The sequence below is a fragment of the Acetitomaculum ruminis DSM 5522 genome (genome assembly GCF_900112085.1).
Lineage (GTDB): Bacteria > Bacillota > Clostridia > Lachnospirales > Lachnospiraceae > Acetitomaculum > Acetitomaculum ruminis.
Genome location: NZ_FOJY01000002.1, coordinates 173,014 through 256,456 on the forward strand (window position 1 = coordinate 173,014; position 83,443 = coordinate 256,456).

75 protein-coding genes, 2 tRNA genes, 1 other RNA gene, 1 riboswitch and 1 other annotated feature (1 of these 80 cut by a window edge) are annotated in these 83,443 nt (G+C 33.4%); of the genes, 8 read left to right on the forward strand and 70 right to left on the reverse strand.

The features are described 5' to 3' along the window. The 3 genes from BM153_RS01945 to BM153_RS01955 form a co-directional block, all read right to left on the reverse strand. Positions 1 to 1,810, reverse strand: the 5' portion of a protein-coding gene (locus tag BM153_RS01945; protein WP_092870205.1) for a sodium-translocating pyrophosphatase. It extends 206 nt beyond the left edge of the window; only the first 1,810 of its 2,016 coding nucleotides appear in the window; its start codon is at positions 1,808 to 1,810; its stop codon lies beyond the left edge, outside the window. A gap of 137 nt (positions 1,811 to 1,947) precedes the next feature. Further along, the gene (gene carB / locus BM153_RS01950; RefSeq protein ID WP_092870207.1) at positions 1,948 to 5,151 is read right to left on the reverse strand and encodes a carbamoyl-phosphate synthase large subunit; all 3,204 of its coding nucleotides are present in this window, start codon (positions 5,149 to 5,151) and stop codon (positions 1,948 to 1,950) included. Then, positions 5,151 to 6,224, reverse strand: a complete 1,074-nt coding sequence (locus tag BM153_RS01955; protein WP_092870209.1) for a carbamoyl phosphate synthase small subunit — start codon at positions 6,222 to 6,224, stop codon at positions 5,151 to 5,153. The genes carB and BM153_RS01955 overlap by 1 nt, the downstream gene beginning before the upstream one ends. A gap of 398 nt (positions 6,225 to 6,622) precedes the next feature. On the opposite strand from BM153_RS01955, the gene BM153_RS01960 reads away from it, so the two are divergent. Continuing rightward, positions 6,623 to 6,811 (forward strand): hypothetical protein, encoded by a 189-nt coding sequence (locus tag BM153_RS01960; protein WP_092870211.1) that lies wholly within the window; start codon positions 6,623 to 6,625, stop codon positions 6,809 to 6,811. A 74-nt stretch (positions 6,812 to 6,885) separates the two neighbouring features. On the opposite strand, the gene ilvN is transcribed toward BM153_RS01960, so the two are convergent. From ilvN to BM153_RS02040, 16 genes are all read right to left on the reverse strand, one after another. Beyond that, positions 6,886 to 7,395, reverse strand: a complete 510-nt coding sequence (gene ilvN / locus BM153_RS01965; protein WP_092870213.1) for an acetolactate synthase small subunit — start codon at positions 7,393 to 7,395, stop codon at positions 6,886 to 6,888. 12 nt (positions 7,396 to 7,407) lie between these two features. Then, the gene (ilvB, locus tag BM153_RS01970) at positions 7,408 to 9,141 is read right to left on the reverse strand and encodes a biosynthetic-type acetolactate synthase large subunit (RefSeq protein ID WP_092870215.1); all 1,734 of its coding nucleotides are present in this window, start codon (positions 9,139 to 9,141) and stop codon (positions 7,408 to 7,410) included. Positions 9,142 to 9,518: 377 nt separating this feature from the next. Continuing rightward, positions 9,519 to 9,765, reverse strand: a binding site (T-box leader). A gap of 30 nt (positions 9,766 to 9,795) precedes the next feature. Then, on the reverse strand, positions 9,796 to 10,968 hold the full coding sequence (gene larC2 / locus BM153_RS01975; protein WP_092870217.1) for a nickel pincer cofactor biosynthesis protein LarC2: 1,173 nt from the start codon (positions 10,966 to 10,968) through the stop codon (positions 9,796 to 9,798). Positions 10,969 to 10,991: 23 nt separating this feature from the next. Next, complete coding sequence (locus BM153_RS01980; RefSeq protein ID WP_092870219.1) at positions 10,992 to 11,969, reverse strand: AEC family transporter; 978 nt, start codon at positions 11,967 to 11,969, stop codon at positions 10,992 to 10,994. After that, complete coding sequence (locus BM153_RS01985; RefSeq protein ID WP_092870221.1) at positions 11,962 to 12,456, reverse strand: dihydrofolate reductase; 495 nt, start codon at positions 12,454 to 12,456, stop codon at positions 11,962 to 11,964. Before BM153_RS01985 ends, BM153_RS01980 begins: the two co-directional genes overlap by 8 nt. 43 nt (positions 12,457 to 12,499) lie before the next feature. Next, a complete protein-coding gene (gene thyA, locus BM153_RS01990; protein ID WP_092870223.1) occupies positions 12,500 to 13,351 on the reverse strand; it encodes a thymidylate synthase in 852 nt (283 codons plus the stop codon). 84 nt (positions 13,352 to 13,435) lie between these two features. Beyond that, the gene (moaC, locus tag BM153_RS01995) at positions 13,436 to 13,927 is read right to left on the reverse strand and encodes a cyclic pyranopterin monophosphate synthase MoaC (RefSeq protein WP_092870225.1); all 492 of its coding nucleotides are present in this window, start codon (positions 13,925 to 13,927) and stop codon (positions 13,436 to 13,438) included. A gap of 51 nt (positions 13,928 to 13,978) precedes the next feature. Then, positions 13,979 to 17,002, reverse strand: coding sequence for a hybrid sensor histidine kinase/response regulator (locus BM153_RS02000; RefSeq protein ID WP_092870227.1), 3,024 nt, complete (start codon positions 17,000 to 17,002; stop codon positions 13,979 to 13,981). Between the two features lie 24 nt (positions 17,003 to 17,026). Further along, entirely contained in the window at positions 17,027 to 17,779 is a 753-nt protein-coding gene (locus BM153_RS02005; RefSeq protein ID WP_092870229.1) for an arginase family protein, read from the reverse strand. Next, a complete protein-coding gene (locus BM153_RS02010; protein WP_177205534.1) occupies positions 17,772 to 18,971 on the reverse strand; it encodes a glycosyltransferase family protein in 1,200 nt (399 codons plus the stop codon). Before BM153_RS02010 ends, BM153_RS02005 begins: the two co-directional genes overlap by 8 nt. Before the next feature lie 54 nt (positions 18,972 to 19,025). Continuing rightward, positions 19,026 to 19,568: a CDP-diacylglycerol--glycerol-3-phosphate 3-phosphatidyltransferase gene (pgsA, locus tag BM153_RS02015; protein WP_092870233.1), complete on the reverse strand. Its 543-nt coding sequence runs from the start codon at positions 19,566 to 19,568 to the stop codon at positions 19,026 to 19,028. Next, positions 19,568 to 20,890 (reverse strand): 30S ribosomal protein S12 methylthiotransferase RimO, encoded by a 1,323-nt coding sequence (gene rimO, locus BM153_RS02020; RefSeq protein ID WP_092870235.1) that lies wholly within the window; start codon positions 20,888 to 20,890, stop codon positions 19,568 to 19,570. Before rimO ends, pgsA begins: the two co-directional genes overlap by 1 nt. A gap of 13 nt (positions 20,891 to 20,903) precedes the next feature. Next, entirely contained in the window at positions 20,904 to 21,161 is a 258-nt protein-coding gene (gene rpoZ, locus BM153_RS02025; RefSeq protein ID WP_092870237.1) for a DNA-directed RNA polymerase subunit omega, read from the reverse strand. A gap of 3 nt (positions 21,162 to 21,164) precedes the next feature. Further along, a complete protein-coding gene (gmk, locus tag BM153_RS02030) occupies positions 21,165 to 21,803 on the reverse strand; it encodes a guanylate kinase (RefSeq protein ID WP_092870240.1) in 639 nt (212 codons plus the stop codon). Continuing rightward, positions 21,800 to 22,066 carry a DUF370 domain-containing protein gene (locus BM153_RS02035; protein WP_092870242.1) on the reverse strand — a complete coding sequence of 89 codons (267 nt, stop codon included), beginning with the start codon at positions 22,064 to 22,066 and terminating at the stop codon, positions 21,800 to 21,802. Before BM153_RS02035 ends, gmk begins: the two co-directional genes overlap by 4 nt. 28 nt (positions 22,067 to 22,094) lie before the next feature. Further along, positions 22,095 to 22,973: a YicC/YloC family endoribonuclease gene (locus BM153_RS02040; RefSeq protein ID WP_092870244.1), complete on the reverse strand. Its 879-nt coding sequence runs from the start codon at positions 22,971 to 22,973 to the stop codon at positions 22,095 to 22,097. Between the two features lie 141 nt (positions 22,974 to 23,114). Between BM153_RS02040 and BM153_RS02045 the strand changes: the two genes are divergently transcribed. Continuing rightward, positions 23,115 to 24,851 carry an Rqc2 family fibronectin-binding protein gene (locus tag BM153_RS02045; protein WP_092870246.1) on the forward strand — a complete coding sequence of 579 codons (1,737 nt, stop codon included), beginning with the start codon at positions 23,115 to 23,117 and terminating at the stop codon, positions 24,849 to 24,851. Positions 24,852 to 24,893: 42 nt separating this feature from the next. On the opposite strand, the gene glgA is transcribed toward BM153_RS02045, so the two are convergent. From glgA to BM153_RS02110, 13 genes are all read right to left on the reverse strand, one after another. Next, complete coding sequence (gene glgA / locus BM153_RS02050) at positions 24,894 to 26,345, reverse strand: glycogen synthase GlgA (protein ID WP_092870248.1); 1,452 nt, start codon at positions 26,343 to 26,345, stop codon at positions 24,894 to 24,896. Positions 26,346 to 26,351: 6 nt separating this feature from the next. Beyond that, the gene (gene recN, locus BM153_RS02055) at positions 26,352 to 28,046 is read right to left on the reverse strand and encodes a DNA repair protein RecN (RefSeq protein ID WP_092870250.1); all 1,695 of its coding nucleotides are present in this window, start codon (positions 28,044 to 28,046) and stop codon (positions 26,352 to 26,354) included. 23 nt (positions 28,047 to 28,069) lie between these two features. Next, on the reverse strand, positions 28,070 to 28,522 hold the full coding sequence (gene argR, locus BM153_RS02060; protein WP_092870252.1) for an arginine repressor: 453 nt from the start codon (positions 28,520 to 28,522) through the stop codon (positions 28,070 to 28,072). Between the two features lie 16 nt (positions 28,523 to 28,538). Continuing rightward, on the reverse strand, positions 28,539 to 29,393 hold the full coding sequence (locus BM153_RS02065) for an NAD(+)/NADH kinase (RefSeq protein WP_092870254.1): 855 nt from the start codon (positions 29,391 to 29,393) through the stop codon (positions 28,539 to 28,541). Between the two features lie 27 nt (positions 29,394 to 29,420). After that, positions 29,421 to 30,224: a TlyA family RNA methyltransferase gene (locus BM153_RS02070; protein WP_092870256.1), complete on the reverse strand. Its 804-nt coding sequence runs from the start codon at positions 30,222 to 30,224 to the stop codon at positions 29,421 to 29,423. Between the two features lies 1 nt (position 30,225). Then, the gene (dxs, locus tag BM153_RS02075) at positions 30,226 to 32,094 is read right to left on the reverse strand and encodes a 1-deoxy-D-xylulose-5-phosphate synthase (protein WP_092870258.1); all 1,869 of its coding nucleotides are present in this window, start codon (positions 32,092 to 32,094) and stop codon (positions 30,226 to 30,228) included. Between the two features lie 15 nt (positions 32,095 to 32,109). Continuing rightward, positions 32,110 to 32,997, reverse strand: coding sequence for a polyprenyl synthetase family protein (locus BM153_RS02080; protein ID WP_092870260.1), 888 nt, complete (start codon positions 32,995 to 32,997; stop codon positions 32,110 to 32,112). Further along, positions 32,987 to 33,199 carry an exodeoxyribonuclease VII small subunit gene (gene xseB / locus BM153_RS02085; RefSeq protein ID WP_092870262.1) on the reverse strand — a complete coding sequence of 71 codons (213 nt, stop codon included), beginning with the start codon at positions 33,197 to 33,199 and terminating at the stop codon, positions 32,987 to 32,989. Before xseB ends, BM153_RS02080 begins: the two co-directional genes overlap by 11 nt. Before the next feature lie 208 nt (positions 33,200 to 33,407). Continuing rightward, positions 33,408 to 34,613 carry an exodeoxyribonuclease VII large subunit gene (xseA, locus tag BM153_RS02090; RefSeq protein ID WP_092870264.1) on the reverse strand — a complete coding sequence of 402 codons (1,206 nt, stop codon included), beginning with the start codon at positions 34,611 to 34,613 and terminating at the stop codon, positions 33,408 to 33,410. 1 nt (position 34,614) lies between these two features. After that, positions 34,615 to 35,046 carry a transcription antitermination factor NusB gene (gene nusB, locus BM153_RS02095; RefSeq protein WP_092870266.1) on the reverse strand — a complete coding sequence of 144 codons (432 nt, stop codon included), beginning with the start codon at positions 35,044 to 35,046 and terminating at the stop codon, positions 34,615 to 34,617. 119 nt (positions 35,047 to 35,165) lie between these two features. Then, entirely contained in the window at positions 35,166 to 35,540 is a 375-nt protein-coding gene (locus BM153_RS02100) for an Asp23/Gls24 family envelope stress response protein (RefSeq protein ID WP_092870268.1), read from the reverse strand. Positions 35,541 to 35,667: 127 nt separating this feature from the next. Continuing rightward, positions 35,668 to 37,179, reverse strand: coding sequence for a phosphohexomutase domain-containing protein (locus BM153_RS02105; protein ID WP_177205535.1), 1,512 nt, complete (start codon positions 37,177 to 37,179; stop codon positions 35,668 to 35,670). Positions 37,180 to 37,258: 79 nt separating this feature from the next. Then, positions 37,259 to 37,957, reverse strand: a complete 699-nt coding sequence (locus BM153_RS02110) for a formate dehydrogenase accessory sulfurtransferase FdhD (RefSeq protein WP_092870272.1) — start codon at positions 37,955 to 37,957, stop codon at positions 37,259 to 37,261. 252 nt (positions 37,958 to 38,209) lie between these two features. On the opposite strand from BM153_RS02110, the gene metA reads away from it, so the two are divergent. Beyond that, on the forward strand, positions 38,210 to 39,130 hold the full coding sequence (gene metA / locus BM153_RS02115) for a homoserine O-acetyltransferase MetA (RefSeq protein ID WP_092870274.1): 921 nt from the start codon (positions 38,210 to 38,212) through the stop codon (positions 39,128 to 39,130). Between the two features lie 36 nt (positions 39,131 to 39,166). Here metA and ligA read toward each other — a convergent pair whose 3' ends face one another. The 9 genes from ligA to BM153_RS02160 form a co-directional block, all read right to left on the reverse strand. Next, entirely contained in the window at positions 39,167 to 41,107 is a 1,941-nt protein-coding gene (gene ligA, locus BM153_RS02120; RefSeq protein WP_092870276.1) for an NAD-dependent DNA ligase LigA, read from the reverse strand. Positions 41,108 to 41,119: 12 nt separating this feature from the next. Further along, entirely contained in the window at positions 41,120 to 41,851 is a 732-nt protein-coding gene (locus BM153_RS02125) for a pseudouridine synthase (RefSeq protein ID WP_092870278.1), read from the reverse strand. Between the two features lie 253 nt (positions 41,852 to 42,104). Beyond that, an RNA gene (gene rnpB / locus BM153_RS02130) (RNase P RNA component class A) lies at positions 42,105 to 42,435 on the reverse strand. 49 nt (positions 42,436 to 42,484) lie between these two features. Then, complete coding sequence (locus BM153_RS02135; RefSeq protein ID WP_092870280.1) at positions 42,485 to 43,264, reverse strand: Nif3-like dinuclear metal center hexameric protein; 780 nt, start codon at positions 43,262 to 43,264, stop codon at positions 42,485 to 42,487. A gap of 30 nt (positions 43,265 to 43,294) precedes the next feature. After that, the gene (locus BM153_RS02140) at positions 43,295 to 43,993 is read right to left on the reverse strand and encodes a tRNA (adenine(22)-N(1))-methyltransferase (RefSeq protein ID WP_092870282.1); all 699 of its coding nucleotides are present in this window, start codon (positions 43,991 to 43,993) and stop codon (positions 43,295 to 43,297) included. 10 nt (positions 43,994 to 44,003) lie between these two features. After that, the gene (gene rpoD, locus BM153_RS02145; protein WP_092870284.1) at positions 44,004 to 45,119 is read right to left on the reverse strand and encodes an RNA polymerase sigma factor RpoD; all 1,116 of its coding nucleotides are present in this window, start codon (positions 45,117 to 45,119) and stop codon (positions 44,004 to 44,006) included. Between the two features lie 73 nt (positions 45,120 to 45,192). Then, positions 45,193 to 46,959: a DNA primase gene (gene dnaG / locus BM153_RS02150; protein WP_092870286.1), complete on the reverse strand. Its 1,767-nt coding sequence runs from the start codon at positions 46,957 to 46,959 to the stop codon at positions 45,193 to 45,195. 135 nt (positions 46,960 to 47,094) lie between these two features. Then, positions 47,095 to 48,102 (reverse strand): deoxyguanosinetriphosphate triphosphohydrolase, encoded by a 1,008-nt coding sequence (locus BM153_RS02155; protein WP_092870288.1) that lies wholly within the window; start codon positions 48,100 to 48,102, stop codon positions 47,095 to 47,097. A gap of 58 nt (positions 48,103 to 48,160) precedes the next feature. After that, positions 48,161 to 49,207 carry an HD-GYP domain-containing protein gene (locus tag BM153_RS02160; protein ID WP_092870290.1) on the reverse strand — a complete coding sequence of 349 codons (1,047 nt, stop codon included), beginning with the start codon at positions 49,205 to 49,207 and terminating at the stop codon, positions 48,161 to 48,163. A gap of 168 nt (positions 49,208 to 49,375) precedes the next feature. Here BM153_RS02160 and BM153_RS02165 point away from each other — a divergent pair, with 168 nt between their 5' ends. Continuing rightward, positions 49,376 to 50,311: a ketopantoate reductase family protein gene (locus BM153_RS02165; RefSeq protein WP_092870292.1), complete on the forward strand. Its 936-nt coding sequence runs from the start codon at positions 49,376 to 49,378 to the stop codon at positions 50,309 to 50,311. A gap of 63 nt (positions 50,312 to 50,374) precedes the next feature. Here BM153_RS02165 and BM153_RS02170 read toward each other — a convergent pair whose 3' ends face one another. The 10 genes from BM153_RS02170 to BM153_RS02215 form a co-directional block, all read right to left on the reverse strand. Next, entirely contained in the window at positions 50,375 to 52,453 is a 2,079-nt protein-coding gene (locus BM153_RS02170; protein WP_092870369.1) for a heavy metal translocating P-type ATPase, read from the reverse strand. 111 nt (positions 52,454 to 52,564) lie between these two features. Beyond that, entirely contained in the window at positions 52,565 to 52,861 is a 297-nt protein-coding gene (locus BM153_RS02175) for a DUF6110 family protein (RefSeq protein WP_092870295.1), read from the reverse strand. 150 nt (positions 52,862 to 53,011) lie between these two features. Next, the gene (locus BM153_RS02180) at positions 53,012 to 53,479 is read right to left on the reverse strand and encodes a Fur family transcriptional regulator (protein ID WP_092870297.1); all 468 of its coding nucleotides are present in this window, start codon (positions 53,477 to 53,479) and stop codon (positions 53,012 to 53,014) included. A 155-nt stretch (positions 53,480 to 53,634) separates the two neighbouring features. Next, a complete protein-coding gene (locus BM153_RS14245) occupies positions 53,635 to 53,739 on the reverse strand; it encodes a hypothetical protein (RefSeq protein WP_092870299.1) in 105 nt (34 codons plus the stop codon). Positions 53,740 to 55,215: 1,476 nt separating this feature from the next. Further along, positions 55,216 to 55,623, reverse strand: a complete 408-nt coding sequence (locus BM153_RS02190) for a stage II sporulation protein M (protein ID WP_092870301.1) — start codon at positions 55,621 to 55,623, stop codon at positions 55,216 to 55,218. A 129-nt stretch (positions 55,624 to 55,752) separates the two neighbouring features. Then, entirely contained in the window at positions 55,753 to 56,298 is a 546-nt protein-coding gene (locus BM153_RS02195; RefSeq protein ID WP_092870303.1) for a GNAT family N-acetyltransferase, read from the reverse strand. Between the two features lie 33 nt (positions 56,299 to 56,331). Then, positions 56,332 to 56,649, reverse strand: a complete 318-nt coding sequence (locus BM153_RS02200; protein WP_092870305.1) for a hypothetical protein — start codon at positions 56,647 to 56,649, stop codon at positions 56,332 to 56,334. A 177-nt stretch (positions 56,650 to 56,826) separates the two neighbouring features. Then, the gene (locus tag BM153_RS02205; RefSeq protein ID WP_092870307.1) at positions 56,827 to 58,914 is read right to left on the reverse strand and encodes an elongation factor G; all 2,088 of its coding nucleotides are present in this window, start codon (positions 58,912 to 58,914) and stop codon (positions 56,827 to 56,829) included. Between the two features lie 245 nt (positions 58,915 to 59,159). After that, a complete protein-coding gene (locus tag BM153_RS02210) occupies positions 59,160 to 59,843 on the reverse strand; it encodes a dihydrofolate reductase family protein (protein WP_092870309.1) in 684 nt (227 codons plus the stop codon). 84 nt (positions 59,844 to 59,927) lie between these two features. Further along, positions 59,928 to 60,012, reverse strand: a tRNA-Leu gene (locus tag BM153_RS02215). Between the two features lie 155 nt (positions 60,013 to 60,167). Between BM153_RS02215 and BM153_RS02220 the strand changes: the two genes are divergently transcribed. Continuing rightward, a tRNA-Leu gene (locus BM153_RS02220) sits at positions 60,168 to 60,251 on the forward strand. 255 nt (positions 60,252 to 60,506) lie between these two features. Further along, a complete protein-coding gene (locus BM153_RS02225; protein ID WP_092870311.1) occupies positions 60,507 to 61,106 on the forward strand; it encodes a hypothetical protein in 600 nt (199 codons plus the stop codon). 83 nt (positions 61,107 to 61,189) lie between these two features. Here BM153_RS02225 and BM153_RS02230 read toward each other — a convergent pair whose 3' ends face one another. The 15 genes from BM153_RS02230 to BM153_RS02295 all read right to left on the reverse strand — a co-directional run bounded on the left by BM153_RS02230 (position 61,190) and on the right by BM153_RS02295 (position 76,541). Beyond that, positions 61,190 to 61,801 (reverse strand): cytidylate kinase-like family protein, encoded by a 612-nt coding sequence (locus BM153_RS02230; RefSeq protein WP_092870313.1) that lies wholly within the window; start codon positions 61,799 to 61,801, stop codon positions 61,190 to 61,192. A 3-nt stretch (positions 61,802 to 61,804) separates the two neighbouring features. Continuing rightward, complete coding sequence (locus BM153_RS13585; protein ID WP_177205536.1) at positions 61,805 to 61,981, reverse strand: hypothetical protein; 177 nt, start codon at positions 61,979 to 61,981, stop codon at positions 61,805 to 61,807. Positions 61,982 to 62,073: 92 nt separating this feature from the next. Further along, positions 62,074 to 63,261, reverse strand: a complete 1,188-nt coding sequence (gene ftsZ, locus BM153_RS02235; RefSeq protein ID WP_408606162.1) for a cell division protein FtsZ — start codon at positions 63,259 to 63,261, stop codon at positions 62,074 to 62,076. 151 nt (positions 63,262 to 63,412) lie between these two features. Further along, positions 63,413 to 64,141: a cell division protein FtsQ/DivIB gene (locus BM153_RS02240; protein WP_092870317.1), complete on the reverse strand. Its 729-nt coding sequence runs from the start codon at positions 64,139 to 64,141 to the stop codon at positions 63,413 to 63,415. Between the two features lie 10 nt (positions 64,142 to 64,151). Further along, complete coding sequence (locus BM153_RS02245) at positions 64,152 to 65,270, reverse strand: FtsW/RodA/SpoVE family cell cycle protein (protein ID WP_092870319.1); 1,119 nt, start codon at positions 65,268 to 65,270, stop codon at positions 64,152 to 64,154. A gap of 22 nt (positions 65,271 to 65,292) precedes the next feature. Beyond that, on the reverse strand, positions 65,293 to 66,648 hold the full coding sequence (gene murD / locus BM153_RS02250; RefSeq protein ID WP_092870321.1) for a UDP-N-acetylmuramoyl-L-alanine--D-glutamate ligase: 1,356 nt from the start codon (positions 66,646 to 66,648) through the stop codon (positions 65,293 to 65,295). Between the two features lie 23 nt (positions 66,649 to 66,671). Continuing rightward, positions 66,672 to 67,634, reverse strand: a complete 963-nt coding sequence (gene mraY / locus BM153_RS02255) for a phospho-N-acetylmuramoyl-pentapeptide-transferase (protein WP_092870323.1) — start codon at positions 67,632 to 67,634, stop codon at positions 66,672 to 66,674. Between the two features lie 102 nt (positions 67,635 to 67,736). Next, the gene (locus BM153_RS02260) at positions 67,737 to 69,713 is read right to left on the reverse strand and encodes a peptidoglycan D,D-transpeptidase FtsI family protein (protein WP_092870325.1); all 1,977 of its coding nucleotides are present in this window, start codon (positions 69,711 to 69,713) and stop codon (positions 67,737 to 67,739) included. Between the two features lie 28 nt (positions 69,714 to 69,741). After that, positions 69,742 to 70,206 carry a hypothetical protein gene (locus BM153_RS02265; RefSeq protein WP_092870327.1) on the reverse strand — a complete coding sequence of 155 codons (465 nt, stop codon included), beginning with the start codon at positions 70,204 to 70,206 and terminating at the stop codon, positions 69,742 to 69,744. A gap of 14 nt (positions 70,207 to 70,220) precedes the next feature. Beyond that, positions 70,221 to 71,159, reverse strand: coding sequence for a 16S rRNA (cytosine(1402)-N(4))-methyltransferase RsmH (rsmH, locus tag BM153_RS02270; RefSeq protein WP_092870329.1), 939 nt, complete (start codon positions 71,157 to 71,159; stop codon positions 70,221 to 70,223). A gap of 20 nt (positions 71,160 to 71,179) precedes the next feature. Continuing rightward, complete coding sequence (mraZ, locus tag BM153_RS02275) at positions 71,180 to 71,614, reverse strand: division/cell wall cluster transcriptional repressor MraZ (protein ID WP_092870331.1); 435 nt, start codon at positions 71,612 to 71,614, stop codon at positions 71,180 to 71,182. A 563-nt stretch (positions 71,615 to 72,177) separates the two neighbouring features. After that, the gene (locus BM153_RS02280) at positions 72,178 to 74,355 is read right to left on the reverse strand and encodes a polysaccharide deacetylase family protein (RefSeq protein WP_092870333.1); all 2,178 of its coding nucleotides are present in this window, start codon (positions 74,353 to 74,355) and stop codon (positions 72,178 to 72,180) included. A 25-nt stretch (positions 74,356 to 74,380) separates the two neighbouring features. Further along, complete coding sequence (lgt, locus tag BM153_RS02285; protein WP_092870335.1) at positions 74,381 to 75,247, reverse strand: prolipoprotein diacylglyceryl transferase; 867 nt, start codon at positions 75,245 to 75,247, stop codon at positions 74,381 to 74,383. A gap of 7 nt (positions 75,248 to 75,254) precedes the next feature. Next, positions 75,255 to 76,034, reverse strand: a complete 780-nt coding sequence (locus tag BM153_RS02290) for a YdcF family protein (protein WP_092870337.1) — start codon at positions 76,032 to 76,034, stop codon at positions 75,255 to 75,257. Positions 76,035 to 76,040: 6 nt separating this feature from the next. Next, the gene (locus BM153_RS02295) at positions 76,041 to 76,541 is read right to left on the reverse strand and encodes an SEC-C metal-binding domain-containing protein (RefSeq protein ID WP_092870339.1); all 501 of its coding nucleotides are present in this window, start codon (positions 76,539 to 76,541) and stop codon (positions 76,041 to 76,043) included. A gap of 217 nt (positions 76,542 to 76,758) precedes the next feature. Between BM153_RS02295 and BM153_RS02300 the strand changes: the two genes are divergently transcribed. Beyond that, on the forward strand, positions 76,759 to 77,034 hold the full coding sequence (locus tag BM153_RS02300; protein WP_177205537.1) for a hypothetical protein: 276 nt from the start codon (positions 76,759 to 76,761) through the stop codon (positions 77,032 to 77,034). Positions 77,035 to 77,085: 51 nt separating this feature from the next. Here the strand turns inward: BM153_RS02300 and BM153_RS02305 are convergent, their stop codons facing one another. After that, positions 77,086 to 78,375 carry an adenylosuccinate synthase gene (locus tag BM153_RS02305; RefSeq protein ID WP_092870342.1) on the reverse strand — a complete coding sequence of 430 codons (1,290 nt, stop codon included), beginning with the start codon at positions 78,373 to 78,375 and terminating at the stop codon, positions 77,086 to 77,088. A 315-nt stretch (positions 78,376 to 78,690) separates the two neighbouring features. On the opposite strand from BM153_RS02305, the gene BM153_RS02310 reads away from it, so the two are divergent. Beyond that, on the forward strand, positions 78,691 to 79,590 hold the full coding sequence (locus BM153_RS02310) for a LysR family transcriptional regulator (RefSeq protein WP_092870344.1): 900 nt from the start codon (positions 78,691 to 78,693) through the stop codon (positions 79,588 to 79,590). Between the two features lie 128 nt (positions 79,591 to 79,718). Here the strand turns inward: BM153_RS02310 and BM153_RS02315 are convergent, their stop codons facing one another. From BM153_RS02315 to BM153_RS13590, 3 genes are all read right to left on the reverse strand, one after another. Then, entirely contained in the window at positions 79,719 to 80,228 is a 510-nt protein-coding gene (locus BM153_RS02315; RefSeq protein WP_092870347.1) for a hypothetical protein, read from the reverse strand. A 45-nt stretch (positions 80,229 to 80,273) separates the two neighbouring features. Further along, on the reverse strand, positions 80,274 to 81,584 hold the full coding sequence (locus BM153_RS02320) for an amidase domain-containing protein (RefSeq protein ID WP_092870349.1): 1,311 nt from the start codon (positions 81,582 to 81,584) through the stop codon (positions 80,274 to 80,276). 626 nt (positions 81,585 to 82,210) lie between these two features. Beyond that, a riboswitch (cobalamin riboswitch) is annotated at positions 82,211 to 82,402 on the reverse strand. A 765-nt stretch (positions 82,403 to 83,167) separates the two neighbouring features. Beyond that, positions 83,168 to 83,443, reverse strand: a 276-nt coding sequence (locus tag BM153_RS13590; RefSeq protein WP_177205538.1) for a hypothetical protein, incomplete at its 5' end; no start/stop codon positions are given.

An 83,443-nucleotide genomic window follows, 5' to 3' on the forward strand; every position in this document is an offset into this window, starting at 1 on the left:
TCTTAGCATTGTCCCAAGCTCCACCAGCATTAGACATGAAGATAGCCATAAGTACACCTGTTACCAAAGAACCTCCAAGAAGTCCACCAAGTGCTTCTGTACCAAGTAATACACCAACAAGAATTGGTGAAATAACTGCCATGATACCAGGAACAAGCATTTCTTTTAAGGAAGCCTGTGTTGAAATACCGATACATGATTTATAATCAGGTCTTACTTTTCCTTCGAGAATTCCAGGAATTTCTCTAAACTGACGTCTTACTTCTTCAATCATCTTGTAAGCAGCTTTAGATACAGATTCCATTGTCATTGCTGAGAAAAGGAATGTAAGCATACCACCAATAAATAAACCAACAACAGTTAAAGGATTAAGAATATTAATTCCTTCTTTATCAATTCCAACTGCCTGAGCGTAAGATACGAAAAGAGCTAAAGCTGTAAGAGCTGCAGATCCAATAGCGAATCCCTTACCCATAGCAGCAGTTGTGTTACCTACTGAGTCAAGTCTGTCTGTGATATCACGTACAGATTCATCAAGTTCTGCCATCTCTGCAATACCACCGGCATTATCTGCAATAGGACCATAGCAGTCAACTGCTACAGTGATACCAAGTGTTGAAAGCATTCCAATAGCTGAAAGTGCAATACCATAAAGTCCGTTTGTAGCATATGCAATAATGATAGCAACACAGATAAGAAGTAATGGCCAAGCTGTTGAACGCATTCCTACTGCAAGTCCACTAATAATTGTAGTAGCAGAACCTGTTTCTGACTGCTCAGCAATTTTCTTAACAGAAGCATAAGCATCTGAAGTATAAACTTCTGTGATAATACCAATGATAACACCAACAACAAGACCTGCTATTACAGCTATAGCAGCGTTCATATTTGAGAAATACATCTGTGAAAATACAATCGCAGCAACTACAACAAGTACTGATGCTGTGTATGTACCTGTCTTAAGAGCCTTATGAGGATCTCCACCCTCTTTACCTCTTACAAAGAAAGTACCAATAATAGCTGATAAAATACCTGCTGCTGTAAGTGAAAGTGGGAATAATACTCCGGCACTTTCAACAACTCCAGGAATAGAAATTCCTAATGTTAAAGCTGATACTAATGAACCAACAAATGATTCAAAAAGGTCAGCACCCATTCCGGCAACGTCTCCAACATTATCACCAACATTATCAGCGATTGTAGCAGGGTTTCTTGGATCGTCTTCAGGAATACCTGCTTCTACTTTACCAACAAGGTCAGCTCCAACGTCAGCTGCTTTAGTATAAATACCACCACCAACACGGGCAAATAAAGCAATTGATGAAGCACCAAGGCTAAAACCTGTAAGAATGGATGTGTCTTTAAATATGATGTAAATCATACTTACACCAAAAATACCAAGACCGGCAACACACATACCCATTACACCACCGCCTGAAAAAGCTATTGAAAGAGCTTTGTTCATACCGCTTTCTCTTGCAGCATTTGCTGTTCTGACATTAGCTTTAACAGCTGTGCTCATTCCTGCATATCCGGCAATTGTTGAAAATGCAGCACCAACAAGGAAGCAAACTGCTGTAATCCAGTTTCCGATTCCAAATCCAATTGCTAAAAATACAATAGCTATAAAAATCACAAGCATCTTGTATTCGGAGATTAAGAATGCATGAGCACCCTCACTGATTGCTGATGCAATCTCGCGCATTCTGTCAGTACCATCTGACTGTTTGTTTACTTTTAAAGCAAGAAAAACAGCGAATAACAGAGCGCACACACCCATAGCAGGTGCTAAATAAATCATCTGTTCCATTTTTGAATTATCCTCCCTCCGGCCAATTAGCCTGATAAAATGAAAAATTTTTGCTTAAATGTTCTAATCCTTCTGCCTTAAGATTAGACATTATTTTCTTTGTAAACCGAATTTATCGATTTTACTCACAAAGCTTATTATATATTTTTTATGGTAGCTATGTCAATAAGTGTTAAGGATTGATTTGCATTTTCTAAACTTGTAAGCAGTGCATCTGCCGTATCTAATGCAGTTATACAATTAACACCTGTTTCTATTGCATTTCTTCTTATTAAAAAGCCGTCTCGATTTTTATCTCTTCCCTGTGTAGGTGTATCAATAACCAAATCTATCTTATGACCCAAAATCAAGTCAAGGATATTTGGTGATTCCTGGGATACTTTATTTACTTTATGCGCATTTACACCGTTTTCCTGTAAAACTTTTGCAGTACTTCTTGTGGCAAAAATTTTATATCCCAAAGCTTCAAATCTCTTACCTATTTCAATAATATCCGGTTTGTCCGAATCTTTTACCGTAATAATTATCTGTTTATGTTTTGGAAGATCAATTCCGGCTCCTATAAATGCTTTGTACAATGCCTCGTCAAAAGTTTTTCCTATTCCTAAGACTTCACCTGTTGATTTCATCTCAGGTCCAAGACTTATTTCTGCTCCTCTGATTTTTTCGAAGGAGAAAACAGGCATTTTTATAGCAATGTAATCTGCCTGTGGCGCAAGTCCTGTAGGATATCCCAAGTCTTTTAAGGTATTTCCCAGAATTACTTTTGTAGCAAGTTTTACAATCGGTATTCCGGTAACTTTTGAAATATAAGGCACAGTACGGCTTGAGCGAGGATTTACCTCTATTACATACACTTCTTCATCACTGACAATGAACTGTATATTAATGAGTCCTTTTACATGAAGAGAACGGGCAAGTTTTCTTGTATATTCCGTAATTACCCTGACAACCTTAGGACTAAGGCTTTGTGCCGGATAAACCGAAATACTGTCACCTGAATGAATTCCGGCTCTTTCCACATGTTCCATTATACCGGGAATAAGAATGTCTTCACCATCACATACTGCATCAACTTCTATTTCTTTTCCGTTTAAATATTTATCTACGAGAATCGGATGCTCTTGGGCTATTCTATTGATTATTCCTATAAATTCATCCACATCCTGGTCTGAAATTGCAATTTGCATTCCCTGACCACCTAAAACATATGAAGGTCGAACCAGCACAGGATAACCTAATTCATTTGCAGCTTTTTTTGCTTCTTCAGCTGTAAAAACTGTTCTTCCCTGCGGTCTTGGAATACAACACTCTTCAAGTATTTCATCAAAAAGTTCTCTGTCTTCTGCTGCATCAACATCTTTAGCACTGGTTCCAAGGATGTTCACGCCCATTTTCATAAGACTTTCTGTAAGCTTTATGGCTGTCTGTCCACCAAACTGAACTACTGCTCCATCCGGTTTTTCGAGATTTACAATATTTTCAACATCTTCCGGTGTAAGGGGCTCAAAGTAAAGTTTATCTGCAATGTCAAAGTCAGTACTTACAGTTTCAGGGTTATTATTAATTATTATTGTTTCATATCCCTCTTCTGAAAAAGCCCAGGTTGAATGTACGGAACAATAATCAAATTCTATACCCTGACCAATTCTGATAGGACCGGAACCAAGAACAAGAATTTTCTTTTTCTGACTTTTACCATCTGCTTCATTTTCGCTGCCAAAACATGAATAATAATACGGTGTCTGAGCTTCAAACTCTGCTGCACAGGTATCAACCATTTTAAATGCTGCAATTATATTGTTTTCGTATCTTAATTCCTTGATTTCATCTTGAGTTTTACCTGTAAGCATGGCAATAACATTGTCCGGAAATTCCATTTTCTTTGCATCTAAAAGAAGTTCTTTTGTAAGTTCTTCTTCTTTCAAACGCTTTTCCATTTTTACAATATTATTAATTTTACTGATAAACCACTTATCAATTTTTGTAAGTTCATTTATTTTTTCAAAAGAAACTCCATTTCGTAAAGCCTGAGCAATCGCAAAAATTCTTTGGTCATCCACCCTGCTCATTTTTCTAAACAGTTCATCTTCGTCAAGACCTGAAAAATCAACGGATAACAAGCTGTCCACATGTTGTTCCATGGAACGAAGAGCCTTCATAAATGCACCTTCAAAATTTGTGCAGATACTCATAACCTCACCTGTTGCCTGCATCTGAGTAGTCAAGACTCTTTTAGCTGTAAGGAACTTGTCAAATGGAAGTCTTGGAATTTTTACAACGCAATAATCAAGCATTGGTTCAAAACTTGCATAGGTTTTTCCGGTAACGGCATTTTTAATTTCATCAAGATTATAGCCTAAAGCAATCTTTGCAGCCACCTTGGCAATAGGATAACCTGTGGCTTTTGAAGCAAGAGCTGATGAACGACTAACCCTTGGGTTTACTTCTATTACGCAATACTCAAAACTGTTCGGATTAAGAGCAAACTGAACATTACAACCGCCTGTAATTTCCAGTTCATCAATAATATTTAAAGCAGCACTTCTAAGCATTTGATGGTCTTTATCACTTAATGTCTGGGAAGGTGCTACTACTATACTGTCTCCTGTATGTATTCCCACAGGGTCAAGATTTTCCATATTACAAACAGTTATGCAGGTACCGTTTCCGTCACGCATTACTTCGTATTCAATCTCTTTCCAGCCGGCAATGCATCTTTCAACTAAAACCTGTCCAACACGGCTAAGTCTTAAGCCATTAGCAAGAATTTCTTCTAATTCAAGCTGATTATGTGCAATACCGCCACCGCTTCCGCCTAAGGTATAAGCCGGTCTTAAAACTACCGGATAACCTATTTTATTGGCAAAAACAATTCCGTCTTCTAAATTTTCAACTACCAGTGAAGCAGCTACAGGCTCACCTATTTTTTCCATGGTATTTTTAAATTCAAGTCTGTCTTCTGCTTTTTTTATGGTAAGAGCTGTTGTACCTATAAGTTTTACATTATGAGTTTTTAAAAACCCTGATTCATCCAATGCCATAGCAAGATTAAGTCCTGCCTGGCCTCCTAAAGTCGGAAGAATACTGTCCGGTTTTTCTTTTTCAATAAGTGCTTCTAACACTTTTACTGTAAGAGGCTCAATGTAAACTTTATCTGCTATATCTTTATCTGTCATAATGGTGGCAGGATTTGAATTTAGAAGTATTACCTCAACGCCTTCCTCTTTTAATGAACGGCATGCCTGGGTTCCGGCATAGTCAAATTCTGCTGCCTGACCAATAACTATCGGGCCGGAGCCTATAACAAGTACTTTTTTTATCTCAGGATTTCTAGGCATTATTTATTTCCTCCCATCATTTTGATAAATTTATCAAATAAGTAACCTGAATCATGTGGTCCGGGTGATGCTTCCGGATGAAATTGAACGGTATATATGTTTTTTCCAATATATTTAATACCCTCATTTGTATTATCATTAACATTAACAAAGGCTGGAACCGCTTTTTCGCTGTCCATTTTTTCTACATCAACGACATATCCGTGATTTTGTGAACTGATATAAACCTTTCCTGTTTCAAGATCTTTTACAGGATGATTTCCGCCTCTGTGTCCATATTTAAGCTTATGTGTATCAGCACCCTGTGAAAGAGCCATCAACTGATGTCCTAAACATATGGCAAATATAGGTATATCTGAATCATATAATTGTTTAATTTCTTCAATAATCGTGGTACATTCCTTGGGATCTCCAGGGCCATTAGAAAGCATAATTCCATCCGGTTTGGATGCCAGAATCTCTTTTGCTTTTGTGAATGCAGGATAAACTGTAACCTCACAGTCTCTGTCATTTAAACTTTTTGCAATATTCTTTTTTGCTCCAAAATCCATAAGAGCTACTTTATATCCATTTCCTTTAAGAGTATATTTTTCTTTACATGTAACTTTTTCAACAACTTTAGAAGGTGAATAAGCTTTTAATTTAGGAATTATCTCATTTATATCATAATTTTCATCATATGTAAGAATTCCATTCATTGTTCCCTTATCTCTTAAAAGCTTTGTCAAAGCTCTTGTATCAATTCCTGAAATACCGGGAATATCATATTTTAAAAGGAAATCCTGAATACTCATTTCAGTTCTGAAATTACTGTCTAATTCAGATAATTCTCTTACAATAAATGCATCCGGCCATGCCTTTTCTGATTCTATATCCTCAAGACAAACTCCATAATTACCTATCAAAGGATACGTCATAACCACTGCCTGGCCTGCATAGGAAGGGTCAGTCAAGACTTCTAAATAACCTGTCATGGATGTATTAAATACTATCTCGCTAACAGCTTCTTTTTTTGCACCAATGCTTTCACCTTGAAATACTGAACCATCTTCTAATATTAGAAAAGCTTTCATTTTACCACCTTGTACCTTTCTGATTTTTTTCAAAAAAAAAAGAGTAACTCTTTTTAACAAAACAAAATTGCATTAATATGCATATATATAACAAAAAAATATATTATTGCATAATTATAAAATGCGTTCTTCTTTTCTAATTTCAATAGTCTACCATAAATCATTTCAATTTTCAACATAATATTAAATTAAATAATTCCTATCATTCCCAATAAATTTATTCATCATTAAAAAAATCTTAATATAATCCTTAATTGTTCTTAACGCTTTTTTCTGTTTTGCATGTTAATATAATTGTCAACCAGAAGAAATAATTAACTACTGTTAGCGGATTTCGGGGCAAACAGCCTATCTGTTACAGGACTTTTATATAATGGCATTTTTGAAAGGAGTAAGAAATGAGCAAATATGATTACTACGGAAACGACAGAAAAATCAGTGTTTTTAATAAAATAATAATTATTATAGCAGCTGTTTCGCTGATATGTGCCGGTGTTCTTAGCGTATCAAGTCTTAAAGCCAGCACCAGTGATTCAAGCTTAAGTGTTGAGCAAACCATACAACAATTAGACAATGAAAACGAATAATTATTATCCCCACCCTAAAAGATATTTACATCTCAAATAGAGAAATATCCCTATGGGTGGGGAGTTTTTTATGATTATCTATCGCTTTTATTAATTGATTCTATGGCGACATTTCCGCCACGAACTATTTCTATTGTTTTAAATTCCTTCTTTAATAATTTAATAAGATCATTATTTAATGATTCCGTCAAAACACATTCTAAAATAACACTGTCACAGCCCATATCCACTGGATTAACATCAAATACTTTTGCTATCTGGAATACTTTGTTCATTTTAACATCATCTAAATGATTTATTTTCGCATAGAGAATTTCCTTCATATGAACAGCAGCACCACTTTCCATATCAATTACTTTTATTACTTCAACCATGCGATTTAACTGTTTCTTTATCTGCTCATAGGTAATATCATCTGCGTCAACACTAATAGTCATACGGGAAACGGTTTCATCTTCTGTTTCACCCACAGTCAGGGTTTGAAGGTTATATGATTTTGCTGAAAAAAGACCTGAAACCTTGGCCAGTACACCCACCTGATTTTCAACATATAATGACATCCATCTCTTTTTTAAATCACTCATCCTGCTATCCTCCTATATACCTTTTGGTGAAAGAATCATTTCACTTATAGGGTTTCCCCCTTTAACCATTGGCATAACCAGCTCATCTGTATCAATGATAAATTCTATTATGGTCGGTGCATCTTTATAACTTCTTGCCTCATTAAATGCCCCTTCAATCTCAGATGCATCTGTAACTCTTAATCCATGAGCACCGTAGCTTTCAGCCAGTTTTACAAAATCAGGAGAATATTGAGCACACTCTTTATTCGGTCCCTTACATTTATCCGGGCAGCTCTTTCTTCGCCTTAAGCAGGTAATCTCATATCTCTTTCCATAAAACAACTGCTGAAACTGTCTAACCATTCCTAAAAAGCTGTTATTTAAAATACAGATAATTACCGGTGTTTCATTTAAAACAGCAGTCGCCATTTCCTGAAGATTCATCTGAAATCCACCATCACCGCTTATACATATTACGGTTTTATCCGGATTTCCAAGTTTTGCACCTATGGAAGCCGGAAATCCATATCCCATTGTTCCAAGGCCTCCTGATTGAAGCATCATTCTTTTTTCATTTATCTCAAGATATTGAGTAGCCCACATTTGGTGCTGTCCAACATCTAATACCGCAATATATTCCTCAAACATTTCATTGATTTTTTCCATAATCATCTGAGGTGAAAGACCTTTATCTCTTCGCATTTCAAGAGGTACTTCCTCGTGCCAGTTGTTTATTCTGTCGAGCCATTCCTGTTTTCCAACTTTTGTACACCATTCATTTATCTTATCCAGGGCATTTTTGGCATCGGATACTATTGGAATATCTACCTTTACATTTCTTGATATAGCTGAAGAGTCAATATCAATATGTATAATTGTGGCATTTGGCGCAAATTCATTTAAATCTCCTGTAATTCTGTCATTAAATCTGGTACCTATTGAAAATAATACATCTGACTCACTTATAGCCTTATTTCCTGCATAGCAGCCGTGCATACCTACATTTCCAACAAATAAAGGATGTGCCGTTGGAATTGCTCCCCTACCCATTACAGTAGTTATAACGGGAATATTGGTAATTTCCGCAAATCTTTGTAATGCAAAATTCGCACCTGAAATATTGATGCCGCCTCCAGCAAGGATAAGTGGTTTTTTCGCGTTTTTAAGAGTTCTCCAGGCTCTTTTTAACTGTCCTACATGGGCATTTGTGTTAGGTTTATAGCCTCTGATTTCTATTTTTTTAGGCAAATCCGGTGAACCTTTTGCAAGCTGAATATCTTTAGGAAGATCAATAACTACTGGTCCCGGTTTTCCGCTTCTTGCAATATAAAACGCCTCTTTAATTATTCTGCCCAAATCTTCCCTGTTTTTAACTGTAACACCATATTTGCAAATACCTCTGGTTATTCCAATAATATCTACCTCCTGAAAGGCATCATTACCAATAAGACCTGTTGATACCTGTCCAGTAAAGCATACCAAAGGTATAGAGTCATAGTTTGCAGTTGCTATACCCGTTACAAGATTTGTAGCACCTGGGCCACTGGTAACCAGACAAACACCTACTTTTCCGGTGCTTCTGGCATATCCGTCAGCGGCATGAATCAGCCCCTGCTCATGCCTTGGTAAGATAACTTCAATGTCATCTTGTTTATAAAGTTCATCCAAAAGATCGGTTATATATCCTCCGGGATAACCAAAAATGGTATCTACTCCCTCACTTAAAAGAGCATTTACAAATAATTTAGTTCCTGATATCTGCATTTGTTCTTCCTCCTAAATAAATATTTCTCACTAACCAGATGTAATTATTATTTTTTGCCTTGTAAAGCGGACATTCTTAAATCCGCTTCGCTACTTCCTCATGAACGCAGTGGCACTTTGTGCCACCTGTCAGAAGGGGCTTTAACCCCTTCTGACACTAATAAGCTTATACCCCCGCTTAAAGCTTACGCTTTTGAAGCGGGGGATTGCTTACACTGCGTTCAAAAAAATCTTTGCTATAATCATTTTACATTATCAAATAAAGATTATTGTCAGCAAATTTATTTAGCAATTTATCACTTTAATACTCTACATCGTTTTGGGCAAAAAAAATTTAACCCTTGCTAAATAAAAAACCTAGACAGAAAATCTATTCTGTCTAGGGCGAATAATCATTATCCGTGGTACCACCTAAATTCCCTTAAAAAGGGCTCTCATCTGACACAGAAATCAATCGATGTCATATCCATATAACGGTGGAAACCGGTGAAATCTAATTAGCCAATGCTGTTCAATCCACGGCTCAGAGACTACCTTCCATACCTTATCGCTAAAGACTTTCACCAAACATCCTCTCTCTGTAAACTGACTCTGATATGTAATCCTTCTCATCACTGCCTTTAAATATTGTAGCTATTATAACTGTTTTAATTTTTAATTGTCAAGAGATTTTTTTGTTTCGTCATATATTTCCTGAAAAGAAGCTCCAGTCATAATTGATGCGTCTCTTACACTATTATATTCAGGATAATTTTTGACAATATCCTGGTAAGAACACTGTTTAACCTGAATTGTTCCATATTTTGTTGAAGTTCTAATGTTTTTCCTGTTCATTATCACTCTGTTTATAGGATACATGCGAACACCGATAGAGGTGGTCTCTCTGAATATTACATTTACAAGAGCATCAACATTTTTATAATCACATATTACTTCAAGTTTGTATGCAGGTCTTGATTTTTTCATAAATATCGGAGTATAAAAAGCATCTCTTGCTCCGCTATATATGAGTTTCTCCATGGCATAACCCAGTACTTCACCACTGCTGTCGTCTATATTGGTCTCAATAACCCATATATCCTCTGCACTGCTATGAGTAACTTTAACAGGCTGTTCCTGTAAGGACAACTCGTCTCCTCTTACCTGTTTTTCTTCACCTTCTTCTTCTATCAGTTCAATTACCCTTATAGGAAATTTAATATAAAACTCCTGAGTCGCAATGGAATTTCTTATAACTGTACTACAAATTGGATAATCCACGCTGGTAGATATAAGATCTGCCAGCATTAATGCCTTGAAGGATACTGCAGAATCTTTTCTTTGAGTTATGTTGTAATTAACATTCTTTAACTGTTTTGAAACTATTAGTGATAATGTCTCAGGAATCATTTTGAGACGGTCATTTTCGCCTATTACAAATGTTCCATCATTTATGGATGAAAACATAACCTTCTCGTGTTCATTTTTTTCAAGAACCATCAATATTGCCAAAACATAGATCTTATCCATCACAGTTAAATCTTTACCGTTTTCGTGCACTTCATAACATTTTTCTATTAATTCTTCCACTTTAGAGGTGTATTCCAAATACATTTCTTTTACAGACCTTGACACAAAGGTTTCGTCTAATAAATCATCCACATTAAAATCTTTGTTAAATTCAGCTTTAATAAAACCATCACAAATACTTAAAGTAAGGCCCTCATGCATCTCCAATATCTCTATCATAAATTCAATCTGTTTTGAATTCATCTGATAAAGACCGTTAAAAATACCTGATAATGAAATACCTCTGCTACAATCAAAGTATAAAACTTTTCTTCCCATGTTTTACCCCTTTTTCAATATATTTATACCAAACCTAATACCCTTACCAAATAAATGAAAAATGTAAGTGTCACCGAAGATATCAATGTAGTTAATACCACTACACTGGCTGTTAATTCACCATTATTTCCCATATTTTTTGCCATAATATAACAAGATGGTGTAGCCGGTGAAGATAACATAATCACAAATGTCACCAGTTCCTCATTTCTATAGCCTAAAAAAACCGCTATGGGCAAAAATATTATTGTAAGAATAACCAGTTTTGTTGTTACCGCCCAGATAACAGGCTTTATATTTTCCAATGTAGCATTTAAGGAAAAACTTGCTCCTAAAATGACTACTGCCAAAGGTGTTGCCATATTAGCCACACTTGAAACCGCTTTTGTTAATATATGAGGAAAATGTATTCCTGATACAGATATAAGACTACCTGCTAATATCGATAACAATATCGGATTTTTTGCGATATTTATTAGAGACCTGAGAACTATATCTTTAAATTTAAAGTCGGAATTTCCATCTATTAGCCTGCCTTCGCTGTCCTTATTCCCCTCTACAGTTAGAATAATTACTGCCATAATATTATAAATTGGGACAGCGCCAAGAATCATTAATGGTGCTGTTTTTGAAGCACCATAGATATTTTGCATAAAGGCCACTCCCATAACAGCAGCACTGCTTCTATAGGAAACCTGAGTGAAAGCACCGACTAAGGATTTATTTTTTATGAATATTCTGGCTAAAAACCATACCCCGATAATGCTGACAAAGGTAACTGCAGCACAAAGAATTATAAAATAAAGATCTTTTCCTATATTAAAATCAGTATTTGCCATGTCCCTTAATAAAAGACATGGCAAAGTAACTTTAAAATTAAATTTATTACCGCTATCTATAAATTCATCTGTAAGCATCCCCGTTTTTTTTAAAAACATGCCTAAAACCATGACTATAAATACCGGTATTGTTGCATTGATGCTATATATAAAACTATCCATTTCTCTTTACATACTTCCTAAAGGTATAAACTATGCTAAAATAAGTCCCCTCTTCACTTTCTGACTCTAAAGTCCACGAGGTATCCTTATCAAGATTTGGAAAATATCTATCTGCATCAAATTCTTTGTCAATTTTTGTCACATAGGCTGTATCACATTTATCAATTAGCTGATCATAAACCTTTGCGCCACCTATTACATAAACATTATCACTGTCATATTCTTTTAAAGTTTCCATAAGTTCGTCTATGGAATGAACTACAATTGCCCCCTCAACCTTATAATCCTGGCGGGTGGTAAGAATAATATTTGTTCTGTCAGGCAAAGGCTTTGAATTTTTAAAACTTTCAAGAGTTTTTCTTCCCAATACTACAACATTTCCTGTAGTCATTTTTTTAAAAAATCTCATATCCTCCGGAATGCTCACCAGTAATTCATTGTTTTTTCCGATTCCCCAGTTTTTATCTGCTGCAACTATTAATTTCATTTCAGTCACCCCTTATATTTTTAATTATACATTTTTTTGACGATTAAACTGCAACAGGAATGTTTTTAACCTGGGCATGTGTTTTATAATTAATAAGTTTTACATCATCTACCGTAAAGTCATAAAAGTCTTTGATTTCAGGATTAATCCAGAATTCAGGAGCTTCTAAAGGTTCTCTTTTAATCAGTTCTTTTATGATAGGAACATGTCTGTCATAAATATGAGCATCTGCAATCACATGAACAAATTCTCCTACTTTCATACCACAAACCTGAGCAAGCATATGGGTAAGCACCGCATATTGAACCACATTCCAATTATTTGCCGTTAAAATATCATTAGAACGCTGATTTAAAATTGAGTTAAGTATAAGACCACCGTCTTCTTTATCAGCTGTAACATTAAAAGTCATGCTGTAGGCACACGGGTAAAGATTCATCAAATGAAGATCTTCGTGGCAATATATATTTGTCATAATACGCCTGCTGTAAGGATTGTTTTTCAGATCATAAATTACTCTGTCTATCTGGTCAAACCAACCTTCTTTATAACGGCTTTTTTTACCAATCTGGTAACCATAAGCCGTTCCGATACTGCCTTTTTCATCTGCCCACTCATCCCAGATATGACTGTTTAAATCTTTAATGTTGTTGGATTTTTTCTGCCAAATCCATAATATTTCATCAACACAGTTTTTAAAACCTGTAGGTCTTAAAGTCAATGCAGGAAATTCCTTACTAAGATCATATCTGTTTACCACTCCAAAATTCTTAATGGTATAGGCGGGTTCATTCGTATCCTCCCATATCGGACGCACCTTTTCTCCCTTTGTATCTGTACCGTTTTCTAGAATTGATGTACACATATTTATAAATACTTCATCTGCGTAACTCATTTTTCATTCCCTTTCGTAATTCAAATCATAAAAAATGTCTTCCTCCCGCCTAATAAACGGAATCTGAACTATTATACTTTTATATTATTTTATATAGTTTGGATTATAAAAATCTCCACTTTTCCCACCTTTTTTTGATTCTAAATGAATATCACTTATTTCCATTGTTTTATCGATGGCCTTGCACATATCATAAATTGTTAAAAGCGCAACGCTTACTCCTGTAAGAGCTTCCATCTCTACACCTGTTTTTCCAGATGTTTTTGCAACACAAACAGCATAAATTTCTTTATTTTCCTTATCCAATTCAAAATCAACAGAGCATTTGGAAATAAATAAAGGATGACACATAGGAATCAGATGTGAAGTCTGCTTTACAGCCATTATTCCTGCAACTCTTGCAACGCCCAAAACATCACCTTTTTCAACTTTATTATCAAGAACAGCCGCCATTACCTTGTCATTAACCTTTATTTTACCTTTGGCTACTGCAATCCTGTCAGTTATTTTTTTTTCAGAGACATCTACCATTATAGCATTTCCCTGCTCATCAAAATGTGTTAATTTTTCTTCCATTTCTTACTTTTCTCTCCTTCTTTTCGATTTTATAAATCTGTTTTCTAACAATTACTTCATCACACATACATCTTTAATATATTTTTGTAATACTCTCATAAGTTCTTTTACATCTATAGGTTTTGAAATATGATAATTCATACCGTTTTCCAGCGATTTTATCCTATCCTCATCAAATGCATTAGCAGTCATTGCAACGATAGGAATCTGAGTATAACCATTATCTTTTTCAAACTGCCTTATGGCTCTTGCAGCCTTATATCCGTTTAATTTAGGCATTTGAATGTCCATAAAAATAATGGAATAATAATCCTGAGGTTTGTTAACAAATTTTTCTATGGATTCTTCGCCATTTAAAGCCACATCAACCATTGCACCTGTACTTTCCAACAGATTTTTTGCAATTTCAATGTTTAACTCATTATCCTCTGCCAACAGAATATTAATACCCTTAAGATCCGGTATTTGAACCTTTCCCATTTCCTCCGGCAGGTATTCAATTTCTTCGTATTGACCCTGAGCAATCTTAAATACCAAAAGTACTTCAAACTCGGAACCTTTGTTTTTCTCACTTCTGACTTTTAATTTTCCACCCATTATATCAACCAGATGTTTGGTTATGGACAAACCTAAACCACTTCCTTCGTTTTTGATGGCATTAGGATTTTCCCCTCTCTCAAAAGGTTCAAATATTTTTTCAATATCTTCAGGATTTATTCCTATACCTGTATCCTTGACTATAAATCTGTAACTGGCTAAATCCTTTATCTTTTCTTTGTCCTGAATAACAATTAAGCTCACAGTGCCATTTTCATGGGTAAATTTCACAGCATTTCCCAAAAGATTTATAAGAATTTGATTAACTCTTAAATTATCACCTATAACCATTTCATCAGTAACCTGATCAACATTAGCTTTAATACTTATGTTCTTCTGACTGGCCTGGGTAAGTATTGCATCTATGCTGTTAAAAGCTATCTGCTTTATATTAAATGTGTCTGAATGTAATACCATTCTTCCACTTTCTATTTTTGACATATCTAATATATCATTTATAAGTTTAAGTAAATGTTTTGATTGAACGGAAATCTTTTCCAGAGCATCCTTAACTTTTTCCTCGTTATTAAGATTCATAAGTGCAATATCAGTTATTCCCATAATTCCATTCATAGGAGTCCTTATATCATGGGACATGTTGGAAAGAAAGTCTGTTTTAGCCTTATTTGCCCTTGTAGCTGCATTTAAGGCATCTTCTAAAAGTTTCTTTTGTTCTGCCCTTTCAGACCTTTCCTTGTCTAAAACTCTTGTCATACATACAACTATTTTTTCTTTTAAATATAAACCTGTTAAAAACACACAGGTATATTCAATCCAATGCTGACTTCCATCTTCATAGCATACACAAAATTCTTTTTTAAGTTCATCTGTTTCCTCGTTATAGAGTTTAACCAGATTATCAATATCAAACATATTGTCAAAAATGTCTTTTTGATCATCTATTATATATTCTCTTGAGATTTCTTTAAGAAAACTATAATCACCTTTATTCTTAACATTATCCTTCAAGTCAAAACTTGAATTAATAATGGTGTATTCTTTTTTTCTAAGGTTTAATAATACTATGGAGGCATATGACTTTGCAATAGTTGTAAGCATTGCATATCTTTCCATATTCCTGATATTTTCTTTTAATTTTCTTTCCCAGACACTTTTTGTAACATCCACAAAATAAATCTGAAAAACCGGCTCCCCAAAGTAGTTTCTGGTGTATATTATGGAACCTGTTATCCAACGATTTTTGCCTTTTATACTTCTAATCTTTAACTTAAAATCATGGGAATTCAGCACAGCTTCCGTTGAAATAATTTCAAGATTGTGAATTATTTTATCTATTTCATCCTCAAAAATAAAAGAAAAAGCTGATTTTTGTCCTAAAAGAATGTCTGCATCATTATGATCAATTTCCAGACTATCTAAAGCATTAATATTTATTTTTTTAATAATCGGATTGTCAAAATCTGTTGAAATCTGTACAAAACCGATTGGTAAGGCATTATAAATTAAATCAAGAAAATTATCGTGAAATTCCTTAATTTGTGAAATGTATTTTTGAGAATCTATTCTTGCGATATAACTTGAAAACAGATTTGCAAATCTCAATGCTAACTCACATATTGACTCCGTGAATACATAATCACCAACCATTTCTATATTGAAAGCACCATAAAATAAGCCTCCTTCTAACATAGCTACATTTAAGCTTATCATTTTGGATGAAAATTCGTATTCACCAGCATTAACCACATATCCTCTATCATTGAATCTGTCTCTCATTTCTTCATAGGTTTGCTCTTTCAGAGCAAATACCTGACCTTCCAGATTCTCCACATCTGTAGAACTAGAGCAATATCTGAATTTAAAATGATTTTCCTCATCCACAAATGTAGTAATGGAAACTCTTGAAAAATCGAATTTTTGCCTAAAGCTGGTAATTAAAGCTTTTAAAGTTCTATCTATATCAAAGGTATTTTCAAGACTTACAGTGCATTCTCTTAAAAAAGCCACCATCTCTTTTTTCATAATAAGATTAGGATCAAATGCACGCTCAAATCCCTCCATACCATACACATATCTTGCAAGAAAAGAAGCTAAGAATCTAATGGCTTCTATTTCGGTTTTACCATATTCAAAGTCACGAAACTGACCAAAAATAACTGCCCCTTTAAGATGCTTTTTATAATAAATTCCTGTATGCAATACACTATCACCATCCGGTGTTCCCATTACATGCCTTCTAGAATAGCCTAAATTGGCGTAATCCATGCCAATATCTCTTATGTTTTCCTGTGTTATCGTCAATGGAAGATCTACAAATGCTCTTTTATTTTCCCGTGACCATTCTGCTATTACAACATAATCTTTTGTATCAGCAACAATTGAGCTGACAAAAACCTGGTCAATTTTCAATGTTTTTGCCACCTCTTTTAAAAACTTGTTCAAACTTAATTTTAAATCGATTTCCTTTTTACTGGTTTCTTTGATAAAATTAAAAATGCATTTTTCTAAAATATCCATTGGTAATAAAATCCTTTCTGGAAATTAATCACAATTGATAAAAAGCCGGCATATTCTCCCATTCAAAGTATCATTTCCCGATAGTTCTTCATATGCACTACTTTTTTCACAATCCCCGCAAACATCAACGCCTGTTACATTTTTGTCATCCATAATTTTTTTTATTAAAAAAGAAAAGCCGTCAAACCTGATTTTTCCCTGATCCCAATTGACTATCACTTCTTCTTTTGAAAAAACATCTTTGTCAATTGAAAAATATATATTTTCACATTTTTCTTTTCGTATGTCTTTAATGATATTTTCCATTGTCACTTCATCATTTACAATATCTTCATTTACAAATACTATTTTTTTAAGGTAATCATTATCTTCTTCAAAGCATTGCTTCATCAAATCTTTTCTTACACCAATGATAAATACTTTTTTTATGAATTTGTTGCTTTGCAAAGCCACATCCAGCCATCCACCACAGGAAAGAATATCTCCAAAAGCCGGTTTTTGCATGTCCGGATGATGGTCAAAGACCACAAGAATTGTTTCCTTTTTTATCTTATCCAAAAATAATTTTGACATATAATGATAATTTCCGGAATCAAAAAACCTTATTGTTTCAGAAATATCTCCTAAAATATCTTCAATTTTTTCTTTGGCAGTCTGGTCAAGATAACAATTAGTTCCCTCTATTTCAGTAAAATCATAATATTTATAATTATACTTTTTATAAAAGTTTTGAAGCTTATACATTCCGTTAAAGTCAATAATTGATAATTCATTCATTACTTTTAATAATTCTTTCCAAAGTCTTTGCCCTTATGTCCCAACTGTCTCTGATTATAGTCTTCTCATAAGCAGTATAAGCTATTTCCTGTCTTTTATCATCATCTTTTAATAAATCATTTATCAAATCCGGAATTATTCCAATATTTTCTAGAGAATAAAACATTATATCTTTTTTATCCTCAAACTCTTTTCTTAAGAAAATACTGTCATCGCTTATACTTATGGCTCCATTTAACATAGAATTGTAAATTCTGTCATGAGCACCATTTTTAAACCAAGGCATTACATTTAACGATAACTTGCTGTCAGCAATCCTTAAAAGACAGGTAAAAGAGTTTTTAAAACCATGTTCAATAATATTTTCAGGATGTTTACAATGTATGGCATCAAAGCCTTTTCCGATTATATGTAACTTATACCCTGCATCAACTATGGCTGCCACAGCTTTTTCTCTTTCATAAAATCTTACATAGAGATCTATAAAAATCATATTTTTCATAACATCCCGCATCTCATCCATGGAAACCTCGCCTATTTCTCTAAGGACATGTTCTTCTATTACATCCTCTAAGACTTTTTGAGGATTAGATAAAAGGTCATCTATTATTCCATGATAAAATCTAGTGTAATCATCCCCATTTCTTTCTATATATTTATCAAAAGTATCCGGATGAGTAAAGTTACCTGTAAATATTATATCAGTATCTCTATCTTTTTGGGAAAGAAAAGGAAATTTTTTAGAATGTTCTTCATCATATCTGATGTCTGTACCTCCAAGGGGTAAAAAATAATCAGAATCTATATGAGGAAAATATTTTTTCATATATTTTTGATGGAAAAGATCTATATTAATGTGATGATAGTCTTTTGGGGCAATTTTCAGATAATCGTGATAATAAAAAGGATGGTCCACCACAATATTATAAACGGGAATTTTATTAATATCAAAAAAACTTCCGTCATTTTCGTCATAAAGAAACTCTTCTCCCGCTATACCATTAAAGTTAAAGCTTATGGCTATTGTTTCACCATTTTCGATAAATGATGTGAGTTTAGACATGGAACCTTGAATATTTTGTAAATTCACAAAAAAAGTGTCATATCCCATCAGCTCAAATGCTTTTGATAATTGTAACGAAAAAAACTCCTGTGATTCCACTGCCCCTCTAAAAAAAATAATCTTTTTCATAATCCTCCCATACTTGCAAAAAGCCGAGACCTTATCAGGCCTCGACATCAATCATTATTTTGTATCTTTTATTATTTCTTTATTGTGATAAATATAATCTACAAGAGATACAATAGTTAGAATCAATGACAAATATATTAAAACCTGTTCAAGATAATAATAATATACATTGCTAAAATCCAATATTAATACCAGTATCATAATCATCTGACATACAGTTTTAAGCTTTCCCCATATGCCTGCTGCAATAACAACTCCATTGTCAGCTGCAATAAGTCTGAATCCGCTTATTATAAACTCTCTGCTTACAATTATAATCAGAATCCATGAAGGAAATTTTCCCATATCCATAAGACAAATCATAGCAGAAATAACCAATAACTTATCCGCTAATGGATCCATAAATTTTCCAAAATCAGTAACCAGATTATATTTTCTTGCTATCTTACCATCTAACAAATCCGTTAAACTGGCTACAACAAATACTGCAAACGCTGCATACTTGCTATATTCTCCAAAGCAATTTGACAACATAAAAATCACAAAAAATGGTACGAGAACAACTCTGAAGGTTGTTAATTTATTGGGTAAATTCATTATAATATCTCTCCTGTTAAATCATATTCGCTAGAACCTGTTACTCTGGCTTTTACAAAGTCACCGGACAATAGTTCTCTGTCGTTATTTAAAAATATATACCCATCTACATCAGGAGCATCTTTATAGGTTCTTCCAACATAAACATTTTCATCCGGAAGTCTTCCTTCTATTAAAACTTTTAATTCTTCTCCTACACATCTGTCAGCATTGTCAAAAGCTATCTGTTGCTGTAAGCTCATAAGCTCATCAAGTCGTCTTTCCTTAATTTCATCAGATACCTGGTCTTTAAACTCTGCTGCAGGAGTATCTTCCTCTCTTGAGTAGGCAAAAACTCCCAGTCTGTCAAATTCCAATGTATCGATAAAATCCATAAGTCCCTTATGCTCTTCTTCTGTTTCTCCTGGAAATCCAGTGATAAGGGTGGTTCTGATACATATATCAGGTATTTCTTTTCTTAATTTTTCTACTACTTCTACCAAATCTTTTCTGGAAGTTCGTCTTCCCATTTTCTTTAAAATTCTGTCCTCTGAATGCTGAATTGGCATGTCAATATAATGACATACCTTAGGAAGGGTTTTTATCGCCTGAATAAGCTCATCTGTAATTTCCTCAGGATAACAATAAAGAAGTCTTATCCATTCTAAATCCTCAATTTTATTTAATTCTTCCAGTAATTTGGGAAGTAGTTTCTTCTGGTATAAATCTGTCCCATATAAAGTAGTTTCCTGAGCAACTAAAATAAGCTCTTTTACTCCGCTTTTAACAAGATCATTGGCTTCCCTTAAAATGTCTTCCATGGGAACACTTTTATATTTTCCTTTTATGGATGGAATGATGCAGTAGGTACAGTGCTTATCACATCCTTCTGCGATTTTTAAATAAGCATAATAACCACCTGTAGTAAGAATCCTTGATGAAGAAAAGTCTATTTCTTCATCCTCAGGATTTCTGAATATTTCAACATTTTTTCCTTTTAATGCATCTTTTACGGCATCTACTATAAGCTCAAATGAGCCCGTTCCCAGGCACACATCAACTTCTGGAATTTCTTTTCGTATTTCCTCACGGTATCTCTGGGCAAGACATCCCACAGCCGCAAGTATTTTACATTTTCCATTTTTATAGGCAGCCGCCTCTAAAATTCCATCTATGCTTTCGCTTTTTGCATCATCAATAAAGCAACAAGTATTTACCACTATTACTTCTGCATCCTCCGGACTCTGGCACAAGCTAAAGCCTTCCTTTGATAAAAGACCCAGCATTTTCTCAGAATCCACTAAATTTTTATCACATCCATAGGACATAAAAAATATGTTCATACTATTCTCCGTATTAGTTTTGTTCCTTATCTCTAGACGCTTCGTTTCCGATTATTTTGATAAGTCCACTGTTTAATTCTTCTACTGCTATGGAAAGCGGTTTTTTCCCAACCGGATCATCAACTAATGGGTCATCACCTGCAACAATCTGTCTGGCTCTCTTAGAAGTAGCCATAACAATAGAATAACGGCTGTTAACTAAAGGTGCCTCACCTTCTTCTGTTTGTGAATTAACCACTTTCATTAAATCTGCATATGATGGATGTAACATAATCTATTCTCCTTTCAAAAAGTCTTTTGTATTTAACTGTTCTTTTATATCTGAAATGAACTCTTTGTTATTTTGAATTCTTTTTTGTTCACTTCTGATGATTTCGTCAAATTCTTCTACGCATTTTTCAAGATTATCATTTATTAAAACATATTGATATTTGTCAATATATTCAGACTCCTCTATGGCTCTTTTAAGTCGAAGCTCTATGGTTTGTTTATCTTCTGTTCCTCTTCCAATGAGTCTTGATTTCAATTCATTTGCACTAGGTGGCAAAACAAATATCATAACTGTTTCCGGATATTTTTCTTTAATTTTTAAGGCCCCCTGAATTTCTATTTCAAGAATTACATTCTTTCCATGAGAAAGGCATTTTTCGACATATGGTCTAGGGGTTCCATAATGATTATTCACATAAGAAGCATGCTCTAAAAACTCATCATTTTCAATCATTTCTTCAAATTTTTCTTCAGAAATAAAGAAATAATTCACTCCGTCTACCTCACCTGGACGAGGTTGCCTGGTAGTTGCTGAAACAGATATTGCATAATTATCATATTTGTCAAGCACTTCTTTAACAATAGTTCCCTTACCGGTTCCGGCGAAACCTGAAAGAATTACCATGATTCCTCTTTTACTCATAGTTTATCACCTCTGTTTTCCATAACATCATCGTTAAATCGCCCTGCCAGTGTATCTGTAGCTAATGCAGAAAGGATAATTACTCCGGTGTCGGTAATTATGACGGATTTTGTTCTTCTTCCGGAAGAAGCATCAATAACACTTCCGTCATTTTTCCCATTTTGAACAAGCCTTTTAGCCGGAGCTGAATCAGGACTTATTATACAAACTATTTTATCCGTATTTACTACATTTCCAAAACCTATATTTAGTAATCTCGACATTTTTAACACCTGTACTTATTATTAAATTTTATTCAATATTCTGAATCTGTTCACGAACCTTTTCAATCTCTGTTTTTAAATTTATGGCGTGATTGGAAATATCTATATCTCCTGCCTTAGAAAGAATCGTATTAGCCTCTCTGTTCATTTCCTGGGCTATAAAATCCAGTTTTCTGCCAACGCTTCCCCCAAGATTTAAGGTCTGTTTCATATGTTCTATATGACTTCTAAGTCTGACTGTTTCCTCGTCAACACAAACCTTATCCGCATATATAACAACTTCAGCGGCAATCCTGTTTTCGTCAAGTTCTGTATCAGAAAGAACCTCATCTAGTTTTTCCTTTAATTTAGCCCTGTATGCTATAACTGTCTCAGGTGAACGTTTTTCTATGTAATCAACATCCGTAATCATTCCATCAAGTTTTTTCATAATATCTTCACAAAGCTTAGAACCCTCAGATTTACGGGTTTCAACCAGGCTCTCACAGGCATGTCTTACGGTATCAAAAATAATTTCACCTAAAGCTTCATCATCTTTCTTTTCGTCTCTGGTTTCTATTACTTCAGGATATCTTACAAGAATTTCAGCACTTAAATTGTTAGGAATTTCAAATTCTTTTGACATTTCGTCACAATATTCTACATATGCTTTAGCAATTTTGCGATTATAGACTATAACAGACTCCTTTTCGGTATAGTCTTCGTAGGTAACAAACAAATCTACCTTTCCTCGCACTAAATAGTCCTTTAAAATATTTCTTATGTCGGATTCAAACATGCTGAATTTTTTCGGCATTTTAATGCTGGCATCCAAATATCTGTGATTTACTGATTTTATCTCCACGGTAATCTTTTGTTCGTCGTTGGAAAATTCATATCTTCCAAACCCTGTCATACTTTTAATCATTGATTTATCAATTCCTTTTTTAATGTATTAGTTTTATAATCCACAAAAATTCACATTATTATAACACACCTCAATTTTATTGTAAAGATTGAGCCCTTTGTGATAAAATACAAGTGCTTAAAATAAAGGAGGGACAAACACATGTCTTTTGATGGATTTACAATAGCAAATGTAACACATGATTTAAATAAATACCTTATTGGAGGAAGAATATCAAAAATTGCCCAACCGGAAAAGGATGAGCTTCTTTTTACCATAAAATGTCCTGATAGAAGTCAATTGCGTTTAATTATTTCTGCCAATGCTTCTCTTCCTCTTATTTATATTACAGATGAAAAAAAGCAAAGTCCCCTTACTGCTCCTAATTTTTGCATGCTTCTAAGAAAGCATATCCAAAACGGTAAAATTTTAAAAATAACACAGCCTGATATGGAAAGAGTAATCATTTTTGAAATTGAACACCTGGATGAAATGGGGGATTTAAAAACAAAACAGCTTATTGTTGAAATAATGGGCAAACACTCTAATATTATTTTTGCAGACATGGATAATAATATTATTGATTCCATTAAGCATGTTTCAGCAAATATGAGTTCCGTAAGGGAGGTTTTACCGGGAAGAACATATTTCATTCCTAAAACCGTTGAAAAGTTCAATCCTCTTTTAGCCAAAAAAGAAGATTTTTTCAGAGAGATTTTTTCAAAAAATATGAAGCTTTCAAAGTGCCTTTACAGCACTTACACAGGTATCAGCCCTGTTGTCGCTGAGGAAATCCTCTATAGAAGTCTGATTGACCCGGATGCCTATCCGGAAATATTAAAGGATTATGAAAAAGAACAGTTTTACAATACATTTTGTCAGGTAATGGACATTGTTAAAGACAGTACCTTTACTCCTGTAATTGTATATGACGGAAAGAAACCTGTTGAATATGCGGCAATAAAACTTAATATGTACCACGACCTAAACATTGTTGAATATGATAATATATCAACTGTTTTAAAAGATTATTACAAGCAAAAGGAAGTTGTTACCAGAATCAGACAAAAATCCGTTGATTTAAGAAAAATCACTTCCACTGCCTATGACAGAGCAAGAAAAAAACTTTCACTACAGGAAAAGCAGCTTAAAGATACTGAAAAAAGAGATAAATACAGAATTTATGGTGAACTTATCAATACTTACGGATACGATGTCAAACCTCAAAGTACTAAGATGGAGGCTTTAAATTACTATACTAATGAAAATATTACTATCCCTCTTGATAAGGATTTGACGCCACATGAAAACTCTGTCAGATATTTTAATAAATACAATAAATTAAAAAGAACTTTCGAGGCTTTGTCCTTACAAATTGAAAATACCAGAACTGAAATTGAACATCTGGAATCCATTTCTATTTGTCTTGATATAGCTGAAAACGAAGAAGATTTGGTTGAAATCAAAGAAGAACTTACCGAATACGGCTATATTAATAAAAAAAGAGGAGAAAAAAAGGCAAAGATTAAAAGCAGCCCTTTTCATTACATTTCAAGTGACGGGTTTGATATTTTTATCGGGAAAAATAATTACCAAAATGACATTCTGACTTTTAAAAACGGAACCGGTAATGACTGGTGGTTTCATGCAAAAAAAATCCCCGGCTCCCATGTTCTTGTTAAGACAAGAGATGGTAACCTTCCTGATAAAACCTTTGAAGAAGCAGCTCGCTTAGCCGCTTATTATTCAAAAGCACGGGAAAATGCAAAAGTTGAAGTTGATTATCTTCAGATAAAAAATGTCAAAAAACCTAATGGAGCAAAGCCAGGCTTTGTAGTCTATTATACAAATTATTCAATGACTGCCGAACCTGATATTTCCGGAATAAAGCAAATTTAACCTAACAAAAAACCTGAAATTTTTTAAATTTCAGGTTTTTTGTTATAACCACGGTGTAAGCATATTGTATAATGCTTCATATTCTTTTGCTGATTTCTCCCATGAAAAATCTTTTTTCATGCCTCTTTCTATTATTTTATTCCAGTCACGCTTTTTTTCTATGTATATTGATCTGGCATAATAAATAACGCTTAACATGTCATTGGCATTATAATTCGTAAAACTAAAACCTGTACCGGTTTTTTCATACTCATTATAAGGTTCTACCGTATCCTTTAAACCTCCCGTTTCCCTGACTATTGGAACGCATCCGTATCTTAATGAAATAAGCTGACTAAGTCCACAGGGTTCAAAAAGGGAAGGCATTAAAAATGCATCACTTGCAGCATACATCTCTCTTGACAATTCTTCTGAAAAATAAATACATGCTTTTATCTGTTTTGGATATTTCCATTCGTAGTGCCTAAACATATTTTCATATTGCTCTTCTCCTGTTCCAAGAACAATCATCTGTAAATCCTGGTTAGAGCAAAGATCATCCATTACAGCGCCTATTAAGTCAAATCCCTTTTGTTCTGTAAGTCTTGAAACTATTCCAATTAGAAACTTATTCTTTCCAACATCAAGGCCAAGCTTTTCCTGAAGTTTTATCTTGTTTTTTACCCTGCTCCATTTAAAACTGCTGACTCCGTATTTATGAGGAATATACGGGTCGGTAAGTGGATTATAAGATTCGTAATCTATTCCGTTTATGATACCGTATAGACTTCCCTGTCTGGCTTTAATAAGTCCATCAAGTCCCTCCCCAAAATAAGGAGTTTTTATTTCTTCTGAATAAGTCTTACTTACGGTAGCTATTATGTCGGAATATGCAATTCCACCTTTAAGATAATTTGCATCTCCGTAAGCTTCCAATTTATCAGGTTTAAAAAAATCTGCAGAAAGGCCGGTAATATCTTTTGTTTTTTTGATGTCCCATCTTCCCTGAAACTTTAAATTATGTATAGATATTACAGTTTTAATACCTCTATAAAATTCATCATTGGAAAAACTGTCTTTCAAATATACAGGTATTAAAGCTGTCTCCCAGTCATTGCAATGAATTATATCCGGTCTAAAATCTATTACCTTAAGACATGATAAAACCGCCTTGGAATAAAAAGCAAATTTTTCTATATCTTCGTGAATATATCCATATGGTGAAAATCCTGCAAAATAGTATTCATTATCAATAAAATAATATGTAATGCCCTTATATCGTGTCTGTAATATTCCTACATACTGCTGTCTCCAGCTTAAATCCATGTAAAAATGGTTTACATATTCCATTTTATCTTTCCATCTTTGTTCAATGCACATATATTTGGGTACTATAACTCTTACATCAAATTCGTCCTTGTTAAAGTATCTTGGTAAAGAACCTGCAACATCAGCAAGACCACCTGTTTTTATAAATGGTACTGCTTCTGATGTAGCGAACAATACTTTTTTCATCTTTCATCACCCTTTTTCAATTTCCTTCTTTATTATATTCGCATTATCCTTCATTTCTATTGCACTACTTAATATAGCATCCGTAATATCTGTTCCACCAACTAATCTGGACAATTCTGTTATAATTGCGTCATTTGACAATTTTATTATAGAGGAAGTGGTGCCTTCATTTTTGTTTATCTTTTTTTCTATGAGGAAATGACTATCTGCCATAGAGGCTATCTGAGCGAGATGTGTAATACAAATAACCTGATGTCTTCTGGCGATATATGCCATTTTTTTCGCCACCATTGAAGCAGTTCTTCCACTGATACCTGTATCGATTTCATCAAAAATAAGGGTATCTATATTATCTGTATCAGCTAAAACTGTTTTTATCCCAAGCATTATTCTGGAAAGTTCACCACCTGAAGCTACCTTTCCCAATGGTTTTAAATTTTCCCCCGGATTAGTAGATATAATAAACTCTGCATCATCAAAGCCATTTGCCGAATAATCCAAAGTCTTTCTAAACTCCATATTAAAAGAAACCTGCAAAAAATTCAAGTCAAGTAACGCTTTGGTAATCTCTTTTACCAATTTAGTAGATATTTTTTTTCTACATTCTGACAATTTTAACGAAGCATCAACCAAGTCTTTTTCGGCATTTTTCAACTTTTTATTAATAGATTCCTTGTAGGTTTCAAAATTTACAAGTGTATCAAGTCTTTTTCTTTTTTCTTCCAGTGAAGCTAAAATATCAGAAATTGAATCACCATATTTACTTTTTAAATTATTGATTACGGTAAGTCTTTGATTTATCTCTTCAAACTCTTCCTCACTAAATTCGTTTTCCGAAATATAATCAGAAAGTTCTCTAGAGAAATCGTTTAAAAGTGAATCCACATTTGAAAGAGAATCCAATAAATTAGAAAGATTTACATCATATTCAGCCACCTTTGATATAAGTCTCATTCCTTCACCAATGCTATTAGCAGCGGAATTATTGCCTTCAGAGATAAGCTGATGACATTTATTAACAGAATTAATTATTTTTTTACCATTAGAAAGCTTTTTATAATCAGCTTCAAGATTATCATCTTCACCATTTATAAGTGTGGCTGATTCGATTTCATTTATCTCAAATTCAAGAAAATCTATTTCTCTTTTTCTACTTTCTTCATCAATAGAAAGTTTGTCTAATTCATTTTTTAGTTCTGAATATCTTTTATAACAATCTGATGTAATCTCTTTTAATTTGGAAATCTTTTCCTTTCCAAATTCATCCAGAATCTTCAAATGATTTCTTTTGTCATTTAAAGATTGATGTTCCTGCTGACCATGAACATCAATCAATAAACCGCTTATTTCTTTAAGAACGGATACTGAAACATTTTCTCCGTTAATCTTAGAAAGAACCCTGTTTTTTAATACTTTTCTCGACAATATTATCTGGCCGTCTTCAAAGCTTATTCCTAACTCTTTCATTTTTTCACAAACTGCCTTTGAATCGGTTTCAAAAACAGCTTCCACCAGGGAATAATCATCATTATCCCGCAACAGGCTTCTGTCAAGCTTTCCTCCCAATGCGAAATTGAGGGAATCAATAATTATTGATTTTCCTGCACCGGTTTCACCGGACAATATATTTAAGCCTTCATCAAAATATATATCACTTTCATCAATTAAAGCCAGATTCTTTACGTGAAAATTTAAAAGCATTTACATTTTCTCTCCTAGATTTTTTATACAGATGTAATATTTTGTATTTTTTCGATAGCCAGGGCTGCTTCTTCTCTTCCCTTTGTAGCGCACATAATAGTATCATCCCCTGCGATACAACCGGCAATTTCAGCAATATTTAAAGCATCAATAGCTGCTGCTACAGCCATAGCCATACCCGGAAATGTCTTTACAACGATCATGTTTGATGCCTGGGTAATTGATACAAATCCATCTTTTAAAGCTCTTGAATATTTTTCACCTAAATTTGGAAGATTATTCGATAAAAATACATATTTTTGTCTGATACCATCCGGCGAGGCCTTGGATAATTTAAGTTCTCTAATGTCTCTTGATACAGTAGCCTGAGTAACACTAAATCCCGCTTCATTAAGCAAGGATGCCAATTCTTCCTGAGTCTCAATATCATGTTCTGTTATTAATTCTATTATTTTATTATGTCTGTCCTGTTTCATTTAAACACCTCATTTTTTAAATATATTCCTGCATTTTTTTGTGCAGCGTTTTTAGAAAACTGATTTTACTCATTTTCAATATTCTGGTTACATTTTTAGCCCTTGAAACTGTAATTTTTTCTCCCGAACTGACTTTTATAGGTTTTTTTCCATCAAAAGAAACCATTGCTTCTTCTATCTTTTGGCGCCTTCCTTCACCAATTTCAACGGTAATACTTGACTGTGCACTGATAACTATACTTTTTGTGCTTATGGTATGTGAATTGATAGGTGTTAAAAGAATAATCTGCGCCCTTGGTTCTACAATAGGTCCCCCTGCTGACATGCTATAAGCTGTAGAACCGGTAGGTGTGGCAATAATTATCCCATCAGCACTATATGTACAAAGATGTACATCGTCCACATATATTATAAAATTTAAGAGCCTTAAATTTCCACCTCTGTGAATAACGACATCATTTAAGGCAAAATCAGAAGATTTCATTTTTTGGGAGTTATCGAAAATCTCCCCCTGAACCATCATTCTATCTTCCATATCATAGACATCATCTATCAGGTTATTTAATGCATTTTCTATATCGTTAAGCTCTAATTCACATAAATAACCCATATTTCCCATATTAACACCTATTAAAGGTTTATTCATTCCAAAAATCTTTCTTGCTGCAAATAAAAGTGTTCCATCCCCCCCTAATACGATTATACAATCACTTTCTATGAGCTCTTTTGAAAATCTGATATTTTCGCCTTTTAAATCTGTGAGCTCAAAGCTTGCAAAGCAACCTCTTTCCTTTAAATATTCGACAATATATTTAGTGTTTATTAGTTCCAAATCCTTATAGGAATTTGTAATTATATGAAATTTTTTCATTTCTTACATTCTCCCGATAATTAATTATCAGTCCAAGCTGTCGTGTGCTTTTTGAACTGTTTCATCAATATTAATATACACGTTTTCCGCACTTTTGTCATTGCATAAATATAAAAGATATTCAATATTTCCTTCTGGACCCTTTACAGGTGAAAAATCAAGATTTTTTACCTTGAAACCTATTGACAAAGCAAATTCAACTACTTTTTCTATTACCTCTTTATGAACTTTTTTATCTCTGACAACCCCTTTTTTACCAACCTTTTCCTTTCCGGCTTCAAATTGTGGCTTTATAAGACAAACCAGTTCTCCCTTTTCTTTTAAAAGATTTTTTGCAACATTTAAAACCATTGTCAGAGAAATAAATGAAACATCTATTGATATAAAATCAGCCTCTTCTCCTAAATCCTCCGGAACAACATATCTTATATTGGTCTTTTCCATACATACTACTCTTTCATCCTGCCTTAGTTTCCAGGCAAGCTGCCCTCTTCCTACATCTATGGCAAATACCTTTACAGCCCCGTTTTGTAACATGCAATCCGTAAATCCTCCAGTGGAAGCACCAATATCTACACAGGTAAATCCATCAAGCTTAAGATCAAATACATCCATTGCTTTTTCCAGTTTAAGACCACCGCGACTGACATATTTTAATGATTTTCCTCTTACTTCTATTTTTGATTTTTCTTCGTCAAAAGTTGAACCGGCCTTATCTTCTTTTTGACCATTAACATATACTTCTCCTGCCATAATAACGGCTTTTGCCTTTTCTCTTGATTCTGCCAGTCCCTGTTTTACCAGTAAAACATCCAAACGTTCTTTTTTCATATTATTTGTATATCCTTAAATGATTAATAATTCTATCAGCAACACTAACTGCATCTATATGACATTCCCTTTGAAGAACTTCAACGCTACCTTGTTCTATAAAAGTGTCTTCGATGCCTATATTTAAAACTTTTATGTCTATATTTTCCTGATTTATATAAGCCAATACCTGCTGTCCAAAACCTCCGGCAAGTACATTTTCTTCTAAAGTAACCAAAAGCCTGTGTTTTTCGCCCAGATTTTCAATCAGTTTTTTATCAAAAGGTTTAACAAACCTTGCATTAATCAAAGTTACATTATGTCCTTTTTCTTTAAGAAGCATCCTTACTTTCTCAGATATTTTGACCATATTTCCTACGGCCAATAACGCAATTTCATCTTCATCATATATTATTTCTGAGATGCCATATTGAATTTCTTTTCTAAAAGACTGTAAACCATCATAAGCTTCACCTCTTGGATAGCGTAAAGCAATAGGTCCATCGTACTTCAATGCAAATTTTAACATATCTGATAACTCCCACTTGTTTTTTGGAGCCATCACTGTCATATTAGGCATCATGGTAAGGTATGAAAGGTCAAATACTCCCTGATGTGTCTGTCCATCCTTTCCTACAAGACCAGCTCTGTCTATGGCAAATACTACATGAAGATTTTGCATACACACATCATGAATAACCTGATCATACGCCCTTTGTAAAAAAGATGAATACACTGCAAACACCGGTTTTAAACCTCCTACGGCAAGCCCTGCCGCAAAAGTTACACCGTGTTGTTCTGCTATACCTACATCAAAAAAACGATCCGGAAATTTTCTTGCAAATCTTTTTAATCCGGTTCCATCAGCCATAGCCGCAGTTATAGCTACTACCTTTTCATCTCTTTCGCCCATTTTTTTCATTACTGTGGAAAAAACATCTGTATATCCTGATTTTTTACTTGGAGATTCCGGAATACCGTTTTCTACCTTAAAGGCACCTGTACCATGAAATCTGGAAGGGTGTCTTTCTGCTGGAAGATAACCTTTTCCTTTTTTGGTTACAACATGGACAATGACAGGCCCGTTAACTTTTTTAGCATCATTAAATGCCTTAACAAGCTTTTCAATATCATAACCATCCAAAGGCCCCAAATACTTAATATCCATATTTTCAAAAAGCATCCCCGGTAAAATCAATTGTTTTATTCCGCTTTTTGTTTTTCTGATGGTATTTACTGCCATAGAGCCAATATTAGGAATCTTTTCCAATGTATTTATAACATTTGTCTTTAAATCCGTGTACTGTGATGATGTACGCAAATGTCCTAGATATTCTGACATTCCGCCAACATTTTTAGAAATAGACATTTCATTATCATTTAAAACTATTATTAAATTTGTCTTTAAAGCAGAAGCATTATTCAAAGCCTCAAATGCCATTCCTCCGGTAAGTGCGCCGTCACCTATAACACTTACCACATAAAAATTTTCAGCTGATAAATCTCTTGCATGAGCAATTCCGAGACCGGCTGAAATGGAAGTAGAACTATGTCCCGTATCAAAACTGTCGCAGGAACTTTCAGTTCTTTTAGGAAATCCGCTAAGGCCCTCGAATTCCCTTAAATTATCAAATTCATCTTTTCTGCCTGTCAACACCTTATGGGTATATGATTGATGTCCAACATCCCAGATTATCTTATCTTTAGGCAAATCAAAAGCCAAATGCAATGCCATAGTAAGTTCAATAACCCCAAGATTAGAAGCAAGATGTCCTCCCTTTACGCTTATCTTATTTATGAGAAATTGTCTGATTTCATTTGCAAGAAGAAATATTTCCTCTTTTTTCAGCTTTTTTATGTCATTAACCTGATTTATCTTTTCTAAAACCATTTAGTTCCACACCTTTTATTTATTTCTTCCAACAAGTTTCAAAATCAAAGATGTTAAAAATTCATCTTCAATATTTAAACTTTTCATAATATCAATAGCTTCAGACGATAATCTGTCTACATCTTTTTGAGATTGTTCAATGCCATAAAGGGTTACATAGGTTGATTTGTTATTTTTTTCATCACTTTTAACCGGCTTACCCAATTCGATTTCATCGCCTGTAACATCTAAAATATCATCACGAATTTGAAAAGCAACTCCCACTTTATTTCCGATTTTTTCAATTTGAGATACCGTATTATCATCTGCTCCTGCCAAAACAGCTCCTATCATCATAGAACTTTCAATCATGGCTGCAGTTTTTAATCTGAAAATAAAATCCAGCTGCTTATTATCTATCTTTTTACCAGTTAGTTCAACATCCAAAACCTGACCGCCTAGCATTCCATAAATACCTGATTTATTTAAAAGAATCTTCAAAGCTTTTGATAAATTTTTGTTTTCAAAATCAATATCAAAGGCTTTTAAAGCTGTTTCTACGGATAAATTAAGCAGGGCATCTCCAGCTAAAATACCCATGTCTTCACCATAAACCAGCCAGGTTGTTTTTTTACCCCTTCTGTATTTATCATTATCCATTGCAGGAAGATCATCATGAACCAGAGAATATGTGTGTATCATCTCAATAGCTGCCATAAAAGGCTCTACAACTTCACCTTTTCCATTAAAAATATCAAAAGTTTCTTTCATCAGTATAGGCCTTAGTCTTTTTCCTCCAGCCAAAATACTGTAATTAACCGCTTCTATAACCTTTTTTTGATATCCTTCTTCTTTTAAGAGATATTTATTGATTACAGAATTTGCATATTCTGTTCTTTCTTCCAATGCCTTTTTAAAATTCATCTGTCGCTCCATCTTCATTAAGCAATAAAACCTTTTTTTCTATCGTATCTACACTTTCCTGGCATTTTTTTATTAATTCAACACCTTCTTTGTAGAATTTAAAGGAATCTTCTAGACTAATTTCCTTATTTTCAAGCTTTTTAACTAGTTCATCTAATTTTCCAAAGGCCTCTTCCAGGCTAAAATTAAGATTTTCTTCCATGTTCATATCCTTTTAAAATCTTGCATCATCTATGTAAAGCGGACATTCGGAATCCGCTTTGCTACTTCCTCATGAACGCAGTGGCACTTTGTGCCACCTGTCAGAAGGGGCTTTAACCCCTTCTGACACTTGTAAGCTTATACCCCCGCTTAAAGCTTACGCTTTTGAAGCGGGAGATTGCTTACACTGCGTTCAAAACACATAAAAATCAATAGGTTTCCCTAATCTTATCAACTACTTTTGCTTTAATACTACCGTCTTTTACATTTATATTTATACAGTCACCTTTTTCAACATTATTTATGCTATTAATCATATTACCTTTTTCATCTGATACATAGGAAAATCCGGATGATAATTTTTCTAAAGGTGACAGTCCCTTCAAACGCTCAATATAGACTGAAAGCCTGCTTTTTTCGTTAGAAAGCTTGAGATTCATCAAATATTTCAATTTATCTTCAAAAGATAAAAGATACATTTTTTTATCATTGATTATATTTTCCGGATTTAAATGTCGAAAGGCATTTTTATAAGAATCTACCAATAACCTTTTGTCAGATATTATATTTTTTTCATAAATATCCAACTTGTCTTTATATACCTTTAAGGTGTTTAAAAATCCTTCATAACTGTAAACAGCAAGTTCTGCTGCTGCTGAAGGTGTTGGTGCTCTTAAATCAGCAACAAAATCAGCAATTGTAAAGTCTGTCTCATGACCAACTGCACTTATAACAGGAACTTTTGAGTCAAATATGGCTCTTGCAACAATTTCCTCGTTGAAAGCCCAGAGATCTTCAATAGAACCTCCACCTCGCCCGACAATTATGGTATCAACCCCCAGATTGTTTAAGGCTTGTATACCTTTTGTTATACTATATGCCGCTCCTTCTCCTTGCACTTTAGCAGGATATAGTATTATCTCCACGAAAGGATTTCTTCTTTTTGTAATATTTATAATATCTCTTATGGCAGCTCCTGTAGGTGCTGTTACTACGCCAAGCTTTTTTATAAATACCGGAATGGGCACTTTATACATTTCATCAAACATGCCCATTTCCAATAATTCAGCCTTTAATTGTTCAAATTTTTTATACAAATCCCCCTGACCATCAAGAGTAATCTCTCTGGCATAAATCTGATATTTTCCATCTCTGTCAAAAACCCTTATGCTTCCCCTTACAAGAACCTGTTGTCCTTCAGACATTCTAAAGTCAAGTCCACTTCTATAGGATGAAAACATAATGGCATTTATAGTAGATTTTTCATCTTTTAATGTAAAATAAATATGTCCGCTGGAGTGATATTTGCAGTTTGAAATCTCTCCCTTTACAACAGCATTTCCCAATATGAAATCCTGTTCAAAAAGACTTTTTATATAACCATTAATTTGTGAAACTGAATATGCTTTTTCCATTCTAATTAACCAACTGAGCTAATATACCATTAATAAAAGAAGCCTTTTCATCCTGTCCATACATCTTTCCAAGTTCAACAGCTTCGTTAATTGCGACTGAAACAGGTACATTATCGTCGTATCTTGCCTCGTATAATGCAAGTCTGATTATGTTTAAATCAGTCTTACAAATCCTTTTTATATCCCATTCTTTTGATATCTTTTCAATATCACTATCAAGTTCAGATATTTTTTCTACAACTTTTTCATATTTTTCTATTATCTCATCTTTATCCTCTTGCCTTATATTTTCAAGAGCAATGTCATCTTCTTCATCTTCACCCACTAAATTTTCAAAAAACAATTGAACCTGTTCATTCATTTCCTCATTTTCATAAAACTCTTTTCTATAAAGTAATCTAAAAATGTTTTCTCTCAATTGTCTACGGTTCATCTTTTCCTCCTGATTTTCAAATGTATGCTACACCTATCAAAGTGGGCATTAGTATTTCCCGAAAGTCTTTAAGCTGTCCGAAAAAAAACCACTTCGCTGTTTGTTCTGCCTATTAAGATTTATTTTGCAGATCCTATTCCAACGATTCTAATATTCACATTAGCAGTTTGTAAACCTGTCATATTTTCAATGGCAGTTTTTACTCTGTCTTGAACAGTCTCACAAACCTTAGGAATATTCTGACCAAAGTCAATATAAATCGCTATATCTGTTCTAACTATTCCATTTTCTAATTGAATCCTGACTCCTCTGGCAAGATTTTTTTTGGATACTCGTCCAACTATATCATTTGTTATATTCCCGGCAAGAGCATTAACTCCCTCCACCTCAGTAGCTGCAAAGCCTGCAATAACTGCAACTACCTGTTGAGCAATCTGCACTTCACCGTAGTCATCATCTTTTATTATATATACATTTTTATCATCTTTTGGCATAAAATAACCTCCTGTTTTATGCATTAAAATATGTTTTTATACAAAACTTATGAAAAAACAAACTATTTCAATTATATCATCATATAATGCATTTGCAAATAAAAGTTCGTTAACATTTTCTTAGAACTTAATTATCAAATTCTAATTTATCAAATCCTGCAAGAAGTTTTTTCACGCAGGCGAATATTCTGTCGCAATCACCTTGTCTGCTTCCCTCAATATTTAAAGGCATTTTCGGTTCGTGAAGGGACATTCTTAAAAGAGTCCATCCCATGGTATCTGCCTGCTTAAATGATATTCTAACACCTTCATAAGCGTTTTTTGCAACAAAATATCCACTGGATATGGCGCGTTTTTCAAACTCTTCTAAAACATTTTTCCCGTATTCCTTATAATCTTCACAGTTAATTTTTATACGGTACTCTCTTTCTTCAAAACCTTCTTTTAATTTATCTATGTATGAAGTAAGGTCTTTTCCGTTTTTCTTTGCCTTTGCAGCTGCAATTATTAATTTTACAGCCATATAAGCACCATCATCCAAAAAATAGTTTTCTTTAAATGCACCATGTCCCGATGTTTCTATGGCCAAAGGTGCTTCTATTCCTTCTTCATTAAGTCTGATGGCTTCATTTATTACATTTCTGTATCCTCTTTTAAATATATGGTGCTTCATATGGAGGTTTTCTTCTAAAAATTCGGTAAGTCTGTCTGAAACCACGGAGTCGGTAACTATGGTTCCATAAATATTATCTTTTGCAAGTATAGCAGCCATCATGGCTATATTGGCATCTTTATTAACTACTTCTCCATCCCCTAAAACTGCTGCCATTCTATCCACATCCGTGTCAAAAATAATTCCAAAATCTGCTTTAGCATTTAAAACCCCCTGCTTAATTGAATTAATGGCGTCCTTATCTTCAGGATTTGGAATATGATTGGGAAACATTCCATCAGGCTGTAGATAAAGGCTTCCTCTTGTATCTGCTCCCAGTTTGTCAATGACTTTTGAAACGAAAAATCCTCCTGCACCATTTCCTGCATCCACTACAATTTTCAAGCCCTTAAGAGGCTTATTTGGGTTATGACTTGCATTAACACCATCTCTAATCTTTTTAGCAAGAAACTCTGAATATACATCCATTAACTTAACCTGTGAAAATAAAGGATTTCCTTTTGTCAAATCCTCTTCTTTAAACTCTTCTTTATTTGCTATGGATACTATTTCTGTTATGTCTTCTTTTTCTACTCCGCCTTCTTTTGTAAAAAATTTCATTCCGTTTCTGTCATAAGGCAGGTGACTTGCTGTAACCATGATAGTTCCATCATATGAAAATTCATCAAATATAGTCGCCATAAACATGGCAGGTGTAGAAGAAAGTCCTGTGTCGTATATTTTCACTCCTAACTTTTCAGCTCCGGCAAATATACCGGATTTTAAACTGTCAGCACTTATTCTTGAATCATTTCCAACTGCTATAATAAGATTTCTAATATCTTTTCCTGTTTTTTTCGCCAAAAATTTTATAAATCCTATGGTTAAAAGATATGTCTCTTTGTTAGTAAGATTTACAATAGGATTTTCTTCGCTTTCGATACTTATTCCTCTAATGTCACTTCCATTTTGCAATTTTTCCAGCATACTTATTCTCCAATCTACTAAAATTATTAATTACTATCTGACATAACTTTATAAACAATCCCCTTTATTTTCTTTGATATCAAATATTAAAAATTTTAAATCCATCTCTTCTGGCCTGACATATAAGTGTCAGATTATATTCCTTGGCAAGTTCTATGGCTTTTGTTGTCGGTACTCCTTTGCTTACAAACATAGGTACACCGGCATAAATCATTTTAGTAACCATATCATGCGGAACTCTCCCGCTTGTATAAAATGAACATAACCTCAGATTGTATCCTTCAAGTAGTACTTTTCCAACAGCCTTATCAATAGCATTATGCCTTCCCACATCCTCACAGACAAACAAAAGCCTTTCTCCCTTAAAGGCAAAGCAGCTGTGAGCTCCTTTGGTTTTTTTGTAAAGCGGTTGTTCTGCGTCCAATAAATCAGCCATTTTAAAGACCCATTCTTTCTTCCAATCTATTGGAAAGAGTTTTCTAAGGGGAATTTCTTTTGTGATATCAGTTTTTTCATCTATTGTAACTATTGCTTTTGTATCTTTATCTGAAAAGCTTATATTTTTAATCTGCTTTAAATTATAAACATATCCGTTTGTATAAAGGTTACCTATTACAAGTTCCTTCAATTCTTTTTTCGAACAATAAACATGTTTTGTAACCTTATCATTAATAATTATATCCATTTCATGTTCTACTAAAAAATTTCCACTCTCAGAAGATGTTTCCCCTTCCCGTCTTACATTTATATATTCAACCTTTTCATATCTTCCTGACATTGCCTTACCACCTTTACAATTTGTATAGTCATATGTATTTTACCATATTATAAATAAAAAATGTTTATATTATCTGTTTTTCCTATTTTAGTCAATTAAAACATTATTTTGTAATTAGCCTTTTGTTATAAGTATTTCCCTGTTACAGGTAATAGATAAAATATAAATTTAAAATGTTTTATCAATTTTATTTTTATGTTATACTTTGCTATGTATATTTTTACAAATCTTAAGAATACAAGGTGATAACTTATGCCAATAAGAATTCAAAACGATCTTCCTGCAAAGGAAATATTAGAAAAAGAAAATATATTCGTCATGGACGAAGACAGAGCTTTTCATCAGGATATCCGTCCTATTGATATTGGTATCATAAATCTCATGCCAGTCAAGGAAAACACTGAATTACAGCTTCTTCGTTCACTATCAAATACCCCGTTACAGGTAAATGTAACTTTTTTAACAGTTTCAACACATGTTTCGAAAAATACACCGCCTAGTCACTTAAACCGTTTTTACACTACCATTGAAAAAATGGGACGCAAAAATCTGGATGGACTTATAATAACCGGTGCTCCCATAGAAACTTTGGAATTTGAAGAAGTTGACTATTGGGATGAGCTTTGCCACATAATGGATTGGACAAAGCATCATGTTACCTCAACTCTTCATATTTGCTGGGGTGCCCAGGCTGGTTTGTACCACCATTTCAATCTTAAAAAACATAGACTTGACAGTAAACTTTTTGGAGTTTTTCCTCATAGGGTTATGAATCGTAAAGAGCCCCTTGTACGCGGCTTTGACGATATATTTTATGCGCCTCATTCAAGACACACCTGTGTCAGCAAAGAAGATATTTATAATACCAAAGAACTGACAGTTATGGCTGATTCTGATGAAGCCGGAGTTTTCTTATGCATGTCTGATAAAGGAAGACAGATTTTTGTTATGGGACATCCTGAATATGACCGCTATACCCTTGATATAGAATACAAACGAGATCTCAATAAAGGATTAGCTATAGAATTGCCTAAGAATTATTATCCAAATGACAATCCTGAAGAAAGACCTCTTCTTTCCTGGAGATCTCATGCAAACAACCTTTATACAAACTGGCTTAACTATTATGTATATCAGGCTACTCCATATGACATAAATACAAATACTATTTAATTATTTCAGAGACCGTTATAAGGGTCTCTGATTTTTTTACATTTTAAGATATTCTTCCTCTGTAATGATAGGAATTCCTAATTCTTTAGCCTTTTTGTTTTTGGAAGAATTTGAAGTAATATCATTATTTATAAGATAATCTGTATTTTTTGTAACTGATCCTGTCACCTTTCCTCCCATTTTTTCTATCTCAGCCTTTAATTCATTTCTGTTAGCAAAATGATTGACACTTCCTGTAATTACAAAGGTTTTTCCGGCAAATTTTTGAGGCGTGTCATTTGTTTCCTTTACAAGTTTTATATTATTCAAAAGATTATTATAAAGTGACAGATTTTCCGGATTTTGGAAATACTGCGTAAAGGATTTTGCAAGGATATCGCCAATTCCAGATATTGATAGTAATTCTTCCTCTTTTGCGTAAATAACCTTTTCAGGGTCATCTTCAAAATTTTTACATATCAGTTTTGCCATGGATAAACCGATATTTGGAATTCCCAATGCATAAATAATCCTGTAAAGGTTTGTTTCTTTTTTATTTTCAATCTCTTTTACCAGATTTTCATAGGATTTTTCCCCGAATCCTTCCATTTCAACTATTCTTTCTTTGCTGTCACTTAAGCTAAAAAGATCTGTTACATTATGAATAATTCCCTGATTTATAAACTTTTCCAAGGTAGCTTCAGATAATCCTTCAATATTTAAAGCATCTCTGCTTACCATAAGACTTAACTGTTTAATCTTTTTTGCAATACACAAAGGATTTTTACAATATAAAAATTCTCCGTCATTAACTTTTTTAATCTCTGTGTTTCCCCCACATACAGGACATTTATCCGGAATACTGCAATTTCCGCTTTCTGTTTCATTTGAAGCTATTTGGGGAATAATCATATTCGCCTTGTAAACGCTTATTTCATCACCGATTCCCAACTTTAATTCTTTTAAAATACTCACATTATGAACGCTGGCTCTTGAAACAGTTGTACCTTCTAACTCCACAGGTTCAAAAACTGCCACCGGATTTAAAAGTCCTGTCCTGGAAGCGCTCCACTCTATATCCAATAAATGTGTCTTTGCTATCTCATCTTTCCATTTAAAAGCCATGGCATTTCTTGGAAATTTAGCAGTTGTGCCAAGACTTTCACCATAGGAAATATCTTCTAAAACTAAAACCAATCCATCAGAAGGAAAACTGTTATCTGCTATTTTGCTTTCAAAGTTTTTCACTGCGTCTTCTAAATTATCCGGATTAACCAACTGATGATATACAACTTCAAAGCCCTGATTTGAAAGCCATTCAAACTGATTCATTCTGGAATTCCCAAATTCTACATCTTCCGCACTTACAAGAGCAAAAACAATGGCATTAACATTTCTTTTTGCAGTTATGGATGAATCTAACTGTCTTACAGAACCGCTGCAAAGATTTCTGGGATTCTTAAACTTGTCTTTAGCTTCAAGACTTTCATTTATCTGTTCAAAATCCACATATTTAATAACAGCTTCTGCTCTGATAACCAGTTTTTTCTTAAATGGAATTTTTAAAGGAATATTTTTAAAGGTTCTGGCATTTTGAGTAATTACTTCCCCAATTTCTCCATTCCCCCTGGTAACCGCCTTCGCTAATTCACCGTTTTCGTAAGTAAGCACAACAGTAAGTCCATCTAATTTCCAAGATAAAACGGCTTCTTTTCCATTTAAAAAGCTTTTAAGTGATTCCACTTCCTTAGTTTTATCCAAAGATAACATAGGACTTTCATGTCTTTCTTTTTCAAGATTTGAAAGTACTTCATAACCTACATTTACTGTTGGCGAATTAGCAGGTACGATACCTGTCTCGTTTTGAAGTTTTTCTAATTCGTCATATAAAGCATCATATTCTAAATTGGTCATTATCTCCTTTTCTCCCTGATAATAAGCCTTAGATGCTTCATTTAAAATATTAATAAGCTCTTTGATTCTGTCTAATTTGTCCATTTTATCCCCTGCCTAATCTTTTTTTATAAGTTTTTTAAGTGTATTCCATTCTATGTCGGTAAGATTCCTGTATTGACCTTTTTTCAGGTTTTTCAACTCAATATTCATAATCCTTATTCTTTTTAATTTAACCACTTTAAATCCCAGACTTTCACACATTCTTCTTATTTGTCTGTTAAGTCCTTGAGTAAGTATTATGGAAAAAGTATTAGCATTTATCTTTTTAACTTTACATTTTTTTGTTACTTCATCCATTATTACCCTGCCCTTTTCTATTTTCTTTATTCTAACCCCTTCCTGCATTTTCTTAATAAATTCATCATCATAATTTTTGTTGAGGGTAACAATATATTCTTTCTCGTGGGAATTTCTGGATTTCATTATCTTATTTACTATGTCCCCCATATTTGTAAGAAGTATAAGTCCCTCTGAATCTTTATCAAGTCTGCCTATAGGGTATATTCTTTCAGGATAATTAATATATTCAATAATATTAGGATGTTCTTTAGCTGAAGAGGTACAAATCACTCCTTTGGGTTTATTAAAGGCCAGTAAAATTTCTTTAGCAGCTTTTTTTACAGCCTTACCATCTACTGCTACCACATCATCTGTCCCTACCTTTTCGCCTATTCCAGCTACTCTTCCGTTTATGGTAACTCTTCTTTCTTGTATAAGCACATCTGCCTGTCTTCTAGAGCAAAATCCTGATTCACTTATATATTTGTTTAATCTTATTCCATCCATAAATTATCCTTTTTCCCATCACATATCAACTGACTTAGGTTAAAATATCAAATACGGGTATAAATAACCCTTATAATCAAAAAAATCCGGTATTTAACATAAAATCTTTCACTGAAAATAAAAATTTCTAATTTTTTTATTATCTAATATATCAGATAAAACAATATTTATTTATAAGAATCTTATTTGGGAGATACCTTTAAGTAAGATAATATGCAAAATTATTTTTTGGCATATCAGAAATATATAGAAATAATTAAGCAGGACTATAAGCCGGGTTATGTTATCGATAATCATCTATCTACTACAGCTGTCGCCAGCTGTCTCTAGCGACCTACCTAAAGTGGGCGGGCAACCCTTAATCTTTGTTTTGGTCTTGCTTCGGATGGGGTTTACATGTGCCCTCATTGTTACCAATGAGGCGGTAGTCTCTTACACTGCCCTTCCACCCTTACCTTAATAATAAGGCGGTATATTTCTGTTGCACTGTCCTTGGAGTCACCTCCACCGGATGTTATCCGGCATCCTGCCCTATGAAGCCCGGACTTTCCTCAGCTAAAAGCCGCGATTATCCGTCCTACTTAATTAGTATCAAAATTTTAGCAAACAATTGTTCTTTTGTCAATAGGTTTTTTATATAATATTAAAAGGATTTACAAATTCCTCTCCATGAACCTCTAAATCTGTATTTTTTCTAAGATATTCAGTAATATATGAAACAAAAATATATTCTATTCCATAATGGCCTGCATCAATAATACATAAATCCTTGGCCACGGCATCTATTCCTTCATGATGATCGATATCACCTGTAATTAAAACTTCAACACCCTTTTTTACAGCTACATCACTCATGCCCTTACCTGAACCAGGACTGACTGCTGCATAACTGATATGTCTGCTTAAGTCTCCAAATATCTTTACACTATCTAGACCGAAGCAGTTTTTCACATACTCACCGCAATCTCTCAAGGTCATATCAAAGGGTAGTCGTCCACATACCCCAATACCTTTTTCTATTCCGTTTTCTTCTAAAGTCACTTCCAAAACATCTCTATGGCTTAGTCTTAAATAATCTGCTGCATATTCTCCCATTACGGTAATGTCAAAATTAGTATGCATTGCATAGTATGATATATCACTGCCTATAAGGTTTAATAGTCTTCTACCTATAAAATTAGTGGAATTTACATTATTGATTCCCTTAAAAATCAAAGGATGATGAGTAATAAGCATATCAGCCTGACAGTTTTTAGCTTCTTTTATAACCCTTTCTGTAGCATCTACTGCCACAAATACCCTTTCAACATCCTTATCTCTTCTTCCACACTGAAGCCCCGGATTATCCCAATCAAAGGCATATCTTTCAGGCGCAATTTTTCTCATAAATTCAATTACATTGTAACATTTCATTTTCATCCCCCTGACATAAAACCAGTTTCTCTAAACAAGCCTTTTAAGAGCTTTTTCTATAATCTCAAGCTCATTATTAATTTCCTTAATTCTGGTCGAATTTTCTGTAATAGATAAATTACTTTTTATATTTTCAAATTTATTTTTATTTTTTAACAAATACTCTTTTAAAGTATTATCTCTTTTATCCAGAAGTATCTTACCATAGGATAATTCTTCTTCGGTATAACTATCTGCATTATCTCTTTTATCTGGACGAAATTTTATGGAAAAATAGTACTTGCCTTCATCAATACATGCCTTTTCATCCATGATTTCATATCCGTTTTTCAGAAGATAGCTTCTAACCTCTTTTAAGTCTGACTGGGGCTGAATTATAATCTCCTTGTCAATTCCATTATTTATAACATCTTTGCCATTTTCCAATATAGATATTATTAATTCTCCGCCCATTCCACCAATAAGAATACAATCTGCTTCATCTTTTGAAAGTTTTTCCAGACCATTAGATAGCCTTGTTTCTATTTTTTCATCAAGTAAATATTTGTGAATATTTTCTTTTGCCTTTAAAAGAGGTCCCTTATTTATATCCATGGCATAAGCCTTATTACATATATTTTCCTTAACAACAAATATTGGAACATATGCATGATCTGTTCCAATATCCGCTAAAATGCTGCCTCTTTTTATCAAAGAGGCAGACATATTCATTCTTAATGATAATTTCATATACTTATTCCTAGTCTAAATAATCCTTAAGTTTTCTACTTCTGCTAGGATGACGAAGTTTTCTCAAGGCCTTGGCTTCAATCTGTCTAATACGCTCTCTTGTAACATTAAACTCTCTACCTACTTCTTCAAGAGTACGGGCTCTTCCATCTTCTAAGCCAAATCTTAATTTTAATACTTTTTGTTCCCTTTCTGTAAGGGTATCTAATACCTCTTTAAGCTGTTCTTTTAAAAGGGTAAAAGTAGCAGCCTCTGCCGGAACAGGAACATTATCATCCTGGATAAAATCTCCCAAATGGCTATCTTCTTCTTCACCTATAGGTGTTTCTAAAGAAACCGGTTCTTGAGAAATTTTAAGAATTTCCCTAACTCTATCCTCAGGAATATTCATTTCTTTAGCAATTTCTTCCGGTAATGGTTCTCTTCCAAGTTCCTGTAAAAGCTGTCTTGAAACTCTAACCAGTTTATTAATGGTTTCGACCATATGTACCGGAATACGTATTGTACGTGCCTGGTCTGCTATTGCCCTGGTAATGGCCTGTCTTATCCACCAGGTAGCATAGGTAGAAAACTTGTAACCTTTTCTATAATCAAATTTTTCTACAGCTTTTATAAGGCCTAAATTTCCCTCCTGTATAAGGTCAAGGAAAAGCATTCCCCTACCAACATATCTTTTTGCAATACTTACCACAAGACGAAGATTGGCTTCTGATAATCTCTTTTTGGCGTCTTCGTCTCCTTCTTCCATTCTTTTAGCAAGTTCAATTTCTTCTTCTGCACTTAAAAGGGGTACCTTTCCGATTTCTTTTAAATACATTCTAACGGGGTCTTCAATGCTGACTCCATCCGGAACGGAAAGATCTATTTTGGAAAGATCCACTTCCTCGTCTTTATCATCATCTATATCATCTATATCATCTTCTTCATCAACATCATCGCTCATTTTTAAAATATCAATGCCGTTGGTTTCAAGATAATCCAGAATTTTTTCAGTTTGGTCCGTACTTAGTTCATAGTCTTTAAAATGGTCATTAATTTCATCATATTCAAGAACACTTTTTTTCTTTTTTGCAATAGAAACAAGTTCTTTTAATTTTTCATCGAATTTTTCCATTTCTTCATTCATTGCTTTCTTTCCTTCCCTCATATATCCTTGATAGTAAAACATCTATTTGTAATATAATAGTATTATTATAATATTACCCTATATCTTTTATTGATATTCTGTTTTTCTTCAACTTCTCCAATATTTTCTTGGCATTCACAAATTCCTGTAAATTCTTGTTTTCTTTTTTTCTTTGTTTGACACTGTTTTCTTTAATTTTGTAAACAGTTTCATTTAAAGCTTTTTCAAAATCATCTCTTGTGGCTATGGCATCAATTTTTGCATTAAAAAGTGCTGCCACTTCCTTTTGTTGGTCATCATCAAAATAATTAATTATTATGGATGGTGAACATTTTCCCTCATCCAACTGCTTATATAACAATGTTGCAGCCTTTTCATAAACCGGATTTGTAAAATCCTCCGGTAAAATGTATTCTTTAACCTTATCGTATATTTCCCGACTTTCTATTATCCAGGTAAGCAAAAGTTTTTGGGAACCTTCAATTCCTGATGATTTATTTGCTTTATTTATTGGGGATTTATCTTCATACTTCTTTTCTTTTTCCACATATGAAAGTCCTAATCGGTTAACCAGATTTCTGAGACTTTCATATTCTATCATGAATTCCCTGGCTACAGCCTCAATATAGTTGTTTCTTTCAAGTTCTTCACTAAAGCCCACAAGCTTTTTTGCTATCTCATTGTAAAACAAAGTTTTTTCTGCTGGATCTTCTAGATTATATTCTTTTTTTAATTGGTCTATTTCAAAAAGGAAACCATTTCTGGCATTTTGAATGCGGTTTTCAAATTCCTCCAGACCTAGACCTTTTATAAATTCATCCGGATCCTTATATGGAGCCAGATTGATAACCTTTGGACTTAATCCGGCATTTCTAAGGATTGAAATAGCTCTAATTGTGGCCTTGATTCCGGCATTATCATTATCATAAGATATTAATACATCTTTTTTATATCTTTTAATGAGTTCTGCCTGGCCGGATGTAAATGCAGTTCCCAGGGAAGCAAGAGCATTGTCAACACCTGCCTGGTGAAGAGATATAACATCCATATAACCTTCGCATAATATAAAATAATTTTTTCTGCTGGTACGGGCTATGTTCAAACCGTATAGATTCCTGCTTTTATCAAATATTTCTGTTTCGGGAGAATTTAAGTACTTAGGTTCTCCCTGTCCCATTACTCTGCCTCCAAAACCGATTACTTTATTATTTACATTCATTATAGGAAAAATGACCCTGTTCCAGAATTTGTTATAAAAGCCATTTGTTTCACTATGATTAAATAATCCTGATTTTGAAAGATCTTCATCACTATAGGATTTTGATTTAAGATAATTGTAAAGTTCTTTACTGTTTTTGGGTGCAAAACCAAGTCCGAATTTTTTCAGGGTATCCTCAGAAAGATTCCTCTTTGATAAGTATTCCATTCCTGACGAATCATTTCCCTTTCTAAGGGCTACATAAAAATATCCGGCAGCTTCCTTGTTTATCTCAAACAATTTATCCCTTAAGTTTGAACGGCGTTTTTGATTTCCATCGTAATCCGTTTTCGGCACTTCCATTCCAACTCGCTCAGCTAGATATTCCATAGCTTCAGTGAAGGAATAATTTTCATATTCTTTTACAAAACTGATAATATTGCCTCCGGCACCACATCCAAAGCAATAATACATCTGTTTTGCGGGAGAAACGGAAAATGACCCTGTTTTTTCATTGTGAAAAGGACATAATCCAAAATATGAACTCCCTTTTTTTGTCAGTTTTACATGCTGGGAAATAACATCAACTATATCATTTCTGGCACATACCTCATTAATAAAATCATCTGAATAATAAGCCATTTCTTATCTCCCTTATTTTCAGTCAAGTAAACCTATATGATTTCTTTGCTAATTAAATTTCTAAATGTATTACACCCCTCCTGTTTAACCTGTTACAAACAATTTTAATCCCATTTATGACTTATCTTTAAACATTTATAAATTCCAGGATTTTGGAACAAATAAATCTTCAAATTTACTAATGGCATATTGGTCTGTCATACCAGCAATGTAGTCACAAACTATCCTTTCCCTGTTGTCAATCCCCCTAAGAACATGTTTTTCAAAATGTTCCGGCATAGAGCCTTCATTTTCAAGGTAAAATTCAAAAAGTTTGTGAAGCATATTTACTGCTTTTGGTTCTTCTATTTTAGCTATGGGGTTTGTATAGACATTTTCAAACATAAACTTCCTAAGATTTGAAATTGCCCACTCCACATCTTTCGGTATAAATATGCCATTTTTATCCTGACTGTTGATTATTATACTATGAATCATGGTGTCAAGCCTTTGTTTAAAGTTGTTTCCCAGTATTTCTTTATATTCTTTTGGAATATCGTCTTCTGAAATAACTCTGGCTCTTATGGCATCGTCAATATCATGATTAACATATGCGATTTTGTCAGAAAGCCTAACTACCATGCCTTCAAGGGTTGAAGGCATAGAGGATATCTGGTGATTCAAAATGCCGTCTCTGACTTCTTTTGTAAGATTCAGCCCCTTACCACTTTTTTCAATCTTTTCAACTATACGCACACTTTGTTCGTTGTGCTTAAAACCATCTTTACAAATCTCATTTAAGACGCTTTCACCACAATGTCCAAAAGGAGTATGTCCTAAATCATGTCCCAAAGCAATGGCTTCCGTAAGGTCTTCATTAAGTCTCAATGCCTTGGAAATAGTCCTGGCAATTTGTGAAACCTCCAATGTATGAGTAAGTCTGGTTCTGTAATGATCCCCTTTAGGAGATAAAAAAACCTGGGTTTTATTATTAAGTCTTCTAAAAGCTTTAGAATGTAATATTCTATCTCTGTCTCTTTGGTATGCAGGTCGAATATCACATTCTTCCTCTTCTCTGTCTCTTCCCCTTGAATTTTTACTCAAGGATGCATAGGGGCTTAAATGTTCTTCTTCCCAGTTTTCCAAACTTTCTCTGATTGTCATAAACTCCCTCCCTATATTTATATAATTCGACAGTAAAGCCAAAAAATCCTTTTTTTATTTATACTTCTTTATATCTTTTTTCAACTTTATAGTCATTCTTTGTTCCAATAATTGTAACAGAAAGATAATTTGGATCATTTCCCAAATCGATTGTATTTCCATCACTTCCCAAAAGAACAGGTCTTAAAGCATTGAGACTGCGATTTTTAACAACTCTGGCTTCCTGACCGTTTGAAAGTATTACTTCAGTTCCCACCGGATATACAACTACATTTTTAAGGAAAACATTAACAACATCCAAATCAAACATATTCCCGCAATTTCCCATTAAGTATTCTATGGCCTCAGCAGGGTCATAATCGTCTTTGTATGCTCTTTTTGATACCAAAGCATCATATACATCCGCAACATGAATAATTTTGGCAAATTTGAAAATCTTATCACCTTTATAATGTCCCGGATATCCTGAACCGTCTTCATTTTCGTGATGATGAAGTATAGATACTCTTACAACGGCAGGTATAAGTTCATTATCTTTTAACATCTCATAACCGATTTTAGGATGTTTTTCAATAATCGCCCTTTCTTCCGGTGTAAGTTTTGCAGGTTTATCCAAAATATCAAGACTTATGCCTCTTTTACCTATATCATGAAGCATAGCTGCTGCCCCAACATTTCTTATTTCGGCTATATTATACCCCATACTGATGGCACAGGCTATAGAATATGCCGCTACATTTATGCTATGTTGATAAGTCTGATTATGATAAGAACGAAGGTCATTAAATTCAAGACAAAATGAAGAGGATTCCAACATAGCATCCACCAGTTTATTGGTCAGTTCCAAAATCTTATCAACATTAAGGCTGTCAAGATTTTTAACCAGCTCCTGTCTGTCCTGTTCAGAAATAATCTCATCAAATTCTTCAAATGCCGAGTTTTCATCATGGATATAAAGACCGTTATATCCCATATTTCTTATCTGCTTAATAATAAATACCGTAATGGGCTTATTCACAGATAAGAGGCATACTCCATTTTCATTATAAATGTTTTTCGCCGAAAGCATGCCCGGTTTCAATTCATTTAATTTAACAAATCTCATTAATAAAATCTTACCTTTCCCTGAGCCGCCAAATGTTATTTCGGATATATTAAATCTGCTTTTAATAAAAACTGCCGTTATAATTTTTATTAAATATATATATTTCTAGCCGATATATCTCATATAACTTGAGAAGATATAGAAACATATTCATTTGGAGGCTAAAATATGACTGAAATAAAAAAAGTTGTACTAGTTGGTGCCGGAACCATTGGATCCTATTTTTCTCCCAGATTATATAACTGGATGGATGAGGGAGAATTTTATGTATTGTCCAGTGGTCAAAAAAAAGAACGCATAGAAAATCACGGATTAATGATAAACGGTCTTACTTATAAATTCCCTATCATCACTCCGGAGGATAAATCTTTCTATGCTGATTTGGTTATCATCGCAGTTAGAGGTACTAATTTCACTGTCGCTTTAAAAGAAATAGCAAACATTATAGGACCTGAAACCATAATACTCCCTGCTTTAAACGGAGTCGACATCGAAGAACGAGTGGGGAATGTCTATGGCTTCGAACATTTATTATATTCCTATATGGACATGTTTGTAAACATAAAAAATGGACATTATGATTTTGACCCATCAAAAAGTATGGTACATTTTGGTGAGGAAATCAACGAAAGTTACTCAGAAAAAGTACTTTTAGTTAAGAAACTTTTTGATAAATGTCATATTAAATATAAAATAGACAGGGATATGAAACACGGAATCTGGAAAAAATTTATAGAAACCATAGGCAGCAGTATGACAGGTGCTGTGGTAGGGGTTTCTACAGGTGCAATTTCAAGAAGCTCCCACGCAAACTTTATCAGGAAAAATATTATGCAGGAAACTCTTTTAATCGCCCAGGCTCTGAATGTGAATATTAACAAAAAGGATTTAGCTGACATAGAAACAGAGTTATCGAAGGTTTCAAATTATGATAACAGACCACTTACTTTACAGGATTTAGACAATCATCGCAATACTGACGTAGAATTATATGCCGGGGCAATTTTGAAACTGGGTAAAAAACTGAAGGTTTCCACTCCATACAATGAAATGGCCTACCATATAATTAAAGCTTTTGAAGAGAAAAATTCCGGAATTTTATAATATATGAATTGCCTGTATCGCACTCATCGGATACAGGCAATTTTTCTTCAAATTATTATTTATTTAGGCCGGCAAAAGGTTTTTCATGCCGTTTAAACTGATTAGGATTGTTGAAACATTGTGCAATAAGGCTGCGCTAGCCGGAGCTATGATTCCTAAAACACCCAGACCTATAAGTCCTGAATTAAATACAAGGATAAATCTGTAATTTCTATCTATTTTTTTCATAAGTGCATCGCTGATTCTCTTTAATATAACTATTTCCATAAGATTTTCTGCTCCAATGGTTACATCTGCGATTTCTTTTGCTATTTCAGCTCCATCACAAATGGCTATCCCGGCATCTGCTACCGACAATGCAGGAGAATCATTAATGCCATCACCTATCATTATAACTTTTTTACCGGATTCTTTTTCTTTTTCGACAAATAAAGCCTTGTTTTCCGGTAATACCTCAGCATAATATTCATCAAGACCAATGTTTTTTGCAATTACCTTAGCAATGTTTTTGCTGTCTCCTGTCATCATAACGCACTTTTCAATACCTTTTTGTCTTAAAGATTCTATTACTTCTTTAGCTTCGTCTCTGACAGGGTCCTCAATGCAAACCACTGCTGCCAGTTTTCCGTCTATTGCAAGATATAGTCTCGAATACTCTTCCGGTAATGTTTTGAATTTTTCCATATATTCTTCAGGAATTACGCATTTTTCATCTTCAAATACAAAATGATAACTTCCTATAAGAACTTTTTTATTATCAACTTTTGATACTATGCCGTGAGCAACTATATATTCAACCCTTGAATGCATTTCCTCATGCACAAGGCTTTTCTCTTTTGCTGCATTTACAACTGCCTTTGCCATAGAATGTGGAAAATGTTCTTCTAAGCAGGCTGCAAGTCTAAGCATTTCATCTTCATTATAACCATTAAAGGCCACAACCTTTGTAACGGTAGGCTCGGCTTTTGTCAAAGTTCCTGTTTTATCAAATACTATGGTCTTGGCATCTGCGATTGCCTCTAAGTATTTTCCACCTTTAACAGTAATGCTATATTCGCTGGCCTCGCGAATGGCTGATAAAACAGTAATAGGAATTGATAATTTTAAAGCACAGGAGAAATCCACCATTAAAACGGACAATGCCTTGGTAATGTTCCTCGTAAACAAATAAACCAAACCTGTTCCCACAAAGGTAAACGGAACCAGTTTATCTGCCAAGTGTCCTGCCCTTCCCTCAATTGAAGATTTCAATTTTTCTGACTCTTCAATCATTGTAACAATCTTATCATATTTGCTTGAGCCGTTTGTTTCATTGACTCTTATGGTTATTTCACCTTCTTCCACGACAGTTCCTGCATATGCATAGCCGTCAAGAGTTTTTCTTACCGGCATGGATTCTCCTGTCAGACTGGCCTGATTAACCATGGCATCACCATCTGCTATCTGTCCATCAAATGGAATAACATTACCCATATGAACTTTTACAAGGTCTCCCTCTTTTATACTTTCTGCCGGTACCAACAACTTGTTTCCATCATTTACAAGCCAAACCTTATCTACATTTAGTGACATGCTTCTAGCCAGATCATCTACGGATTTCTTGTGGGTCCATTCTTCAAGGATTTCACCTATGTCAAGCAGGAACATTACGGAAGTTGCAGTATTTATGTCATTTCTTATTAGTGAAACAAGTATAACCACCGCATCAAGTATTGATACTTCCATTTTTCTGTTTCTTATAGCATTTAAGCCTTTTAAAATATGTTTTACTGACTTAAGCACAGCATATATTTCCTTGAAGCTTAGAGGCATGAACACCTTGTTTACCATACGCCAAAAGATATTCATTATAAGTTTTTCCTTATAAACTTCATAGGTTTCCCTGCCTGAAGTAGAAAGGTATGTCTCAGATACTTCAACGCTATCATAGGAAAACTCTTTAAGCATCTTAATAAGAAGCTCCCTGTCTCCTGTATAATTTATAATACAATGATTTGTATTTTTATTAACTTTTGCAGAAACTATATTATTTTGATGATCAAAAAAATACTGCAAAGTATCCGCCTGTCGATAGGTCATTGATTTTTGTACAATTTCTATCCTTAGACGATTTTTAATTTCATGCTTAATAATAAATCTCATACTGTCTCCTTCTTCTAAAGTTGTAATCACTATTTTATGAGAAAAATCTTTTAAAAATAACAATAAACCTCCGATATAAGTCTTTTCTCGGAGGTTCATGCACATTTATTATTAATTATCTGAGGATTCTTCTTCCTCTTTTTCAGGAAAATCTTCCTCAAATTCTTCTTCTGCCAGTTCTTCGTTTATTTGTTGAGCTTCAGCATATATATCTTCTGCGTTTTCCTGAATATTTGTAGCTGTTTTCATGACAAATTTCTTAGCTCTTAAAACTGCTGCTGTGCATCCTGCATAAAATCTCTTAGCATCCTTACTGCCTAAAAGCTTAAAACCTGCTGAACCAAAAGCAACACCTGCCGCAAAAATACCACATTTTTTTGCATCAATTTTTTCAACCCAATTAAACATTACAATCCTCCTAAACTTTATTATTAATAGTTTATAAAAAATATATCTTTAAGTATTAAAATGCTTTCACGATTTTCACATACCTAATATACAATATCACAAAATTATTGATTATTACATTGTTTATTATATTTTTTAATATAATCTGTTTTATTTAATCAGGTTTGAGGAAAAAACCTTATATATCTTCTTTCCATAGGTTCCGTTTGAAGAAAGACCATATTCAATAAGTTTTTCCAACTCAGTACCCGATAATTTCATTTCAGTGCTGTCATCAAATCTGATAAGAAAATTATTATCAAAACTTAGCTCCTGAGAAACAGAAATCTTATACATATTCTTTCGGTTAATTGCTCCTATTTCTTCAAGAATATTTAACATTCTGTAAACTGTAGCCGTACCAATACTGCTATCTAGCTTGCTGGCTCTATAATATATTTCTTTACAACAGGAATAATCAGCACCTAAAATAACATCCAGCAACATAAGTCTTTGTTTTGTAATTCTAAAACCTTTTCCTTTCAGCTGTTCAATTATCTGATTTTTCTTATCCTTTGTAATATCATAACTTAAGGAAAACATATCTTCACACGTTTCTTTTTGCTTTCTTTTTTCCATTCTTATCCTCCCATCTATAGTTAGGTAACTCTAACCCTTTGTCAAATAAAAAGGCTCTTTGAAAGACCCTTTTTGATAAAATCAATCATAAACCTATGGTTAGTATATGCTAACCATAGGCAAATGTCAATATAAATATTAAAAAAATAAATTTTTCATAAACTCCAAAATTCGGATACCTCGTTTAATATCTCATCTGCCGGTAAAACTGTAGCTTTTTCTATTGCCATTTTCGTTTTTTCCAAATAATATTTTATCAAATAATAACCAAGGGCATACCCTGCACAATAAGGTAGACCTGTACTCTCTTATGTTTGAATATCCATAATATGGACATAAAATACTCGGAAAACTAAGGAAAAAGAACAAAAGCAAAGAATATAAAAACTGAATAATGCAAAATAATAGTATTTCCCACCTGGAAACAATTAGTATTAGCACCGAATATTCTACCAGTGTACAAACAAGCATGTTTATACACCATATTTTTAGTTTTTTTCTAAACAATAATGGCATTCTGTCCAGCCAGAAGCTAACTTTTTTGCCCTCTCCGTCTAATGCAAAAATATTAATATTTTTACTATAATTCGAATAAGCCAAAAATACTGTAACGTAAATTGAACAAGATGTTCCAAAAAAATATATCATCTTTGTATTTACTATATCCGTCATAAAACCAGAAAATAATCCAATTATTGTCCAAAATGCAACACTTTCTAAAAGATATCCCAAACCATAAATTCTGTTTTGATTTAAAAGTATGGTTTTTAAATATAAATCTCTTTTACATAATATCTCCACGGGTTTTGATAAACAGGATTTTTGATATTCTGTTTTTGTTTTTGAAAACATGAAAGTTTTTATTGATATTAAAAGAAATAGCGAAAACAATGAAATCAATAGTATTATCAACTTTGCAAAAAGCTGACTGTTGATATCTATTATATCTTGAAACCCCTTAAATAGATTTAAAAATAAATTAGCCCCATCATTAAACCAGACTTCAACTACATTCTCATCCACCTTTTGAGATATAATAGGAAATCTGTCAAACCATACTGAAAAATACTTTCCTAAAAATAATGCCACAAAAAAGAATATGGCATTTCTAATCATTAATAATATCGTTTTCAAAAATGTATTTTTAGAATCTTTTGACAATTTATATATGCATAAAACAATTGTTGTTACTGTTCTTATTTCTAATATCAAAAACAATAAAAGAACTGTTTCGAATATACTAGTACTGCTTATTTGTCCATAACTTTTTAAAAATGCAAGAATTACCGGAAGTAAAAATATAAGCATTTCTTTTGAATTATAAATAACATAATTAATAATGTTTATTATTTTCAGTTTGTTGAAGTCTAAATCATAGTTGGCACTAAGGCACTCTTCATCCCTGTCGGATAATACCAAATCACAAGTGTTGATGGATATCACAAGGGATGTTATGAAAACTAAAATCAACAAAACTGCTTTCATTAATTTTACATCGCCAAATATTTTTCTGGGACTAAAATCGTAAATAAGAAAATCTATATTTGAAATACCAAGTATATGATTAGTTATAAAATAACTTATAAAAAACTGCGAAATACAAAACATACACCACAAAACATTCATTACTGTCTGATCATATTTTTTTACAAGAAAAGTGTTCAAAAATCTTCTTTTATGAATACAAAACAAATTCCACTTGGCATATACCAAATATTTCAAAATATTCTCCCCCCTCATGTTAAGCCAATAGACACTGTGCTTTCGATAATTGCTGCGATAATTAGCAACATCGTAATTAATAATAACTCAAATAAAAAAATTTTCTGTTTTATTTCCCTTCTATCACGCTTTCCTTTCATTCCCAGAGAGCACGACATAACAATTGCAGGAATTTCAAAAACAGAATGTGGCAACAATATATATAAAAAGTAAATTAATTCTCCTGTTGATACCCAATTAAGCGCCAAAATAAACCCCAATACTAACGGATTTATTAAATATACTAAAAAAGCTGGAATTCTAAACAAAAATAATCCAGATATTGCAAAAACACACACTAAAATATTATTAGTAAATATTTTAAGAAAATAAACTTTTTGCATCTCAAAGTCTGATAAATTGCTTTGTATCACAAAAGGCATTAGTTGTTTTCTAAAGAACAATCATCGCAAAAATTTCTTTATAAGAAGTTCGCAAATAATAATATAAAATTTATTCCATTATTTCATATAACACTTCTGTGTCCCAAGTACTTTTAATTAACGCTTCCTCTACAATTCCAACAACATATAAATCACTTCCTGAAAGCCGCTTATTCTTGAATTAAAGCCCTTAGGATTTCGACCAAATTCTTTAAAACCAAGGCTTTCGTACAAAAAAAGAGCCCTTTTGTTATCTGCTACAAGATTTAGTTCTAACTGCTCATATCCTGCCTCTTTGGCGCACTTGATACAGGCATTTGCCAAAGCTTTTCCAAGACCAATTCCCCAAAACTCTTTTAGGATGCTTATTCCAAATTCTGCCCTGTGTTTTATCTTGTATTTTTTCCCTACAGCCTCAATACCTGCCGTACCGGCAATTTTTCCATCTATAATTGCAATAATTTCTATCTCATTTGAAGAGTTTGTTTTTTCTTCAAGAAAATCTGCCTCCTCTTTGGGATTAAAGCTATTCTCATCAGGATAGCTTAAAAGAAAGTCTGTTTCACCATGTGTAAGATTAAAATTTTCGTAAACATCACTTCCATCTTTTGCTTCACCGTTTCTTAATATGGCTTCTTTTCCATTTTTTAAAACTATATTTTCTTTGTATCGCATAATTATTTTTCTCCGGTTCAATTATTATTTTTCTTATTTTTTATATTTATTCGCTATTTTAAGATAAGCAACCACCAAAAGTAAGCATAGCAAAACTACACCTATAATTGAAAAAACGAAGCCCGCTGAATTTTGTTTTAAAAAAAGCAGAGGGAGCCCTAATAATTCCAATAATACTCCGTAAATTAACCATAAAATAGCAACTGAATGATTGTATTTAACGGTATCTATAACTTCCGGTGCCTCTACCCCGGTAAAAAATCCTACAGGTTCTTTTGCTTTCCAACTTACAAAAGCTATTCCTAAAAATATTAAACTCACAATAGTCCATATAATAAATCCAAAAATCATTTTTTCCTCCAATTTGTAAAATATCATTATTAAATCTTTATTTTTAACTCAGTTTCAATATTTCACATTATTATAACCAAATTGTATTTACAATTCAACCAAAAAGAAACCAGATCCTGGAAAAACAAGACCTGGTTTTCTTAATTTATCTATAATCTTATAATTACCAACATTATTCTAATCTTCTTCTTCACGATGTTTAGCTCTTCTTTCAACTTCTTTAGCCTGTACATCTGGAGGAACCTGCTCATAACGAGCTAACTCATAGGAAAATGTTCCAGCACCACTGGTCATTGAACGAAGATTTGCGTCATATCCGTACAGTTCTGCCAGTGAAACCTCTGCCATAACTTCCGTTTTTTGAAAATCTGTAGGATTCATACCAAGTACCCTTCCACGGCGCTTGTTTAAATCACTGATAACTGCTCCGGTATAGGAATCTGGCACTTCAATTCTTAAGCTTTCAATTGGTTCAAGAAGAATCGGTTTTGCCTCCATTATTCCCTTCTTAAACGCCTCTCTTGCTGCTGTTTTAAATGCAACTTCCGATGAGTCTACAGCATGATAGGAGCCATCATAAAGCTCTGCATGAATACCCATAACAGGATAACCTGCCAACGGGCCCGCTAAAACAGCCTCGGCAAGTCCCTTATCTACAGCAGGGAAATAATTTTTAGGGACCGCTCCACCTACAACACACTCTGTGAAATTGTAGCTGATTTCCTGGTTTTCATCCGGCGAAAAACGCATTTTAACATGTCCATACTGTCCATGTCCACCTGTTTGTTTTTTATATTTGTATTCAACATCGGAACTTCCAAGAATTGTTTCCCTAAACGGAATCTTAGGCTTGCTTAATTCTACCTCAACTTTATAGCGTTCCTTTAATTTTTCAATTATTATATCTATATGTCTGTCCCCTATTCCATAGATAAGAGATTGACTATTGGCAGTATCGTTTACCAATTTTACGGTTAAATCTTCTGCACATAATCTGGCAAGAGCCTGTGCAACTTTGTCTTCGTCTTTTTTTGCCAGGGTTTTATATCTTTTTGCAGTATATGGTTTTGAAATCGGCGCTCTAAGATATAATATTGGATTCTTTTTAGTAGATAAAGAATCTGTTGTCGCCAGATTATTTAATTTAGACAAGGCCCCTATATCGCCAGCGTGTAACTCTGAAACTTCCTCAGCTTTATTTCCTGTAAGAACATAAAGCTTTCCTATTTTTTCTTCGATTTCTTTATGTTTATTATAGAGAACATCATCTGTTTTCAGTACTCCTGAATTTACCTTAATCAGAGAATATTTTCCAACAAATGGATCCACTATTGTTTTAAAGCAATATGCACTTTTTGGCTTTGAAAAATCAAAATTTGCCTCGTAAACTTCGTTGGTATCGGCATTAATTCCGGAAATCTCTCTGTCTTCCGGCGATGGAAGATATTTTAAAATATCATACATCATGGTATACATGCCACGGTGAGTTAAATTTGATCCCATCATTACCGGCACAATATCACAAGAGGAGACATTCGCTCTTAATGCCTGGCGAATTTCATTTTCAGAAAATTCTTCACCACCAAAATATCTGTCCATAAATTCATCTGATGTCTCAGCTACGGATTCCATCAATAATTCACGATATTTTTCAAGATATTCAGTGGAATAGTCCGGAACAGGAACATGTTCTACACTTCCATCTGCTTTCCATTGTTTGCCGATTTGCTGAATGACATTGACATATCCGATAAATTCTTCATCTTTACGAATAGGGAAATGAAAAGGAGCTATCTTTTTACCATACAAATCCTGTAGCTCTTCCACAATTTCCCGGTAGCTTGCCTTATCATTATCCATTCCCGTAACAAAAAACATTCGTGGTAAATGAAATCTTTCACATGTTTCCCATGCTTTTTTCGTTCCGATTTCAACCCCGTTTTTACCGGAAATAACAATAATAGCGGCATCTGCGACAGAAACTGCCTCTTCCACTTCTCCAACAAATTCGGAATACCCCGGAGTATCCAAAAAATTCACTTTGGTATCATTCCAGATAATGGGAATTACAGATGTGTTAATTGAAAATTGATTGCTGATTTCTAATTTGTCATAATCAGAAACAGTATTTCCAGCTTCTACAGTGCCGGCCTTACTTATCATGCCTGATAAATAGGCAACTGATTCTACAAGGCTGGTTTTGCCGGCACCGCTATTCCCAAGTAAGACTACGTTTCTAATCTTATCGGTTGTAAAAACGTTCATAATATGACTCCTCCCTTCAAGTATTGCTATATATAATTATTACAAATATTTCGCAATATGTATAGCTTTTTTTGTAAAATTTAGCATATTTTTATAAAATTAACTGAAAAAGAGTTGTTATATCGTTTTGTGACGATTTATTTACTAACCAAACATAGTAAAGCGGACATTCTTAAATCCGCTTCGCTACTTCCTCATGAACGTTCCTTACTTTTTGGGGATTTTTTGCCTATTTTATGTATAATTTAGCTGATTACCTTATAGGTCAGCCTTACATAATTATCATTAAGCTGTTGGCATTTTTCAAGCTTTAGTACTCCCAGAGCTTTTAATTCATTTATTTTTGTTATTGAATCACCGTCTATTAGTGTTGAAGTATCTTTTCCACCAACTAAAACAGGGGCAATAACTATATCAATATAATCAAAGAGTTTTTTTCTAAGAAACAATCCGTTTATAGTGCCACCACTTTGAATAGTTATACGTTCACAGCCATATTTATTTTTTAATTCCTCTAATGCATCCTCTAAGGATAACTCTTTTTGGTAGATGATATGAAGGTTATCTTCTTTTACCTCAAAAGCAGGATGATTTTTATTGCCGGTAATTAAAACGAAATCTTTAGATTTTGCACAAAAATACTTTACTCCATGTGTCGTAAGATGACTATTGTCCAATAAAACAAAAGAAACTGGAGTTTTTTGGGGATATGACTTTTCATTTACCCCGATTTTTGCCTGTACCCGCCCGGTATTAAATGACCACAAATCTGTAGTCTGCTCAATCTCATAGTACTGTCCCAAGCCTTCTTTCAGTCCATCTATTTGAGGAAAGTCCTTGTCAACATCTAAATCATCCGATGCCCCGGTACTAATCTTTCCATCCACTGACATTAGCATAAAAAGGGTTGTTATTGGTCTGTTATTCATTTTCTACTCTCCTTTTTTCCGTCCTACTTTTTCCTTACAACAACAAAGCCACAGGCAGATGCCCGTGGCTTTATCATTTAATAATGCGGAAGATGGGACTTGAACCCACACGCAAGCAATATGCACAAGATCCTTAGTCTTGCTCGTCTGCCAGTTCCGACACTTCCGCAATTCATGCTCACTCATTTCATGAGCCGAAATATATAATATCACGGCATCATAATAATGTCAACAAGATTTTTAAATAAATTTAATATTTAATTCCTATTGACTTCTTATATTAAAAGATATACAATACTTTTTGTGACTTTTAAGAAGTCCTTTGCGGAAATGGCGGAATTGGCAGACGCGCACGGTTCAGGTCCGTGTGATAGCAATATCATGAGGGTTCAAGTCCCTTTTTCCGCATCATCTTATTATAAGACCAAAGATATACTCTTTAGGTCTTATTTTATTTCAAAGAGAAGAATTCGGTTCCACGAAAAAATGTTTAAGACGCTTTTCTCACTTTCCCCTTTTTCTTTTATCTTAATATTGTTAAGCTCGCTAATTTCTTTAACTCCACAAGTCGATATAGTAAGAAAGGACTATTTTTGTTATAAGTTATAAAGTTACATACCCTTACTTTCTACAAGCTTATACCGGCACAGGGAGGTGCTTAAAATGAAATTGGGAGAAGCAATTCCTATATTTAGAGATTATCGAAAGAAATTGGTGGATGAAACAAGAAATCTTGTTAAAAAACGAGATGCAGCTCAAAAAAATTTTGAAATCACAGGGGAACAGCACTTTGCTGATGAAGCTGCAAGTTTACAACTGTCTGTTGAGCAAACAGACGAAGAATTTAAGAAGAATCAGGAAATACTTGATAGTCTGGCCGAGCAACACTGCCTTGCCTGGAATGCAGAGGTTGCAAGACAGGTATCTGACCCTGAAACCGGTTATGCAGCTACTTTAGGCAAGATTTTAACTACTGTGGCAAGAATGTGCGCCGGAGACAAGGTTCCCTATTCAGATGAGAAAAAAGTTTTGGAGTATGATTCGGAAATGTATGCAAGAGCCAAACAGGCCCAAATGATTATGGCAGCACTTAAAGAAAAACAAAAAGAGTATGATTCATTATGGGATGATGAGGAAGAAACAAATAAATATGACCCTCAAAAAGCTGCTGATGAAGCAGAAGCAAATATTGATATTTCCTGTATTCCAGATACTGATATAGATTTATCTTCTGAGGCCGTAACAAGCGATTTACAGCTCTAAAAATTGATTATATATATAATCATACCCAGATAAAAAAGGTGGCCATTTCCTGTTAAATATAAGGAAAATGACCACTTTATTTATTAATTATTCTTAAAGCTTTCCTGTTTTAATCTGACTATTTTTTCAAGAACATCTACTGCCCCTTCAACGCCAAGCAGACTACTGTCAAGCATCACATTTTTAGTTTCTATCTGATCCCATTTATAATTTGAGAAATATTTATAATGATGACCTCTTTGCTTATCCATACTGTTTATAAGCTTTTTAGCCTGATTTTTCTGAAGATTGTATTTTTGAGAAATGGTTTCAATCCTTACTTCCAACGGTGCATAAATAAAGACTTTAATGCAATCTGGATTTTCCCTTAAAATATAATCTGCCATCCTTCCTACTATTATACAATTTTCTTTAGAGGCAATGTTTTGTATTATCTGTTCTTGTGATCTAAATAATATATCATTTATACTGCCTCTTAAGGAAAGATTATTAGCATAGGGATCAAGAAAACTGTTAATCAGCTTCTCATCCGCCTTATCAAGATATTCTACATCAACGCCACTTTCTTTTGCAGCCATTAAAATCAATTCTTTGTCGTAAAAAGAAAATCCTAATCTTTTGGAAAGTAATTCTCCAATTTCCCTGCCTTTACTGCCGTAATTTCTGCCAATGGTGATTGATATTAATCTATCCACTTATCATACCCCCATATTATTATCTTCTTCTTGAATACATTCGTCTTCGCCCGGGATACGCTCTTCAATATGACCTTCTTTAACTCTTACTTTATCAGGATTATATTTAACAAACTGCCTTTTTATTATACTACTAGCCAATTTTTGTTTATAATCTCTTTCCTCAATTAAGTCCTTCATGAAAAACGCTCCTCTCAGACAAGCAAATTATAGATAAAAAACCTGTTTCTCGAAATAGAAAAACAGGTTATTTAAATAATCACATCCTATTATTACTTTCTTGGCTGCTGTAAAAAATCGGGAATATCAAGTCCTCTTTGTTTTACTTTGCTTTCAATGACACCAGGATTCATATTCAGGTAGTCATTTTGAGGATAGTTATTTTTGCCATCTTGGTAATCAAAATTTGGATTATAATTTTGTGATCTATTTGTAAAATCATTATTTACTCTGGCATTACCCCTGCTTGTATTACCCATAGCCGACTTTTGCATAATAGGTCCGGCATTTGGATTTAATCTAGGCACATCCTTTAATCCTGTAGCAATTACAGTAATTGTGGTCTCATCTGTCCTACTCTCATCATAAAAAGCACCAAATATGATGTTAGTATCGTTTCCGGTAAGTTCTCTAACATGGTTAGCTGCCTCATCAGCATCAAATAAGCTGACATCACCGGAAATATTAATAATTACATCAGAAGCACCTCTTATATCTGTATCAAGAAGCGGACTTGAAATAGCCTGTGATACAGCATCCAATGCTTTTGAATCACCTGTTGCTGTACCAATACCAACATGAGCAATACCCTTATCGCTCATTACAGTCTTAACATCCGCAAAATCAAGATTGATAAGAGATGGACGATTAATAAGATCTGTAATTCCCTGAACAGCCTGCTTTAAAACTTCATCAGCCACTTTTAAAGCTTCCGGCATGGAAGTATTCCTGTCTACAATTTCTAATAATTTATCATTAGGTATGATAATAAGAGTATCGACATGCTGTTTTAAATTCTCAATACCTAAATTAGCATTTTCCATACGTACTCTTGCTTCAAATTTGAATGGTTTTGTTACTACACCAACTGTAAGTATACCCATTTCTTTAGCAATTTCCGCAATAACAGGTGCTGCACCTGTTCCTGTTCCACCGCCCATTCCGCAGGTAACGAAAATCATATCCGCTCCTTCAACGACTCTGGCAATGTCTTCTCTGTTTTCTTCTGCTGCCTTTGCTCCTATCTCAGGTTTTGCTCCGGCACCTAATCCCTTGGTAAGCTTCTCCCCTATTTGTATAAGTCTCTCAGCTTTGCAAAAATCCAATGCTTGTTTATCTGTATTAATTCCAACAAACTCCACACCGGTAATATTTCCGTCAACCATTCTGTTTACTGCATTATTCCCGGCTCCGCCAACACCAATTACAATAATTTTTGCTCCAGAGTCTGTCTCTTTCATTCTAAGTTCAAGCAAGTTTTTTCCTCCTAACTTAACTTCGTTACGATTTAATTTATGATATAAATACTTAATACTCTCATAACAATTTTAAGTATATCATATATTTTTTTCAAATAATATTCAACATTATTTTTCAAAATTTTATACTTTATTAATTCTTATTTTTAATTTCAAAAGAAATGCTATCATCATTTCCATCAAAATTTTCCATGTGCAAAATACCACTTTTTGAAGAAATTTCCTGGACTATGGCACTTAAGTTAGAGCATTTCTCTTTCAAATACTTATCAGCTCCAAGATATACCACTGCATCTTTAAATTTCAGTTTTATGTTTGATAATGATTTAAAATCTATTTTGTCAGGTGATAATTTATATTTATCAAGCATTTTTGTCACATCCAAAATGCAGTTAAATACATCCTCATCCTCCACAGGTATTTTTTCATCCATTAACACATGGTCAAAGACAAGGCCTGATATTTTAGGTGCTATATCTTTTGAAGCTGTGGTACTTTCCACTACTATTCCATCTGTGTCAAAATACATTTTAACCCCTAGACACTCCACATAGCCAAGTACTTTTTTTTCATAAACCGTAAATTCTATTTCGGAAGGTGAAATAATATTCATCTCCACTGCATCCATAAAAGGAATATTGATATTTTTTGCGATTTTGTATTTATACCAGACAAAAATTGTATTTTCAAGGGGAATATTTTTTAATAACAATTCTTTTATTTCCTCTTTGGAATACCTTTCGTTCCCCTTAATGGTTACTTTTTTTACATTAAATATCAATAATGCTGATAAAACCAATACTGTTAAGCTTAAAACGATAACCGCCAAAAAGACTATAGTTTTTTTGTTTCCTGTTTTCATAACTCAAAACCTAATTCAATCCAAGATTTACATTTAAAGAAACATTAAATACAACGCCAAATTCTGCCAGTAAAAACATCAGGCTGGTGCCTCCATAGCTGATAAAAGGCAGTGTAACACCTGTATTTGGCAATAAGTTAGTAACAACACAAACATTTAAAACAACCTGTAATCCAACATGAGCCATTACACCAATTACCAGTAATGAAGCAAAAAGGTCTGTTGTACTCATGGCTATTTCTCTCATTCTGTATAAAATCAGGGCAAAGAGCAATAAGACACAAATAGCACCGATTATTCCTAATTCTTCACATATTACTGAAAAAATCATGTCATTTTGTGCTTCCGGTATATAACCTAACTTTTGTGTACCATTTCCCAGGCCTTTACCAAATAATCCCCCTGAACCAATGGCATAAAGACCATGAAGGGTTTGATAGGCATCATCAGGATATTTTTCCGGATGAATCCATTGGGCAATTCTTTGCATCCTGTAGGAAGCCAGATTAATAAACAGCCATACTCCTGCCGCCCCAGCCAGTATCGGCAATAAAAATACGAATTTCTTTCTGCTTTCTATAAATAGCATTATAAAAGCAATTCCGGCTATTATTACCGCTGTACTTAAGTTTTCCAAAGCAATAGGTAATATTAAAATACCCAGCATAACTCCGACTTTTATGAGTGAATTAACCTTTTCCATTATCTTTGGTGCTTCGCTAATCATATATGCCAAAATCATTATGGTAGCCACTTTAGCGATTTCAGAAGGCTGAAATCTGATAGGTCCAAGCTTAATCCATCTTGTAGAACCATTTGCTCCTTTTCCGATAAATAAAACCAATACCGAAAGGAGAAATGAAACAATATATGCAGGAAAAGCCAGATATTTATATAATCTGTACGGGAAAACCAGTGCCATAAAAAATACAACCACTGCAATAGCCAGATTTTTTAACTGCTGTTTTAAATAAAAGGCATCATCATAGTTAGAAACAGAGGATAAACATGCCGTATAATAAGTAGCGCTATATAACATTACCATTCCAAAACATATTAAAAAAATCAATAAAAATAATAATTGATAATCAAAATATTTCTTTTTCTTTCCTCTCTTATCTTGCGCCATGCTTATTTCTCCCCTCGCAACATTATAATTTGCTTACAAGTTCTTTAAATAACCTGCCTCTTTCTTCGTAATTCGTAAACATACCCCAGCTTGCACAGGCAGGGGACAATAAAACCGCTTCGTCTTCCTTTGCATTTTCTACGCATATTTTAACTGCTTCTTCTAAGGAATCAGCAAAAACATAATCAGTAAAACCGTGTTCTTTCGCACATTGTGCAATTTTTTCCCTGGTCTGACCTATTAAAACCAGTAATTTTACCTTTCCATTGAAGCTTTCAATCCATTCATCATAAGAGGAATTTTTATCATATCCCCCTCCTATAAGGCAGGTTTTTCTACTCATGGCATTTATTCCTTTTATGGCTGCATCCGGATTTGTTCCTTTAGAATCATTATAAAAATAAACACCGTTCTTTTTGCCGCAAAATTCTATCCTGTGTTCTACGGCTTTAAAACTTTTTACAACTTCTGAAATAACATCTAACGGTACATTTATTGCAATGGCCATTCCACAGGCAGCCATAACATTTTCGTGATTATGGGTACCCAGTATATTTAATTCATCAAATTTACAAATTTCATTTTCTTTATTCCCATCATTATAAATAATGGAGTCATGTGATGTATATAATCCTTTGTCCAATTTTCTTTTACTTGAGAAAAATATAACGGAAGCCTTTATTTCATCTGCAATTTTTCTAACATTTTCATCTTCGTAGTTTAATATGCAAAAATCAGCTTCTGTTTGATTTTTGGTAATATTTTTCTTGGCATTAATGTAATTTTCAAAGGTGTGATGCCTGTCTAAATGATCCGGTGTAAGGTTTAATATAGCAGATACCACCGGATGATAATTTTCTATTGTTTCAAGCTGGAAACTGCTGTTTTCAAGAACACTTATTGAATCTTTATCTGTGTCCATAACAGTTTTGGTATAGGCAATTCCAATATTTCCTGCCACAAATGTCTTTTCATTATATTTTTTCATTATCTCGCCTAATAAAGATGTGGTAGTAGTTTTTCCGTTTGTACCTGTTATCGCCATTACTTTTCCCTTTTCAAAGGCGAAAGCAAGCTCAACTTCACCCCACACTACTGCACCGGCTTTTTTGAATTTTAATACATCTTCGTTATCTGTAGGCACTCCGGGACTTAAAACTAAAATATCTGTTTCGTTAATAATCTCATCTGTAAGTTCCCCTAAAATAAGCTTGAAATTATTGCTTTCCGGTAGTTTGTTTAATATTTCGCTTTTATCTTTATTTATATTGGAATCATATAAAACAGTATCAGCATTATTCATTAATAGAAGTCTGCATGACCCTATTCCACTTATTCCGGCTCCAAAAACTAAAAATTTCTTATTGTCTATGTCCATGATTTAAGATTTCCTCCTGATGTTTATAAAACTATTTTATACAAAGATAAAAGACAAAGTAAAAAAGTCACAATGGTAAAAATAGCAACCACTCTGGTTTCTGACCATCCACTTAACTCAAAATGATGATGAATAGGTGCCATTTTAAAGATTCTTTTTCCATGAGTTGCCTTGAAATATCCCACCTGCATAATTACTGATACTACTTCAACAAGATAAATAAAGCCAATTATTGGTATAAATAAAGGCATTTTAAGCATATATGCACTTCCGGCAATAAATCCACCTAAGGCCAATGAACCGGTATCACCCATAAACACTTTTGCCGGATAAGCATTAAATACCAAAAATCCTAATAAAGCCCCCATTACTGCGGCAGCGATAGGCTCTATACCACCTGACATAACTTTTGAAGCAATAAGGAAAAAACCTGCTGTTACAATGGTAACGCTGGTTGCAAGACCATCCACTCCATCTGTAAAATTGGTTCCATTTACCGTACCCAAAACCACAAAAAACAAAAGAGGAATGGCAATGTATGGTGATATTGCAATAGAATCAGCCGGAACAAAAGGTATAATCATATCCAGTGACATTCCCTGTTTTTTTATCATTACATAACAAAATATAGCAGTTATTATAAATTGTAACAACAGTTTTTGCCATGCAATCAGCCCGTCAGAACGCCTTAAGACAACTTTTAAATAATCATCTAAAAAGCCAATAATTCCAAAGCCTATGGTAAGTACCAAAACCGGTAAAATCCTTTGGAAATCTTTAGCAAAAAATAATGATACTATAAGAATACTTACCAGCATCATTATTCCCCCCATAGTTGGAGTTCCTGCTTTTTTTAGATGAGATTTAAGCTCTTCTCTTTCTGTTTGCCCTACCTTTAATCTGATTAAAAAAGGAATCATAAAGGGTCCTTGTATAACTGTAATAATAAAAGCCGCAATCAATGGCAAAATAACTGTTTTTTCCATGATAAAAATCCTTCCTTTTGATTAATTCTCGGTAAAATATTATAGTCCGTCTTATTTTCCATGTAAAGTATTTTTCTTGCGAAAACACCTTGATAAGTATATTTATTCATCCGGATAAATATTCATATATGGTAATATTTCTGTGAGAATATCCCTTGCCAGACCGGAAGAATATTTACCCTGAGTCTGATCTGCATCATTTAATTCATCAACTACCACATATATAACCACCTGCGGATTGGTCTGAGGTGCATAACCTATGAAAGACAATACATACTTTTTATTCCCTCTTGGAAGTTTTTCTGCCGTTCCGGTTTTTCCACCCATTGAATAGCCTTCCACCTTAGCAGCCTTTGCGGTACCTGAAATTGTAGCTGTATACATATAACTTTTCAACAAATCACTGGTTTCTTTGGTAATAGTCTGTTTTACTAAAGTTCCCTCATTTGCCTTTACTGTATTTCCGTCTGAGTCTGTTATCCTTTTTACAACATGAGGCTGATAGTAATATCCCCCATTAATGACAGAGCAAAATGCCGCCCCGTTTTGAATCATTGTAATATTATAACCCTGTCCAAATGAGTTCGTAGCCAAATCAATCTCTTTCATGGTTTCTGCCGTATACATTAAACTGGCTGTAGAAGCTTCTCCCGGAAGATCTATCTGGGTTTTTAATCCAAAACCAAAAATGTTTTGCCAGTTTGTAAAGCTTTCAATACCGATTTTTCCACCGATTTGCATCAAAACATCGTTACAGGAATTTGAAAGGGCATCTTCTAATGTTTCAGCTCCATGACCTGATCTTTTTCCACAATGAATAACATTACTTCCTATTTTTTCCGAGCCGTCACAATAAAATGTATCACTTGGTTTTATAACTCCATCTTCTAATGCTGCTGCTATGGTAAAAGGTTTAACCGTAGAGCCCGGTTCAAAAGTCGCTGTCAGGCAATAATTATTCCATATTTCATTTAAAGCGTTTGTCTTATCTTCATCGCTCATTGCCGCAATCTGTTCTTGTGTATAATAAACTGACAGATTACTTGGATCATTTAAGTCAAACTGTGGATATTGAGCCATGGCAAGTATTTCCCCATTATTAGGATTCATAACCATAACTGCGGTCTTTTTGCTTCCTGCTCCTTCCCTTGCCACATTTGCATGTTCATCATTAAATTGATTAATTTTATCTTCTACAATTTTTTGAATATTTGAATCTATAGTTGTTACTATAGAGTTTCCATCTTCTGCTTCTTTTATATTCTCAACTTTTTCATTCTCGGAACCAATATAACTGTATATTTTTCCTTCTGTTCCGTTTAATTCCTCGTCATATTCCAGTTCAAGACCTATATTTCCCTTGTTTCCTGATGAAGTATAACCAATTACACTAGATGCCAAAGATTTAAAAGGATATTTTCTTGTGTATATTTTTTCAAGCCATATACCTCCAAGATAGGTATTTTTTTTATCATCCTCCAAAATTCCCATTAATGATTTTACCTGGTCATAGGAATATTTATTATCTTTATTTAATACAACATAATGGCTGTTTGGTGATTTTTCCAAGGCAGCGGTAATGGTTTTTTCGTCCAAACCTTCTATATTAGTCGTAATAGCCTCTATAGTGCTTTTTTTGTATATATCACGACTGTCATCATTTTCCTTTAAACGAGAATTTCTACTCTCATCACCGGTGGTAATTACATAACAATCCAACACAAGGTTATAGGAATCCTCACTTATAGCCAAAATATTTCCGTTTGTGTCATAAATAGTTCCTCTTTTATATGCAAGGGTTTTTGTTGTAGATTTGCTTTTTAACTGTGAAAGAGCAATTTTTTGATAGTCAGCACCATTGGTAGCATTAATATATACTATTCTAATAGCGACAACTAAAAATATAATGATAAAAAAAGAGAATGTAAGCCTAAGCCTTTTTTTCATATGTTTAGCAAGCTGATATAAACTAAAGTCTCTGGTTTTATTCCCATGGGAATTGCTTTTTATGTTATCTCTATGATTTTTATGCTTTTTTTTGCTGTTTTTTCTATGTATACTACGCCTGTCTTCTGTCATTTTTTCTCCTGCCAAATAATTTTCTTATTTACTTTGTGGGGATATCTTCATATTGATTCATACAATCATCTTCCTCAACATTATAATTATAAATCTGATCCTTATTAGGATAAACCATGCCATATTCATCTATGGCAATCCTTTTTATTTCATTATAATCAATAGATGATAATATTCTATCATAATGTGTGTCATTGTCATCCTTTAATTCAATAATTGCCTGTTTTGTGGAAGATATTTCGTCTTTAAGATTAATCTGGTCGGATTTTAACTTCAAAAGTACCAAAAAAGAACAACAAACCATTAATGCACAGATAGATAGAAAAACAACATACCCTGCACTAAAGTTAAGTTCCCTGTTTCTTTTATTTACAATACGCGGATCAATTCTTTTGACCGGCCTTTTATTTTTTCGTCTTTTGGGAAATCTTTCAGGCTCAATTTGCGGAGCCAGGCTTCCATACATATATCTTTTATCTTGTCTTGTTGCCAATAATAACACTCCCTTTACAAAACACGCTCAAAAACTCTAAGTTTTGAACTTTTGGATCTGCTGTTATTTTCCTGTTCTTCTTTAGAAGGAATTATAGGCTTTCTTGTAATAATTTTCCCTTTTGAGACCCTTCCGCATACACAAACCGGAAAATTATCCGGGCAAATGCAAGGATCCATAGCTGTTTTAAAAATATTTTTTACAATTCGATCTTCCAAAGAATGAAAAGTAATAATGCAAATCCTTCCCCCATCATCAAGCATGTCAATCATATCATCCAATGAATCCTTTAAAACACCTAATTCATTGTTTAATTCAATTCTAAGTGCCTGAAATGTCCTTTTAGCAGGGTGTCCGGAATTTTTTTGAACTTTCATGGGAATTGCGGCACTGATTACCTCGCACAATTCCTTAGTCGTAGTAATATCGGACTTTTCCCTTCTGTTTACAATATGTTTAGCAATGTTTTTCGCAAACTTGTCTTCCCCATAATCTCTAATTATTCTAAATAAATCTTTTTCTGAATAATTATTTATAATATCTTTAGCTGTAATCTCTTTATCTGTATCCATGCGCATATCCAAAGGAGCATCATGCATATAGCTAAATCCTCTGGAAGGCTCATCCAACTGATAAGAAGAAACACCTAAATCTAATACTATTCCATTTACCTTTTCCACGCCTTCTTTTTGTAAGGCTTTTTTCATATTACAATAGTTGTCATGAATAAGAGTAATCTTGTCTGAAAACTCTTCAAGTCGTTTTGATGCAGCCTTAAGTGCAGCTGTATCCTGATCTATTCCATAAAAATGTCCTTTATCCGACAGTCTTTTACAAACTTCGTAAGCATGTCCACCACCGCCTAATGTTCCATCAACATATATTCCATCCGGTTGTATGTTAAGATTTTCTATTGTTTCTTCCAGCAATACGGACTTATGCTTAAATTCCATTTTTCAAAACTCCTCTACCTCTATAATGTAATATCAAATTCTTCCATCTGTTCTGCAATAACATCCATGTCTTCATATTCTTCATTGGATTCTTTCCAGGTTTGCTGATTCCAGATTTCAATTTTATTAATTACACCCACAATTACAATATCTTTATCAATATTAGCATATTCTCTAAGATTTACAGGTATTAAAACTCTGCCTTGTTTATCAACATCGCATTCACAAGCTCCAGCCATGAAAAATCTAACGAACTGACGGGAACTTTTCTTGGTAAGTGGTAATTTTTTAAGTTTTTCCTCAAAAACCTTCCATTCGTTTTTCTGGTAAATGTAGAGACAACCATCTAACCCTCTGGTAATAATCATACCTTCGGTCATATCTTCCCTGAATTTCGCAGGTAGGATAAATCTGCCTTTTGAATCAATTGTGTGATTGTACTCTCCCATAAACATATTAATATGTCCTCCACTTACCATCCATTATCAACCACAATCTTACCACTGCGTTACCACTATATCGACAATTTTAAACTAATTTTTAACTCTTTTCAAGGTAGAATAAATTTATTTTAAGTTTTTATAAACTTTTTATAAAAAATAAACAGAATTGTCGCTAAACTCACCATTACTTTTTGTGTAATAGTACTTAAGTCCTAACAACAATTCTGTTTGAATATTTTCACTTATTTAATGTAAAGCGGACATTCTTAAATCCGCTTCGCTACTTCCTCATGAACGCAGTGGCACTTTGTGCCACCTGTCAGAAGGGGCTTTAACCCCTTCTGACACTAGTAAGCTTATATCCCCGCTTAAAGCTTACGCTTTTGAAGCGGGGGATTGCTTACACTGGTAAAGCGGACATTCGGAATCCGCTTCGCTACTTCCTCATGAACGCAGTGGCACTTTGTGCCACCTGTCAGAAGGGGCTTTAACCCCTTCTGACACTAGTAAGCTTATATCCCCGCTTAAAGCTTACGCTTTTGAAGCGGGGGATTGCTTACACTGCGTTCAAATTTTTATTTTCTTAGGCTGCTGTAAACAACTCCCTTAGAAATACCGCCACGGCAGGCAGCAAGCTCGCTTACCGTAACTAACTGATAGCCCTGTCTTATTAAAGTAGGAATAATCGTCTGGGATGCCATAGCCGTTTGTGTATAAAGATCATGCATTAATACTATGTCTCCGTCTTTTATTCTGCTTAATACAGCTGAAATCGTACTTCCTGCATCCCTTGTTTTCCAGTCAAGGGTATCAAGTGACCACAAGATTATAGGCATTCCTACTGTTGATTGTACGGTGGAATTATAGCTTCCTCCCGGTGGTCTCATTATAGTAGGGGCTACTCCCGTAACAGACAAAACTGCGCTGTTTGTCTGACTTATCTGGCTACTGATGGTAGCTGCCCCGGTTGAGGTAAGGATGGTATGACTAAATGTATGATTTCCAATTTCGCATCCTAAAGAGTAGGCTCTTTTTACCGTAGAAGCATAACTCCCCACTCTGTTTCCCACCACAAAGAATGTGGCTGCCGCATGGTTTTGTTCCAATGTATTTAATATGGTAGAAGTGGCAGGTGAAGGCCCGTCATCATAGGTCAACGCCACCATCTTTGCGTTTGTATCTATCTTTCTATAGAGGATTCCCTGACTGTTAAAATAACACAGGAAATTCCCAACTACTCTAAAGGAGTCCACACACATTATTCCAAGATTATCAAAATAATACTGATTTCCATTAATGATTTGGAATCCTGTTACCGCTCTTGCGTCATTTCCAAAATAATATGTAGCTGAATTTACAGTTTTAAACTGATTTTGAACAGCCTTACCATCATTTTCAAAAAACATTATGTAATTGGTATTTGAAATGTTTACACTTAAAAGCCCACCGGTATATGCCCATCCGTTATTCTTGAAATAATAATAATAATGTCCGCCATTTACCGTGACATTTTTTAATCCACCAGTATAAGCTTTTCCTGATGAAGTAAAGAAAAATATGGCATTTTTTCCACCTATCTTTAAGGATTTAAGTCCATTAGTAAAGGCTCTGCCGTTTGTTAAAAAGTAATAATAATCCGTATTTTTAGAATTTTTTACAGATTTATAACCACCACAAAAGGCTCTGCCGTTTTTCTGAAAGAAGTAATAATAGTATCGACCCTTTACTTTTACCTTCTTTATCCCAGATGTAAAAGCTCTTGCATTTTGCGTGAAATAGTAATAGCAGTATTTTTTACCTACTTTTATTTTTTTAAAGGTATTTTTAACTGCTTTAGCGTATTTTCCAAAATAATAATAACAATTCTTTTTACCGATTTTTATTTTTTTAATGGTATTTACCACTGCTCTAGCCCTGGAGGCAAAATAATAATAATTCGTGTTTTTTCCGCTTTTGATTTTCTTAAATTTATTAATTAAGGCTTTCCCGTTAGACCCGAAATAGTAATAATATCCTTTAATTTTCTTAAGGGTATTTTTTATGGCTTTTCCCGTTGAATCAAAATAAAAATAGGTTCTTTTGCCCTTTAATTTAAAATACTTAAAAGTATTGGTAATAGCTTTTGCCCTACTTCCAAAGTAATAATAATACTTATGCTTTCCTACCTTTAAATATTTCAAAGTGTTTGTGACGGCTTTTCCTGTGCTTCCAAAGTAATAATAGTATCTGTTACCATCTCTGACTATTGTTTTAAAGGTATTGGTAATAGACTTTCCATCACCTTTAAAATAAAAATAACATTTTTTCCCGCTGACAGTTACAGCTTTAAAGCTGTTTACGAGAGCTTTTCCGTCACTTTTAAAATAATAATAATATTTTTTGTTTTTTATCTTTATCTGTTTTAGAGTATTTACAAGAGCCTTTCCGTCTTTTCCAAAATAATAATAGTATTTTTTCCCGGAAATGCTTATGGCTTTTAAAGTATTTGTAAGTGCTTTCCCCGAATTTGTAAAATAGAAATAATAATTTTTACTTCCTATCTTTACAGTTTTAAAGACATTTTTTACTGCCTTTCCATTTTGGTAAAAATAATAATATCCATCGATTTTTACCAGTCCATCATATTTTTCATCCGGTGTCTGAGTTTGCATTGCAGCATCCGGTGGCATTTGGACCTCATTGGCATATACATGACCTGAAAATACCATAAGTAAAAATACAACAATCAACGAGACACTTATTTTTTTCTTCATTAATACCTCTCCCCTCTAGTTAAAATTATTGTTTAGAAAGCTTTTTTATTTTGATTCTTTTATATGTAATAAATAATGAGGAAAAAACACATATTGCAAAAGCCAATACTCTTGAAACAGGCAAATTAGTGTTCCAAATTAAAAGCTGATCCGTTCTTAAAGCTTCAATAAAGAATCTTCCTAATCCATAAAACATAAGATAAAGCATAAATATTTCTCCCTGAAACGCCTTATGTTTACGATAAACAAGTAAAAATATCAAAACACATAAATTCCAGACAGATTCATACAAAAATGTCGGATGAACCTGTATATATTGAATACCATTTATACTTTCAATATGTTTTTCCATAACCGCCGTAATCTCATTTGCTCTTACTGCTGAAACCGGAAGCTGCATGGCAAACAAATTATTGGTATAATCTCCAAAGGCCTCTCTGTTAAAAAAGTTCCCCCATCTTCCTAATATCTGCCCGGTCAATAATCCCAAAACCACCGAATCAGCAGTCATAAAGAAGCTTATTTTTTTAATCTTTGTATAAAAAAATAAAGTCAAAGCACCTGCTATTACTCCTCCAAATATAGCAAGTCCACCTTCTCTGATATTAAAAATGCTAAAAAGATCATCTTTATAATTGTCCCATGAGAAAATGACATAATATAGTCTCGCTCCGATTATTGAAATAGCCAACAAATAAATGGATAAATCCCATATCATTTCATTTTTAGCACCGTTTTTTCTGGCATCATAATCTGCCAAAAATATACCAAGTATCATACCAAGACCTATGATAATTCCATAAAAGGCAATATCAAAGCCATTAATACTTATGGTTTTGGGAACATAAGAAAGAAAAATGTTTAAATTCGGAAACCCGATACCCATATCCATGATTTTCTTATCCTCCTCCTTTTCTACTCTTTTTAAACTTTTCTTTTATCCTATAGTAATTAAACTTTAAAATAGCAAAAAATTCCCTTGTCATATAATTAGGTAAAAGTATCCTTACCGAACCGGCTGAAATCCCGTAACAATCCTCTATTCCCGCCAGTTTTGCAATTTTTAAGGCCCTATATATATGAAAATTACTGGTACAAATCCCGATTTTCATAAGTTTTTTTCCAGTATATAAAATTTTTTTGGAATTGACTAAATTTTCATAAGTATTATAGGAATTATCTTCCATTAGAATTCTGTACGCATCTATGCCATTTTCTGTTAAAAAATCCTTCATGGCTTTCGCTTCTGTTATTTCCTCTCCCGGCCCCATCCCACCGGATACAACTATCAAAGCAGTGGAATTGATTTTGCCGGCATCAAGGGCACATATAAGTCTTTTTTTCAAAGTTCTTGTTATTTTAGTCTTTTTTACCCTTGCTCCTAAAACAATAATTCCATCTAAATCAGCCGGATATGGCTTTAGCATATGAATAATAATCTGAATCTCTATATAAACAAAATATGTAATGAATGTGAAAATAACTCCCAGAAATAAAACTTTAAAAGGAACAGGAACATAAAGAAAACAATCTGACTTTATGCCTATTCCCAATATAAATAAAGCCAAACTCAGCAGGGGCCAAAACCAGATAAAAGAACAATTAAATCTGGCATATGAACCCGCTGCCAAAAAATAGAGCATAAAAATCCCTGATAATACTATCAAGAAAATATACATATGGAATTACCTGCCACAGCAGTATTTATATTTTTTACCGCTTCCACATGGACATGGTTCATTTCTGCCGACTTTTTTACCCACAATTACTGTATGGGATTTTTTCTGCTTCAGATATAATTCTTTTTTCTTTTTTTCATCGAAAATATTATTCCAAGCAGGAAGATTATAAAGCCAGTCAGCCTTTGCATCTACCATATTCATGTATAATAATTCCTTGTCAAAGCCTAAATTTACAACTGTATCCTCTACCATTTCATCGATAGGATTTGCAACCTTTAAGCTGTCATTAATTCCATCTAAAAATCCCACCATCTCCATAAGTGTGATTCCATATTTATCAGCAAGTTCCTTAACGGTACCTGATACTGTCTCATCAGGATTTGCTAAAAGAATCTCGTATATTTTTTTTTCTTTTTCAAAATAACTGTTCCAGAATCTTTCTATTTCCCTTTTGTCCTTCTTATTTGAGTAGGCATCATCACGCCATTGTTCCAATAAACTCATAATTACAAAACCTTTCTAAATTGTCATAATTTTTTTATACAATGCCATAAGTATATAACATGCTTAAGGGTTTTTCAAACTTTTTTTCGGCCATTTTCTTTACTCAGAATACTTTTTTTGTTATAGTGGAATATGTATTTTATTGTTAAGGATTTTTGCGGTTCTTTGATATATTAGTTATTTTTACCGCAATCTTCTTTTTTGAAAAGAGGTCAAAATGAAAAAAGTAAAGCGTATAGGAGCTATATCCCTTATAGTAGTGCTTTTAGCACTGTATGTTTCTTGTATAATATTCGCACTTATCGGTTCAGAGCTTGCTATTAATCTTTTAAAAATCAGCATATACTCTACCATAGTTTTACCTGTTTTATTATACCTCTGTATGATGTTTATAAAAATGGGTAAAAACAGAAATAACCTGTTAAATGACGCAATAAAAACGAATTCACAATCAAATGAAAAATCTGACAAAAAAAATAACAATGGTGAATGAATCTCCATTGTTATTTTTTATAAGTAAAAGAGTAGATACTATGCTTTTAAACTATTTTACTTTTCTATAAATTATATCATTTCTACCAGGTCCGTTTGAAACCATGGTAATGGGATAACCGATTTTTTCTTCTATAAATTCTACATATTTTCTGCAATTTTCCGGAAGTTCTTCGTAATTTTTAATACCTCCTATATCACATTTCCAACCAGGAAGGTACTCATATACCGGCTTTGCATGTTTTAATTTGGTAGTTGTAGGAAAATCTGTGGTAATTTCTCCGTTAATATCGTAAGCAACACAAACAGGAATTTCATCTAAATATCCAAGTACATCAAGAACTGTGAAAGCCACGTCTGTTGTTCCCTGAAGTCTGCAACCATATTTACTTGCTACAATATCATACCAGCCCATTCTTCTTGGTCTTCCTGTGGTAGCACCGTATTCTCCACCGTCTCCACCACGCTTTCTAAGCTCATCTGCTACCTCTTCATCTAATATTTCTGAAACAAACTCTCCTGCTCCTACTGCACTTGAATAAGCCTTTGTAACAGTGACTATTTTTTTAATCTCATAAGGTGCAAGTCCTGCTCCCACTGCACCGTAACCTGCAAGAGTAGATGATGAAGTAACCATAGGATAAATACCGTGGTCAGGATCTTTCATTGAGCCAAGCTGACCTTCTAAGAGAATATTTTTTCCTTCTTTTAATGACTCATTAAGGAAAAGAGACGTATCACATACAAATGGAGCGATTATTTCTTTATATTTCATTAACTCATCATAAATCTCAGTGGCAACAAGCTTTGGTTTGTGATATAAATGCTCTAATACAACATTTTTTAATTCACAAACTCTGTTTACCTTATCCATTAATTCTTCTTTTTCTTCAAATAACTCACTTACCTGAAAACCTATTTTTGCAAATTTATCTGAATAAAATGGTGCAATACCTGATTTTGTAGAACCAAAAGACTTTCCTGCCAGTCTTTCTTCCTCATATGAATCAAGTAAAACATGATATGACATTACAAGCTGTGCTCTATCGGAAATCTTGATATTTGGCATAGGAACATTTCTTTCCACAATAGAATCAACCTCTTTTTTTAATGTTGGAACATTTAATGCAACACCATTTCCAATAACACTTGTAACATGAGAATAGAAAACTCCTGACGGAAGTGTGTGAAGAGCAAATTTTCCATAATCATTTACTATGGTGTGTCCTGCATTTGCTCCACCTTGAAATCTGACAACTATATCTGCATTTTCTGCAAGAGTATCTGTAATTTTTCCCTTTCCTTCATCGCCCCAATTAGCACCTACAACAGCTGTAACCATTTATTTTCCTCCTTGACGCATTGTATTTATTTTCTGTCTAAAATAATGTTTAATAATATAAATCACAATAACATTATTATCTGATATTATATTTTTTGTAGAATTATTATCTTTACAATGCATTTTTTCTTGTTTTACTTTTTTATTATAGCAATTAATCTTCATAATTAAAATTAATATTTATTTATATTTAATATAAGCTGTACTTATGTTAAAATTTTATAAAAGTGTATCTGATATTGGGGATAATTATTTTATAATAACTTTCCAAGGTATTTCTACTTTGGACTTTACAGGCATAGAAAAGAGGTTTATATGGATATTAATTATGAATATTACAAGGTTTTTTATTATGTGGGAAAGACAAAAAGTATCACTTTAGCATCTGAAATACTGGCTATTACTCAACCTGCAGTCAGTCAGTCTATAAAAAATCTCGAAAAACAGCTGGGTATAAAACTATTTTCCAGGCGTTCAAAGGGAATGCACTTAACTCCAGACGGGGAGATTTTATTTTCCTATGTAGAACAGGGAGTTGAACATATTAAAAAGGGTGAATCCAAGCTTAGAGAAATCCTAAACGGGGAGTACGGAGAAATTCAAATAGGTGCCAGCGATATGACTTTGCAGTTTTATCTTTTGCCTTATCTTGAAAAATTTTATGAATTGCATCCCAAGATAAAAATAAATGTTACAAATGCTCCTACACCTTTAACCATAAAAAATTTAAGGGAGGGAAGCATTGATTTTGGTATTGTTTCTTCACCTTTTGCCAATGTTTCCGGGCTGGATATTACAACAGTGAGAGAAATTCAGGATGTTTTTGTTGCCGGAAAAAGATTTGAATTTTTAAAAGATAAAATTTTATCCTATGATGAATTAAAAAAATATCCACTTATCTGTTTAGAAGGCAATACCAGCAGTAGATCTTATATAGACTCATTTTTAAGGGAAAGAGATGTCATTTTAAATCCTGAATTTGAGCTTGCCACCAGCTATATCATAGTACAATTCGCCTTAAGAAATGTAGGTATTTGTTCAATTGTTGAAGATTTCGCAAAGCAGCTTTTAGATTCCGGTGACATATTTAAACTAAAATTTAATGAAGAAATTCCAAAAAGAAAGATGTGCATTGTTACCAATAAAAAAACTGCCATGTCCTTTGCAGCTTCAAAACTTTTAGATATGCTTTTAGAACCTGACACAGGACTTTAAAAAAGCTTTTATAAAAATCGCACCGGGCCTTAACTCCCGATGCGATAATTTGTTTTCTTAAGGGTATTTCTTATTTTTTAATTTTAACGGTTTTTGCCCGTCCCTTATTTTTCATAAGTTTTGTGTAGTCAACCAGTTGTAAATCCGGTTATTTTCCATTCATTTACAATTAATTTGACAGTTACATACAGGTATGTACTAGTATCAGGATAAAGTGCTGAATCCTCTACCGTTTCTACATCTAGATTTACACCAATCCAGTATTCATCATAATCTTTATCATAAATTACTGCATCTTCACCTTTGTCATAACTATTTATCTTGGCAGTAGCCATTCCAAATACATCGTTTTCATGAAAGTATTCTTTTTCAAGCATGCTGTCACTACAATATTTTTTCATACCTTCATAGTCTTTTACTTCAAAGCATTTAAAAAATGCATCAATTACTTCTTTTTGTTCTTTAGTTGCCTCAGTAATCAACTTTTCATCCGCATTATTATCTGCTATTTTATCCGTTTTTTCATTTTCTGTTACTGTAGATACGCTCTTTTTCTCTGCGTTAGAACTATTTCCGCATGAAACTATCGAAAAAGAAAGTGCTATTGCACATATTGCAATTATGAATTTATTTTTCATATTTCTCCTCCTTGTGTGAATATTAGTTTATTATATTAGATAAAACTAATAAAAGCTACCTACAATATGTATATATTTCACCTGTTTGCCCGAATATTTTGTTTTTAACGGAACATTCCACAACCTACCTGATACTCCAGTTGAATTCTGAGCTATTAATACATCTGTTTTTTGGATCCAATCTCCATTTGTTCCAATATTGTTTACACATCCACATATAAACATTGTGTGAGTTGCTTTTCCGTTTTTAACTCTTTGAACAAGATCTCCTAATCTTGTTGTAGAAAGTCGACATCCACCTGCTCTTAATCCTTTAATATCGTGTGATCCGACGTTGTTTCTAAAATATTGTCTAAATAATTCAGCACTACTCCACGCACCTGCCCTATTATTAGCATTATTATAATACCATGTATAGTTACCAACATTATCTTGAACAATTCCTCCAGCTTTTAGGCATTGGGATGTAAAATTAGTACAATTTCCTCCCATTTGTTCAAAATTTACATAAGCTGGATTTGGATTACGATAGTATTTAAAAGCGTATTGATATGCAGCGTTTCTATTATATTTATGATAAGAAAAGCTTGCCGCACCAACACAAGGAACTTCTCCTCCCCCAATTATTTCTATATCTTCATCATCTGAAATATTATTATTATCAGAATTCAAATAGTTTCGTTTAATACTTTGTTCCTCTCTTGTAATTTCTTTCTTTTCTTTTTTCAATGCATCATCAACTTTTTTGCTTACTTGCTCAACAGTTGAATTATCAGTAATGCCAAGTTCTTCTCTAAGTTCGTCATAATCATTATCTACAACTATTTTAAACGACTCTTTTTGTGATTTTAAAATGATATAATGATATACAAGTTCTTCTGATTCTTGATTTTTTACGCATCCATATTTCATTTTTGTATAATCTTCCAAAGAAACATAATACAAATCATTTTTTTCTTCTACACTTTTTATATCTACTGAATGATTTGTAATTTTATAACTAAGATCATCAATTTGTGCAAGTCTTCTTTTAATTGTGTAATCCAGATAGATGTACTCAACTGACTTATCTTTTTCATAATACTTCTCTGCTTCTTTATCATCGATAGACAAATTCCCTTTAGAACTACATATAAAATCCATATATGAATTCAAAAAGTCGGTGAGACGATTATAATTTTTAAAACTGTGTATATCTCTCAAATAACCAAAAGAATTCGATTTTTCTTTTGTATCAATTACATTATTTGTCTGTCCACTAGCAGCCGCCACAGGCAAATAAAACATAAAGGTCAAAATGAATCCCAAAATCATTACAAATATTCTTTTCGAATTTTTAAAATTCAATTTAATCATAAATTATTCTCCTTTTTCATGTTGTTTTTCTTAACGTATTATATTTTTGTTTAACAAGTCTTAGCAGACTTTTTGTTATTTATTTTTATCATCTCCCTACCATAAAACAGACAAGTATTCTGTTTTATCAAAATTTAAATGCCAAAAAGTCTAAAACTTGTCATTTGTGACTTCTAAACACTTATAAAGTGGACATTTTTAAATCCGCTTTACAACTTTCTCATAAACGCAGTGGCACTATGTGCCAGTTGCCATAAGGAACTTTGTCTACATTATGACTCAAATAAGCTTTATACCGTCACTTAAAGCTTACGCTTTTGAAGCGGGGGATTACTTACACTGCGTTCAAAAATAAATAAGGCTTTTTAGAAGTGTTTTTGATTCGACTTTTACCTGCATTATTTAAACAAGGGTTTACTTTTTATCTTGCACTTTATTTGGGGGAACTTGAAAGTAGTGTACGAAGAGTACTCACTTTCATAAGAATTTAGCAAAGGGTTTTAAAAATATCCCTTTACATTAGAATGCTCATAATCGTGATTTTATTTATCCAAAGTATGAATTTACAATCACCTAAGCATAAATAATAACTATGTCTCTTCCCAAAACAAAGTTTAAGATATTTTGTATCCTGACTTAGCTTCATCCTAATAACAGCACCTTCCCGGATTTTCACCCAGTGGTTTATTAAATATATTTGCAATTCATATCGCGATTTGCCTATATCAAAGATATACATTTCCGATTTACAAATAATATCGCTGCTTTCGTCTGCCTTACAGTACGGATAAGCGTGTTTCGGATTTGCACCGGATTCCTTGTTTTTAACTATTTTATAAAATTAATAAAAACGTTTTTTAACATTATTATATCTCTTTAAATATATTATACAATAATTTTATTTTAAAAATTATAGTTTATTTCAGTGATTATTTTTGTTTTTCTCAGTGTTATACCTGATAGATTTAAAAATATCCACTTCAATAAAAAACAATTTTAGGTAAAAAATACAATAAGAAATGCAAACGCTCTTTTATCACATAAACTCTTTACCAAAGTACAAGCTTATATATAGTAGGCGCATAACTCTTTACGATTTCCAGTATATAATTACTGTATTTAAGGGATTAATCCGACTTATCACTTAAAAAACTCCCGTGGACTTAAAAAGAAAATAATTTAGTACAAAATTACTATACATCCTTAGGAATTATATCACTATTTTTTATAATGTAAATATTTTTCTTGCTCCAAGTACTTTTTATTGATAAACTAATGTTTTTTAGCGTTTATTTTTAAAGCATACTAAATATATTAAAAAAGACTATGAAATACTCTGTAAAAAACTGACAAAAAATCGCACCGGGGTTTGAACCCCGATGCGATAGTTTTTTTACTTAACAGTATTCCTTATTTTTTAATTTTAACGGTTTTTGCCTGTCCCTTATTTTTCATAAGCTTTGTATAGCTTTTTACCTTGTTTTTAGGTACTTTGATTACTGCTTTTTTATAAATTCCCTTAAAGGCTTTTGAGTTACTTTATTAGGATAACTTTCTAAAATCTTATTTAACACTCTCAATGGCTATTTAGTAAAGATTCCGGAGACAAAGTTATAACCATCATTTAATAAATCATGGGAACAAATTAAATCAAGCTTATCTCCATCCATTTTATATTTATACACCACATTATTATCGTCATATAAATAAAGATAATCGTCTTGTACTACAAATTCTGTGATTAAAAGATCTAACTTATAAGTATGTAAAACTGTATCATTTTCCATATCCACTTCGATAATTTTTCCGTCTTCTGTTAAGTTTTCTTCATCAACTATACCTACATATAATTTATCATT

Coding starts and splice junctions, on each gene's coding strand:
- carB (WP_092870207.1), bottom strand. CDS start 5,151: ATGCCTAGAAATCCTGAGATAAAAAAAGTACTTGTTATAGGCTCCGGC.
- BM153_RS01955 (WP_092870209.1), bottom strand. CDS start 6,224: ATGAAAGCTTTTCTAATATTAGAAGATGGTTCAGTATTTCAAGGTGAA.
- BM153_RS01960 (WP_092870211.1), top strand. CDS start 6,623: ATGAGCAAATATGATTACTACGGAAACGACAGAAAAATCAGTGTTTTT.
- ilvN (WP_092870213.1), bottom strand. CDS start 7,395: ATGAGTGATTTAAAAAAGAGATGGATGTCATTATATGTTGAAAATCAG.
- ilvB (WP_092870215.1), bottom strand. CDS start 9,141: ATGCAGATATCAGGAACTAAATTATTTGTAAATGCTCTTTTAAGTGAG.
- larC2 (WP_092870217.1), bottom strand. CDS start 10,968: ATGGGAAGAAAAGTTTTATACTTTGATTGTAGCAGAGGTATTTCATTA.
- BM153_RS01980 (WP_092870219.1), bottom strand. CDS start 11,969: ATGGATAGTTTTATATATAGCATCAATGCAACAATACCGGTATTTATA.
- BM153_RS01985 (WP_092870221.1), bottom strand. CDS start 12,456: ATGAAATTAATAGTTGCAGCAGATAAAAACTGGGGAATCGGAAAAAAC.
- thyA (WP_092870223.1), bottom strand. CDS start 13,351: ATGAGTTACGCAGATGAAGTATTTATAAATATGTGTACATCAATTCTA.
- moaC (WP_092870225.1), bottom strand. CDS start 13,927: ATGGAAGAAAAATTAACACATTTTGATGAGCAGGGAAATGCTATAATG.
- BM153_RS02000 (WP_092870227.1), bottom strand. CDS start 17,002: ATGGATATTTTAGAAAAATGCATTTTTAATTTTATCAAAGAAACCAGT.
- BM153_RS02005 (WP_092870229.1), bottom strand. CDS start 17,779: ATGAATGAATTATCAATTATTGACTTTAACGGAATGTATAAGCTTCAA.
- BM153_RS02010 (WP_177205534.1), bottom strand. CDS start 18,971: ATGAAAAAGATTATTTTTTTTAGAGGGGCAGTGGAATCACAGGAGTTT.
- pgsA (WP_092870233.1), bottom strand. CDS start 19,568: ATGAATTTACCCAATAAATTAACAACCTTCAGAGTTGTTCTCGTACCA.
- rimO (WP_092870235.1), bottom strand. CDS start 20,890: ATGAACATATTTTTTATGTCCTATGGATGTGATAAAAATTTAGTGGAT.
- rpoZ (WP_092870237.1), bottom strand. CDS start 21,161: ATGTTACATCCATCATATGCAGATTTAATGAAAGTGGTTAATTCACAA.
- gmk (WP_092870240.1), bottom strand. CDS start 21,803: ATGAGTAAAAGAGGAATCATGGTAATTCTTTCAGGTTTCGCCGGAACC.
- BM153_RS02035 (WP_092870242.1), bottom strand. CDS start 22,066: ATGTCGAGATTACTAAATATAGGTTTTGGAAATGTAGTAAATACGGAT.
- BM153_RS02040 (WP_092870244.1), bottom strand. CDS start 22,973: ATGATTAAAAGTATGACAGGGTTTGGAAGATATGAATTTTCCAACGAC.
- BM153_RS02045 (WP_092870246.1), top strand. CDS start 23,115: ATGTCTTTTGATGGATTTACAATAGCAAATGTAACACATGATTTAAAT.
- glgA (WP_092870248.1), bottom strand. CDS start 26,345: ATGAAAAAAGTATTGTTCGCTACATCAGAAGCAGTACCATTTATAAAA.
- recN (WP_092870250.1), bottom strand. CDS start 28,046: ATGCTTTTAAATTTTCACGTAAAGAATCTGGCTTTAATTGATGAAAGT.
- argR (WP_092870252.1), bottom strand. CDS start 28,522: ATGAAACAGGACAGACATAATAAAATAATAGAATTAATAACAGAACAT.
- BM153_RS02065 (WP_092870254.1), bottom strand. CDS start 29,393: ATGAAAAAATTTCATATAATTACAAATTCCTATAAGGATTTGGAACTA.
- BM153_RS02070 (WP_092870256.1), bottom strand. CDS start 30,224: ATGAAAAAAGAACGTTTGGATGTTTTACTGGTAAAACAGGGACTGGCA.
- dxs (WP_092870258.1), bottom strand. CDS start 32,094: ATGGTTTTAGAAAAGATAAATCAGGTTAATGACATAAAAAAGCTGAAA.
- BM153_RS02080 (WP_092870260.1), bottom strand. CDS start 32,997: ATGAATTTTAAAAAGGCATTGGAAGAAAGAACAGAATATGCAAATTCT.
- xseB (WP_092870262.1), bottom strand. CDS start 33,199: ATGGAAGAAAATCTTAATTTTAGCCTGGAAGAGGCCTTTGGAAAATTA.
- xseA (WP_092870264.1), bottom strand. CDS start 34,613: ATGGAAAAAGCATATTCAGTTTCACAAATTAATGGTTATATAAAAAGT.
- nusB (WP_092870266.1), bottom strand. CDS start 35,046: ATGAACCGTAGACAATTGAGAGAAAACATTTTTAGATTACTTTATAGA.
- BM153_RS02100 (WP_092870268.1), bottom strand. CDS start 35,540: ATGCCAAAAGATGATAAAAATGTATATATAATAAAAGATGATGACTAC.
- BM153_RS02105 (WP_177205535.1), bottom strand. CDS start 37,179: ATGCTGGAAAAATTGCAAAATGGAAGTGACATTAGAGGAATAAGTATC.
- BM153_RS02110 (WP_092870272.1), bottom strand. CDS start 37,957: ATGTCAGGAAGATATGAAAAGGTTGAATATATAAATGTAAGACGGGAA.
- metA (WP_092870274.1), top strand. CDS start 38,210: ATGCCAATAAGAATTCAAAACGATCTTCCTGCAAAGGAAATATTAGAA.
- ligA (WP_092870276.1), bottom strand. CDS start 41,107: ATGGACAAATTAGACAGAATCAAAGAGCTTATTAATATTTTAAATGAA.
- BM153_RS02125 (WP_092870278.1), bottom strand. CDS start 41,851: ATGGATGGAATAAGATTAAACAAATATATAAGTGAATCAGGATTTTGC.
- BM153_RS02135 (WP_092870280.1), bottom strand. CDS start 43,264: ATGAAATGTTACAATGTAATTGAATTTATGAGAAAAATTGCGCCTGAA.
- BM153_RS02140 (WP_092870282.1), bottom strand. CDS start 43,993: ATGAAATTATCATTAAGAATGAATATGTCTGCCTCTTTGATAAAAAGA.
- rpoD (WP_092870284.1), bottom strand. CDS start 45,119: ATGAATGAAGAAATGGAAAAATTCGATGAAAAATTAAAAGAACTTGTT.
- dnaG (WP_092870286.1), bottom strand. CDS start 46,959: ATGGCTTATTATTCAGATGATTTTATTAATGAGGTATGTGCCAGAAAT.
- BM153_RS02155 (WP_092870288.1), bottom strand. CDS start 48,102: ATGACAATCAGAGAAAGTTTGGAAAACTGGGAAGAAGAACATTTAAGC.
- BM153_RS02160 (WP_092870290.1), bottom strand. CDS start 49,207: ATGAGATTTGTTAAATTAAATGAATTGAAACCGGGCATGCTTTCGGCG.
- BM153_RS02165 (WP_092870292.1), top strand. CDS start 49,376: ATGACTGAAATAAAAAAAGTTGTACTAGTTGGTGCCGGAACCATTGGA.
- BM153_RS02170 (WP_092870369.1), bottom strand. CDS start 52,453: ATGAGATTTATTATTAAGCATGAAATTAAAAATCGTCTAAGGATAGAA.
- BM153_RS02175 (WP_092870295.1), bottom strand. CDS start 52,861: ATGTTTAATTGGGTTGAAAAAATTGATGCAAAAAAATGTGGTATTTTT.
- BM153_RS02180 (WP_092870297.1), bottom strand. CDS start 53,479: ATGGAAAAAAGAAAGCAAAAAGAAACGTGTGAAGATATGTTTTCCTTA.
- BM153_RS02190 (WP_092870301.1), bottom strand. CDS start 55,623: ATGCCTTTTGTGATACAAAGCAATTTATCAGACTTTGAGATGCAAAAA.
- BM153_RS02195 (WP_092870303.1), bottom strand. CDS start 56,298: ATGCGATACAAAGAAAATATAGTTTTAAAAAATGGAAAAGAAGCCATA.
- BM153_RS02200 (WP_092870305.1), bottom strand. CDS start 56,649: ATGATTTTTGGATTTATTATATGGACTATTGTGAGTTTAATATTTTTA.
- BM153_RS02205 (WP_092870307.1), bottom strand. CDS start 58,914: ATGAACGTTTTTACAACCGATAAGATTAGAAACGTAGTCTTACTTGGG.
- BM153_RS02210 (WP_092870309.1), bottom strand. CDS start 59,843: ATGAATAACAGACCAATAACAACCCTTTTTATGCTAATGTCAGTGGAT.
- BM153_RS02225 (WP_092870311.1), top strand. CDS start 60,507: ATGAAATTGGGAGAAGCAATTCCTATATTTAGAGATTATCGAAAGAAA.
- BM153_RS13585 (WP_177205536.1), bottom strand. CDS start 61,981: ATGAAGGACTTAATTGAGGAAAGAGATTATAAACAAAAATTGGCTAGT.
- ftsZ (WP_408606162.1), bottom strand. CDS start 63,261: ATGAAAGAGACAGACTCTGGAGCAAAAATTATTGTAATTGGTGTTGGC.
- BM153_RS02240 (WP_092870317.1), bottom strand. CDS start 64,141: ATGAAAACAGGAAACAAAAAAACTATAGTCTTTTTGGCGGTTATCGTT.
- BM153_RS02245 (WP_092870319.1), bottom strand. CDS start 65,270: ATGGCGCAAGATAAGAGAGGAAAGAAAAAGAAATATTTTGATTATCAA.
- murD (WP_092870321.1), bottom strand. CDS start 66,648: ATGGACATAGACAATAAGAAATTTTTAGTTTTTGGAGCCGGAATAAGT.
- mraY (WP_092870323.1), bottom strand. CDS start 67,634: ATGGAAAAAACAGTTATTTTGCCATTGATTGCGGCTTTTATTATTACA.
- BM153_RS02260 (WP_092870325.1), bottom strand. CDS start 69,713: ATGACAGAAGACAGGCGTAGTATACATAGAAAAAACAGCAAAAAAAAG.
- rsmH (WP_092870329.1), bottom strand. CDS start 71,159: ATGGAATTTAAGCATAAGTCCGTATTGCTGGAAGAAACAATAGAAAAT.
- mraZ (WP_092870331.1), bottom strand. CDS start 71,614: ATGTTTATGGGAGAGTACAATCACACAATTGATTCAAAAGGCAGATTT.
- BM153_RS02280 (WP_092870333.1), bottom strand. CDS start 74,355: ATGAAGAAAAAAATAAGTGTCTCGTTGATTGTTGTATTTTTACTTATG.
- lgt (WP_092870335.1), bottom strand. CDS start 75,247: ATGGATATGGGTATCGGGTTTCCGAATTTAAACATTTTTCTTTCTTAT.
- BM153_RS02290 (WP_092870337.1), bottom strand. CDS start 76,034: ATGTATATTTTCTTGATAGTATTATCAGGGATTTTTATGCTCTATTTT.
- BM153_RS02295 (WP_092870339.1), bottom strand. CDS start 76,541: ATGAGTTTATTGGAACAATGGCGTGATGATGCCTACTCAAATAAGAAG.
- BM153_RS02300 (WP_177205537.1), top strand. CDS start 76,759: ATGAAAAAAGTAAAGCGTATAGGAGCTATATCCCTTATAGTAGTGCTT.
- BM153_RS02305 (WP_092870342.1), bottom strand. CDS start 78,375: ATGGTTACAGCTGTTGTAGGTGCTAATTGGGGCGATGAAGGAAAGGGA.
- BM153_RS02310 (WP_092870344.1), top strand. CDS start 78,691: ATGGATATTAATTATGAATATTACAAGGTTTTTTATTATGTGGGAAAG.
- BM153_RS02315 (WP_092870347.1), bottom strand. CDS start 80,228: ATGAAAAATAAATTCATAATTGCAATATGTGCAATAGCACTTTCTTTT.
- BM153_RS02320 (WP_092870349.1), bottom strand. CDS start 81,584: ATGATTAAATTGAATTTTAAAAATTCGAAAAGAATATTTGTAATGATT.